Source organism: Bradyrhizobium sp. CCBAU 11357 (assembly GCF_028128865.1).
In the GTDB taxonomy this organism is placed as follows: domain Bacteria; phylum Pseudomonadota; class Alphaproteobacteria; order Rhizobiales; family Xanthobacteraceae; genus Bradyrhizobium.
This window is the reverse complement of record NZ_LBJW01000108.1, coordinates 166186-280670: the sequence shown is the minus strand read 5'-3', so window position 1 is coordinate 280670 and position 114485 is coordinate 166186. Positions and strand designations below refer to the sequence as shown.

Sequence of the window (114485 nt, the reverse complement as noted above, 5' to 3'; positions counted from 1 at the left end):
CCGAAATAGGGCGTGGCAAGGTCGAACAGGCCATGCGCGACCAGCACGTTCAGCTTGGCATCGGTGGCCAGGATCTGGCGCAGCTCGGAGACCGATTGCGGCGGGTTGATGCCGCGGCCGAAATCCCAGTGACCTTCGACGGCGCCGTTCAGGACTTCATAGGAGCCGTCGGGCCGCCAGTTGAGCTTGCGCGAGAGCACGTCGACCGCGGCGCTCGTCAGCGGCGCCTGGAGCGCATCGCCGGAGGGATCGCCGAAGCGCGAGCTGCTGGAATCCGGATAGGGATCGAAGCCGCGCACCGAGGCGTCGTAGCGTCCGGTCACCTTGCCGTTCTTGCGGTCGAATTCGCGGCGGAATTCGCCGACGTCGAAGCGGCCGGCGAGGCGGCGGCTCACCGCCTGGTCGATGCCGGTGAGCTCGGCAACCTTGTCGGCCAGACGATTGGTGGCCTCCTTGTCCGCCTCGCCCTTGACGAGGTCGGCAAGAAACTCACCGCGCGCGTAAGCCTCGACGTCGGCGAGGTCGGCGCGCTTGACCGGGCCTTTGGCTTCGCGCGCCACCGCCACATAGCTCGGCAGTGTCGCGACATATTGCAGGAGGCTCGTTCCGGTGAACTCGCGGAAGTCCAAGAGCGGCGAGACCAGGATCAAGCCCCTGACGCCGACGCCGTGCTGGAGCTGCAACTGGCGCACGACCTTCGGCCCGCGAATGCCGCCATAGCTTTCGCCGGCGACGTATTTCGGCGAGGTCAGCCGCTCGTGCCGTTCGAGCCAGCGGCGGATCACGAGCGCGATCGAATTGACGTCGCCATCGACCGAGTAGAACGACTTCCGCGCGTCCTCGCCGCTCGCCACGAAGCGGCTGTAGCCGGTACTGACCGGGTCGACGAAGACGAGATCGGTGAAGTCGAGCCAGGTCTCCGCGTTCGGCTTCACCTCGGGCGACGCCGACGGCGACAGCGCCTCGCCGTCGAGCGGCAGGCGCCACGGCCCGGCCGCGCCGAACTGAAGCCAGGCCGAGGAGGCTCCAGGCCCGCCGTTGAACAGGAACGTCACCGGGCGCGTGGCGCGATCGGCACCGTCGAGCTCGTAGGAGGTGACTGCGATGTCGGCCAGCGGCTCGCCCTTGCCGTCGAATACGCGGATCGAGCCGGCGGTGGCCGTGAAGCTCAGCGTCCGGCCGGGCAGATCGAGCGTCTGCTTCGTGGTCGAATCCGGCGGGAGACGGTGCGCCTCGGCCGTGGACGACGGCGTCTGCGCCGCGTTTTGCGCGCCGCCGCCGCGCCCACCCTTCTGTCCGGCCGGCGCGGCCGCTTCGGAGCGCGGTTGCGGTTCATCCGCATGCGCAAAGCCTGCGAGCACGAACAAAGCGAGTGCCAGACCTACGCGACGCAGCGCCGATCGACGCATCACCATGACAGCTCTCTCTGTTCGGCGGCGCTCGACCGCAGCCTCGATCCCACGCGAGACCCTAGCCGGCAATTGCGACGCTTTGGGGGATCGGAGCCCTAAAAGCCGATGCCGAGTATCAACACGAAATCGCGACATCCGCGGCAGGAGGAATCGATGGGTATCGAAGCAACACGGGTCGGTGGGCGGACGCGCACGATCGCCGGCCGAGCGGCATGCAAGGCCCGATGCCCCGACGTGATGGGCCTGGCGATGCGTCCCTCGCCTTGATCAGCAGCAGCAGGCGCTGCCGCCGACATCGTGACCGCCGCCGAGGCGGCCGCAGCAAGCGTCAGCGAATGAAACCGATTCATGTCCCGCTCCGTCCCTCACCCCAACACCAGCCAGCTAACGCCGCCGGCCGCCGATCGTTTCAGAACCCGACGCCGATCATGGTGCTATGACCGCCGCCGCCACTCACGATGCTCGGACGTGCGACGGCCTGCTGCCGGGCGCGCGGCGCATCATTCTCGGGCCTCGCACGCCTGACCGGCTCGCGGTCGGCTTCGCGGCTCGACTGCTTGCGGCGCGGCTTGTCCTCGTCCTCGGTCTTGCGCGAGGCGGTCGCCGCCGGCGCCGGTTTCTCATTGGCAACGCAGAGGTCGCCCTTCAGCGTTTCGTCGCCCTTGCATTGGATCGGGCAGACGCGCGTGGCGCGCTTGGCGAGCTCCCCGACGAGATCCTGAGTCACACTGACCTTGTCGGCCTCGGTCGGCTGCCCACCGATGCTGAAATAGCGGACGAGCGCGGCCTTGGTCGGCTCGCTCAGCTTGCCGTCGGGCTTGCCGGTCAGACATCCCAGCCGGACCAGCTCGGTCTGCGCCGAAGTCACGAGCTGCGGCGAGTTCGGCTGGGTCGCCGCCCGCTTGGCGGCCTCCGCATTGAAACGGTCGATCGCCGCGACGACGACCGGCCCGAGCCGGTCGCAGGTAACCGTCCTGGAGAATGCCTTGAGGTCGTCGATGCCCGTGCCCTCGCTGCCCTTGGCGATGATCGCGTCGAGCTTGCCCTGCTGTTCTTTACAAGCGGCTTCCCTGGACGCGGCGAGCTCGGCCGCCTTGCGCGCCTCCTCGGCCTCCCTAGCCTGCTTCTCGGCGGCCGCCTTCGCGGCAGCAGCCGCGGCTGCCGCACGATCGCGCTCGGCCTGCTCCGCCTTCTGCCTGGCCTCCTGCGCCTTGCGCTCGGCCTCGGCCGCCTTGGCGAGGCGCTCGGCTTCGGCGGCTGCGGCGCGGCGTTCGTCCTCGAGACGCTTCTTCTCGGCTGCGCTGGCCTCCTTGGCGGCGGCGATCTCGGCCTTCTTGCGCGCATCCTCCGCATCGCGTGCCTGCTTCTCCGCGGCGGCCTTTGCTGCAGCAGCCTCCGCCGCAAGCCGGTCGCGCTCGGCCTGCTCGGCTTTCTGCCTGGCTTCCTGCGCCTTGCGCTCGGCCTCGGCCGCTTTGGCAAGGCGCTCGGCTTCGGCCGCAGCGGCGCGGCGTTCATCGTCCTGGCGCTTCTTCTCTGCGGCAGCAGCGGCCGCGGCCGCCCTCGCCTTCTCGGCCGCCTCGGCCTCGCGGCCGCGGCGCTCGTCGTCCTCGCGCTTCTTCTGTGCGGCGAGCTCGGCCTTCTCCGCGTCCGCCTTGCGCTTGGCCTCCTCGGCAGCCTGGCGCGCCGCCTCGCGTTCGGCGCGCGCCTTGTCCTCGCGCTCCTGGATCGCCTGTTTCAACAGATCGACGCGCTGCTGCGCGGTGATCGCGAGCGGCGCGTCGGGAAAACGCCTGATGAAACGCTGCAGCACGGGGATGTCGACGCTGTCCTTGATCTTGTCCCACTCGATCTGTTCGCGGGTGGGCGGCGCATCGCGGCTAGGCGGCGCCGACTGTGGATAGGCGGCAACCTGGATATTGGACGGCGGCGCTTGCGGCTGGCTCGCCAATGCCTCGATCTGCGCCCGTGCCAGCTCGGCATAGAAGCCGGTCGGATGGGTCGCGAGGAAGACCTCCCATGCCCGCCGCGTGCCGATCTTCTGCACCAGGTCGTAATCCGCCTTGACGTCACTGACCGGCGCCTCGCGCGGCACGGCCGGCGCCGGTACCAGCGAGATCGTGCCGCCGCCGAGCGCGCCGTAAACATACGGCTCCTGGCGATTGGCCGTCGCCTTCAAGACTTCATCCCTGACGCGGCCGAAGGCAAGGCGAATGTCGAGACCAGGGACGGGAAGATTCTTGAGGATCGACGTGGTGAACGGACTGTGATCGCCATCGCCATCATCCGCCGTCGAGCCGGCCTTCGCCGCGTAGGCGATCAACGTGTCGGTCATGGTCGGCTCGACCTTGCCGAGGCCGCCGCTGACCGCGCGGGTTGCAGTGTTGCGCCGCTCGCGCTTCATCGTGCCGACGAACGGATTGTCGCGGCAAGCGTCGAGAATGATCAGCCGAAGCCGCTTTGCACCATCCGCCGAGGAGACAAGCCGCTCCAGCGGAATGGCCTCGTCGTCGGCGTCGCGGTCGGAAGCCAGCCTCGCATCAACCGGGATGAGATAATTGGTGCCGCCGATCTCGAGCCCATGTCCGGCATAATAGACGACCGCGATGTCGGCTTGGTCCGCCGTCGTCTCGAACTTGCGGATCGCGCGCTTGAACTCGAGGTTGCCGACATTGTTCAGCGTCTCGACGGTGTCGAAGCCGGCATCGCGAAACATCTTCGCGACCGAGGTGGCATCGCGGGACGGATTGGGCAGCTGCGGCACGGATTGATAGAGCGAGTTGCCGACCACCAGCGCCACGCGCCGCTCGGCGAACGCGCAATCGCTCGACAGGACCACGGCCAGGAGGGTCCCGCCGATCATCGCCACCGCTGCGATCAGACGCCGGAGCATCATAAAATCCATGCCGAACGTACGCTAATGCGCCGATCTTGATCCCTTGCGAGGGACTCGGCATTCACGCGCTGGCCCGAAAATCGCTAAATCTATTCATGTTTTATCGCCGCACGTCGCTCCGATCAATGCGCCGGAACGGCAGTTCAGAGAGGTATTCCGAACATCTCGAAGGGCTGCGTGATGCCCATCACAGCCCGCGTGGTCATGCCTGCGACATCCCGCCACATGTGGCGGCTCCGGTACAGCCGATTGGAAATCGGCCGCCGATCAAATGGAAGTCGCGTCGCGCCGCTTCCAGTGCAAGCGCCGCTCCTTTAGCTTCGTTTCGGAGTGTTGCTGCGTCTGTTGATTCCATAATTTCCGATTTTTGGGGGCTGGGAATGAGGCAGTTTGTGCTCAAGCTGACCGGGCGGATCAGCAGCACGAAGCTCTTGTCCGGTGCCGTGGTCGCGCTTTCGCTGAGCTCGTCGGCAGCCTTCGCGCAATGTACTGGTGGCGTCACAGGCCCCGGTGCGGGATTCTTCGGCGCACAACTTGCGGCGATCTCGGCCTCGACCGGCGCCGCTTCCGGGTCTGTCGCCGGTGCTCTCGGCACCACCAACACCGCATTCCTCACGCAGCAAGGCAGCGCATTCGTCTCGGCGCCCGCCGATCCGAAGCCCGAGCAGCCCGGTGGCGGGGTCTGGATCCGCGGCGTCGGCGGCGAGGTCACCAACAAGTTCACCTCGACCTCGACCGGCACGGTCAACGCCGGCATCTTCAATCCGGTGCTCGGTGCTGCATCGAACTTCAACTGCGCCGGCTCGGTTCATCAGAGCTTCGGGGGTGTTCAGGTCGGCCAGGACATCTCACGACTGAACTGGCGCGGCTGGAACGTTCACGTCGGCACCACCGCCGGCTATCTGTCGTCCAAGGCCACCGACAACGCGGGTGGCAGCACGAATTTCGAGGTTCCATTCCTCGGCGCCTATGTCGTCGCAACTTACGGCCGCTTCTTCGCGGACATCATGGTGCGGGAAGAGTTTTACCGCGCCGACCTGACCAATGTCGGCGTCGGGCTGTTCAACCAGCAGATCGGCGCGCGCGGCACCTCCGTGTCAGCCTCGGTCGGCTACAACTTCGCCTTGGCCAACAATTGGTTCATCGAGCCGTCCGCGGGCTTCACCTGGTCGCGGACCAATGTCGACGACTACACCTTGAGCGGCGGCGCCGTCTCGCAAGGCATCGTCTCGACCGTGACCACTTCGCCAATCGAGAGCAAGATCGGGCGCCTCACCCTGCGTGGCGGCACGACGATCACCTCAGGCAACCTGATCCTGCAGCCCTTCGCCTCGGTCAGCGTCTTCCACGAGTTCGCCGGCGACGTGACCTCGTCGGTCAACAGCCTGAACGCCAGCGTGTTCGGCGTCATCCCGATCGCGATTTCGCAGAACACCAGCACGAGCCGGGTCGGCACCTACGGTCAGTACTCGCTCGGTGTTGCCGGCCAGCTCGCCAACACCGGCTGGCTCGGCTTCGTCCGCGGTGACTATCGCAACGGCGAAAACATCGACGGCTGGACCGCCAATGCCGGCCTTCGCTACCAGTTCACGCCGGAACAGATCGCCTCGATCATGCCGCTGAAGGCCCCGGCCAAGGCGGCAGGCACCGTCATTGCGCCGACCAACTGGACCGGCGTCTATGTCGGCGGCTCGCTCGGTGTCGAATACGGCAAGACGGACATCCGCTTTGCCGGCGATCCGATCGACGGCAACAATCCGCGCGTGTTCGGCGGCCTCGGCGGCCTCCAGGTCGGCTATAATTACCAGATGCCCAGCAACTGGGTGCTCGGCATCGAGGGCGACATCGCGGCGACGAATTTGCGCGGATCGCGCACCTGCACCACGGTCCAGAACCTCGCGTTGCTGCTCAATTGCCAGAACTCGTCGGACTGGATCGCGACCCTGTCCGGCCGCGTCGGCTATTCCTGGAACCGCACCCTGATCTACGCAAAGGCCGGCGGCGCCTGGGCTCAGGACCGCACCAACGTCAATTGCGTGTTCGGCCCGCTCAATGGCGCCGTCGTCGGCGTCTTCCAGCTCGGTCCCTGCGTCAACCAGTTCGGCGGGGCCACCGACGGCTTCAGCAGCAGCGGCTATCGCAGCGGCTGGCTGATCGGCTACGGGACCGAGTTCGACCTTGGCAAGAACTGGTCGGCAAAGGCCGAGTACGACTACATCGATCTCGGCAGCCGGACGTCGCTGATGAGCGACGGCGTCACCACGATGCGCGACAGTGGCAGCCTGTCCCAGGTCAAGATCGGCGTGAACTATCGCTTCACCCCGGGCGCCGTCATCGCAAAATATTGATCCGCGGCAATCGACCCTGTCTTTACCCTGAATTGAACCGGGCGGCCGCTCAACGGGCCGCCCGGTTGCTTTGCAACGGGTCATCCTCGACAATGCAGGCCCACCTCGTATAGAGGAGCCCGGCGGAACCTTCCTCGAGCCAGCGGCCCTGCCGAGACGCCATGACCAAGCCTGCGCGATACGACCGGATCGCCTTCGTCGCCAGCCCGAGCAACGAGGCGCAGGCCGCCTTTGGCCAGCTGACCCGGGACTATGGCAATTGCGATCCCGACGAGGCCGACGTGGTCGTCGCGCTCGGCGGCGACGGCCTGATGCTGCAGACGCTGCACCACCACATGCGGACGGGAAAGCCGATCTACGGCATGCACCGCGGCACGGTCGGCTTCCTGATGAACGAGTACTCGACGCATGATCTGCGCCAACGGCTCGAGACGGCGCATGAGTCCGAGATCAATCCGCTCTTGATGCGCGCGACCGACGTGAACGACCGCGTCCACCTGCACCACGCCATCAACGAGGTCTACCTGTTTCGCCAGACCTCCCAGGCGGCGCGCTTGCGGATCCTGATCGACGAGCGCGAGCGCATGCCGGAGCTGATCGCCGATGGCATCATCGTGGCGACGCCGGCAGGCTCGACTGCCTACAACCTCTCCGCCCAAGGCCCGATCCTACCGATCAACGCCGCCCTGCTGGCACTGACGCCAATCAGCGCCTTCCGGCCGCGGCGCTGGCGCGGCGCCCTGCTGCCCAATACCGCCTATGTCGTGATCGAGGTGCTGGAAGACGACAAGCGCCCCGTTGCCGCGGTCGCCGACCACGAGGAGGTGCGCAGGGTCCGGCGCGTCGAGGTGCTCTCGGACAAGAGCATCTCGATGCGGATGCTGTTCGACCCTGGACACAGCCTGGAAGAGCGTATCTTGCGGGAGCAGTTCGGCTACTGAGCCTCCGGCGGCCGGCAACCCTTCGTTAACCCACGCCACGATATGGTTAACGAAGGTTGACCCGCTTTTGGCCCGGGCGTCATGTTCCGTATCGACTTCAACAAGCTGCGCTTCCTCGTCTGCGACGACAATCCGCACATGCGCCGCATCCTGCGGACGCTGCTGCACTCGTTCGGCGCACGCGAGGTCTATGAGGCCGAGGACGGCGCCACGGCGCTCGAAATGTACAGCCACTACGTGCCCGACATCGTCATCACGGACTGGGCTATGCCGATCTTCGACGGGCTCGAGCTCGCGCAGATGATCCGCCAGCCGGAATCCAAGGGCAATCCTTACGCACCGATCATCATGCTGACCGGCCATTCGGAGAAGCGCCGCGTTACGGTCGCGCGCGATGCCGGCGTCACGGAATTTCTGGCCAAGCCGATCTCGGCCAAGGGGCTCTATCAGCGCATCCTCAACGTCGTCGCCAATCCCCGCCCCTTCATCAAGACCAAGACCTATTTCGGCCCCGACCGGCGTCGTAACACCAACTCCGCCTATATGGGCCCGGAGCGCCGCGTCGGCGAAAAGCACGAGGTGCTGCAGCAGCCCTCGCTGCTCGACAAGGCCCGCTCCTCCATCTAGCGCAACCTCTTCAGACGAGGCAGGCATCATGGCGAAGAACAGCGCAAAGGACATCGAGGTCAAGGCCTTCGCCACGCACCAGGTCATCACGCAGCCCAATCCGCTGCGCAAGGTCCTGCGCCGTGTCGAAGACAAGGACATGGACGACCCGATCGCCCGCGCCGAGCAGGCGCTCGCGAGCCTCTCCGGTGAGTTCAAGGACTGGATGGCGATCGAGGTCCAGAGACTGTCCGCCGCCTGGACGGCCGTGCAGAAGGACGGCTTCACGAAGAAACTGCGCGACGAGCTCTTTCACGCCGCGCACGACATCAAGGGCGATGCGGCGACGTTCGGCTTTCCTTCGGCAGCGGGCATCGCCGAAAGCCTGTGCCGCGTCATCGAGCACGCGCCTGATCTGGACAAGGTGCCGGCCGAGCTGTTCACGCACCACATCAACGCCATTCTCGCCATCGTGAACGAGAACACCAGGCTCGACAGAATCAGCGTCTCGGCCGAGCTCAGCCGCCGCCTGCGCAAGGTCGCGGATGATTATCTTGCCCACGTCAACCGCGACCGCCCCGAGCATCTCGAAGTGATCCTGGCACCGAGCATCGCGCCCGTGGAGTAAGGCTTCACTCTCTCCTCGTCATTGCGAGCGCAGCGAAGCAATCCAGAATCCCTCCGCGGAAACAGTCTGGATTGCTTCGCTGCGCTCGCAATGACGGAATTTGCGGATCCATCTACGCCGCGATCAGATCGTCGTAGACCGGATCGAACGCATCATCCGCGACAATCTCGTCGCAGAACAGCCGCGCCTCTTCGCGCGCGGACTCGGTGGCGAAGCGGCGCAGCAGGACCATCAGGGGCTCGGTGGCGCCGCGATCGGACTCGCAATGGGTCAGCACGCGTTCGACCATGCGCCGGCGCAGCCGCGCCGCGCCGTCGTCGCTGTCGACGAAGCCCTGCTCGTGGCAGGCATCGAGCGCGACCTGGAACGCCGCAAACGTCGCCTCCGGAAGCCCGGCGCGACGGAGCAGCGCGTGCACGCTGTTGCCGCCGCGGTCGTGCAGCAGCGCCGAGACGCGCGCCAGCGGCAGATCGGCGAGCTCGGCGAGTGCCGCGTCGAACAAGCCCAGATTGCCCGACAGCAGTGCGCGCAGGATCAGGCCCGCTGTCAGCTGGCCGGTGATGCGCAAATGCCGGACCAGGCCCTGCATGTCATCGCCGCGCGAGCGCGCCGCAATGTTCATGGTGGAGCGGTCGCGCGCTTCGACGGTGATGCGATCGGCGCGGTCGGCGCTAAGCCAGTTCCGCGCCACGACGAATTGGGCCAGCGTCTCGGAGAGCTTTGCCACCAGCGCCGCACGCGTTGCGGCCGGTAGATCCTCCAGCACCAGCATCGCCTCGCGGATCGCGGCGAGATGGCCGTGACGCTCGACGATCCGGTCCCAGGAGAACGGGGCGAGCTCGGCGTGGGGATTTTCGATCAGCTCCAGCGCGGCAGCCGCGCAGCCGACTTCGGCGATGGCGGCGCACACCGAGACCGGCAATGCGATGCGCCGGGCGACCGCGCATTGCACCTCCTCGCTGCCGGTCGCGACGATGTCGACGAGATCGGCGTCGATCAAGAGCGGGGAATGTTCGAGCACCGGCAGCGCGACCGTCGGCTGATCGGCCGACAGCGCCCGCACGATTGCGGCCGGCGCGTCGAGGCTGCGGGCAAAGGCTTCGGCCATCGCCTGCCGTACCAGCGGCGAGGGATCGTCCAGCAGCATCAGAAGCGCGCCTTCGGCGGCGGTGCGGTCGTCTGCAGAAAGGTCCGAGATCAGCCAGGCCCGGGCCAGCGCCCGTGTTGCCTCGGCCCGCTCGCCTGCGGGCGCCGTCCTGATCCAATTGATGAACTGCCGAACAATCATGCTGCTTCCGGCTTACACAACAAACGAAAAACGGTGACGGCTCGTCACCTGCAACACAAAATAAACCACGACGCTTAACAAAGCGTTCACCATAACTGGCTGGTTTTATTGATGATTTGTTAAGGGAGCAAAGCCGCCTGAGATGTGTGCCCCGACGCAGTGCAGCGCCTCCTCGGGCGATGCGCTGCAGAGCCGGGGCCCAGGCTTCGAAGTATCGTTGCTGCAGCATGGGCCCCGGCTCTGCGCAGCAGCGTTTCACGCTGCAGCGCGTCCGGGACACGCGATCTCGGCTAGCTCGAGAACGTCCCGCTGCGATCGCTGAAGAGATCGAGCGGCTGCGGCGGCCGCACGTCCGGCGTCACTGAGGCGACCGAGGTGAGCGAGGCATTGTTGCCCCATAATTTCTGCACCGTGGTCGAGACCGGCTGCGTGGCATCGCCGGGCTGATAGATCGAACGAAACACCGGCGTACTCGGCGCGTTGTCCGCGACCTGCGTCGACGACGTCGCGCTGACGGGCGTCACTGTGCGGGTATTCGGGAAAGTCTGGAGATAGGCGGCGTTGTCCACGACAGGTGCAGTGGGCACGACTGCATTGGCACTCGCGACCTGCGAGGTCGACGGCGTGCCGCCATACATCGCCATCGCACTGCGCGTGACTTTCGAATTCGCGGCGCTGGCATAGCGGGCGTCCAGGACCGAATAGACCTCGGAGACGCTGCGGGCGCGGCCGTCCTTGGCGTAGAAGATCGGGCGGTTGGCGGCCGCCGCGTTGGGAAACAGCCTCGCGCCGACCGCTTGCGGATTGTCCTCGGCGTTGGCGATGAGCTTTGCGGCGCCGCTGACGCCCATGAAGTGCGCCATGTAGAGCTCGCTGTCGCTCGGCCTGCGCCCGAGCAGACCGGTGAGCTTGAAACTGTTCGACTGCGTCAACGCCGCCGCCATGGCGGAAGCGGCTTCGGGGTCGTCGCGCAGCTTCATGATCGACCGCTTCTTGACGGGATCATCGACGGTGTAAGTGCCCGACGACGTCCTGGTGATGGCGTCGGCATAGCTGCCGTAGCCGAGCTGGGTGCCCGCCTCCTTCACCGTGCCGAGCCAGGTCTGGTCGATGAACTGATAGAGCCCGTGCGCGGACGAGGTGGTGGCCCCCGCCGTCGGATCGAAATCCGATTCCATCTTGGCGGTGGTCAGCATGTACTGGAAGCTGACGCCCGTGATGTTCGAGGCCTGCTTGATCGCACCGGCAACACGCGCCCGCGACGGATCGAGGCCGGCCGTCTGCGTGGCACTGAAATTGTCGATCGACATGATGAAGTGCCCGCCCCGCGCGGCGTTGAGCAACGCCGGCAATTCGGCGCCCGTCGTCTCACCGTGGGACAGGGATGGTTAATGCGGGGTTAAGGCGCCTCTCGTCGGCTGAATGGATTCCGGGCTCGCACCTTCGGTGCGTCCCGGAATGACAGCGAGCTATTTCTTATAGACCGCGTCTGGGTCGAACAGCCGCTCGGCGTCGGTGAAGACCAGCTTCGCTCCTCCGCCCTCGGTCTCGACCTTGCGGTAGAAGCACGACCGCCGGCCGGTGTGGCAGGCCGCACCGATCTGCTCGACACGGATCCAGACCGCGTCCTGATCGCAATCGGTGCGCATCTCGACCACGCGCTGGGTCTGACCCGACGTCTCACCTTTTCGCCACAAGGCATTGCGCGAGCGGCTGAAGTACCAGGCTTCGCCGGTCGCAATCGTCTTGCGCAGCGCCTCCTCGTTCATGTGCGCGACCATGAGCACGTCGCCGGTGGCGACGTCGGTGGCGACGACCGTCACGAGGCCAGCGGCATCGAACCTGGGGAGGAAGGCGAGGCCTTCCTCGATCTCATGGGCGTGAGCGGACACAGTAACTCTCGCCGGTTTTCGCGAGGTCAGCGCGTCGTGCCTCGCACCAGGGACAGGAAACGGGCCTGCTCCGCCGGATTGTCGCGGAACATGCCGGTGAAGCGGCTGGTGAAGGTGGAGGCGCCGTGCTTGGCGACGCCGCGCACCGACATGCAGGTATGCTCGGCCTCGATCAGCACCGCAACACCGCGCGGCTTGAGCACCTCGTCGATCGCGGCGGCGATCTGCGCGGTGAGGTGCTCCTGGGTCTGGAGCCGGCGGGCGAAGATGTCGGTCAGGCGGGCAAGCTTGGACAGGCCGACGACGCGCTCCACCGGCGTATAGGCGATGTGCGCCTTGCCGTAGAACGGCATCATGTGATGCTCGCATTGCGAGGTGAACTCGATGTCGCGCACCAGGACGAAATCGTCATAGCCTGCGGTCTCGCCGAAGGTGCGGTCGAGCACCTCGGCCGGGCACTGGTGGTAGCCCTGATAGAGCTCGTCGAAAGCCTCGACGACGCGACGCGGCGTGTCGAGCAGGCCCTCGCGCTCGGTGTTCTCGCCGATATAGGCGAGCAGCGTCTTCACCGCCGCTTCCGCCTCGGCGCGCGCAGGGCGCGGCTGGTCGGCGCGGACGGCGGCCGTGAGGAATTCGGCAGGATCAAGCTCGGCCGGGCGGCTCTCGGGCTGCCGGTCGGAGGGCTTGCCCGGGCGGATGGATTTGATTGCAGCGTCCATATCGACTCCGTTCGACGGCCTCACGGCCGGAGTGTCACCGGCAGACGGGGCGGCCAAGCCGCCGGACGCCTGAACAGAACAGTTTCGGTGAAAAAGTCCCGAGGTCATAGCGCCGGCAGCGCAGATCTGGATCTCCGCCGCCGCACCGCTGGACTGTTTTTCCACCAGTTCCGCCCCTATATAGGACCGTGGGCGGCGCCCGCCAAGGCCGATCCGGCCCGGACGCGGGTGTGGACGTGTTGGACTCCATCACATGCTGAACGACATTTATAACAAGCGGATCATCGAGTTGGCCGGGAATATTCCGCGCCTCGGACGATTGTCGGACCCCGATGCCTCCGCCACTGCTCATTCCAAGCTGTGCGGCTCGACCGTGAAGGTCGATCTCAAGATGAACGGGGACACCGTCACCGACTTCGCCCATGACGTGAAGGCCTGCGCCTTGGGCCAGGCCTCTTCATCCATCATGGCAAGTCACGTGGTCGGCTCGACTGCGAGCGAACTCCGTGAGTTACGCGAAACCGTTCGCAAGATGCTGAAGGAGAACGGCGCGCCTCCTCAAGGCAAATGGGAGGAGATCAAGTTCCTCGAGCCGGTCCGCGACTACAAGGCGCGCCATGCCTCGACGCTTCTCACCTTCGATGCCGTGGTTGATGCCATCGGCCAGATCGAGGCCAGAACCAAGCAGCCGGCCGCAGCGCAGGGCTGAAGCCCCTCTCCGTCATTCCGGGGCGATGCGCAGCATCGAACCCGGAATCGCGAGATTGCAGCGCGAGATTCTCAGGTGCGCAATTGCGCACCCCAGGTGCGCGATTGCGCACCAAGGTTCGCGCTGAGGCGCGCCCCGGAACGACTGCCAGGATTTAAGAGCTTACTTCTGCGTCGCCGCAGCCGGCGTGGCAACGCTACCGGTCGGCACCACGGCCTCCGCCGTCTTGGTCGACTTGGAAGCCTGCTCCGGTTCCGCGCCGAACCTAGCCTGCGTCTTCGCTGCAAGCTCCGCCATTGCCGGCGCCGAGATGTCCACGTGCGGGAGCACATCAGCCACGAGATCGGTCGTGACCAGATTGGTGAGCTTGAGCTCGCCGGCGTCAAGCTCGTGCAGGTCCTCCCAGGGCGGGACGCTGAGCGCAAGCGACAGCAGGTCGCCGGCGCCGCCCATGTCGAAGGTGTACTTGGCGAGGCGGCCGATGTCGCGCTCCACGATCATCAGGTCCTGCGCGCTGTAGCTCGCCGCCTTGGCATCGTCGGCGCGGTCGCCCATCCAGATCTGGTGAACCCGGACATGGGCGGCCTCCGGCACGTAGCGCTTCTTGCCGGCCAGCAGCAGGAACACGCACATGGATTCGCAATAGGCTTCCGGCGCGACCGCCGGGCGCGTCGTTGGGCCGCCACGGAGGCTGACGCCGACCGTGGTCAAAAGCCCGAGGTTACGGAAGCGCCGGCCGAGCGTGATCGCGTCATTGACGGAACCGCCGCTGGAATCGAGCACCACAGTGGCGCCGCCGAGCTGCCGGCCGCGCGAAAACTCTTCGAATTCTTTGGGCGTATCGGCCGTGATGATGCCGACTGCGCTGACCCAGCCGCGGCAGTTCGGCTCACAGGCGACCCAGCTGAACTTCATCGGCAGCTTGCGCTCTTCGAGGGCAACGCCGGCGCGGGCCGACGATCCGAATGTTGCGACGGCGCCAGCCAGCGCGACTCCACATACGGCTGTTCCCACCAGCAACCAGCCGCGAAGATTAAGGGAGTTCAGAAGTCTCAATCTGGTTCCTTCCCCAAGCCCCAATGCCACAAGGTCCCCAAACAATCCCCGGTAGCGCAATCTGAGTCCATCATACAGGCGTATGTTTCTACACACGACCGTCATAAAAATGGTATCCGGGCGAATACAGATCGTCCACAGATACTTGCTGCACTGCTCCCAAAAAGCATGCAAATATGGCGTGGAAACAACAGCTTACAGTTCCCTGCGCCGGAACCGGGCAACACCTCGCTCAACATCGCAGCACAACGCACATGAAGCATTCAGCCTGCGAGCATTGTTCCAGTTCCGGCGATGGTGCGCTCCGGCTGCCGCGCAGATTCGGCCGCGCGCTGATCTGGCTGTATCGCCATACGCTGTCGCCCCTGGTCGGGTACAATTGCCGGCACCTGCCGACCTGCTCCGTCTATGGCGATGAGGCGATCGACCGATTCGGGCTCTGGGCCGGCGGCTGGATGACGCTCGCGCGCCTGCTCCGCTGCAATCCCTTCGGCACATCCGGCATCGACAACGTGCCTCTCACCGCGCCGCGAGGGGCACGCTGGTATCTGCCCTGGCGCTACGGCCGCTGGCGCGGGGTCAATGCATCCTGACGTTGCCGCGCACTTGTGCGGCGCTGCCCCGACCGGAACCTTGAAGTTTCCACTTGCGTTGTTTTGGTGCTCCCACGGGAGGAAACAACAATGCGCTGGAAAATCAGCCCGCATTTTCATGTCAAGCCTGGTCCGAATCTCGATCACAGGGGCCACGATCCGAGAACCATCGACCTGCTCGCCATCATCGCATTGCTTGCGCTCGTCCTCGGCTCCGGCTGGTATCTGACGAGGAGCCTTGCGACACAGCCGAGCACGACGACCTTCATCGTGCCGAGCCAGAGCGTCCATTGGTGATCACTGGAACCAGAAAAAACGTCCCTGTGACGGCGGGACCGACTCCGGCGGCCGTAGCCGCTTCGGGCGCGGTGGCTTCGGCGCCGGCTCGGCCGCCGAAGTGGTCTCCATAGCCGGTGCGGCGTCGCTGCCCGGCACCTTCACCGACAGCAGCAAATTCGATTCATGCATGCGCCAGCGATAGCCGACGCCGAAATCGATCGGCTGGGCCCGCGTGAACAGCTCGGCGTAGCGCTGCTGGTGGCGGCCGGGGAATTCGTCAATCGGACCGAGATAGCGGCCGAACGGAAAGAACCGCCATTGCCGCGCATTGTAGTTCGCGAGCGGGATGCCGGAATCGTCCTGGATGATGGTGGCGCTGTTGGCGAGCAACCAGTCCCGAACGACGGTGAAATTGCCGGAATGCAACAGGTAGGACGCACTCTTGAGCAGGCTGTTACCGGGTCCGAGCGTCTCGCAGAACTTCAGGAAGCCTGCGGCACGTGCGCCGGAATTGGAGAGGTCGGTCGAGAAATAATACAGCGTGCGCGTTTCCCCGTCGCTGCCGGCGAAGGCGATGCGGACGCCGCGCGTGGCGTTTCGTCCGGGATTGTCGTCGCCGACATGTACTCCGCCCTTGTCGTCGAGCGCGACCATCTCGACATTGCGGATGGTCTTGCCGGAGCGGGCGAGGAAGACGTAGAGGATCGGCAAGGTGCCGTTGACCTGGTTGGCGTGCAGGTCGACCTTCATCTGCTTGGTGATGAAGAAGGAGAAGCTCAGGATCGAGCCGAGCGAGCGTTCGACGTTGTAGAGCGCAGCGCCGACCGAGCCGCGCGGCAGCCGCGTCAAATCGGGCACCGCGCCGACCGGCTCCAGCGCGCCGAGCACGTAGGTGCTGGCCTTGGAATAGAAGGCATTGGCGTAGAGGAAATCGGGGCCGCTGAACATGTAGAACATGGTCGGCCGCGGCGCGGCGAGATTGAGGTCGGCCCAGCTGCGGATCTTGGAGAGCTGTCGCTGCTCGAGCTGAGCGAAGGCGCCGTCGAAGAATTTCGCGTGACGCTGCCAGGCCGGGTCCCTGGTGAGCGGCACCAGCGGCGAGTCCGCCGAAGGCTGCATGCCCGCAAGGAAGCGCGCCGTGTCGTCGAAGGTGACGTCAGCGGCACGCGCGAACGAGACGGCCACAGCCAGGAGGGCGAAGGCAACGGCCGCAATTCTCAGGGGGCGGAGCATGTCTATTTGCGATGCGGTGAGGCGGCAGCGGCAGCGGGCCGCCTGCGGAAAACAGCGTAAATCAAAAGGCCGGAGAGCATGACCAGCATTCCCGACAGCGACTGAACCGGCCGCTCCGTCAAAAGGTAGTACATCATGAACGCGGTCACGAGCAGGAAAACGAGCGGCGTGAACGGGTATCCCCAGGCGCGATAAGGCCGCGGCAGATCGGGATCAGTGATACGCAGCTTGATCACGCCGGCGACCGTGAAGAACGAGCAGAACAACAGCGCGAACTGGATGAAGTCGAGCACCGCCTCGAAGCTGCGCGTGAACAGCAGGAGATTGGCGACGGCCAGTTGGAACAGGATGGCATAGGCCGGCGCGCCGCTCACCGACCGCTTCGAGAAGACGCGCAAGGCGGGAATGTCCTCTCCCATCGTCATCATCACGCGCGGGCCGATCCACATCATCGCGCTGATCGACGAGATCAGACCGAAGCAAATCATGGCGCCGACGATCCGACCGCCGAGACTGCCGAAGATGGCGGTGCCGGCGACACTGGCGACGTCGAGCTGGCCGGCGAGCGCGCTGACCGGCGTGGAATGCAGAAAGACCGCGTTCAGCGCGACGTACAGCACGAGCACGATCAGCGTGCCCGCGAGCAGCGCGCGCGGCAGGCTCCGCTGCGGCGTCTTCATCTCGCCGATGATGTAGGTCGCGGCATTCCAGCCCGAGAACGAATACATCACGAAGACGAGTCCGATCGCGAACGGCGCGCTGACGATGTGGGCGATATCGCCGGGTTGCGGCGTGAAGGTGATCGGCTGCGGCACGGCGATGACGAAGCCGGCGACCAGGAAGGCGACGATCAGCACGACCTTGAGGACCGTCGAGATCAGCTGGAATGTGGAGGAGTGCCTGACGCCGGTCAGTTGCACGAGGGAAACCAGCCACACGACGCCGATGGCGAGCGGAATCGCCGGCAGATCGGGTACGACCGACTTGGCATATTCGCCGAACGCCATCGCGGCGAGCGCAACCGGCGCCGCGAAGCCGACCGTGGCCGACACCCAGCCGGCGAGGAAGCCGAAGGCCGGATGAAAGGCGCGGCCGAGGAAATTGTACTCGCCGCTCGAGCGCGGAAACATCGCACCCAGCTCGCTGTACGCGAACACCCCGCACAGCGCGACGATGCCGCCGACCGTCCAGAGCAGGAGGATGGAGAAGCCGGACGGGATGTCCTTGACCTGAAAGCCCAGGCTGGTGAAGACGCCGACCCCGATCATGTCGGCCACGACGATGGCGGTTGCGACCGGAACGGAGACCCCGGCCCGGCTCCCGGTCAGCCGGTCCGTCCAGGGCGGGGTACCCGCATCTGATGCCGTCATCGGGGTCCTTAACCTCAGGCGCGTCGCCGCGTGGGGCCCATCGTGCACTTTGGCCCAGTCAATTCAAGCAGGGTTAACAAGGGTTAAATGAGGCAAGGGAAGCAGGTACCGAAACACCGTAAACGCGCTTTTTGGTCTACGGCACTGCATTTACCGGGATTTGCCCGTTCCCCTTCCCCACAATCAGGACACGATTGCATGGTCCTTTTGAGCGTTCCGGATGTGGGGAGTTTCTCCGGACGCTTAACGTCGCCTAAACGCCAGTCGGCTCAATTATTTCAAGATTGCCGATGGACGTGTGACTTGGGTCGTGACTTTGGGGTCATGGGTGGATGGTCGGGGCCGCTCCGAAACTGAGAGCTGATGATCGTGCCGATCGGACACCGTCCGGTCGGCATGGTCGTGCGCTCCGGGCCGGTCTGATCTCAGCACTCGTGCCGTTGTCGCTGACGCTGGTTCAATGCGGCAAGGCGCCAGATCCGGCGGCGCTGGCGGCGGACTCCCAGGCGAATGTCCAGGTGGTCGCCAAGACCAATTCGCAGACGTCGAACGCGCGCGTGGCAAGCGGCGACACGTTCGAGGATCGCTTCCCTGCCCCGCAGTTCAAGGAGCGCTTTCCCTCGGCGAGTGAAGGCTTCCTGCAACGTCAGATGTCGGACTTCTCGCCCAAGCGCGCGGTCCAGCGACAAGGGCCGGAGCAGGCGCCCTACAAGGTCGCGTCCCTCGAGCCGCAAGTCCCTTACCAGCGCCCCGCCCGCGAGGACCTGACGACACTCGTCAGCATGAAGTCGTCGGCCTTTCCCTATTTCGGCAACAACCCTGCCTCCGACGCGCCCTTCCTCAACATTTCCAAAGGCGACCGCCGCGGCCACCGCAGCTATTCCGGCCGCGTCTACTGGCAGGACGAGACCTACAGCGACAGCCGCGTGCTGGTGCACGTGCCCGAGCATTTCGACCTGCGCAAGCCGGGCGTGATCGTGGTGTTCTTCCACGGCAATGGCGCAACGCTCGAGCGCGACGTCCGCGACCGGCAGATGGTGCCGAAACAGATCACCGATTCCGGCGCCAATGCCATATTGCTTGCGCCGCAGATGGCGGTCGACGCCGCCGATTCCAGCGCCGGCAAGTTCTGGCAGCCGGGCGGCTTCAAGCGCTTCATGGCGGAATCGGCCGACCACCTCGCCCGCCTCACCGGCGATCCCAGCAGCGCGCGCGCCTTCGCCAACATGCCGATCGTGATCGTCGGCTATAGCGGCGGATTCCTGCCGACGGCCTGGAGCCTCGAGGTCGGCGGCATCAGCGACCGCGTGCGCGGCGTGGTGCTGCTCGATGCCGTCTATGGCGAGATGGACAAGTTTGCGTCCTGGATCGAGAGCCACCGCTCCGGCTTCTTCGTCAGCGCCTACACCCGCTACACCGCGCGGCGCGACCGCGAGCTGATGAGCATGCTGAGGCAGAAGGGCATCAGCGTCGCCGAGGACATGGAAGGGCCGCTACGGCCCGGCAGCGTGGTGTTCGTGGAGACCGGCGAGGGCATCACCCATCGCGACTATGTCACCCGCGCCTGGACGCGCGACCCGCTCAAGGACGTGCTGGTGAAGATGGCGGCGACGCCGTCGCTCGCGCTCACGCGCGTCGCCTCCACAAATCCCTAGCCGGGCAGATATCAGTTCCAAATATTAGTTCTTGGGCAGCTTCGGAATGCTCTCGGCAAAGCCATTGAAACAGGACAGCCGCTCGTCCTCTTCCTTGAAGAAGCGGCAATCGGCGTAGCCCTTGGCCTTGGCCGGCTTCGGCTTCGGCGCCGGCGGGATGACGGCGTCGTAGCAGTTGAGCCGATCCTTGGTGCCGTCGTCGATCTCGAGGCAGGCCTGGAGACGGACGGCGACCGATTGCGGCTTGCCCTTCGCCGCCGCCGCGGGCTTGGCCGCTGCCTCCTTGGTCCCCGCTTTGGTCCCCTTCGGCTGGACCTGCACCAGCGGCTTGTCCCCCACCATTGGTGGCTTCTCGGTCTGCGCAAACGCGGAGGCTGAATAGAGCACCGCGGCAACCGCCAGAATCATCCTCATCTCAGTCAACTCTCTTTGATCCCCACGCCGGCCTTCTACCGCTCCGGCGCGAGGTTTGCCAAGCGCCTTGCGCATACGACCTGCAGCGTTCAGGCGGTGGCGGCAGCCGCCCGCCGGGGCCGGGTCACGACCACCAGGATCAGCGCCAGCACGACGAAACCGACCGCGACGAAGCCGAGCGTGTGCAGGAGCTCGCGGGCGAACAGCAGCCCGCCGACGGCGGAGCCGACCGCCTGGCCTATATAGAGAACGGACGTGTTGAGCGCGACGGTGGCCGAGGCCAGCGGCGGCGCAGCCGCGACCAGCCGGACCTGCTGCATCGAGTTGGTGGAAGCGAAGCCAAGGCCCCAGACCGCGACCGCGCCCGCCATCATGACGAGCGAGCCGGCACCGAGCGCCCAGCCGCTCATCCCGGCAAGCAGCAGGCACGTGAACAGCAACGAGGTGCGGTAGGGCCCCGAAGTGTCGACGATGCGGGTCGCGACGACGACGCCGAGGAAGCCGCAGATCCCGTACAGCGCGAACACGGAGCCGATCGCATCGGGGCCGGCGCCGGTGAGCTTGTTGAGCAGCGGCCCCATATAGGTGAACACGACGAACTGCCCCGACATTTGCAGCATCGTGATCGCAAGCAGCAGCAGGATCGTCCTGCTGCGGCCGACGGCGACCCATGTCTTCAGATCGACCGGTGCGCCCTTCAGGCCCGCCGGCAGACGCAGCAGCAACAGCAGCAAGCTGGTGCAGCCGAGCGCGCCAATCCCGCCATAGGCCGCGCGCCAGCCATAACGGCTGGCGATGAAGGTGATCAGCGGCAGGCCGATGGCGGCTGCGAGCGACCAGCCGAGGAAGACGTACGCAATGGTGCTGCCGCGCCGTTCCGCCGGCACGATCAGTGCAGCCGTGCCGGCGGCCTGGGGCGTATAGAGCGCGCCGATTGCGAGCATCACGAGGCGAATGATGAGCAGGCTGGTGTAATCAGGCGCAAACGCGGAGCCGAGATTGCCGAGTGCAAGCACCGCCAGCGTCGTGGCGAGCAGGGTCCGCCTTTCGATGCGGCTGGTCAGCCACGCCGTCAGCGGCGAACCCACGCACAGCGTCACCGCGCCGAAGGTGATCAGGAGCCCGGCCGCGTGGATGCTGATCCCGAGCCCCGCCGACAATTCCGGCAGCATGCCCGCCGGCGCCAAGACCGAGCAGCCGGTCACGAGATTGCCGAGCATCAGGGCGGTCGGCGCGAAACGGCCGGCGGCAGGGGCATTTTCCATGCAAACGCATGTAGCGGCGACCTGCGGCGGGTTAAAGGGCATAACGTCAAATAGTTGCGGGCTCCGCCCCGGGTTTTGCGCGCCACTTTCTTGGAAATGCCGGATTGCACAGGCCGAATCGCCTGATATATCGCTCGTTCCCGCTTACCTGCGCTCGTTCGCAGGAGTGAGCCTCAGGAGAAAAGCAATGTCCGACCAGCCCAAATCCGAGTCCGGGTTCCAGTACAGCCTCTCCAATTTGAAACCCGTGACCCCCGCTCCCAAAGTCACCCTCACCTTCCCCGACGGCGCCCAGCGTCAGTTCGACAAGGGCGTCACCGGCCTCGATATCGCCAAGGGCATCTCGCCCTCGCTCGCCAAGCGCACCGTTGCGATGGCGCTCGACGGCGCGCTCGCCGATCTCAACGATCCGATCGAGGCAGACGCCAGGATCGAGCTGGTCAATCGCGACGATCCACGCGCGCTCGAATTGATCCGCCACGACTGCGCGCACGTGCTGGCCGAAGCGGTGCAGACGCTGTGGCAGGGCACCCAGGTCACGATCGGCCCGGTGATCGAGAACGGCTTCTATTACGACTTCTTCCGCAACGAGCCGTTCACGCCGGAAGACTTTGCCGCGATCGAGAAAAAGATGCGCGAGATCATCGGGCGCGACAAACCCTTCACCAAGGAAGTCTGGGACCGCGAGAAGACCAAGCAGGTGTTCCGCGACAAGGGCGAGGCCTTCAAGGTCGAGCTGGTCGACGCCATTCCCGGCAACGAGCCGATCAAGATCTACTACCAGGGCGACTGGTTCGACCTGTGCCGCGGCCCGCACATGACCTCGACCGGCAAGATCGGCAACGCCTTCAAGCTGATGAAGGTGGCCGGCGCCTATTGGCGCGGCGATTCCAACAACCCGATGCTGACCCGCATCTACGGCACGGCCTTCGCCAAGCAGGAGGACCTCGACGCTTACCTCAAGCAGATCGAGGAAGCGGAGAAGCGCGACCATCGCAAGCTCGGGCGCGAGCTCGACCTCTTCCACTTCCAGGAGGAAGGTCCGGGCGTCGTGTTCTGGCACCCGAAGGGCTGGACCATCTTCCAGCAGCTGATCGCCTATATGCGCCGGCGCCTCTCCGGCGATTACGATGAGGTCAACGCGCCGCAGATCCTCGACAAGGTGCTGTGGGAGACCTCGGGCCATTGGGGCTGGTATCGCGAGAACATGTTCGCGGCGCAATCGGCCGGTGACGAGGCCGAGGACAAGCGCTGGTTTGCGCTCAAGCCGATGAACTGCCCCGGCCACGTCCAGATCTTCAAGCACGGCCTGAAGAGCTATCGCGACCTGCCCTTGCGCCTCGCCGAATTCGGCGTGGTGCATCGCTACGAGCCGTCCGGCGCCATGCACGGCCTGATGCGCGTGCGCGGCTTCACCCAGGACGACGCGCACATCTTCTGCACCGAGGACCAGCTCGCCGAGGAGTGCCTGAAGATCAACGATCTCATTCTGTCGACCTACGCCGATTTCGGCTTCACCGGCGACCTCACGGTGAAGCTCTCGACCCGGCCGGAGAAACGCGTCGGCACCGATGCGATGTGGGATCACGCCGAGCGCGTGATGGCGACGGTGCTGCGCGAGATCCAGTCGCAGAACAATCACATCAAGACCGAGATCAACCCGGGCGAAGGCGCGTTCTACGGGCCGAAGTTCGAATACGTTCTGCGCGATGCCATCGGCCGCGACTGGCAGTGCGGCACCACGCAGGTCGACTTCAACCTGCCGGAGCGGTTCGGCGCGTTCTACATCGATCATGACGGCGGCAAGAAGCCGCCGGTCATGGTGCATCGCGCGATCTGCGGCTCGATGGAGCGCTACATCGGCATCCTGATCGAGCACTATGCCGGCAACTTCCCGCTCTGGCTCTCGCCGGTGCAGGCGGTGGTCACCACCATCACCTCGGAAGGCGACGAATACGCCAAGGTGGTGCTGGAGCAGGCGCGGCGCGCAGGGCTTCGGGTCGAGATCGACCTGCGCAACGAAAAGATCAACTACAAGGTCCGCGAGCACTCGCTGGCCAAGATCCCGGCCCTGCTCGTGGTCGGCAAGAAAGAGGCCGAGACGCACTCGGTCTCGGTCCGCCGGCTCGGCAGCGACGGCCAGAAGGTGATGACCACCGCCGAGGCGATCGCCGCCCTGGTCGATGAGGCGACGCCGCCGGATGTGAAGCGGGCGCGCGGCGCCGTCTGAGCCCTGAAATCGATCTAAATTCGCTTCCGGTTGCGGGCGTGCATGCTTATCTCGGCATGGCACGCCCGCCGACCATTCGAAGAGGATATCGCAGTGCCCGATGCCATCGAACTCCTGAAGACCCGCCGCTCGGTCAAGCCGCGCGAGATGACGGGACCCGGCCCCTCGCCGGCCGAGCTCGAGACGATCCTCACCATCGGGGCGCGCGTGCCCGATCACGGCAAGCTCGCGCCGTGGCGCTTCATCATCTTCGAGGGCGACGCCCGTGCACGTGCCGGCGAGGTGATCGCGAGGGTCTTTGCGCGGAAGAATCCCGGCGCGCCTGCGGCCGACGTCGAGACCGAGCGCAAGCGCCTGATGGACGCGCCTCTGGTGATCGGCATCGTCAGCTTCACCAAGCCGCATCCGAAGGTGCCGGCGTTCGAGCAGGAATTGTCGGCGGGCGCCAGCGCCATGAACATCGTCACGGCCGCCACCGCGCTCGGCTACGGCGCCTGCTGGCTGACCGGCTGGTTCTCGATCGACCGCGACGTGCTCGAAGGCCTCGGCCTCAAGCCGGATGAGAAGCTCGCCGGCTTCATTCATGTCGGCACCCCGACCAAGCCGAGCGAGGACCGTCCGCGCCCGTCGCTTTCGGACATCGTGACGCGATTTTAATCGATGTTGTGTTGACGCACCGAGCGTCTTGCGGCTTGATCCCGCCGAGGGAGGAAGGTGCGGATGCGACGCCGTGAATTTCTGGTCGGGGCCGCGATGCTCGCCGGTACGATGGCGCGAAGCCGGGCCGCGGACGTCCCCGCCCCGTCGCCCGACGGGCTCGACCGCATCACCGCGTTCTTCGACAACGAGGTGACAAGCGGCCGCCTGCCGGGCGCGGTGATCATGGTGCAGCAGCACGGCAAGCCGGTCTACCTCAAGACCTTTGGCGTGCGCGACACCAGGACCGGCCTCGCGATGACGCCGGATACGATCTTCGCCATCCACTCCATGACCAAGCCGATCACGTGCCTCGGCGCGATGATGCTGATCGACGAGGGCAAGCTTGCGCTGACCGACCCCGTGTCGAAATACGTTCCGCTGTTTGCCGAGACCAAGGTCGGCCTCGAGGTGACCCGGCCCGGCGGCAAGCTGGAGCTCGACTTCGTCCCACCTGACCGCCCCGTCAACATCGAGGATCTGCTGCGGCATACTTCGGGCATCAGCTACGATTATATCGGCAGCGAATGGGTCGAGCACGCCTACAAGGCCGCCAACATTTTCGACGGTCACTTCAACAACAGGGAATTCGCCGATCGCATCGCCAAACTGCCGCTGGCGCGGCAGCCCGGAACGCTGTGGCGCTACGGCCATTCCACCGACGTGCTCGGCAGCGTCATCGAGATCATCTCGGGACAGACGCTGTACGCCTTCCTGAAGGCCCGCATCTTCGATCCGCTCGGCATGAACAGCACCAAATTCGCGCTCGCGACCGAGGACGAGCTGGCGCGGATGGCGCGGCCGCTGCCGAACGACTTCATCCTGCTCGCCGGCGAGCGCGACCGCCTGGACCATCCAGAATGGCAGTCGGGCGGCGGCGGCCTGCTCTCGACCATCACCGACTATCAGCGCTTCGCGCAGATGCTGCTCAACGGCGGCGAGCTCGAAGGCAGGCGCTATCTCAGCCCCGCCGCGTTCAAGGCCATGACGAGCGATCAGATCGGGCCGGGCTCCGGCGTCGGCCGCGACTATTTCTATTTCCCGGGCGACGGCTTCGGCTATGGCTACGGCCTTGCGGTACGCACCGATCCCGGCAATGCAAAGCCGCCGCCGCCGGGCTCGCTCGGCGAGCTGAAATGGGACTCAGGGAGCGGCACCTATTTCGGCGTCGATCCCAAGCTCGACATGGTCTACCTCATGATGCAGCAGACCCAGAACGAGCGCGGCCGCATCACGCCCGCGTTCAAGGCGCTGGTCTACGATTGCTATCCGCCCGCATTACGCCGCCCGTGAGGTGCGCTGGCCGAAATCGGCGAGGAGCTTTCCGATCTCGGCCGCCGGCCGCGCGGCGCTGAACAGAAATCCCTGCACCTCGTTGCAGCCTTCGGCACGCAGCCAGTCGAGCTGATCCTCGGTCTCCACGCCCTCGGCCGTCGTGGTGATGTTGAGGCTGCGGCCGAGCCCGGAGATCGCGCGCACGATCGCACCGCAATCGGGCCGCTGCGCCAGATGCTTGACGAAGGAGCGGTCGATCTTGATCTTGTCGAACGGAAAGCTGCGGAGATAGCTCAGGCTGGAATAGCCGGTGCCGAAATCGTCCATGGAAATGCCGACGCCGAGCTCGCGCAATTGGTGCAAGGTGGCGACATTGGCATCGGTCTCGGCCAGGAAGATCGACTCGGTGATCTCGAGCTCGAGCCGCTTCGGCGACAGGCCGGACTGCGCCAGGGCCGAGATCACGATCTGGACCAAGTTGCGGCTGCGGAATTGCGCCGGCGACAGGTTGACGGCGACCTTGACGTCGACGGGCCATTTCACCGCCTCGGTGCAGGCTTCGCGCAGCACCCATTCGCCGAGCTGGGTGATCAGGCCGATGTCCTCGGCGACCGGGATGAACTCGGCGGGCGAGATCATGCCCTTGTCGGGATGACGCCAGCGCAGCAGCGACTCGAAGCCCGAGATGCGGTCGGCGGCGATCGACACCAGCGGCTGGTAGTGCAGCTCGAATTCGCCATTGGCGAACGCCCGGCGCAGATCCAGCTCCATGTCGCGGCGCCTCTGCGCCTGGAGGTCCATCTCACGCTCGAAGAAGTGGTGCACGCCGCCGCCGTCGGCCTTGGCCCGGTACAGCGCCATGTCGGCATTGCGCATCAACTCTTCCGGCGTCGTGCCGTCGCCCGGCGACAGCGCGATGCCGATGCTGGCGCCGATCACCATCTCCTGTCCATCGACGTCGTAAGGCGCCTTCAGCATGTCGATCAGCAGGGACGCGCAGGCGCTTGCCTCGTTCGGCGAGACGTCGGCTGCCAAGATGACGGCGAATTCGTCACCACCGAGCCGCGCGGCGAGATTGGAGCCGCGGACCGCAATGGTCAGGCGCTCGGCGACCTGCTTCAACAGGCGATCGCCCACCGGATGACCGAAGGAATCGTTGATGTTCTTGAACAGGTCGAGATCGATGTAGAGCACGCCGACCCGTTTTCCCGCGGCCTGGTCCAGCGCCTGCTTCAACCGCTCCTGGAAGTGTTCGCGGTTCGGCAAATCGGTGAGCCCGTCGTGGTGCGCCATATAGGCGATGCGCGCTTCGGCCTTGCGCCGTTCGGTGATGTCGACCACCGCCACCAGATAGCCATCGCACTCGTCGAAGGCGACGCGACGGCCGAAGGTGAGCACCTCGATCTCGCTGCCGTCGGCGCGCAAGTGTCGCCAGTTGCGCGACGAGTGGTAGGCGTCGCCGAGGCGCTCCAGCGCCGCGGCGTGGCTGTCCCATTCGTCCTCCGGCCATATCTCGTGCAGCTTCATGCGCAGGAAGGTCGCGCGGCTGTAACCGTAATGCTGGACCGCGGCGTCGTTGACGCTGAGGAACGCCTTGGTCTCTGCGTCGAACACCCACATCGGCATCGGGTTGTTGTCGAACAGCAGCCGGAACGAAGCATCGCGCCGCTTCAAGACGGTGACATCGGAGATGGTCAGCGAGACCACGTCGGCGAAGGCGGTGGCGCTGAGCCTGAGGTAGCGCCCCCCACTCTCGATCTCGAGCTGCTCGCCGCGGCCGCCCGACACGGCCTTGAGCAGGAATTCCATCACCTCGGACAAGGCCAGCAGCGTGCTGCCCTCGCCGATCCGCCGCCACAGCAGGCTTCCACCCACAACCTTCAGCAGCTCGCCCGCGCTCCTGTTGTGGTGCACGACCTGAAGGTCGAACGCCTTGCCAGCGGCATCGCGCAGCGTCGCCAGCGAGACCACCGCGTCGTCGGTCGCGGAGAAGATGGCGTCGAGGAGATTGTATTGCGCGCCGCGCTCGTTGACATAGGCGCCGATCAGCGTCGCGCCCCAGCGCGAGGACGTCGGCAGCGCCAGGACGTCGTAGGTCCTGACCATGCCGTCGCGCACGCAATGCGCGCTGGCGCGGTGCGGCCGTCCGGCCGCCAGCGCGCTCGCCGCCGCTTCCGACAGCGCCGTGGCGCAATCGGGCGACAGCTCGGCAAGGGGAATGTCCCAGCGCTCCTCGCCGAGCCATTTCTGGACGTAACGTCCGCTGCGCGACAGCTCGAGCACACCATCGTTCTTGAGCAGCGCGATGTGGTCGGCGAGCCTTCCGAGGCTGCCGAGCATGACGTCCTCGTAGCGGGGCAGCCGCTCGCCCGGCTTCAACGCCGCACGCCATTTGCGCTGAAGTACCGGGATGTCGTCGAACATTTCGGCGGCCGGTTTTCCCGGCATCTTCTTCGCGGCAGTCATTGCAGTCCCCAACGCACTTTCCCGCCGCATCCAATGCAGGCGCGCTTAACGACGTGTAAAAAGCGCAAAGGCGCGGGTTCCATTCGGCGATTATGACAGTTTTAAGTCAGGTGTTGGTTAGTGGGCGTTAGAGACTGTGACGGTTGCGCGAAGGTGCTCTCGTGTCCCGGAGGCGACGCGGAGCGCAAGCGATGCGGCGCCGAGCCGGGACCCAGCAGGCGACGTCGTTCGCTGCCGCATGGGCCCCGGCTCTGCAGCGCACCGCCGTACCGGACGATGCTTCGCATCGCCGGGGAGGCGGTGCGCTGCGTCCGGGGCACGAGACGTGAGATTCCGGCACATAGCTGCCCCAACACCGTCATTGCGAGCGCAGCGAAGCAATCCAGAGTCTTTCCGCAGATGCATTGCTGGATTGCTTCGCTGCGCTCGCAATGACGGAGTGTGCGGTGGGCAGCGCCGTTCTTCAATTCGCATTTCACTCGCAGGCACGCCTTCGCATCCTCGCGGCGCATCTCGCCCGAGCTTTGCCTGGGAAGACCGGGTGCCGGCCGGGCACCCACGGTCCACTGTGCGAAAGGTGGCAACAAGAATTTGCACAGCGGCATACAGGTGAAGCCAAACATCCGGCCTTCCCTGCGCAGTGGCTTTACGGCTTATGTCGCGCTCTCCCCGGGGAGCGATGCACTATTGCCCCCGTCGCCTTGCGGCTCAGCGATGCACGTGCCCGGTCGGGCAACCACATCACCGCAAGACTTGACGCACAGACCCCGGGCGTCAGGACCACACGATTTTGCCGTACGCCGATGGCACCGGTCGTATGCGCGAGGTCCTTGCTCACGGTTGCCCGCCCTGCAAAGCCGTTCGCGCCGACGCCATCCGCGTCCACCGCCGCCCGGCCCGCGTTCGTGACGATCGCGATACGCCCCTCTTCCTTGGGCCGGAGTATGCGACACAAACGAGATTTCCGAATTTCGGTAAAGCGGAATATTTTCGACCGAGTCCATTGACCCATAAATCGGGTGTTTTGCCCGTCGGGCAACGCAAGGGATCGTAGCCGCCCGACTAATCCTCGCTGGAGGCCGCCGAGCGGTTGCGCAAATGGGCCTGGGACAGCAGGAAGAACAACGCGCGCTCGCCTTGATATTTGGCGGACGGACGCGTGCGCTCGAAGCCGTCGGCAAATATCTTGCCGGACTGGTCGCACACCTGCCACCGCCAGCCGAACCGCTTGCGCCTGGTGAGGATCACTTCGAACATGCCGACGAGCCTGGTCCCCTGCTCCGAGCCGGTCCTGCAAGGCAAGCGCCTGCTCCGGCTTTCCCCGTTGGACGGACGCCAGACATATAGCGCAGCAGGATGGAAAGAGAATAAAATTGATGATCGGAAATACGTATCGTCCACGGTCGTGAGCGAGACGCGCTGCTGCTGGAATAAGCCGATGCCGCCGGTGTTTGTTGGCCGCTGCAGGGGACTGGTGGCGCTACCAGTGTTCAAGACAGAACACAGAAGTGTGGGGGACGGTTACTTGGCAGAAACCCGCTGGAGCCGACGGTAATGGAGGATGCACATCCGTGCGCGCGATGAGAATTGTCGTGCCGGAGCTTCTCGCCGCGGGCCGCGCCGGCCTTAGCGCGCGATGACTTCGACTTCGCCGTCGACGCCGTTGACGACGTTGAATCCGCGCTCGTAGACCTTGCCCTCGTTCTTGGCGATGGCGCGGTACTCGCCTTCGGACAGCACGACGCGCGGGAACGCGCCGATCGATTCCTTGATGACGTCGCCGCCCGGCGTCAGCACCGACCAGGCGGTGTTGGCGAGCGCCTCGCCGCCCCTGTCGCTGACCAGCTTGAGCGTGATGACGGCGGCGCGGTGGGTGATGGTGACGTCGGTGAGCTTGCCGGCCTGGACGCGGATGTCCGAGCGCACCACCGAATTGGCATCGCCGTAGTTGGAGACGATGTAGTAGGTGCCCTCCGGGATCAGCACGACGTCGCCGGCGGCGACGTTCGGCACCAGGGAGGCGCGCTCGCCGGATTCGAATTGGCTGCCCTTGTAGATCGCGAACGAGATCTGGTTCTGCGGAATGCGGCTGGTGCCCACGCGGCCCTCGATGCGCAGGCCGCCGGCCGGCAGCACGAAGGATTCGCGGTTTGTCTCGGATTTCAGGCTGACGGTGCGCACCGCGCTGACGAGGCCGAAGGCAACGTGGACGACATAATTGCCGGGCGGCAGCACGATGTTCGGCGTCCCACTGCGGTCCTCGCGGATCAGCTTGAAGGTGCCGTTCTCGTCGGGCCGGTCGGCAAACACGCGCCAGACCAGGCCGCTGGTGATCGGAGCCGAGTCCTTGCCGTATTTTGCGGTCAGCGACAGCACGCCCTGTCCGGGCACGGCCGCATTCAGCGGGGCGGCCGGCGGCACGGTCGAGACCGCGGGCGGCGGCATGCTCGGGGTCGCCGGCTGCATCAGGGTCGGCGGCAGGCTTGGGGGTCCCGCGCCCGGCCCGGAGGGCGGCGCCAGGCTGACGGCGTTGCCGGGATCCGGCACCGAGGCCGGCGGCACCGGCGGCGGACGATCGGAGAAGAGCTGCGCTTGGGCAGCATTTCGGCCGGAGATAATGACGCACGCGGCAAGGATCAGCGCCGGCAGCAGCCTGCCGCTGCGCCGCCATCCGATGATGCCGTCACCCCCGCGTGTCATGCTCCTTGCTTTTCACCGAAAACGCGGCAAATTCAAGCCTCTGAAACCCCAGGAAATACGGCCCCGGAGGGTTCTGTGGAACCGAGTTGACGGCTGCGTGATTAGTTCGGAAGCAACCGCGCCTCGCCATACTCCTGCCCCGTGCCCTTTCCAAAGCGGCATAAACCATGCCTCGCGCCTGATATGGCGGAGGCCACGTGCGATGCCTAGTCTGACGATGCGGGCTGGCCCGGCGTAGGAGAGTTGCGGTGCTGGACAGATTGAAAGGCCGGGGCGCGAACGGCTCGAACGGCGAGAAGGTGGGCGAAAAAGTCGGCTTGGGCAGCATCCGCCGGCCGGTCATCGGCCTTGCCCTTGGCGGCGGCGCGGCGCGCGGCTTTGCCCATATCGGAATCCTGAGGACCCTGATTGCCAATGGGATCGTGCCCGATGTCGTCGTCGGCACGTCCATCGGCGCCGTGGTCGGCGGCCTCCACGCGGCCGGCCGGCTCGATACGTTCGAAGACTGGGGACGCAGCCTGCAAGGGATGCGCAACATCCTCGGCTATCTCGATATCCGTCTCAACGGCTCGGGCCTGCTTGGCGGCGAGAAGCTCGCGACCCGGCTCGAGAAGGCGATCGGGCAGGTGCTGATCGAGGACCTGCCCATCAAGTTCGCGAGCGTCGCGACCGAGGTTCGCACCGGCCACGAGATTTGGCTGACGCGCGGCCGCGTCGTCGACGCCATGCGCGCGTCCTATGCCCTGCCCGGCATCTTCGCGCCCGTGCTGATCGGCGACCGCTGGCTGGTCGACGGCGCGCTGGTGAACCCGGTGCCGGTCTCGGCCGCCCGCGCGCTCGGCGCCGAAATCGTCATCGCCGCAAATCTTTCCAGCGACATCTTCACCCATTCCACCACGATCTATTCACACGGCGCAGCGCCCGCCCCGGTCGTGCCGGTGGCCGAGGAGCCGGCGGCCAAGCGGCGCTTCCCGCGCCTGTTCTCGCCCGAGAAGACGATGAAGCGCGAGTTCTTCGGCGGCAACGGCCGGCCCGGCATCTCCTCGGTGATGGTGGACGCCTTCAACATCATGCAGGACCGCATCACCCGCGCCCGTCTGGCCGGCGATCCACCCGACATGCTGATCACGCCGCGGGTCGGCCAGTTCGGCTGGTTCGACTTCCACCGCTCCGAAGACCTGATCGCACATGGCACGCGCGCCGCCGAGCGCGCATTGGAGTCCATCCAGGAGGCGATCCACGTGCTGGCGCCGGCGCCCGCGGGCACCGCGCCGAAAGCCGACGACCAGGCCTGATCAGGCGGTCTTGATGTAGTCGCGCAGGGCTTCCTGCTCGGTCTCGTATTCGCGGACACGCCATTTGACGATGTCGCCGATCGAGATCAGGCCGACCACCTTGCCGTTGTCGATCACGGGCAGATGACGGAACTTGCCCGTCGTCATCGTCTCCATGAGCTCGGCGACGGTGTCGGTCTCCTTGCAGGTCACGACCTTGCGGGTCATCACCTCCGAGACCGGCGCCTCCAGCACGCCGGCGCCGCGGTCGCCGAGCACGCGCACAATGTCGCGCTCGGACAGGATGCCCTCGAGCCGGCTCTGGTTCATCACCAGCACCGCGCCGATCTTCTTCTCGCCGAGCAGCTTGATCGCGTCCGCCAGCTTGGCGTCGGGCTCGACGCTCATGATCTGGTGGCCCTTGGTGTTCAGAATGGAACGTACCGTCATTGCCGCCTCCCTGAATCCGAGCCCGTCCGCCTTTGGCGGTCCGGACTTGTTCGCGAGTCTTCAACTAACAGTTTCAGCGCCGGTTTCACGCTCGTGCGCTTTGCGAAGCATCGTCGCTAAAGACGTGTCGCTTCGGAACATTCTCGCCCGGAATGATGGATGAATTCGGGCTGCGTCGCAAGCGCCGCTTCAGATACGGTCTGAAACGTCTCGTGATGACGCATCCGCAGCATCGCTTCGCACGCGCGGCACGGGATCGAACAGCGCGAACAACAGCAGGCCGGCGAAGAAGCCGCCGATATGCGCCTGCCAGGCCACGCTCGTGGTTTCGGCATCCACCCCGATCGCGCCCACGCCGAAGATGATGTTGACGCCGAACCAGACGGCGAGGAAGCCGACGACCCGCCCGTCGCGCAGCGCACGCGACAGCGGCAGCGCCGGAACCTTCGCGGCGGTATCGGCATCCGATCGGCTGAACGACAGGAAGCTACCGCGCACGAAGGCGAAGCGGATTGCGGCGGCCATCGCGCCCGACACCGAGGCCGAGGCGCCGATCATCGGCGCCACCGCATGCTCATGGGTGACGAGATGGGCGACCGCGCCGGCCGCCGCCGTCACTGCCAGGAAGACGAAGAACCTGACCGTGCCGAAGCGCCGCGCCAGCGCGCTGCCGAACGGCAGCAGCCACAGCACGTTGAAACCGAGATGGGTGAGATTGGCGTGCAGCAGCGAATAGGTGACGAAAGTCCAGACCTTCGCCCCCGCCCCGCCCGGGATCTGCAGATTGAGCAGCGAGGAATCGTAGCGCTTCGGGATGAAGCCGAAGACGTCGATGGTCCAGTTCTCGAGCTCCGGCGGCAGCAGCACCCGCAGATGGATCGCCGCCAAGAGCAGGACATAGGCGGTCAGCGCCGGAGGCAGCGTCAGGATCGGCTCGCGCGGAGCCTCCTCGTTGACGGCCGGCACATCCGGCGACGAATCTTGCGGGGAATCCAAGGCAGCTTCGCTTTCAGGCGACATCGGAGCGACAGGCTTGGAGATAGTCGCCTTTGCCGTCCCTGCGCAAGTGCACAAAAGGAAAAGGCAGGGCCCTGGGAAAGCCCTGCCTGTCCGTGTCGGTCTTCCGGTGGCCGGAGAGATAAGGCGTATCCCCACCCCTCCCCGCGGCCCGTGACCAAACTGTTTGACGCTCCTGTACAGGCCCCGCCGAGAACCTGGAGAAAACCGGCGAGGCTTGCGACCGCGATCACCATAGCAGGCGCGCGGCCGACACGAAGCGCATAGTTAATTTAACGTTAACGACGCAAAGACCGCCTCAACGGGCGCGAAAACGCGCCCGCGGCATGGACGCTGCAAATCCCCTCCTGCACAACAACACAAGGGATCGCGGGTGCACTGAAGCGGGACAGGTCTGTCCCTTCGAGGTCGCACCCCGGGCGAGCGTTCAGTCATGAAACATCCGTCGAGCCGCGCGTTCTTCGCGTATTGGGACAAGAAGCGCGGCACTGCACGGGCCCCTGACCGGGCCGACATCGATCCGGCCGCGGTCCGCGGCCTGCTCGGTGACATCTTCGTGCTGTCCTGCGAGCCAAACCTCGGCTTCCCGTTCCGCGTCGCCGGCACGCGCGTCTGCGCGCTGGCCGGAACAGACCTCAAGGACCAGAGCTTTGCGGCGCTGTTCACGCCAGCCAGCCGCAGCGAGATCGAGGAGATCACCACGATCGTCGCCGACGAGACGCTGGGCGCGATCGCCGGCGTCACCGCTGCGCGCGAGGACGGCAGCAAGGCGCATCTCGAGCTCCTGCTGCTGCCCTTCAACGCCCGCCCACATACGCCGGTGAGCGTCACCGGCGTGCTCGCGCCGTTCGACGACGAATGCGGCACGCTTTCCGCCTTCGCCCTCACCTCCTGGCGCTACCTGCACCAGCCGGAGAAACTGCTGCCGCGCGCCATCCGGAAGTTGCAGATCGCACGCGGGCTGATGGTGTATGAGGGGCTGCGATAGAAGTCGCGCGTCCCTGCACGGCCGCGCAAGGATACGCACCGACATGAGCAAGCCGCATTGGCGTCCCGCGCGCGCCTCGGACCTCGCTGCGATCTGCGCGATTGCAGCACACATCCATCCTGCGTTGCCCGAACGCGCCGAGGTGCTGGCGGAGAAGATGTGGCTATGTCCGGACGGCTGCGGCGTGCTCGACACGGACGATGACATCGTCGGCTACGGACTGGCGCATCCCTGGATGCGGTACCGGATTCCGCCGCTCGACGGCTTTCTGCAGGAATTGCCTGACGGCGCGGACTGTCTCTACATCCACGACGTCGCCGTATTGTCCGAGTTCCGCGGCGGTGTTGTGCGCGCCTATGTTGCCGATATCGAGAAGCTGGCGCGTGCGTCGGGCATCGCAACACTCGCGCTGGTCTCGGTCTACGGCACGCGGCCGCTATGGGAACGCATGGGCTTTCGGGCCGTGACGGCGGATGCTGAGTTGCGCGCCAAGCTCGCATCCTATGGCGATGGCGCGACTTATATGCTGCGCGACCTCGCCGCGACGTGAGCCAGCCCCCAGGGGCGCGGCTCACGCCAGCAGAAGCTCAACCGCTACAAGGTGATGAACCCGAGGATCGATCGGATTGTTTCGCAGGACGCCGTCAGGCCGCTTCACGCCGCCCCCGCGTCGAACGACTGCCTGCCCCCGGACTTGCCGTTTCGTAGACCCAGGCCTCCTTGGCAAACCACTCGTGCGTTGCTGCACACATCCCGCAATAAGTGCGAGAAAAGAATACTGCACTGCATCGAAATCTTTCGCGGTCCATCTCGATGCCGGTCGAAATGGCCCGGCCCGTTTCCGGGCACTTGATCATCACCATACCCATCTGATTTCCTCCAGCTCGGCATCCCTTCACGAAAAGGCGTCGCCGCCATCGGCCGGACGGCGTCTCTTCTGGCGAAGACGCTCGTCCAGCCGATTCACGCGGCCGATAGCCTCGATTCAGGCAGCCCTATGCAGAACCCGGTTGAAGCTCTTCTTGATCGGCTCGGCCGTCTCGGTCGCAACCTTCTGGGCAAGGTCCCAAAGCTCCCGGTTTTGGCCCGACGCCATTTCAAAGGTCCTGCGGCTGTGGGCGGTGGAAAGGTTCACGACATCCGCAAACGACCTCGCTTCCGCGAGCTGGGACAGGAATTCCAAGGTGGAGCTGGTATTGATTTTCGATATTTCGATGACCTTGGTGCCGTAGTGGGCGGCATGCGTGGCATTGGTCGCACAGGCTTCGCGGAGAGCGTCGGTGATCTCCTCGGAAGCCGCCTTCATCTGCTCGAGATTTGCCTTGGCCCGCGCGGCGCCCTGCTCGGCAAGATCGCCGAAGATCCCCTGGATATTGAAAAACGGCACGTCGAACTTGAGCCTTGCGTCACCATTCCCACCCGCGGGAGTGGCATTCGTTTCGGCTTTCACATTGGCATCATTCATCGTCATTCCATCCTTTCACGCGAAACCAGATTGTTGGATTGAAGACTTTCAGAAGCTCCCGGGTGCGGGCCGCACCGGGAAACCAGTGCCCCTACTCTCAAAATGGAGGGATGCTGCTGATGAGCTGCTCTCGCCCCCTGCCGCCGACTATGACCAACCAGGATCGGACCTTCAGTTCGCTTTCAGACTCTCGACTTGATTAAATTCGATGCAAGCGACGACTCGCCGCAGGCGCTGCTATTGCCTCATTGAAGTTGCCGAAAGGCTTCTGCCAAACTTGAGAAGGCGCGGGCTCGCAACGCGTCCGGATGGCGCCATGTTACTGATTGATTGCGAGTGGGTGCAGCACTCCGTAGCGCACCGCGCGAGCCTTCGGCGGCACCAGTCAAGCCGGGGACGGAAAGCGGCAGATCAGCCCCGACGCTTCTTTTTCGCATTCTTTCCGGGCGCGCCCTTCACAGGCCATGGCGTAACCGACGGCTCTGCGTGGCCCGGCTTGTTCTTGTGCTTCTTTTTCTTTGCGAAAGAACGCGCATCGTCGAATTTCGGCGCGCGCTCGGCGTGAGGCTTGCTGCGTGGCTTGAATCCACTTGCCTCGCGCGGGCGATCCTCGCGCCGTTCATGATGCGCGCCGGCCTCGCGCTGCGGCGCGCGAGAGCGCTCCCGGGGAGCTTCTTGCCGCTGCGGCGAATCCGCCATCGGCTCGATCCGGATGCTGTCTTCCTTGTCCGGACGCTTGATCTTCGCCGCAAAGGAATCGGCGACCCGCTCGGAGATCTCGAACTCGGTGGTGGTGTCCATGATCTTGATGGCGCCGATGTCGCGCTTGTCGATGCCGCCGCGGCGGCAGATCATCGGCAGCAGCCAGCGTGCCTCCGCGTTCTTGCGGCGCCCGATGGCGGCGCGAAACCAGACGCTGCCCTCAGCCATGCCGTGCTTCGACGCCTTCCCGGCCTTCGATCGCGGCTTGCCGCGGTCGTCGCCCTCTTCGGATCTATGACGCTCGCGTTCCGGCTTGCCGCTTCGCTCGCCGGGATCGATGATGTCCTCGGGCGACGGCAGCCGCGCGCGATAAAGCCGCGCAAGCGCGGCGGCGATATCCTCGGGCGAGCGCTCGGCCAAGAGCGCCTGCGCCAGGGCCAGATCGTCGGGCGTCGTCTCCTCCGTGAACAGCACGTCCTTCATGCGGGCGTGATCGAGCTTGCGGATGTCATCCGCCTGCGGCGCCGTGCCCCAGGCCGCGTCGATCCCGGAGAGATTGAGCAACAGCTCGGCCCGACGCCGCCGCGCCGGCGGCACCAGGAGAACGCTCGTCCCCTTCCGGCCCGCGCGCCCGGTGCGGCCCGAGCGATGCTGCATGACTTCGGCGTCGTTGGGCAAATCGGCATGAATGACGAGGTCGAGGCTCGGCAGATCGATGCCGCGGGCGGCAACGTCGGTCGCAACGCAGACGCGCGCGCGGCCGTCGCGCAGCGACTGCAGCGCCAGGGTGCGTTCGTTCTGCGTCAATTCACCCGACAGCGCGACCACCGAAAAGCCGCGCTCCAGGAGCGCTGCCTGCAAATGCCTGACGGCATCGCGCGTGCTGCAAAACACCAGCGCGCTCGGCGCCTCGTAGAAGCGCAGCACGTTGACGACGGCATGCTCGACGTCGGCGGGCGCGATGCGGATCGCGCGGTATTCGATGTCGGCGTGGCCGCCTTCGTCGCCGGCGACCTCGATCCGGAAGGCGTCGCGCTGATATTGCCGCGCCAGCGCGACGATGCCGCGCGGAAACGTCGCCGAGAACAGCAGCGTTCGGCGCGCCTGCGGCGTGGTCTCGAGGATGAATTCCATGTCCTCGCGAAAGCCGAGATTGAGCATCTCGTCGGCTTCGTCGAGCACGACCGCGCCGAGCTCGGAGATATCGAGGCGGCCGCGCCGCAGATGATCGCACAGACGCCCGGGCGTGCCGACGACGATGTGCGCGCCGGCGGCGAGCTCCCGCTGCTCGCGCCGCGGATCCATGCCGCCGACACAGGAGACGACACGCCCGCCGGCGTGCCCATACAGCCAGGCCAGCTCGCGCTGAACCTGGAGCGCGAGCTCGCGGGTCGGCGCCACGATCAAGGCGAGCGGCGCGGCCGCTGGTGCGAACTGCTCGGCGTCATCGAGGATGTTCTTCGCGATGGCCAGACCGTAAGCGACGGTCTTGCCGGAACCGGTCTGGGCCGAGACCAAGAGGTCGCGGCTGGTGGCTTCATGGGCGAGCACCGCGAGCTGGACGGGCGTCAGTGAATCATAGTTCCGCTCGGCCAAAGCGCGGGCGAGCGGCGGGGTCAGGGCCGGAATAGACACGAGATGGAGAACCTTGGTTGAATTCAGGCGCGCAAACGGTGAACCGGGGCACCTAAAGCTGCGTGCGCGGCAAACGGCCCGGCCGCACGCTGGATTTGATCTGGGCGCTCTTTACGCCATGCGCCCGGAAATCACCATGGCTTTGATGCATGGCTTGACGGGGAGCCGCGCCTGAAGGTGACAGGCGATTTCTGACGGCCTCCTGGATATCGATCCGGAGCCTCCTCAGATCTCCGCGTACACCTCCAGCAAATTCCCGTCGGGATCGCGGAAGAATAACGTGCGATGGCCGAACGCCTGGTTCGTCGGTGGCGACAGCAGCGCCACGCCCTGGCGCACGAGCTCGTCGGCGCATTGATCGACGTCGGCGGCCGAGACCTTGAACGCGAGGTGCATCACCTGAGGTGCGGCTCGGCCGTGCCAGCGCCAGCGTGTTGCTGCCGATGCCATACTCGATCCAGTTCGGCGACAGTTCGCGCGAGAGCGGAAAGGCGAGGACGTCCTCGTAGAAGCGGCGCATCGCCACCATGTCGCGCACGAAGATGACGGTGTAGTCGATCGCGCGGATGGCGTTGAAGGGGGAGCGGGGTCTGCTTGGTTTCTCGTCGATCACGGCTACTCCACCAGCTCCGGCCACGGCACGATGGTCGACTTCACCGTCTTCATCGCCATCGCGTCCTTCACCGCCTGCGCGACGCCCGCTTCCGTGAACGGGTAGATCGTCTGCATCTTCAGCCACGGATATTTGTCTCGCGTGCGGTAGAGCATGTCGACGCCGAGCGGGAGATCATTGCCGGTGAAGCCCCAGGATCCCAGCACGTTGAGGTCCTTGGTGCAGATGCGGTGCCAGGAGGTGTCGATCGAGCCGGCATCGGTGAACTGGCCCATCTCGACATAGGTGCCGCCATCGCGCAGCATCTCGATGCCTTCGGGGCCGGCGGTCGGATGTCCCGAGCAGTCCATCACGAGATCGGCGCCGAAGCCGCCGACGATTTTCCGCACGCGATCGACGCGCTCCTGCGGCAACTTGAGCTCCTCAATGTTCACGGTCGCCTCCGCGCCGAACTCGCGCGCCAGCTTGAGCCGCGGCTCCTCCGGCGCGCCGACGCAGATGACGCGCCCTGCCCCCATCTCTCTGGCGGCCGCGACCGCCAAAATGCCGATCGGGCCGGAGCCCTGGATCACGACGGTGTCGCCCCAGCTGAATCCGCCGGCGCGCGTGGCGCGATTGAAGGCGCGGATGCAGGATGTCAACGGCTCCGACAGCGCACCCAGGCGCAACGACATGTCGTCCGGCAGCTTGTAGATCTTGGTGCCCGGCAGCATCTCGAGATCGACATAGACATATTCGGCCCAGCCGCCCCACAAATGCGGCGGCTTGTCGAAGCCGAGATAGCGGCCGTAATAGACCGGCGTCAGGCACTTGTTCGCGGTTTGCGGATAATGGATGCAGTAATAGCAGCGGCCGCACGGCATCAAGGGCGGGATCATCACCTTGGAGCCGACTTGAAGCCGCTTGCTCATAAAATCCTCGGAAAATTCATCGCCGCATTCGACGATGATTCCGCCGAGCTCGTGTCCCAGCGTGAACGGCCAGGGCAGCGGCTTCGGCCAGTGTCCTTTCAGGATGTGCAGGTCGGTGCCGCAGACGCCGCAGGCGCCGACCTTGATCAGCGCGGCCTTGCGGCCGACCTTCGGCCACGGCACGGTGCGGATGACGGGCTCCGAGCCGGGACCAGCGTGGGTGCAGACGCGGATTTGCTGCATGGCTGTTTCCTCGCTGCCCGCTTGTTGTGTTTTGATGATGCGGGCCGCGATCAGCCTATGACAGGTACGCGACATTGGAAATACCAACGCCGGCGTTGACACGCCGCGGTTGTGTCCGCAGGTTGTGGATGCCGGAGCACGGCCTGCTTCGGACTTTCGCGGCGTCCGCGCCGCTGTCAGCCGGGATCATCAGATGGAGACGCGACCGGGCTCGGAACGAATCATTGTCGCACCTGACACGGATCCGCTGGACGGACACGTGCGATGGGCCGCTGGGAAATCGCTGTGGCTGGCAGGCATGACGACGGCCGCCATCGCGCTTGCGCCGCTCTGCTTCTCCTGGGCGGCCTTGGCGCTGTTCCTCGCGACCAGCGCCGTCACGCTCTGTGCGGGACATTCGGTCGGCATGCACCGCAAGCTGATCCATGCGAGCTACGACTGCCCACTCTGGCTCGAACATCTGCTCGTCTATCTCGGCACGCTCGTCGGCATGGCCGGGCCGTTCGGCATGATCCGCCTGCACGATTTCCGCGACTGGGCGCAGCGCCAGCGCGCGTGCCATGAGTATTCCCGCCACGGCGCCGGCTTCTGGTGCGATGCGTGGTGGCAATTGCATTGCCGGCTGGTATTGCGCCATCCGCCGGATTTTCGGCTCGAACCGCGGCTTGCCGGTGACCGGTTCTATGCCTTCATCGAACGCACATGGATGTTGCAGCAATTGCCGTGGGCCCTCCTCTTCTTTGCAATCGGCGAACTGGATTGGCTGGTCTGGGGCATTTGCGTGCGCGTCAGCGTCTGCGTCACCGGCCACTGGCTGATCGGCCACTTCTCCCACACCCGCGGCGATCAGACCTGGGTCGTCGATGGCGTCGCGGGCCAAGGCTACAATGTCCGCCTCGCCGCGCTGATCAGCATGGGCGAGAACTGGCACAACAACCATCACGCCTATCCGGGCTCGGCAAAGCTCGGACTGTTGCCGGGACAGGTCGATCCCGGCTGGTGGCTGATCCGATCACTTGAAGCGATTGGGCTGGTCTGGAATGTCAGGACACCGCACAATCTGCCGGCGCGGCCTGGCCTGCGGCGGCTGCCACAAGCTCAACCGTCATCCTGAGGTGCGCGCTCTTGCGCGCCTCGAAGGATGGGCTACAGGCGCGCGTGGCCCATCCTTCGAGGCTCGCTTCGCTCGCACCTCAGGATGAAGGTGGAGTGTGTGGCTGCAGTGCATGGCTGCTGTTCAAGCACGTCCAATTGTCTTGAGCGCCGTCCGGTGAACGTGTAAGGCGCCAAAAGTCTCACCTCAGGTCATCCCGTGAACCCCCTTCCCCAAAATCCCATGGCCGCGTCCGGCTCGTTCGCGGCGATGAGGTCCGTGCCCTACCGTCTGCAATTCGCCTCTTACGTGCTGGCGATGATGGCGGACAATATCGAGCATGTGATCAGCTATTGGGTGGTGTTCCAGAAATTCCATTCGCCGACGCTCGGCGGCTTTGCCGTGCTGTCGCACTGGCTGCCGTTCCTGCTGTTCTCCGTCGCGGTCGGTGGCCTCGCCGACCGGTTCGATCCGCGCCGCATCATCCAGTGCGGCATGCTGCTGTTCATCGCCGCCTCCGCCGGTTGGGGCTTCTTCTTCCTGACCGATACGATCCAGATGTGGCACGCGATGCTGCTCCTGGTGATCCATGGCTGCGCCGGCGTGCTCTGGCAGACGCCGAACCAGCTGTTGCTCTACGACCTGGTCGGCCCGGCCGATCTGCCGAGCGCTGTGCGGCTGAACGCGATGGCGCGCTATCTCGGCATCCTCGTCGGGCCTGCAGTCGGCGGGATCATCATGCTGACGCTCGGTCCCTCGCACGGCATCATCTTCAACACGCTGTTCTATCTGCCGATGCTGATCTGGCTGTTCTGGGCTCCGGTGCGGGACAAGAGCGTGGCGGCGCGCCGCTTCGCGGTGCGCGGCCTTGCCGACATCGTGCTGACCATCCGCGCGATCGGCACCCAACCGGTGCTGTCGGCGATGACGTGGCTCGCCGGCCTCACTTCCTTCATGATCGGCAACGCCTATCACGCCCAGATGCCGGGCTATGCCGGCGATCTCGGCCATGGCGATCCCGGCGTCTCCTACAGCGTGCTGCTCGCAGCAGACGCGGCCGGCGCACTGCTGGCCGGCATTGCGCTGGAATCCTGGGGACGGCTGAAGGGCACCCCGCGCACCGCGATCACGCTGGCGATGCTGTGGAGCGTGGCGCTGCTCGGCTTCGCACTGGTGCCGGTCTATCCGGTCGCGATCGCGCTATTGTTCTTCGCAGGCTTCTTCGAGCTGTCGTTCAACACCATGGCGCAGGCGCTGGTGCAGCTGAACGCGCCGCACGACATCCGCGGCCGCGTCGTCGGCCTCTACAACATGGCCGGGCTCGGCATGCGGGCCTTCAGCGGCATCACGGTCGGGGTAGCAGGCGCGGCGATCGGCATTCACTGGTCGCTCGGCCTGTCTGCCGCCGTGCTGCTGGCGCTGCTGTGCCTGCTTTATGGGCACAGGGCACGGACGGCGTGACGATCACTTCCTTCGGGATGTGGCTTTTCGAGCGCATCGTGTCTGTCCGCAACCGGCGCGCCCGATCCTAACGCGGCATTAACCCTATGCACCTTAGGGTCGTCCCGGACTCCGCCCGGGCGGGGGGTCGGGTGTTGGAAATGGCGTTAGCGAACAAAAAATTTCTTCCGGCCGCCGAGGAGCGCAGGCGCTTCCAGCGGGTGAAGGTGCACCTGCTCGGCCGCTACATGCTGCCGGACCGCCGGGAATTCCCCTGCCAGGTGATCAACATGTCGCCGGGCGGCCTCGCCTTGCTCGCCCCCGGCATCGGCAATGTCGGCGACCGCGTGGTCGCCTATCTCGACCATATCGGCCGCGTCGAGGGCAAGATCACCCGGATCATCGACAACGGCTTCGCCATGACGATCGGTGCGACGCCGCGCAAGCGCGACAAGCTCGCGGCACAGCTGACCTGGCTCGCCAATCGCGACATCCTCAATCTGCCGGAGGACCGCCGCCACGACCGTATCGTGCCGCGCAACCCGATCGCGGTGCTGACACTCGAGGACGGCACCAAGATGACCTGCCGCATCATCGACCTCTCGCTGTCGGGCGCGGCGATCGCTGCCGAGAACCGCCCGCCGCTGAAGTCGACCGTTCTGCTCGGTCGGGTCCAGGGCCGCGTGGTCCGAAACCTCGAAGACGGCTTCGCGCTCGAGTTCATGCACGAGCAGCCGGTGGAGACACTCGAAGAGAGCGTTACCGCGCGGTAAAGCGCGAGGACGCGAAAACCCTGATATTTCCCGGCTCGAAGGCGGCTTCCGCGATGCGGACGCCGCCTTTTTCACGTCTCGCGGCGAGCGGCCAGCGGTTAACGGAGAGGCTGCAGATGAGCGCAAACAACGCTTCGCCCAGCGCTTCCGTGTTAACAGATATAATTTGAATCAATTTCGGTCATATCGAATTTTACGCAAATTCTATTCAAGTATAGATCGAATTCGCCGCTCGTTTTACTTGTATTCGTCTCGACTTGACTTGGTCGACTTAGCGGCAACTCAAAAGCTCCGTGCGAAATGTGGTCCCAACAAGAAACGGGGGCCGCAATGTTTGATTTCAGGGGACAGGGGAAGGGACTGGCGCTGGTCGCCATGCTCTTCGGGATCAGCGCGGTAGCGCAGGCCGGCGAAGGCCGTCTGCTCTACGCGAGCCTCGGCGACACCACGCGTGCGCCGATCGGCTGGGTCGAGTTCTGCGCGGACAATGCTGCTCAGTGCCAGGGCGCGCCGCTGCAGCCGCGCGACATCGTGATGTCGCAGGCGGCATGGCGCGACCTCATCAAGGTCAATCGCTGGGTCAACGAGACCGTCAAGCCTCTGACCGACCAGGAGCACTGGGGCGTGATCGAGAAGTGGTCGCTGCCATCAGACGGCTACGGCGACTGTGAAGACTACGTGCTGTTGAAGCGCAAGATGCTGATGGATGCCGGCTGGCCGCGCCAGGCCCTGCTCATCACCGTGGTGCGCGACAAGAAGGGCGAAGGCCACGCGGTGCTGACGGTGAAGACCGACAAGGGCGAGTTCATTCTCGACAATCAGAACGAGAATGTCCTCGCCTGGACGGAGACCGGCTACCGCTTCGTCAAGCGCCAGTCGCAGGGCGATCCCAACGTCTGGGTCTCGCTGGGCGATACCAAGCCGGCGGTCTCCACCGCCAGCGCCAAAGATCAGTAGGAACGAGACAACAGGTTACGCGACCCGGTCACATCCCCACCCCTCCCCGTCCCAGACCGGTTCGCGCGCGGCCAGCCATCCCCCAATGGCTGGCCGCAACTTTTTTGGGGCGTCGCGATCAGCTCTGCTGGCCCTGGCGCGACCAGGGCACGCGCGCGGCGGTGAAATCCCGCCAGCTATCCTGCAAGCCCTGCTGCACGCCAATCGATGCCCGCGCCTGCCAGCCGGCGATCGCGGCCGCCGCAATGGCGCTGTCGCGATCTTCGGAACCGAGCCCGTCGAGCAACGAGGCCGTCACCGCCATGTCGTTGAAGACGCCGAGCTCCTCCTGCAAGCCGGCGAGCCGGCGCGCGAATTTTCGCGCGGACTTGCGATCCTCGTATAGCGGCAGCAGGAACTCGCTGAGATAGCGCAGCCGCTTGGTGGCGAGCCGCAAGCGGTGCAGCTCGTCGACCGTCAGCGACTTGAAGCGGCGGCCGCGCTTGAGCACCTTGGCATACTGCTCGGACAGGACGCGCTGCGCGAAATTGACGGCGGGCTCGGCGAGCTGGCCGAGATCTTCCGGCGCGACGCCGTTGCGCCAGCCGCGCGTCTCGATCCAGCCGCCGAGGCCGATCAGGAAGACGGCACAGCGGCGTTCATCGAGCGCACTGCGAGCCCTGCGATAGGCTTCCGCCTGACGCTGAGCCGCGACCTGCCCAAGCGCATCGAAGCCCGCGACCGAAGGACAGGCTCTTGCGATCGCCGGCAAGGTGGCGAGCTGGAACACGTCCCAGTCGCGCGCCGCGGACAGGCCTTGCGCCAGCCATTTGGCTTCCGAGCGCAGCGCATCGACGTGGCTGAGCGCGCCGACCGATCGCATCAGGTCGAGCGCAGACCGCAGCCGGCGCAGCGAGACACGCAGCTGATGCACGCCTTCCGGATTGCGGCCGTCCTCGGCCGCCGGCAGCGATTGCAGCAGGTGAAGGAAGCAGGCGCGCAGGATGGTCGCGAAGGCCTCGTCGAGCGTCACGGAAGGATCGAGGCGAAGCTTGCGCGGCCGGCGCGCCGACGGCGGCAGGTCCCCGGCAAGGTCGAAGCCGCGTGCGGACTTGCTGCGGATGGACGGCTTCACCGTTCCGTGCTCCGCAAGGCGCAGCGCGATCTCGTAGATCGCGCTCGCCCTGCCGCTCTTCAGCTCCAGCTCGATCTCGCTCACCGGCATTGACCTGCCGCCTGCGCTCAGCCCGCCCTGGTCGAAGGCGACCTCGACCGTGCCGGACGGCAGGTCGACGATGCGCGTGTGCCGATGCACATCGGCCGAGAACACCGCTTCGAGCGGCTGCGCGTCGAGATGGCCGCGAAGCTTCTCCGGAATGAACGGCATCGCCAAAGCGAAATCAGGCGCAAGCGACGGCACACTTGCTTCCCATTCGCCGCGACGCAACGGATCGTCCGCAACCTCGGTCTTCACGGTCTGCACGAAACGCGATCCGCTCTGGCGGACGCGCAAGCTGAGGCCGGCGCGTCGTAGCGCCCGCTCGGGCGTGTCGTAGTAGACGGATTTGAGACGTTTGTGCGCGCCCTTGTTGCGCGCGTTCGCCACGATGACGGGCGCTGCGCCGAAATCCGCCATGCGATCGGCATCGACGAGAAGCTTGAGCTCGATTTCGCCGGCCAGATGAGCGGGCTGAGGGTTCGGCGCGGGCGTCACATCCTGCGATGGCATCTGCTCAATGGGAGTGCGCTCCTCGGCCGTCTCGGGTTCCACGCTGACTTCCTCTCGTTGCCCCAGGAAGCCGGTGCGGAGCTGCGTTCTCTTGGTGTTCCCAAGAGCAGGATTGGTTTCCGGCGCGCTCGGAATCTTGCGAGCCGGCGCAGCGTCTGACTTTAGCATTTGCGGTAACATGACAGTTCAATGACAGGCGACAGGATATAGCCTGTACAGCCTGCGAGGACTAGTCACATCAGATCAGCGCGCATCATGATTCACATGCAGCTCGCCAGGTAAAAGCTGCAACCGTCGCGGCAAGCTCCTTTTATAGCCTGACCACAACACGCCGACCGATGCCGATCATTCTGCCGCTTCAAGATTGGCCGGCTTTTCAGCCTCGCCGAGCGGGGAAACCGCCGGGCCGTTGAGCGCGGTGCCATCGGGTGCAAACTGCGATCCGTGACATGGGCAATCCCAGCACTGTTCGAGTGAGTTCCAGTGCACGACGCAGCCCAAATGGGTGCAGCTCGCCGAATGCAAATGCAAATGTCCGCTTCGGTCCCGCCACGCCGCGATCTTCTTCAGGCCACTTCGGAAGAGACGCCCCTCGCCGGGCCGCAGATGTTCAGCGCTCGCGATTTCACTTGCGGTGAGATACTCCGCGAAGTTCTTGATAGGGGTGATGTTCTCGCTGATGAACTCGCCGATATTCCTCTGAATCTTCCGTGACGGAGCGTAGACGTCCTCCCAGGGACTGGCGCCGCTGGTGATGAGATCCGCGATCAGCATGCCCGCCACGAGTCCGTTCGTGATCCCCTGCCCGGAATCGCCGCTGACAATGAATACATGCTCCTCGTCGGGGCTGCGGCCGATGAAGCCGGCGAAATCGACCGGCTCCAGCACCTGACCCGACCACCGATGAGTGACCTCGCGCAAATCCGGCAATCGCTCGCGCGCCCAGCGCTCAAGCGCGTCAAGGCGCTGTGCGCCATCATTTGCCTCACCCGACTTGTGATCTTCGCCGCCGATGATCACGATGTCCTCGTCGGCAGACAATGGTTGGAGCCGGACATAATGATAAGGATCGAGCGTATCCCAATAGAGCGCATCCTCCACGGCGCCGGCCGCAATCTTCGCAGCGAGCGCATAAGTGCGGTAAGGCGCCTGCTTGGTGTGGATCGCCACCTGCACGTTGACGGGCGAGTTGGTCGCCACCACCACGTCGGCGGCGTGAACCTCGTAGCCTGAGGCGGTGGTCACGACCATGCTGCCCTGGCGTTGCTGGATGCTCTCGACGCAGGTGTCGGCGTAGAGCTGGGCGCCCCGGCGCTGCAGTGCGCTCGCCAGACCGGCGAGATATTTAGTCGGATGCAGGCGCGCCTGGCGCGGAAAGCGCAGCGAACGTGTCTGACCCCTGTCATGAAATGGTGTCGGCTCAATGCGATTTTCGAGCGGAATCTGCAGCTTGCGACAGCGGTCCAATTCACTATCCAGCTCGGATGCGGACGTTTCGGGTGCCTGTACCCAATAGCCATCGACGCGTTTGAAACCGCAATCGATGTGCTCGGCGCCCTGGATGGCCTCGACGCGATCGATCGCGGCAGCAACGCTCTGATAGTAACGCCGCGCACAGTCAGGGCCGCGGACTCGCACGAACGCATCGTAACCGTCATCGAGCGCGGTCGCCAGATGCGCCGTGGTGCGCGCCGTCATCCCGCTGCCGATGCGGCCGCGATCGATGACTGCGACCGAACGTCCATGGCGGGCAAGTTCATATGCGACCGAAAGCCCGGCTATTCCGGAGCCGACCACGGCAACGTCCACGCCGACCGTACGCGACAGCACCGGAGCCTCGGCGACAGATACGTCCATCCAGAGGGACTGCGTGTGCTCATCCCGTACGTTCATGGCGCTGCTCCTCGAAAGAACAAACAATGCAGCAGAATGACGGTTCCTATGCGCGCTGCCGGATGAAACGCCGTTGGGGTCACCGCATTCATTAGGAACCTTCACCGTGCTCAGGCTTGAACCGGCATGAAAGATCCGTCACCCGGAATGCGAAGGGCATTGCGTCAGGCCCAATTGTACGGCCACTTGCTCGTCCGAAACGACAGGCTGTATTACCCAGGAGGCAATCATCCGATCTGCTCAGTGCAGCTTGCACGAGAGATGGTCAGGTCAGGGTGGATGACAAAGCAGGACGGCGAATACGAGATCACGCCAGAGGGGCAGCTTGCCGCCGAGAGCGAACTCGGCCGCTGAGGAGCCAATGCGGTGCCCGCGCGCGGCTTGTCGCGCTTGGGGGTCGGAGCGCGAATCTCTCGGCGGGCAGCCGGGACCTGTTTGACTGATCCGGCGATTGCTTCATGGACGAGAAGCACGGTCCCCACAAAGAGCTGCCATGCCATTATTCCGTCCCGAGGAAGGTCCCCGACGCCGCCTCGCACTGGCCGAGGCGCTCGCCGCCAACCTTGCTGCGGCAGGCCCGTCTTCGTCATCAGGAGACCGCCACTTCACACAGTAAAATGTTGTTTCTATTTGCCTCCGCTCGTGTGACATCTCTGCCCGGCGACCGCAGGGCGCCCAAGATGCAGAGCGAAACGGGAGGCGCAAGTGAGGACATTCGTCGGAATATTGGGGGCTGCAATTGCATGCCTTGTGATAGCGACCGCTGAAGGGTCCGCAGCCGAAGCCTGGCCCACCAGAGCCATCAAGATCGTCGTTTCGACGCCCGCCGGCGGCATCACCGATGCGTTCGCCCGCGCCTATGGCGATTACATCTCCCAGAAGCTTGGGCAGCCGGTCGTTGTCGAAAACAAAACGGGAGCGAGTGGCGCGCTGGCAGCGCAATCGGTCAAGGATTCGCCGGCGGACGGCCACACGCTGATGTACACGATCTCATCCACGTTGCTCGGAAACCGGCTGCTGCTGAAATCGCTGGCCTATGATCCGGACAAGGATTTCACGATCGTCTCGGTGACGCCATCGGGTCATCTGCCGCTGGTCGTCCATTCCGCCATCGGTGCAAAGTCCATCGAAGATTTCGTCGCCTATGCCCGCCGCAACAAGGTCACGGCAGGATCGTATGGGATCGGCTCGTTCGCACACATCGCGATCGCCGAGCTCAACCGCCAATATGGCCTCGACATCTCCATCGTGCACTACCGCGGCGAAGCGCCCATGTGGCAGGACCTGGCGGCCGGCGTCATTCAGGCCGCGACCGGCAGCTATCAGGCTGCGCTTCCTGTCCTCGATACCGGCGTCGGCCGCGCGATCGCCGTTCCGTCACTGGTTCGCATGAAGAAACTGCCGGACACCAAGACGTTCACCGAGCAGGGGGTCACCGGCAAGGTGTTCCAGCTCACGAGCTTCACGACCCTGGTGGCGCCCGCTGCAACACCGCCCGACCGGATCGAACTGCTCGCCAAGCTCATGGTCGAAGGCGGCAAGACGGAGCGCGTCCAGAAGCTGCTCGACGCCTTCGGCGTCGACTCGCCGGCAATGGATCGCGCCTCCTCGGTCGCCCTCTACGAAAAGGAAGGGCCGGTCTGGCTGGAGTCGATCAAGAACCTCGGCTTGGAGCCACAATAGCTCCCGGCTCGCCGGTCCCATACCGACGCAAGAAGCCCTCAGGCCCCCAGCACGTCCGCCAGCCGCAGCTCGTCGGCGGCGGGATCCTTCAGGAACAGCTCCGCCTCGATCTCGTTCAGGTGCGACAGCATCAAGGCGGCGGCGCGCGCCTTGTCGCGCTTGCGGATCGCGGCGACGATCTCGGCGTGATGATCGGTGCCGCACGCCGGCGTGTCGTGGCGGCGGTAGAGCAGGATGATGAGCGAGGAGCGCGCGATCAGCTCCTTCAGGAAGCCGAGATAGATGCTGTGGCCGCTCATCTCGGCGACGAGACGATGAAACTCGCCGGAGAGCCGCACCGAGGCGCGCGCATCGCCGCGCAATTCCGCTTCGCGCTCCTCGTCGAGATGCTGGCCGAGGCGATCGAGCCAGGCCGGCGAGACCGCCTCGATGGCGTGATCGACGATGCTGGGCTCGATCAGCCGGCGGGCCTCGAACACCTCGCGGGCGTCGGCCGGCGTCGGGCGCGCGACGAAGGCGCCGCGATTCTTCTCGATGCTGACGATGCCCTCATGCGCGAGCTGCTGCAGCGCGGTGCGCACCAGCGTCCGGCTCGCGCCGTAGATGTCGCCGATCTCGTCCTCGCCGAGCTTCGTGCCGGGCAGCAGGCGATGCTCGAGGATCGCGGCGGTCACACCCTCCCGGATGCGGCTGACGCGATCGCTCGCATCGGGCGCATCGGGTTTCTGGCGGGTCTTGGCGGCCATGATTGTGAGGGCTCGATCGACGAACGTTCGGCCTGCAATGTTAGTCGACGAGCTGTATCCAATCACAGGCGAAACTTTATACAATCTTCGCCCGTTTTGTGTGCAGGTGACTGCACAGCCGGCGGGCGGACAAATTGGCCCGGAATCGATCTAACGATCTGACTCCGCTGCACAGTTTTGGAAATTCGCACCGTCGTTGGCTGTTGGCACGGACCTTGCGGAGAGAGGCGGGACGCATCGCCCCTTCCTCGGATCTGCCATGGCCATTCCCGCCGCTCTCGAACTGGTCGCCGTCACCAAGCGCTACGACGCCACGCTGGCGGTCGATAACGTCAACCTGAAGATCCCGGCCGGCACCTATTGCTGCCTGCTCGGCCCCTCCGGCTGCGGCAAGACCTCGACGCTGCGCATGATCGCAGGCCACGAGGCGGTCAGCGAAGGCGACATCCTCCTCGGCCCGCAGAACGTCACCGACCTCGAGCCGGCCAAGCGCGGCACCGCGATGATGTTCCAGTCCTACGCGCTGTTTCCGCACCTCTCCGTGATCGACAACGTCGCCTTCGCCCTGAAGATGCGCGGCATCGACAAGCCGACGCGGCACAAGCGCGCCGGCGAATTGCTCGAGCTGGTGGCGATGAGCCAATATGCAGGCCGCCTTCCCGCGCAGCTCTCCGGCGGCCAGCAGCAGCGCGTCGCGCTCGCCCGCGCGCTGATCACCGAGCCGCAGATCCTCTTGCTCGACGAGCCGCTCTCGGCGCTCGATCCGTTCCTGCGCGTCAAGATGCGCGGCGAATTGAAGCGGCTGCAGCGCGAGCTCGGCATCAGCTTCATCCAGGTGACCCACGGCCAGGAAGAGGCGATGGCGCTCGCCGACCACATCGTGGTGATGAACCACGGCAAGATCGAGCAGCAGGGCACGGCGCGCGACATCTTCCATCATCCCCGCACCGAATTCGTGGCCCGCTTCATCGGCGGCCACAACGTGCTCAGCGACGCCGGCAATCTGATCGCCGTCCGCGCCGATCAGCTCGGCATCGCGCCGTTCGCCGACGGCGCCTTCGGCGCGCCGGCGCTGCTGACCCAGACCGAGTACCAGGGCTCCTACATCGCCGTCTCGCTCACGCTCGACGACGGCACCGCCCTGTTTTCCCACCTTCCCGAGGCCGCCTTCGACGTGCACCCGTTCCGTCCGGGCGATCGCGTGCTGGCGACCTGGGATCCCGCCAAGGCGCAACGCCTGCAATAACACCCTTCACCACGGAAATGCGCAACACAGAGGAGTGAGCGAAATGACCGAGACGACCAGGAAGACCGGCGTCAGCCGCCGCACGCTATTGAAGGGCACCGCTGGTCTCGCCGGCCTCGCCGCCGGCTCCGGCGCGATCACCGGCTTTCCCTACGTGAAGTCGGCCGATGCGAAGGTGCTACGCTATCTCGGCACGGCCGTGAACGAAGGCGACGACATCTCCAAGCAGTGCCTGAAGGACACCGGCATCAAGATCGAATACATCACCGCGACCACCGACGACGTCACCAAGCGCGTGATGACCCAGCCGAACTCCTTCGACGTGCTCGACACCGAATATTTCTCGCTGAAGAAGCTGGTGCCGTCGGGCAACATCCTCGCGCTCGACGCCAAGAAGATCAAAGAGTTCGACAACATCACGCCCGTCTTCACCAAGGGCGAGACACCCGGCGGCAAGAAGATCGGCGGCCAGGGCACCGCGCCCTGGAAGGTGCTCTATCTCGAAGGCAAGGATTCCAAGAAGTTCGCGACTTCGGCCACCGAATTCGTCACGCTGATCCCGACCGTCTACAACGCCGACACGCTCGGCATCCGCCCCGACCTGATCAAGCGTCCGATCAGCACCTGGGCCGAGCTGCTCAACCCCGAGTTCAAGGGCAAGGCCTCGATCCTCAACATCCCCTCGATCGGCATCATGGACGCGGCGATGGTCGTGGAAGCCTCCGGCAAGTACAAATATGCCGACAAGGGCAACATGACCAAGGAAGAGATCGATCTCACCATGAAGGTGATGACCGAGGCGAAGAAGGCCGGCCAGTTCCGCGCCTTCTGGAAGGACTTCAACGAGAGCGTCAACCTGATGGCCTCGGGCGAGACCGTGATTCAGTCGATGTGGTCGCCGGCGGTCACCAAGGTGCGCTCGATGGGCATCCCCTGCACCTTCCAGCCGCTCAAGGAAGGTTACCGTTCCTGGGCGTCCGGCTTCTGCGTGTCCAAGGGCGTCTCGGGTGCCAAGCTCGAATGGGCCTATGAGTTCGTGAACTGGTTCCTGTCCGGCTATGCCGGCGCCTATCTTAACCGCCAGGGCTATTACTCCGCCGTGCTCTCCACCGCGAAGGCGCACATGGAGCCCTACGAATGGGCCTACTGGATGGAGGGCAAGCCGGCCGAGAAGGACATCAAGGCGCCTGACGGCTCGCTGCTGGAAAAGGCCGGCGCGTTGCGTGACGGCGGCTCCTACGAGGACCGCATGGGCGGCGTCGCGTGCTGGAACGCCGTGATGGACGAGAACGACTACATGGTCCGTAAGTGGAACGAGTTCATCGCGGCGTAACGGACATGTCGGAAGAAGTCCTGCAACAGGCTACCCCGGGCTTGATCCCGGGGTCGGGAACAGCGCGCGCCGCAAAGCCGACGCGCCTGTCGCCGTCCTTCGTCTCCTGGCTCCAGGCCGGGCCGATGATGCTGGTGTTTCTCGCCTTCTTCCTCATTCCGCTCGTCTTCGTCGTCATCGTCTCGTTCTGGGACTACAACGAATACCAGTTGCTGCCGGCTTTCTCCGGCCGCGGCTACACCGATACGTTCGAGGGCTGCATCGCGCAGCTTCCCGACCTCTGCACCATCGCCAAGACCTATCTGATGACGCTGAAGCTTTGCTTCATGGTCTGGGCCATCACCCTCTTCGTCGGCTTCTGGGTCGCCTACTTCCTCGCCTTCCACGTCAAGTCCAAGACCTGGCAGATGGGCTTGTCGCTGCTCTGCACGATCCCGTTCTGGACCTCCAACGTGATCCGCATGATCGCCTGGATCCCCTTGCTCGGCCGCAACGGTCTCGTCAATTCCGGTCTGGTCAAGACCGGCCTGATCAACCATCCGCTGGAATGGCTGTTGTTCTCCGAATTCTCGGTGGTGCTGGCGCTGGTGCACCTCTTCACCTTCTTCATGGTGGTGCCGATCTTCAACTCGATGGTGCGCATCGACAAGTCGCTGATCGAGGCCGCCTATGACGCCGGCGCGACCGGCTTCCAGACCCTCGTCAACGTCGTCGTTCCGCTGACCAAGCCCGGCATCGTGATCGGCTCGATCTTCGTCATCACCATCGTGATGGGCGACTTCATCACCATCGGCGTGATGGGCGGCCAGCAGATCGCCGCCGCCGGCAAGATCATCGAGACCCGGGTCAACGCGCTGCAATTCCCCGCCGCCGCGGCCAACGCCGTGATCCTGCTCGCGATCACATTCCTGATCATCACCATGATGTCGCGCATCGTCGACATCAAGAAGGAGCTCTAGAGCATGAAGGAGGGACGCCCGCGCTCGTTCTACGTGCTCGCGATCTTCTTCGCGGCCTACACGCTGTTTCTCTACGGGCCGATGATCGCGATCTACGTGCTGTCGTTCCAGGGGCCGCAGGGCGGCCTCACCTTCCCGATGAACGGCGTCTCGACGTTCTGGATCGCAAAGCTGTTCCAGGGCACCGGCATCGTCGATCTCGGCGCGGCCTTCCGCCGCTCGCTGCTGCTCGGCATCATCGTGATGATCGTCACCGTCGTGCTGTCGGTCGCCGCCGGCATGGCCTTCCGCCGCAAGTTCAAGGCACAGAGCATCCTGTTCTACTCGGCGATTGCCAGCCTCATCGTGCCCTCGATCATCACCTCGCTCGGCATCTCGCTCGAGTTCCGCATCATCGACGACCTGATCAAGACGCATTGGAACGAGAATTTCGAGACCTCGATGGGCCTGCTCACGTCCGGGCTCGGCGCGCACCTGACCTGGACGCTGCCGTTCGGGTTGCTCATCATGTTCGCGATCTTCAACCGCTTCGATCCGCGGCTGGAAGAAGCCGCGCGCGATCTCGGGGCGACCCCGTGGCAGACGTTCCGGCATGTCGTGCTCCCGATCATCCTGCCCTCGGTGATCGGCATCGGCCTGTTCGGCTTCACGCTGTCCTGGGACGAACTCGCGCGCTCCAGCCAGGCGATCGGCGCGGTGAACACGTTGCCGCTGGATCTTCAAGGCCTCACCACCACCGTGACCAATCCCGACATCTACGCGCTCGGCACCGTGATCTCGGCGGTCTCGTTCACGGTCATCACCCTTGCGCTCGGCACCATCCACATGCTCAACAAGCGGCAGGCGGCCAAGGGCTCGGACGCCGGCAAGGGACTTGTCTGAGAAGGGACTCGTCTGTTCCGATGCGGCTTCACGTCGTGAATCCCAACACAACGGCGTCGATGACGGCGAAGATCGCCGCTGCCGCGCGCAGCGTTGCCCTCGCCGACACCGTGGTCGATGCGCGTCAGCCGGCGATGGGCCCGGTCTCGATCGAGGGGTTTTACGACGAAGCTTTTGCGGTACCGGGCATGCTCGGCTGCATCCGCGAGGCCGATCGCGACGGCGCGGACGCGCACATCATCGCCTGCTTCGACGACACCGGCTTGGATGCCGCGCGTGCCGCCGCCCAGGCACCGGTGATCGGTATCGGCGAGGCCGGCTTCCACCTCGCGAGCCTGATCGCCGCGCGCTTTGCCGTGGTGACCACGCTCGGCGTCTCCATCGTGCCGATCGAGCACAATCTGCGGAAGTACGGCCTGGCCGAACGCTGCGCCCGCGTCCGTGCCGCCGAGGTCCCGGTGCTGGCGCTCGAGGCGCGCAACGCTGAGGCGCTCGGCAAGATCTCCGCGGAGATCACCGCCGCGATCCGTGACGACCGGGCAGAGGCCATCGTGCTCGGCTGCGCCGGCATGGCCGATCTCGCGGGCGAGCTCGCCGCCGCGCACGGCCTGCCCGTGGTCGATGGCGTCGCCGCCGCGGTGACGCTGGCGGAATCACTGGTGCGGCTGGGACTGACGACGTCCCGCCTCGGCCCCTATGCGGCCCCGCGCACGAAGAGCTATTCCGGGCCGTTTTCTCAATTTCAGCCTTGATCCGCACCGTTCGGGGCCGGCAAGGCTCGCTGAACACTGGTTTTTTTGCGCTCAGCCTCTTTTTGGTCCCATTCCTTGCCGAAACGTAAGGCTTTCGGGACGCCCCGGTGACCCCTCTGGGTTGCCGGTCTTCGCCACTCACCAAGTTTCACTTTGGGTTTTGTCAGCGAATGATCGATCTCGCCCAGGACACGCCGTCCAACCCCCTCCTTCGCCTCGGCGCCCAGCCGATCGCGCTGACCGCCGCCGCCCTTCTCCTGCTGATCGCCGGCGTGACCTCGATCGCGATCTGGCGAGCCTATTCCGGCGCCGCCCCTGAGTCCGACCGGGTGGTGGCCTCGCGGCAGCTTCAGGCCCGCACCGCCCAGGCCTCCGAGCAGCTGGTCGAGAAGACCAAGGGGCTGGAAGCGACCCAGCAGGAATCGATCGACCAGCTTCAGGTGGTGCAGGACCAGCTCCAGACGATGAAGCGGCTGATGGCGGCGCAACAGGCCGACACCAAGCGTCTGTCCGAGCAGGTCACAGCCTTGAACGAGTCCATCGACGGCCTGCGGCAGTCCTTTGCCAGTGCACGGGCGACCGAGGTCGAGACGCCATCGGTCACCCGCAGGAAACCGGCACGGCACCGCGTCCAGGCCAGCGCGCGCAAGCGCTCGCGCGGCTGAGCCGATCACAAGGCGGGAACTTTATTTTAGCCAGTTGTGAACTGGATCACATTCGCCGGTGTGATTCCGCGCGATGCTCGCAATCACCGGATGGCGTGAGCCGATTTCAATATCCGGGGCTGGCAAGGTCGTTGACGGTATACTGCGTCAACGGCCTTGTTTTTTAACAGCTATTCCGCCTCACTCGCAGACGTCGACCCGGCGGTAGCGCCATCCCGATGGCGTCATGACACGCTTCCGCGCGACATAGCAGCCGCCGTAACCGTCGTTGTAGGCGGGGCCATAGTCGTCGGGGACGGCGTAATAGGGATAGCCGTAGCCATATCCGTAATAGCCGCTGTACAGGCCGGCACCGGCGACGCCTGCTCCGATCGCCACGCCAGGCCAGAAGCCGCCGCCATGCCAGTGGCCGCGGTGGCCCCAACCGCCACCATGACCCCAGCCACCGTGTCCGAATCCTCGCGCCTCGGCCGCCTGCGGCGCTGACAAGCCGATCAATGCAACGGCCAGCGCCGCTTTCATCATCCTGCGTAACATCACTCGATTCCTGGGCGTGGATGCTCCACGCTTCAAAGCAGGACCAAGCTAACGTCAGCCGGTCATTCGCGACAGCCACACTGTCTCACTTCCGCGCGAGCGTCAGCAACCGCGGCAGATGCTCTTCAATTTCCTGTCGAGCTGGCGGTTCTCGGCGTTGACGGCGGCATCAACCCCGCCACCACCTCCGCCGCTGCCGGTCGTGACTCCAGAGCCCGGCCCTGAAGATTGCGCCGTCCCCAGGCTGTTGGTGCCAGGCGGCGGTGCTGGCGAATTGGCGATACCTCCGGTCGATCCCGCGGAGCCTCCCGGCGAGCCCATCGAGGCTCCGCTCGATCCGGCAGACCCGCCCGCCGTTTGCGCGAACGACGCGGCCGGCATCGCCGCGAGTGCGAGGATCACGATCGCGATCTTGATCGAAGCGCACGACCTGGCCATCGGAAATTCTCCTTTGCCAGTCAACGGTCGCCACGAAGACCTGTTCCGGAACAAATGCCGTCACATCAGCTTGACGACGCAGGAGCAGTCACGATGACCGATCGCGATCCATTTGCAGAGGGCGAACGCGCCGCGCGCGAAGACATTCCGGCTGAGGCCAATCCCTATCGCGACGGCAGCGACGAGCACGCGCTCTGGGCCGCCGGCCACGAAAAGGTGGCAGGCGCGATCGAAGCGCGCCAATCCGAAGGCAGCTGATCAGCCGATCCGCTTCAGGCCCTGCTTGAAGCGCGGACCGTTGGCCACGTAGAACCGGGCCGCACTCCCCATCTTCTGCACCTGCGCGTCGTCGAGGGTGCGGACCACGCGCGCGGGCGAGCCGATGATCAGCGAGCGCTCGGGGAACTCCTTGCCCTCGGTGATGACGGAGCCGGCACCGACGATGCTGTTGCGGCCGATCTTCGCGCCGTTCATCACGATCGAGCCCATGCCGATCAGCGCGCCCTCCTCGATGGTGCAGCCGTGCAGGATGACGTTGTGGCCGACGGTGCAGTTCCTGCCGATGACAAGCGGAAAGCCGAGATCGGTGTGGCAGGTCGAGCCGTCCTGCACGTTGGCACCCTCGCCGATTTCGATCCACTCATTGTCACCGCGCAACACCGCGCCGAACCAGACGCTCGCGCCCGGCTTCAGGCGCACCCGGCCGATCACGGTCGCGGTCTCGGCGATGAAATAATTGCCGTCGGCGGGAAGGTCGGGCGCCTGCCCGTCGAGCTCGTAGATGGCCATGGGGGTCTCCTGTCGCGTTGACGACTGGCATAGCCAAACGGCCGCCGCGACGCAAAGGGCCGGCCGCGCTCGAGCGCGCGGGCATCAGGCCAGAAGGCCGGCGGCGCGCAGCGTCATCAGGAAGAAGGTGCCGCTCATCATGCTCCAGAACCCGGCGATGAGGGTTGCCATCATCACGAATTCCACGCGGCGGCTTTCCACCCGCATGCCACGCAGCGTATTGCGCATGATGATGAAGGGCGCGGCGAACACCAGGAACGGAACCGCCGCGAAGGTTTTCGGCGCCACGCCGTCCTGCAGCAGGCCGAAGCCGGCGGGCCGCTGCGCGAGCGCCTGATATCCGTTCACGAGCGCGCCCGCGAGCGCGAAACCGATGCAGATCGAGAAGAAGGTGTTGAGAGCTTCAGGTGTCATCGGAACTGCTCCGCCCTTACGCAACGCGCGTGCCTTCCTGTGACAAAGAGTGCGCCTTAACGCTACATTATCCTTAAGGAAAGGTTAACGCGGCGGCCGGCCCGCGCAGGGGCCGTCCCCGCTTCCCGCAGCCGGGAACGCTCCGCGAAACCGCCGTCGCATGGCATATTCGCCGCTGATTCGTCGGCCATCGGCCGACCTCCGGTCGACCTCGCAATTCATGACTTTGTTCTCGGCAGCTTCCCTCAGGTCCCCCCGCACGCGCACCCGGGCGCACGTCGTCCCGATCGTGCTCGGCGGCGCTGCCGCGGCGTGTGCGGTCGCGCTCGTCGCCTATCTGTTGTGGCCGACCTGGGGCAGCGGCGGCGCGAACGCCCCAGACAAGCTGCCGGTGAGTGTCGGCGGCACGTTGTTCAACCTGCCGGTCACCGCGATCCGGATGAAGATCCAGCGGCACTCGGGGCCGCAGGAACGCATCGATCTCGACTTCCTCTATCCCTCGCTGGAGCCGCCCGGCGCGCCCAAGCACGTCACCTCCGACACGGCGGAAGCGGCGCTGCAAGCGATCGACCGCATCTTCCTGTCGATCGCGGCCCATCACGATGCGCTCTCGCCCGAGCAGCGGACGACGACGATCTATCCGCGCTATCTCGACCGGGCCGCGGCGATGCCTGCGGACGGCCTGACGATGCGGATGTTCCGCACCGACACGCCCTACGGCAGCGAGGACCTCTATTCCGCAACAAGCCCCGCGCTGACCGCGCGCTGCACGCGCGATGCGGCCACCCCGGGCATGTGCCTCGCCGAGCGCCGCGTCGGCGGCGCCGACCTCACCTTCCGCTTTCCACGAAGCTGGCTGTCGCAATGGCGCGACGTGGCGGAGGCGATGGACAGGCTGACGGCGCAGCTGCGCGGGCCGCGGGGCTGAGCGGGGCCGGCTGGAGCCTCCAAAACAAAAAATCGAAAACAACCCCATGCACAGTAGCCAAGCGTGGGCAGCATCGAGCATTTTCGTATTTTTCGAATAATGATTGACCTGTCGGGGCAAAACAGGGCATGATGCCACGACGCGTTGGCCCACTAGAGGGGTCCGGCGTCTTTCACCGGCACCGGGGTTTGCCCGGATGGCCGCATGGATATGTGACTGATATCACTGAGCACAGATTGCGTTTGACTATCCTGCGAATAATCTGACGCTATTGCATTCGGGGGCTGGAATGCGGCTTCGGCTGTTTGTTTTGTTGATTGTTGCGATCTGGGTCGGAGCCGGACCGGCGCTGGCCGAGAAGCGCGTCGCGCTCGTCATGGGCAACTCGGCCTACACGAACGTGGCAAGGCTGGCGAACCCCGCGAACGATGCCGCCCTGGTCGGTGGCATGTTCAGGAAGGCCGGGTTCGATATTGTCGACATCAAGCTCGACCTCTCCGTCGTCGACATGCGCAAGGCATTGCGCGAGTTCGGCAGCAAGGTCCGAGATGCGGACGTTGCAGTCGTCTACTACGCCGGCCATGGCATCGAGCTTGACGGCACCAATTATCTGATCCCGACCGATGCCGCGCTCGAGACCGACACCGACGTTCTCGACGAGGCGTTCCCGCTCGACCGGGTGCTGTTTGCGGTCGAGCCGGCCAAGCAGCTGCGCCTCGTCATCCTGGATGCCTGTCGCGACAATCCGTTTGCCAAGACGATGAAGCGTACCATCGCCTCCCGCGCCATCGGCCGCGGCCTTGCCAAGGTCGAGCCGACCAGCCCGAATACGATGGTTGCCTTCGCGGCCAAGGCGGGCTCGACTGCCTCGGACGGTGATGCGAAGAACAGCCCGTTTGCCACGGCTCTGGTCGACCGCCTGCCGACGCCGGGGCTCGACCTCGGCAAGGCCTTTCGATTCGTTCGCGATGATGTGCTCAAGACCACCGGCAACAAGCAGGAGCCTTTCGTGTACGGCTCGCTCGGCGGCGACGATGTGCCGCTGGTTGCGGCCAAGCCAGTCGTCACCGGCCCTCAAGCCAACCCACAGGACACCGTACGTCGTGACTATGAACTGGCGCTTCAGCTTGGTACGCGTGACGGCTGGACCGCCTTCCTCGCTAGCTTTCCCAGCGGTTTCTATGCCGATCTGGCCAAAGGTCAGTTGAACAAGATTGCCGCCGAAGAAACCCGCGCCGCCGCTGCGGAGAAGGCCAGACAGGCCGAGGACGAGAAGGCCCGGCTGGTGTCCGACCGCGCCAGGAAGGCCGAGCAGGAGAAAGCAGCAGCCGCCGCGAAGGCCGCTGAGGACGCCAAGGCCGCGGCAGAGAAAGCCAAGCAGGTCGAGGAAGCCAAGGCAGCTGCTGCCGAGCAGCGCAGGAAGGACGCAGAAGCGGCTGTCGCCAAAGCCTTGGCCGACAAGCAGGCTGCCGAAAAGGCGCTCACCGACAAGATTGCGAACGACAGGGTCGTCGCCGAGAGGCAGGTGACCGAGAAGCCGCAAATTGCCGATGGCCAACAGAAAGTTGCAGCCGTTGCCCCAACCTCATCGCAGCCGAGCCTGTCCCCCGCGGAAACGGCGAAGCTGGTTCAGTCCGAGCTGCGCCGTGTCGGCTGTCTGGCCGCAGCTGCCGACGGCGACTGGAATGCGTCGTCGCAACGCTCGCTGACGCTGTTCAACAAATATGCGGGTACGAAATTCGACGCCAAGCTCGCGAGCTTCGACGCGCTCGATGCCATCAAAGCCAAGCCGGGCCGGGTCTGCCCGCTGGTGTGCGACCACGGCTTCAAGGCCGATGGCGATGCTTGCGTGAAGATCGCCTGCCGTGCCGGCTATCGCGTCAATGACGACAATGAATGCGAGAAGGTGCAGGACAAGAAGCCGGTTGCAACCCGCGACGATGCCAAGAAGCGGGACACGGAGCGGAAACAAACTGAAGCGGCTCCTTCGAAGCCCTCCGCATCCGGGCAAATGTACTGCAACAACGCGGGCTGTCGACCCGTCGCCAAAGGGTGTCGCCTGGATACCCTGGCTCGCAATGGCAATATCGTTACTTCGCCTCGCGAAATCTGCGATTGAGCGGCCTCGGAGGCTGCTTGGTGACTTGGGGCTGTTATGAGCGCGCTTCGGTTTCTCTTGTTGATTCTTGCCGTATGGCTCGGATGCGGTCCGGCAATGGCCGAGAAGCGCGTCGCGCTCGTCATGGGCAACTCGGCCTATAAGAGCGTGGCGCGGCTGGCGAACCCCGCGAACGATGCCGCGCTGGTCGGCGGCATGTTCAGGAAGGCCGGGTTCGATATCGTCGACATCAAGCTCGATCTGTCCGTCGTCGACATGCGCAAGGCGTTGCGCGAGTTCGGCAGCAAGGTCCGCGACGCGGACGTTGCGGTCGTCTACTACGCCGGCCATGGCATCGAGCTCGACGGCACCAATTATCTGATCCCGACCGACGCCGCCCTCGAGACCGACACCGACGTTCTCGACGAAGCCTTCGCGCTCGACCGGGTGCTGTTTGCGGTCGAGCCGGCCAAGCAGCTGCGCCTCGTCATCCTGGACGCCTGCCGCGACAATCCGTTCGCCAAGACGATGAAGCGCACCGTCGCGTCCCGCGCCATCGGCCGCGGCCTGGCCAAGGTCGAGCCGACCAGCCCGAACACCATGATTGCCTTCGCGGCGAAAGCAGGCTCGACCGCCTCGGATGGCGATGCCAAGAACAGCCCGTTTGCCACCGCGCTGGTCGAACGCCTGCCGACGCCGGGGCTCGACCTCGGCAAGGCGTTTCGGTTCGTCCGCGATGATGTGCTCAAGACCACCGGCAACAAGCAGGAGCCTTTCGTGTACGGCTCGCTCGGCGGCGACGATTTGGCCCTGGTTCCGGCCAAGCCGGTCGCGACCGGGCCGCAGGCCAATCCCCAGGACACCGTACGTCGCGACTATGAGCTGGCGCTTCAGCTGGGGACGCGCGACGGCTGGACCGCCTTCCTCAATAGCTTTCCCAGCGGTTTCTATGCCGATCTCGCCAAGGGCCAGCTGAACAAGATCGCCGCCGAAGAGACCCGTGCCGCGGCTGCGGAGAAGGCCAGACAGGCCGAGGACGAGAAGGCCCGGCTGGCATCCGACCGCGCCAAGAAAGCCGAGCAGGAGAAAGCAGCAGCGGCCGCGAAGGCCGCTGAGGACGCCAAGGCAGCGGCGGAGAAAGCCAAGCAGATCGAGGAAGCCAAGGCCGCAGCTGCCGAGCAGCGCAGGAAGGACGCAGAAGCGGCTGTCGCCAAAGCCTTGGCCGACAAGCAGGCTGCCGAAAAGGCGCTCGCCGACAAGGTTGCGAACGACAAGGCGGCTGCTGAGCTCGCTGTAAGGCAGGCAACTGACAAGGCGCAGGCCGAGCAGAAGGTCGCGGCGGTCACCCCAACTCAATCGTCGCCCAGTCTCTCGCCGCAGGAGACCGCAAAGCTGGTGCAGTCCGAGCTGCGCCGTGTCGGATGTCTGGCCACGGCTGCCGACGGCGACTGGAATGCGTCGTCGCAGCGCTCGCTGACGCTGTTCAACAAATATGCGGGAACGAAGTTCGACGCCAAGCTCGCGAGCTTCGAGGCGCTCGATGCGATCAAGGCCAAGCCGGGACGGGTCTGCCCGCTGGTGTGCGATCACGGCTTCAAGGCCGACGGCGACACTTGCGTGAAGATCGCCTGCCGTGCCGGCTATCGCGTCAATGACGACAATGAATGCGAGAAGGCGCAGGACAAGAAGCCGGTTGCGACCCGCGAGGATGCCAAGAAGCGAGACGCGGAGCGGAAGCAAACCGAAGCTGCTCCTTCGAAGCCCTCCGCATCTGGGCAAATGGTTTGCAACAGCGCGGGCTGCCGTCCCGTTCGGTCGGGCTGTCGCCTTGAATCAAAAGGCACAGGCCACGCCCTTGGTAACGTCGAAGTCTGCAACTGACGACGGCTCCAGGCGAGGTGCATGAATTCTGTTGCTGGCAGAACACTCCGAATACTCTCGTCGTATTCTGATTTGAGGTTGAAATGGGTGCGCTCCGGGCAATTGCCCTGTTGATATTTGCGATCTGGTTGGGCACCAGCTCCGCGCACGCCGAGAAGCGCGTTGCGCTGGTCGTGGGCAACTCGGCCTACAAGACCGTGCCAAGGCTCGCCAACCCGGCGAACGATGCCGCGTTGGTCGGTGGCATGTTCAGGAAGGCCGGGTTCGATATTGTGGACATCAAGCTCGACCTCAGCGGTTCGGAGATGCGCAAGGCGCTGCGTGACTTCGGCGGCAAGGCGCGGGATGCCGAGGTCGCGGTGGTCTATTACGCCGGGCATGGCATCGAGCTGGACGGCGTCAACTATCTGATCCCGACGGACGCGACGCTGGAGACCGACAGCGACGTGCTGGACGAAACGATTGCGCTGGACCGCGCGCTGTTCGCCGTCGAACCGGCAAAGCAGTTGCGCCTGATCATCCTCGATGCCTGTCGCGACAATCCGTTTGCGAAGACGATGAAGCGCACGATCGCCTCGCGCGCGATCGGACGCGGCCTCGCCAAGGTCGAGCCGACCAGCCCGAATACGATGATCGCCTTTGCGGCGAAGGCGGGCTCGACCGCCTCGGACGGCGATAGCAAGAACAGCCCGTTTGCCACCGCGCTGGTCGACCGCCTGCCGACGCCGGGGCTCGACCTGGGCAAGGCCTTTCGCTTCGTTCGCGATGATGTGCTCAAGAGCACCGGCAACAAGCAGGAGCCGTTTGTCTACGGCTCGCTCGGCGGCGACGACGTGGCTCTGGTTCCGGCGAAGCCGGCAGCAGCGCCGGGCCCGCAAGCCAATCCCCAGGACAGCATCCGCCGGGACTATGAGCTGGCGCTCCAGGCCGGAAACCGAGACGCATGGGAAGCCTTCCTTCAGGCTTATCCCGACGGCTTCTATGCAGGCCTCGCCCGCGCGCAACTGAAGAACGTCGCAGCCGAGGAGGCGCGCGCAGCTGCGGCTGCGAAGGCACGCCAAGCCGAAGACGAAAAGGCAAAGCTCGCCGCCGAGCGTGCGAACAAGGCCGAGCAGGAGAAGGCCGCCGCCGCCGCCAAGGCCGCCGAGAATGCCCGCCTTGCCGCGGAGAAGGCCAAGCAGATCGAGGAAGCCAAGGCGGCGGCCGCCGAGCAGCGCAGGAAGGACGCAGAAACAGCCGTCGCGAAGGCACTGGCTGACAAGCAGGCTGCCGAGAAGGCGCTCGCCGAGAAAATCGCAAACGACAAGACAGCTGCCGTGCTCGCCGCCAAACAGGCCACAGAGAAGTCTCAGCGTGAGGGTGAGCAGAAGGTCGCGGCCGTGACTCCGACTCAGTCGATGCCCGGCCTTTCGTCGCAGGAGACTGCGAAGCTCGTGCAGTCCGAGCTGCGCAGGGTCGGTTGTCATCCGGCTCCCGCGGACGGCATTTGGACCGACTCGTCGCAACGCTCGCTAACGCTGTTCAATAAATATGCCGGAACGAAGTTCGATTCCAAGCAGGCGAGCCTCGAGGCGCTCGACGCCATCAAGGCCAAGGCGAGCCGAGTCTGCCCGCTGGTGTGCGATCACGGCTTCAAGGCAGATGGCGATGCTTGCGTGAAGATCGCCTGCCGCGCCGGCTATCGCGTTAACGACGATAACGAGTGCGAGAAGGTGCAGGACAACAAGCCGGTCGCGACTCGCGAGGATGCCAAGCCGAGGGACGATGCCAGGAAGAAAGCCGAAACTGCCCCTGCGAAGCCGCAAGCCGCTGGGCAGTTGATATGCAATAGCGCGGGCTGCCGTCCGGTAAAGCCTGGATGCCGGGTGGTGCCTTATCAGCAATTCAAGCATGGGGCGGTCAGTCATGGCCAGCCTCAAGAAGAGTGCAACTAACGCGTTAGTGGCGGCTCATTTCGGGTGCTGGTATCTTGTCGTTAAAGCCTAGTGGCGCATCGCGTTCGGCGGCGCTTCCCGTGCAAAGCGGTCGCAGCACCGCTCAGTCAAGCGACTTCGTCGTGCGGACGGCACCATTGTTGCCGACACTACGGCTCGGCTGCACGTTCTCGGAAGAGATGAAGTTGCGGGCCAGCGAAGCTGACCTTCGTTATCGCGTGCGAGGCGAAATCAATCCGGGAGTCCTTTCCATCGAGGGATTCTGGATTGCTTCGCTTCGCTCGCAATGACTGAGGAGAAAACTACTCCTGGTCCACCAGGTCGTCCTCGAGGATCGCCATCTGGAACTGGAACGAGCGATCGTCGTCCTCGTCGTCGACGAAGAGCACGCCGATGAATTCCTCGCCGATATAGACTTCGGCGGAATCGTCCTTCTTCGGCCGCGGCACGACGCGGATCTTGGGATTGCCGAATACGCGCTTCAGATACGCATCCAACTTTCTGACTTCTTTGACGTCCACGGCAAGTCTCCGATCGAAAATGGTCGGCGGGTTTTAGGACGAGACGCGGCGAACCGCCAGCACGAATTGTCAAAGATTTTGGGACGAAAAGGGCCGGAAAATTCCGGCCCTTCGCAGCATCAAATCCTTCTCAGAGCCCCATCGCGTTGATCATCTGGTCCATGGTGCGCGACGGCTCGGCGCAGCCGGCCTCGCCGACGATCTTGGCCGGAACACCCGCGACGGTGACGTTGTGCGGCACCGGCTTGACCACGACCGAACCGGCGGCGATGCGCGCGCAATGGCCGATCTCGATATTGCCCAGAATCTTTGCACCGGCCCCGATCAGGACGCCGTGGCGAATCTTGGGGTGACGGTCCTCGTTCTCCTTGCCGGTGCCCCCTAACGTGACGCCGTGCAGGATCGAGACGTCGTCTTCGATCACAGCCGTCTCGCCGCAGACGAAACCGGTGGCGTGGTCGAGGAAGATGCCGCGGCCGATGCGCGCGGCGGGATTGATGTCGGTCTGGAACACCGCCGAGGACCGGCTCTGAAGGTAATAGGCGAAATCCTTGCGGCCCTTCAGATAGAGCCAGTGCGCGAGGCGATGGGTCTGGATGGCGTGAAAGCCCTTGAAGTAGAGCAAGGGATCGATGAAGCGCGAGGTCGCGGGATCGCGGTCGTAGACGGCAACGAGATCGGCGCGGAAGGCGTTGCCGAGATCAGGATCGTCGCGCAGCGCCTCGGAATAGGCCTGGCGCACGAGATCGCCCGACAGCGCGGAATGATCGAGCCGGTCGGCGACGCGGTGGACCACCGAATCTTCGAGGCGGCCGTGATGCAGCACCGCCGAATAGATGAAGGTCGCAAGCTCCGGCTCGCGTCGGACGATGTCCTCCGCTTCGCCGCGGATCCGGTCCCAGATCGGATCGAGCGATGCGAGCTTTCCTCCCGGATTGACCTGATGCACTGCCATGGATTTTCTCTTTGGAATTTTGCTCTTCGAATGGGCGTCTTTTGCTCTCTGTATAGCACAGTCTAGGCGACAAAGTCCTGACGGGCTTGCCTGAGAGTGAACAGCATCTTGCCCCACAGAGCATGCCAAGGCCTTGAAACACAACAGTTTCTTTTGACGCCCCAAGCGGCAAGGTCGGCTCAAAGTGGTCAGAGTTTCGCCAAATTCAAGCCGGGCGGCCTCAAACTATTGGTGAATTCTCTTTGAGCCGTTATTGGGGTCATTGATCCGAAGCGAGGCTGGGAGCGGATTTGAGCATCACCACCGATCAATTGCGCGCGCGCGCAGCTGATACGTTTTGGCTGCGGCTGGCGGCGGTGGCCTTGTCACTTCTCTTGCCCCTCCTGATGATCGCGCCGGCGGTCTGGAACGGCTATCCGCTGTTGCAATGGGACACCGGGGGCTATCTGGCGCGCTGGTACGAGGGCTATCTCGTCCCCAGCCGCTCCACGGTGTTCGGCCTCTACCTGCACTATGGCGAGGGTTTTGGCTTCTGGATCAACCTCGCGGTCCAGTCGCTGGCGACGCTGTGGCTGCTGCAGCTCACGCTTCGCGTGCTGGGTTTGATGCAGACCTTCCGCTTCGTCGCGATCTTCTTCTGCCTGATGCTGTCGACCGCGCTGCCCTGGCTTGCGAGCATGCTGCTCACCGACATCTTTGCCGGGCTTTCGGTACTGTCGCTGTTCCTGCTGGTGGTCGGCGCAAGCCGCACCTCGGCGCGCGAGAAGATTTCGCTGTTCGTCTTCACCGCCTTTGCCGTGGCGACCCACAGCGCCACACTCGGCGTGTTGCTGGGGCTGTGCGCCGCCGGCTGGATGGTGCGGCCGTTCGCGGGCGGGCGGCTGCCGCTCGCCGGATTGACGCAGGCGAGCCTCGCCATCATCGCGGGCGGCCTGATGCTGGTGTCGGCAAATTACGCGCTGTCCGGCAAGCTGGCCTGGACGCCCGGCGGCTACGGCGTCGCCTTCGGCCGCATGATGCAGGACGGCATCGTCGCACAATATCTCAACGACCGTTGCCCGCGTGAACGTTACAAGCTCTGCCCCTACCGCAACGAGCTGCCCGCGAGCGCCGACGAGTTCCTGTGGGGCCAGAGCATGTTCAACACGCTCGGCCGCTTCAACGGGCTCAACGATGAGATGGGCACCATCGTCGTGCAGTCGCTGAAGGATTATCCGGCCTGGCAGGCCGGCGCGGCGCTGCGCGCGATGGGGCAGCAATTGCTGCATGTGGCGACCGGCGAAGGCACCAACGGCTGGATCCCGCACACCCGCGGCATCATCGAGCGCTACATCCCCGCACAGGCCGCGCCGATGCGCGCGGCGCGGCAGCAGAACTGGGGTATCAATTTCGATTACGTGAACTGGCTGCATGTCCCGGTCGCGCTGGCCTCGATGCTGGCGCTGGTCGCGCTGCTTGCGCAAGCGCTGGCGAACCGCCGGCTGGACGATCTGACGCTGCTGGCTGGAACAGTGACGCTGGCGCTGCTCGGCAACGCCTTCATCTGCGGCGTGATCTCAGGGCCCCACGATCGCTACGGCGCGCGGATGGTGTGGGTCGCGACCTTCGTGGCGCTGATGGCCGCGGCGCGGCGTTGGGGACCTGGCGATGCGGGCCAGGACGTTCGCCAACCAGGCGGCCGCCATCGGCATTAGCAGCTTCCGCTTCGTCGAGGTCGTATTTCCATGGAGAAACGCCGCGCGGGTACGTCGCTCGGATCGACTGGACTGCCGCCTGCCCTGTACGGCGGTAACAACCGCGCTGTTTGGATTCAAAAGGGGGAAAATCTATGCATCGTGTCGCCTGCACCATTGCGGCCGCGTTGACGGTCCTATTGTCGACCCGGCTCGAGGCTGAAACGCTCTCGTTCGAGAGCGTTGTCTCTCCTTCCGAGCGGACCGCAATTCTGACTGGCACCTTGTCGCTTCCTCCAGGACCCGGGCCCTTTCCCGTGGTCGTCTTGATGCATCCCTGTGGCGGGCTCGACCGGTTTGGCGTGGCGACCCTTCAGGCGCACGCGAAGAACCTGCAAGCGGCCGGCTTTGGCGCATTCATTCTTGATAGTTTCGGGCCGCGGAATCTCGGCGGAGGAAAGGGTTGTGGACTGGAGGCCTCCCGCTTTCGAAAGGACGATGCCTTTAACGCGAAGGCTTTTCTGGAGAGGAACCCGAAAGTCAGCAAGGATAATCTATTTGCGCTCGGCTTGAGCAGCGGAGGTAGCGCAGCGATCGAGATCGCCAGGGGGAAAGCCGAAGCCCGATTTAGAGCCGTGGCGGCCTATTATCCGGAGTGCCACGCATTCAGCCCGAACTTCGCGATACAATCGCCGCTGTTGATCTTCGTTGCCGGGAATGACGACTGGACGTTGCCAGACGGCTGCCTGCGAGCCAAGAACATCAAGTGGGTGGCCGGCGCCGAATTTGACGTGGTCGAGTATCCGAACGCACATCATGGCTTCGATCAACAGCGCGACCGTCCCTTCAAATACAGAGGACACACGCTCGCCTACAGCCCCGACGCCACGGCCGACAGCCGAAAACGAGTGATTGATTTTTTCGTTCGCCACCTGACGGATGATCTCAAGACAAAAATGCGGAAGGATCGCAACTGATCCTTTGGGCCCAGGTCGGCACGTTCGAGCAGCTAGCGTCTACAACGTAAAAGATACTGGGCGAGGACGTCGAAGCGCGTGGGCACCTCAGGCAACATGGCCTCATCCGCGCCGTGACAAGAACTCCAGCACGCCGGTCTTGTAGATCTTGTCGCCGACCGCACGCATGTGATCGCTGCACCGTCACCGTAATTCATCCGCAATTTTTCACATCTCCTTGGCGAGCGCGAACAGCCGGAAATCCTCGAGCGCCGCGTGTCGATGCGGGGCGGCTTCGCGCCGGTAAGCCTCGGTATCGACGATCGAGCGGAAGGTGGCGAAATCGCCGTATTCATTGATCGCCGCTTCGTCCCAGCGTTCGCCTGACGCGCCGACGAGGCTCGTGAGGACCGGCCCGGAAAACATCCGCGCGAGCGGCTTGCCGGCCGCAAGACGCCGGAATGCCGGCCTGTAGCGTTCATGAAAAGCTTCGCGGCCCGAGCAGGGCGCGGCGTCGAATCCGTCCTCGTAACGCGCCTGCGCGCGGTAGCGCAGCAGATTGAGCATATAAACCGGCTGGCCGGGTGGAATCGCGCGCTCGGCGGCGTCAAGGGCTTGCAGGGTGATTTCGATGAGGTTCATGGGACTTCCCGCGTTTTAAGCGCCGCAGAATGCGCGCTGACGCTTCCTGAATTAGCCGTTCGGGAATGTCTCTTGTAGTGATCGCCCGGCCATGGCTATGTGGACTACATGTCCACAGCGACCTTGCCTCCCGATCTCTCGCGTCTCCTCGCCTTCGTCCGCGTCGTCGAGGCGGGCTCCTTCGCCGAAGCCGCGCGGCGGGCGGGGACGACCACCTCGGCGATGTCCAAGGCGGTTGCCCGCTTCGAAAAGGCTCACGGGTTGCGGCTTTTGCATCGCTCCACCCATTCGTTGGCTCTGACCGAGGAGGGCGACCGGCTGATGGCGGCGGGACGCGCCTTGGTTGAAAGTCTCGCCCGTGTCCAATCCGCGCTCGGCGAAGTCGCGCGCGACGATGGCGGACGGGTGCGTGTGACCGCCCCCGCTTCGTTCGCGCGCGCCTGCATCCTGCCGCGGCTGGCCGCGTTCCTGCGGGAACGACCGGAAATCGAGATCGAGGTCAAATTCCGCAACGAGATTCTCGATCTCGCGGCGGAAGGCGTCGACGTCGCGATCCGCTCAGGGCCCCTCGACCGCGCGCCCGGCCATCAGGCGCGGCGGCTTTGCACGTTCTCCTGGATCGCTTGCGCTTCGCCCGCCTATCTGAACGCGCGCGGCGCGCCGGCCACTCCCTTCGAGCTTTCCGCACACGACCACGTCGGCTTCCGCAATCCCGCGAGCGGTCAGATCCTGACCTGGCGCTTCGCCGATCCGCGCGGGAAAGGACCCATTCGCGTCACGCCCAAGCCCAAGCACATTTGCGACGACGCGCATGCTTCGCTCGCTTTGATCGCGAATGGGTTCGGGATCGGCTGGGGGCCAGCGTGGCTCGTCAGCGAAGACCTTCGCACCGGCCGGCTGGTCGAAGTGCTGGCGCCCTGGCGCGCACCTAAGGAACCGCTATGGATGGTGCGCACCTCCGACCGCCGCCCGCCCCTGCGCACGCAGCGCGTCATCTCGTTCCTCAAGACGCTTCCCGCCGTGTTCAGCGACGAGGCAGCGTGAAGCAGCGGTCGACACGGAAATTGAGGCGCCAAGAAACTGGGCTAAAGGTCCTAGGGATTGGTAGGCGAAGACCCCCGCTTGGCCCTTTGCCAACTCACCCCCGCCGTGACAGAAAATCCAGCACGCCGGTCTTGTAGACCTTGTCGCCGACCGCACGCATGTGGTCGCGGTTCGGAATGTCGAGCACTTCCGAGCCGGGGATGATGGCGCCGAGCGCGCTGGCGCTTCCTGCGACGTCGTCGGTCGAGCCGACGGCGATCAGCACCGGCACGTCGATGCGCGCGGCTTCCTCGCGGGTCATGAGATCGCGCGTGCCGCGCAGGCAGGCGGCGAGCGCGCGGCGGTCGGAGCGGGTCTGGTCGGCGAACGCGCGAAACGTGCGGCCGACGGGATCGGTGACGTCGTCCAGCGCGGGCGCCTCCAGCGCCTTCGCCACGTTCTCGCCGGGGCCGCTGCCCTCGATCAGGCCGCCGATGCCGATGCCGCCGAGGATCGCCGAGCGCAGGCGCTGCGGCTCGTTGAGGGAGAGCCAGGCCGTCATCCGCCCGCCCATCGAATAGCCCATGATGTCGGCCTGCGGGATGGCGAGATGATCCATCAGCGCGAGCACGTCGCCGGCCATCACGGGAATGGAGTATTGCGCGGGCTCGTAGAGCTTTGCGCTCTCGCCGTGGCCGCGATTGTCGAGCGCAATCACGCGCCGGCCGTTCTTGCGCAGTTCCGAAACCCAGGTCGGGTAGACCCAGTTCACGTTCTTGCTGGAGGCAAAGCCGTGCACCAGGATGATCGGATCGCCCTCGCCTTCGTCGAGATAGGCAATTTCAACGGCGCCGTTGTGGAAGCTCGGCATCATCAGTTCCGTGAGGTCTGGAGGGGAATGGCTGATCTTAGAGCACGATCCGGACAGATGTGCAGCGGTTTTTCCGCGCGACAAACGCGGAGCGCGCTTGCGCGGAGATCATGCTCAAACAATGACCCGGAGCGCGCCGACGATTGACCGCAATTTCGTCTGCTTTAGGCCTTGAGAGCCGCAGCTTCCAGCGCAGCTTCGGCGGCGATCTGCGCGCGGCGAAGCCGCCGCGCTCGCCTGCGATCGCACCAGGCCTGGGTCAGGCGCTCGGTCGTCGCCTTGATGGAGGAGAGCAGGCCGAACAGGGTCACGACCGCGCCAAACAGCCAGAGCGCCAGATCGAACGCGCCGCCGACGAGCAACAGCGCGCCACGGCCGAGCAGCTTGATGATCGCACGCGTCTTGCCGCCTTGCGCTTCCGCAAGCCGCGCCGCGCGCGCCACGTCCTTCGGGCCCTCGGCGATGCGCAGTGTATCCATGGCGCCCCGCGTGCCGGTCTTTCCGGCGACGCGCGTGACGTCCTTGCCGAGCCGGACCAGCGCACCGGCCTTCTCTGCGCGGAACGCGGCCTTGATCGCGCTCACCGTCTGCCCCGGCCGCAGCACCGAGCCCGATGCCACTGCGCTCCGGAGCATCGGCGTGTCGACGACCTCGCGCGCGGACCGGCCGGCCCATGCGGCGAGCCCCTCGCCGAGCCGTCCGAGCTTGCGCGCATCCTTCACCAGCGTCAGTCCGGCGCGCACCGGCGCGGCACCGCCGACGGAGACGTAGGTTGCCGCCGTCACCGCAAGACCGGCCGCCGCAAGAGAGAGCACGAGGCGGTCGGTGTCCTCGCCCATGGCGAGGTGCTTGCCCTCGCGCACCACGTCCCTGATGTCGCCGAACACGAACAGATCGCCGGCCACGGTCCCGGAGAGGCTCGCGACATCGTCCGCGTTGCCGGTGACGAGACCGGTGGCGAAGCGCTTGGCGAAATGCGAGGTCGAATTCTCCGCTTTCACGGCGTCGCCGACGCGGCTCAGGAGATCGTCGGGAAGCGCGATGTTGCGGTCACGCGCCAGCGCAACGAAACTGTCGGCGAGATCGGCATCGCCGGCCGCGAGCGCGGCCTCGATATTGTCCTGAACCAGGCGGTCGTTGTGCCGCAGCACTGCATCGAGTTTCAGTTCGGAGAGTGCGGCCGGATCATCCTGGGCGGCCAGGATCGCGCCGGCCTCGCGGGCATGCGGCGCCACCTGCGCGAGCATGAAGCCGCACGCGGCCACTCCCGCCAATGCCGTACTGATTCGAAGCCACTTCATGTGGAAAAGCCCGGATGCCCTTGGATGCCCGCGCGGAACGATACGCCTTTCGTCCCGATTTCACGCAACCACAGAGATAGTATGCCAAAATTGCGACACAACGTCCCCGACGAAAGAAGGGCTTCTCTCAGGCCGCAAGATTGTGTCGAATTTGCATGAGCAAATGAGCATGGGGCGCTTGCGGAGCTTTTCGGTTCCATCGACTAGCAATCATCTGCACCCGCCAGTATGGTCCGCGGCGCCTCAAAGATGCCGCGTCAGTCGTTGATTGTGTCTGCCGCCTCTGCCACTCCAGGATGAACTACGATGTCCGACCATGTCGTCCCGCACTTCCATAACGATGCCGGTGTCCCCGTCATCGAGATCGGCTCGCAAGAGTTCATGTGCGTGGGCGCCAACCCTCCGTTCGACCATCCGCACGTCTTTCTCGACCTTGGCAACGACAACGAGATCATCTGCCCCTATTGCTCGACGCTGTACCGCTTCGCGGCCGACCTGAAGGCGGGCGAAGCCCGCCCGCCGGAATGCGTGCTGAAGGACAAGGTGGCCTGACCGCGTCCACCGGTTAAGGGGTGGCGCTCTCCCGAACGATTGTCATCGCCGGTGCCGGCATCGGTGGCCTGACGGCCGCACTCGCGCTCGCCACGCGCGGCTTCCGCATCGTCGTGCTGGAAAAGGCCGAACGCCTCGAGGAAGTCGGCGCCGGCCTGCAGCTCTCCCCCAATGCCAGCCGCGTGCTGGTCGAGCTCGGCCTGACCGAACGCCTCAAGCTGCGCGCCGTCACCCCGGAGGCGGTTTCGATCATGAGCGCGCGGGCCGGCGGCGAGCTGCTGCGCATGCCGCTCGGCGAAGCCGCATCCGCGCGCGCCGGCGCGCCCTATTGGGTGGTGCACCGTGCCGACCTGCAATCGGCCCTCGCCGGCGCCGTTGCCGACCATCCCGACATCGATCTGAAGCTGGGCGCGACCTTCGAGGACGTGGCGCCTCATGCCAAGGGCCTGACGGTGGTCCATCGCAGCGGCACGATCCGCCGCAGCGATCTCGCCAGCGCGCTGATCGGCGCCGATGGCATCTGGTCGACGGTGCGCCAGCATCTGTTTCCCGAGGTGCAGCCGCGCTTCTCCGGCCTGATCGCCTGGCGCGGCACGCTCGATGCCACGCAGCTGCCGAAGGACTATACCGCGCGCCGGGTGCAGCTCTGGATGGGACCGAACGCCCATCTGGTCGCCTATCCGATCGCGGGCGGACGCCAGATCAACGTGGTCGCGGTGCTGCCGGGCACCTGGAACCGGCCGGGCTGGAGCACGCAAGGCGATCCCCGCGAGGTGATGGACGCCTTTGCCGGCCCACGCTGGCCGCCGGCGGCGCGGATGATGCTCGCCGCAGTCGACAGCTGGCGCAAATGGGCGCTGTTCGGCGTGCCCGACGGCTGCCCCTGGAGCACGGGTTCGGTGGCGCTGCTCGGCGATGCCGTGCACGCGATGCTGCCGTTCGCAGCGCAAGGCGCCGGCATGGCGATCGAGGATGCCGCCGTGCTCGCCCGGCATTTGATCCTTGCGGCCGCCGAGAGCAGCAAAGAGGTTGCCGCCGCGCTGACGCAATACGGCCGTGCCCGCCAGGCGCGGGTGCGGCGGGTGCAGCGGACCGCGCGGCAGCAGGGCCGCATCTATCATCTAAGTGGACCGCTGGCGCTCGCACGCGATCTCGCGATCCGCGCGCTCGGCCCGGAGCGCATGCTGGCGCGGCAGGACTGGATCTACGGCTGGCGGCCTTGATGCGAAGCGCGCGCGGCAGGACGCCTCAGCGGGCGGCTTTGCCGGATTTCGCTGCGGGCTTGGCGGCGGCCGCCGGCGATGCCGGAGGCGGCGGCTCCTCAGGCGGCGACTCCCGGCATCTGTTGCGGCGCCAGGCGTCCTCGGCCATTTGGGCCTGCCCGCGCACGGCGACATAATCGTTGCGATAAGCGAGCTCGGACACGACCGCCCCGCCGGTCCCTGTCTCCGCCTTCTCCATCAGCGCCCGCAGATCGTCAGTGCGCTTGGCGAGCCCCTTGCGCTCAGTCTCCAGCTGCTTGCAATCGTACAATTCGTACTTGGCGGGATCGGCGAAGGCCGGCGCGATCGTCTCGCTCACGCTGGCGCAGCCGGACAGCGCGAGGCCAGCGGCAAGCAGCGCGAAGAGCGCGCCAACGCCGCGCAGCGAAGAGAAAAACGAAGCAGCCATGCCGGATGAATAGCCCCCGTGGATTGAGAATGCCTAAAGCAGCAACAGATGTCCGGATTGAGGCTTTGCCTTGTGCGCCCGGCTCGCTTAAGGAAGAACCGTCCTTCCGGCGACGAACGCGCCAATTCCAGACCGCCGGAACGGACTTAAGTGTTTGATCTCGTTGGATCAAGCGGGCATGGCGGAATTGGTAGACGCAAGGGACTTAAAATCCCTCGGTGCGCAAGCGCTGTGCCGGTTCGACCCCGGCTGCCCGCACCAATCGATTGAATCATCCCTGCTCTAGGCGCTTCGGCTCCGCGCGGAAATCGAGCAGCACGATCCAGAAGCAGATCAGCGCGGTGACGAGGAGGATGAAGGTGCCCTCGATCGGCGCTCCCAGAAGCGAGATCAGTGCCGGAAGGGCGAGGCCGACGCCGAGAACGGCCGCTAGCGCCAGGGGCGGAAGATCGACGATGAGGATCGCGGCATAGAGCGCGAACTCGAAGAAGGCATATTCCTTCAGACGCGGCGAGCAGAGATAGAGCGCGAACATGGCGAGCACCGTGATGCGCATGGCCGTGCGGGGGTGATCCATCAGCCAGCGATCGATCCCCATCAGAAGCGATGCCCCTCTCCGCGCCGATCCGCTCGCGGCCAGCCGCACGACGGACAGCGCGAACGGCACGAGCACGAGCGCGAGTGCCGCGAGCGCATAGGCCGCCAACATCGCCGGCTTGCTGTCACCGACGCCGGCCTGGACCAGGAGGTCGCGCGCCAGCAGCAAGAGCGACGGATTGGTCTCCACGAGACCGACGGCATGCTGGCCGGGAATCTGTCCTGCGATCGCGAGCAGCCAACTCGCGAACAGATCGGGATACAGCAGCCGCGACACTGTGACCGGCAACGCGAAGGCGAACGCGCCCACCGCGATCAGGGCTAGCTTGCGGCCGCGCGGCAGCGGCAGAAAATAGAGCGCCGCCAGCACCGGGAAGAACACCAGCTTGAACGAGGTCACGAGGCCGAGCAGCGCAGCGCCGCCGAGGCGCAAGGAAAAGCTCGGATCTCGTCCGGACGCGAGCGGACGTAGCAGGAGCTTCAGCGCGATCGCGGTCAGCACACCGCTCAGCAGCGCAAAATTCCCCGACGCCACCACAAATTCGAAACCGACGAACGCGCCGAGCGCGCAGAGCACTTTCAAGCCAGCATCGCGCGCGCCGGGACGCGTTCGGCCGAGGCCGGGCAGAAGCAGCCCGCAGAGCACCGCGAGAACGAGATAGATGCTTCTGTAATGATCGACCAGAACGCCGCCCGCGCAGAGGGGACGGAAAACGTCCAGCGTCACCGGCAGATAGGGATAAGAATAATTGGTGCCCTTCAGGTTCTTGACGAAGTAGGGATCGAGCCCTTCGGCATGCGCATCGACCGCCGCGCAATTGACCCGGACGTCCCAGCCATAGGGCAGGTCGAGCGAGGCATCGTTGGCGAGATTGCCGAGCACCAGCAGCGCCGTCAGCGCGATCAGGCCGGCGAGCCAGACGTTGCGCCTGCCGGCACTCGCCGCAGGCGCCAACCATCGTGCTGCACCGGACATGTCGGACACGGGCGATACCCTGCTTGGCCTGGCTTCTCCCGGCGCCGCCTGCGGCAGCCGGTTCGGCCACAATGGACAGGACGGGTTGCCGATTCACCTCCCGGCGCGTGGTACGCGATCTTTGCGCGATCTTATGGTGAATCCCTGGTTGCCGGCCGCACGCGCGTTGACGCGGTTTCGGAAAGCGCTTCCATGCGCGCCGCGATCGGTCGAGCACGACCATCAGGCCGGCAGCGGGGGCCTCACCAGGTCTTGACCGCCCCTGCCCCGCCTGCCAGCCATCCCGAAACATGGGTTGTGCAACGCAGCATCAGGGCTAGATAAGTCCTTCGATTGCAGGGGTAAGCTTCTTGTCCGACGTCAATGCCGACGATTGGGTGTCCGCGGGACACCGCCCGATGGGTTTTCCGGAATTCGTCATCGTGATCGCGTCCATCATGGCGCTGAATCCGCTCGCCATGGACATGATGCTGCCGGCACTGCCCAATATCGGCGCCGCCTTCAAGATTCCCGTCGAGAACCATCTTCAACTCGTGCTGTCGACCTTCCTGATCGGCTTCGGCGCCGGCCAGTTCGTCATGGGTCCCCTGTCGGACCGTTTCGGTCGCCGGCCGGTGCTGCTCGGCGGCATGGCCGTCTATGCGGTGGCGAGCGTGCTGGCGGTCGCCGCGCCCTCGTTCGAGACGCTGTTGCTGGCACGTGCGCTCCAGGGGCTGGGCACCTCGGCGACGCGCGTGATCGCGACCTCGATCGTGCGCGACTGCTATGTCGGCCGCCGCATGGCGAGCGTGATGTCGCTCGCCATGATGGTATTCATCGCGGTGCCCGTGGTCGCCCCCTCGTTCGGACAGGCGGTGCTGCTGGTGACGGCGTGGCGCGGCATCTTCGTGGTGCTGATGCTCTATGGCTTGCTCGCACTCGCATGGTGCGTGTTGCGGTTGCCTGAAACGCTCCCCCAGTCCGAGCGCCGATCGCTGGCGCCCGCGGACGTGCTCTCGGCGTTCCGGCAGACCGTGACCCATCGCCAGACCATGGGCTATGCCACCGCGGCCGGCAGCGTCATCGGCGCGCTGTTCGCCTATGTCTTCTGCGCCCAGCAGGTCTTCACCGGCATCTATCATCTCGGCCGATACTTCCCGCTCGCTTTCGCCGCGATCGCCGCCGGCACCGCCATCGCCGGCTTCCTCAATGCGAGGCTGGTCGGCCGGCTCGGCATGCGCGTGATCTCGCACGGCGCGTTGATGCTCTACACATTCGTGGCCGGCGTGATGCTGCTGACGGAATGCCTCGGCGTGCTGCCACTTGCCTTGTTCATGGTGCTCTCCGCCCTGATGATGTTCTCGTTCGGCATGATGGTCGCCAACTTCACCGCGCTCGCGATGGAGCCGCAGGGCCACATCGCCGGCACCGCCTCCTCGCTTTACGGCTCGATCACCACGCTGATCGGAATCGTGGTCGGCATGGCGATCGGGCAGAGCTTCGACGGCACGCTGCTGCCCTTCTCGATCGGCTTCTTCCTGTCCACCCTCGCCGCGGTCGCGATCGTGCTGGTGGTCGAGAAGGGACGGCTGTTCAGGCCGCATCATCGTCCCGACCGAGGAACCAGGAGGCGGCCTCGATGTTGTACTGCAGCAATTCTAGAGGATACTGCAATGGAACTGGAACATCGCGAAGACCACGCCGAGGCAAAGCTTCAAAATGTGGAGCCGTCTGAACCGCGGGCCGAGCAGGTCACGTTCACCGCGCCTCTTGCGAGCGAGGGGCTCGAGCAGGTGCGCGACAGCCATTGCTAGGCGGGAATGGGTTTTGGTCAAATCGATTGCGGCAGGCTCGGTGCAACCTCTCTCACTTGCGGGGGAGGTCGCGCCGAGCCGTAGGCGCGGGTGAGGGCTTTCTCCTCTAGGAGACTATCCCATTGCGGAAGCACCCTCTCCCCAATCCTCTCCCGCAAGCGGGAGAGGGAGCGCACCTCAGTCGTTGCAGCGAATTGGTTTCATTTCATCGCGTTTCAGAACGACCCTCTAGTGGGTTCCTCGCCGGCTGGCGCTGAAATCATCCGCAGCGCTCGAAGCCGGGCTTGCTTGCGGCAGCGCCATCAGCACGATCACCTCGCGAGACACGCCAAGCCGGCCCCATAGCGAGGCCTGCACGGTGAACTCGCGCCTGACGAAACGGCCGCCACGCGCGGACACCCATTCCAGCCAGCGATTGCAGTGCTCCTGCCCCTGGAAACAGAGTGCGGCCCAGCCGCGGTCCAGCGTCGTCCTGCGCGGCAGGCCCCAGGTGTATTGATGCGCGAACGGCCGCGCGTAATAAGGATGGTCGGGGCTGTAGAACGCCGTCGCGAAGGCGAGTGCATCGTCGCCGCTGATGGCGCTCAGCGGCTCGCCGGTCACCTCGCGCCACTGGCGCGTCAATTCGTTGGCGGCCTGCACGTAAAAATTCCGGCCCTCTTCATAGCCGTGATTGTTGCGATGGACGGCATGGATCGGCGCCGCGACCAGGACGGCGGCGAGCGCAGCGCCGGCAACGATCATCGTGACGTTGACCGTGTGGAAGCGCTCGATCGGATAGCTCGTGCCGCAGACCACGAGAATGGCGAACAGGAACAGGCCCTGCAACGCCCACAGCGACGGCAGATCGGTGCCCATCACAAGCGACGTCAGCACCGGAAGTACGATCGTTCCGATCGCGACGTAGAACAGAAGCCGCAGGCCCGGGCTCATGGCCGCGAAGTCGGCCGGAAACTGCCTCAGGCGCGGTCCTGCGATGAGCAGCCAGACCACGGCGGATATGCTCATCGCCGCGGCCAGCCCGAGCAGAAAGTTTTTCACCTCGTCGAGTGAGGTTGCGAGGTTGCCATTGGCATGCGCCAGCGCGTAGGTGAAGGTCGAGGCGCCCGTGGTCGCGAGCCAATGGATGTGGGGCGACAGCGCCGCGAGCCCCACGACCACCGATATCCATGGCGAAAGCGAGCTGAAATAAGCGCGCCGCGCCGGGTGCGCCAGCGCGGCGAAGGCCAAGCTCGCGACGAGGAAGATCGAGTAATATTTGCCGACCATCGCCAGCGCGGTCGTGCATCCCGCCGCGATTGCCCAGGGCCAGGCGCGCGTCTCGAATGCGCGCAGGAAGCACCAGGTCGCCAGCGGCCAGGTCGCCAGCAGCACCGAATTGGCATTGAAGCGCTGGGCGTGAAATTGATAGACCGGCGTCAGCATCAAGAGCAGCAGCACCAGGACGCGCTTGTGCCCGGTCACGAATTGCCGCGCGATGCGGTCGACGAAGACCAATGCAAGCCCGGCATTGGCCATCGCCATCAATTGCAGCGACCAGTCGCTGAGCGGGAAGACGGAGGTCCAGCCAGCGGCAATCCAGCCGCTCAAGGGCGGGTGCTTGTGATAACCCCAGGCGAAATGCCGGCCCAACGTCCAGGCCTCGAGCGTATCGGGGTGCAGACCGCCGCCGGCATAGGCGATCGCCAGATAGAGCGTCCAGATCACAACGACGCAGGCGACGAGAAGCGGCACGGCCCAGCCCGCCTCGACGCCGTCGAGCCAGCGCAGGAAGGGCCGCCGCCAACGCGCCGGTGCGCGATCGGACCGTTCGGCCATCGCCTGAAGTGCAGAATCGATCGGCACGGGAATCAGATTTGAGGACGGAAAAAAGGATGCGCGCGGACGACGCATCTATTTCAGGATTGAAGCAAATAGCAAGAATTGCAGATTGGAAGCGTTAAAAGCACGCACCTGCGTAGCCGAAAAGACAACGGCGCCGCTGATCAGCGGCGCCGCCTTATTGTCCGAGGTCGCGAAGGCGGTCCCCGCCTTACTCCGACTTGTCGACGTTCCAGAACACCGGCGTCGCGGGACCGTCGAGCACACCGTTCAGCGACTTGCGCCAGCCGCTCGCGATGAGATACTGCCCCAGCGGAATGTAGATCACCTGCTCATAGGCTTGCTTCTGGATGTCGGCCGCGATCTTCTTCTGCTCGTCGAGCGAGGACGCGCGGACGAAAGCGTCCTTGAGCTGCTCGATCTTGGCGTCCTCCGCCCAGCCGAACCAGCCTTTCTTACCCAGGCCGCTAATCGAGAGATTGGCGATCGGGTTGGACACGTCGGCCGCGACCCAGTTGGTGAAGAACATGTTCCAGCCGCCTTCCTTCGGCGGCTTCTGGCTGGCACGGCGGCTCACCACCGTCTGCCAGTCGGTCGCCTGGAGGTCGACCTTGAAGCCGGCCTCGCGCAGCAGCTGGGCCGCGACAATCGGCTGCGCCTTCAGCGTCGTGACATCGCCGGGCGCCATGATCACGATCGGCGTGCCGTCATAGCCGGACTCGGCCAGAGCCTTCTTGGCTTCCGCCATGCCGTTCCCCTTCACCAGGGTCTCGGAGCCCACATCGGTCGCGAGCGGCGTGTCGCACACGAAGAAAGCGCCGCAGATCTTTTGGTACTTCGCATTGCCGACCAGCGCGTCGAGCACGTCCTTCTGGTTGATCGCCAGCAAGGCAGCCCGCCGCACCTTCACGTTGTCGAACGGCGGATGAAGGAAGTTCATCCGGCCGAGCGTCTGAAAGCCGAACTTGTTCAGGACCTCGATCTTGAGCTCCTTGTTCGCTTCCAGCACCGGCAGCATGTCGAAGGGCAGGTTCTCCATGAAGTCGATGTCACCCGACTGCAGCGCATTCACCGCAGTCTGCGAGTCCGGCATGGTGAGCCACTCGACGCGGTCGACCTTCACCACCTTGCCGCCGGAGGTCCAGCTCGCCGGCTCCTTGCGCGGAACGTAATCGGTGTTCTTGACGTAGACCGCCTTCACGCCGGGCTGGAATTCACCCTGCACGAACTTGAAGGGGCCCGAGCCGATCTGCTCGGGAATCTGCTTGTCCGCCGGCGTCTCCGCAAGGCGCTTCGGCATCATGAAGGCGACGCGCGAGGACGGCTTGCCGATGGAATCGAGGACGAGGCCGTAGGGCTCCTTCAGCTTCAGCGTGATGGTCTTGGCGTCGGTCGCCTCGATGCTCGCGGTGAAGTCCATGAGCTTCTGGCCCATGCCGTCGACCGCGGCCCAGCGCTTCAGCGAAGCGACGCAATCTTCCGCCGTCACGGGCGCGCCGTCATGCCACTTCAGGCCGTCGCGCAGCGTGAAGGTGTAGGTGAGCTTGTCGTCGGAGATCTTCCAGTCCGCCATCTGCGGCTGGACCTTGAAATTCGAATCGGTGGCCACCAGCGTGTCGTAAACCATGTAGCCATGGTCGCGCGTGATGTAGGCGGTGGTGAAGATCGGGTCGATGATGCGCAAATCCGAGTGCATCACCGCGGTGAGTGTCTTGCCGGCCGCAAGCACTGGCGAGGCCAGCGCGGTCGAAAGCGCGACGACCGACAGCGCAAGTGTGGAGGCGAACGCGCGAGGCCCCCGGCGCATGAAGTGGAACATAGAAAGTTCTCCTGACGTGAAACTGTTCAAAGGCAGGTTATCGATTGAGCATGAAGTCCGTTCGTTGGGCGAACTAACCTCATGCAATGCCTTTATCTTTTCGAGACTTGCAGACAGTGCCGAGCGCGTCAATCCGGTTTCGCTGCAAGCCCTTACGGCGCATGCACAGGCTCCACAGGGATCGGTTTGGCTCTACAACACCTTCCGCTTGTCCTGCCCACACCGATGCAATGCGCGTTCCATCTTTCCAAGCTCGAGAGACATTGAGATGAATCCTGCCAATCTCCCCTTTGATTCCGAGGTAATGCTCGACGGCCTGCGCGGCTGGGTCGAATGCGAAAGCCCGACCTGGGACGCAGGCGCCGTGGACCGCATGCTCGATATCGCGGCGCGGGATATGGCGATCATGGGTGCGACGATCGAGCGCATCGCCGGCCGCCAGGGTTTTGGCGGCGTCATCCGCGCGCGCTTTCCCCACCCGAAGCAGGGCGAGCCGGGCATCCTGATCGCCGGCCACATGGATACCGTCCACCCGGTCGGCACCATCGGGAAGCTGAAATGGCGGCGCGAGGGCAACAAATGCTACGGCCCCGGCATCTACGACATGAAGGGCGGCAATTATCTCTCGCTGGAAGCAATCCGGCAGCTGGCGCGCGCGTCCTTTACCACGCCGCTGCCGATCACGGTGCTGTTCACGCCGGACGAGGAAGTCGGCACGCCCTCGACGCGCGACATCATCGAGGCTGAGGCCGCGCGCAACAAATACGTGCTGGTGCCGGAGCCCGGTCGCGCCGACAACGGCGTCACCACCGGACGTTATGCCATCGCACGCTTCAACCTCGAGGCGACGGGCCGGCCGAGCCACGCCGGCGCCACGCTGTCGGCGGGACGCTCGGCGATCCGCGAGATGGCGCGGCAGATCCTCAGCATCGACGCGATGACGACGGAGGATTGCACCTTCTCGGTCGGCGTCGTGCACGGCGGCCAGTGGGTCAATTGCGTTGCCACCACCGCGACAGGCGAAGCGCTGTCGATGGCCAAGCGCCAGGCCGATCTCGATCGCGGTGTCGAGCGGATGCTGGCGCTGTCGGGCACCAGCAACGATGTCACCTTCAAGGTCTCGCGCGGCGTGACGCGGCCGGTCTGGGAGCCGGATGCCGGCTCCATGGCGCTGTATGAGAAGGCGCGCGGCATCGCCAAATCTCTTGGCATGGAACTGCCGCATGCAAGCTCCGGCGGCGGCTCCGACGGCAACTTCACCGGCGCGATGGGAATCCCGACGCTCGACGGCCTCGGCGTGCGCGGCGGCAATGGCCACACGCTGGAGGAGTATATCGAAGTCGAAAGTCTCGTTGAGCGTGGTCGGCTGATGGCGGGGCTGCTGGCGACGCTGGAGTGATCGCGAAGCTATTCCGTAGGGTGGGCAAAGGCGCAAAGCGCCGTGCCCACCGTTTTTCCTGAGTGAAAGGAGGTGGGCACGCTCCGCTTTGCCCACCCTACGAGGACTGGCTGCACCGCAAAAACTGTGGCCCTCATGGCACGGGAATTGCTGAAATGTTAGGCTGGTGGCAGAACTGACCTCTCGCCGCTGCCGCCGATTTGACTCTAAACTGACGGATCCACCTTGCTCGGATATCTCCTTCGCCGAATTCTCGCCGCCGTGCCCGTGATGGGCGTGGTCGCGCTGTTCGTGTTCCTCCTGCTCCGCCTCACCCCCGGCGATCCCGCCGCGATCCTCGCCGGCGACAACGCGACGCCGGAACGGCTCGAGCGCATCCGCGAATCGCTCGGTCTCAATGAGCCGCTGATCGTGCAGTTCATCACCTGGGTGAACAAGCTGCTGCATGGCGACCTCGGAACCTCGCTGATCTCCAACCTGCCTGTCATGAAGATGATCGGCCAGCGCGTCGAGCCGTCGATCTCGATCGCGCTGTGCACCATCATCCTCGCCGTCATCGTCGCAGTTCCCTTGGGGGTGATCGCGGCGTGGAAGCACGGCACCTGGATCGACCGTTTCGTGATGGGTCTGTCCGTGCTCGGCTTCTCGGTGCCGGTGTTCGTGGTCGGCTATGTCCTCATCCAGGTCTTCGCGATCGAGCTGCGCTTGGTGCCGGTGCAGGGCTTCCGTAGCATCTTCAACGGCTTCGGTCCGTTCTTCGAGCGCATGATCCTGCCGACCTGCGCGCTGTCCTTCATCTACATCGCACTGATCGCGCGCATGACGCGTGCGGCGATGCTCGACGTGCTCGGCGAGGACTACGTGCGAACGGCGCGCGCGAAGGGCATCAACGAGGTTGCGGTGATGATGCGCCATGCGCTGCGCAACGCCGCCGTGCCCGTGATCACCGTGATCGGCACCGGCTTTGCGCTCTTGATCTCCGGCGTCGTCGTCACCGAGAGCGTGTTCAACATCCCCGGCATCGGCCGCCTCACCGTCGATGCGGTGCTGGCGCGCGATTATCCGGTGATCCAGGCGATGATCCTGCTGACCTCGCTGATCTACGTCGTCGTCAATCTTCTCATCGACGTCGCCTACACCCTGCTCGATCCCCGGATCCGGTACTGAGGCAAGGACAAGAACAGAATGTCGGTCGATACCCTTCCCCAGTCGTCCATTCCGATCACGTCGCCGCTGCGGCCGCGCTTCGGATTCCTCACCTCGACGCCGATCATCGCCGCCGCGACGGTCCTGCTTGCCCTGATCGTGCTGATCTCGATCCTCGCGCCGCTGATCGCGCCGCACGATCCGATCCAGCTCGCCCCGTCGCAGCGGCTCAAGCCGTCCTCCGCGCAATTCCTGCTCGGCACCGACGCTTACGGACGCGACCTGTTGTCGCGCGTGATCTATGGCGGCCGCATCTCGCTCTTGATCGGCATCGGCGCGGCGATCCTGTCGATCGCCATCGGCCTTGCGATCGGCCTCGTCTCCGGCTTCTTCAAGCTGGTCGATTCCGTGATGATGCGCGTCATGGACGGCCTGATGGCGATGCCGAGCATCCTGCTCGCGATCGCCGTCGTGTCGCTCTCCGGCGCCAGCCTCTGGACCGTGCTGATCGCGATCACGATCCCCGAGATTCCGCGCGTGGCCCGCTTGGTCCGCTCGGTCGTGCTGTCGGCGCGCGAGGAGCCTTACGTCGAGGCCGCGATCTCGGTCGGCTCGAGCCTGCCCAAGATCATGTGGCGCCATTTGATGCCGAACACGATCGCGCCGTTGATCGTCCAGGGCACTTATATCTGCGCCAGCGCCATCCTGACCGAGGCCATCCTCTCCTTCCTCGGCGCCGGCATCTCGCCGGAGACGCCGACCTGGGGCAACATCATGGCCGAGGGCCGCCAGTACTTCCAGATCAAGCCGTCGCTGATCTTCTGGCCGGGCCTGTTGCTCTCCATCGCCATCCTCAGCATCAACCTGATCGGCGACGCCGCCCGCGACGCCCTCGATCCGCGCATGAAGCAGCGGGAGGGGAAGTGATGCGAGTAGCACCGTCATTCCGGGGCGCGCCCCTTGGCGCGAACCCGGAATCCATTTCACCACTTGGATTGCGGCTCAATGGATTCCGGGTTCGCGCTAACGCGCGCCCCGGAATGACGAGCGAGAGTTCTTCGGCATGACCAACACCATCCTCGACATCAACAACCTCGTCGTGTCCATCGGCAAGAAGCCGAACGGATCAAAGATCATCGACGGCATCTCGATCCAGGTGCGCGAGCGCGAGACGCTGTGCCTCGTCGGCGAAAGCGGCTCGGGCAAGTCGGTGACCTCGCTCACCACGATGGGCCTGTTGCCGAAGGGCACGCTGGTGCCGACCGCCGGCAGCGTGAAGCTGGTCGGCGAGGAGCTGCTCACCGCCACCGACCGCCGCCTGCGCCAGCTGCGCGCGACCAAGATGGCGATGATCTTCCAGGAGCCGATGACCGCGCTCAATCCGGTGGTGCCGGTCGGCCGCCAGATCGACGAGGTATTGCGCGCCCACACCAGTCTGGACGCAAAGGCGCGCAAGAGGCGCATCCTCGACATGATGGAGCAGGTCCGCCTGCCCCAGGTCGAGCGCATCTTCGCCTCCTACCCTCACCGCCTCTCCGGCGGCCAGCGCCAGCGCATCATGATCGCGATGGCGCTGGTGCTGGAGCCGAAGCTCCTCATTGCCGACGAGCCGACCACCGCGCTCGACGTCACCACGCAGAAGCAGATCCTGACCCTGATCCGCGACCTCCAGCGCGATCACGGCACCGCCGTGCTGTTCATCACCCACGACATGGGCGTGGTCGCGGAGATTGCCGACCGTGTCGCGGTGATGCGGCAGGGCCGCCTGGTCGAGACCGGCCCGCTCGAGACCGTGCTGCGCAATCCGACCATGGAATACACCCGCAACCTGCTCGCCTCGGTGCCGAGCCTGGTGCCGCGGGCGCCGCGCGAGGAAACCCGCGAGCCCGTGGTGCTGGAGGCCAACGAGCTCAGCAAGGTTTACAAGGAGCGCGCCTTCTTTGGCAAAGGCCGCGAGGTCGTCGCTGCCGACAAGGTCACGTTGACGCTGCGCAAGGGCCGCACGCTCGGCATCGTCGGCGAAAGCGGCTCGGGCAAGTCGACGGTGGCACGCTGCATCGTGCGCCTGATCGATCCGACCTCCGGCGGCGTGCGGCTCGCCGGACGCGAGATCGCCGACATCTCGCGCCGCCTGCTGCAGCCGCACCGGCAGAAGATCCAGATCGTGTTCCAGGATCCCTACCGCTCGCTCAACCCACGCGTCACCGTCGGCGAGAGCATTGCGGAAGGCCCGATCAACTATGGCACTTCGCATGCCGACGCGATGAAGCGCGCCCGCGAGCTGCTCGAGCTGGTCGGCCTGCCGCCCGACGCCGTATCGCGCTATCCGCACCAGTTCTCCGGCGGCCAGCGCCAGCGCATCGCGATCGCCCGGGCGCTCGCGCTCGATCCCGACGTGCTGGTTGCGGACGAAGCGGTCTCCGCGCTCGACGTCTCCGTGCAGGCGCAGGTGCTGGAACTGCTCGACGAGATCCAGAAGCGGCTCGGGATCGCCATCCTGTTCATCACCCACGACTTGCGCGTTGCAGCCCAGATCTGCGACGAGGTCGTGGTGATGCAGCACGGCCGCGTCGTCGAACAAGGACCGGCCGCCGAAGTGCTGACGCATCCGAAGGAGGCCTACACCAAGGCCCTGCTGGATGCGGCGCCCGGACGCAACTGGGACTTTGCGAACTTCCGGCCGGTGGCGGAAGGCGTGGGGGCGAGCGCATAGGTCAGCTCTCTCCGCGTCATTCCGGGGCATCGCGAAGCGATGAGCCCGGAATCCATCTGGCAACCGACTCTGTCGCACAATGGATTCCGGGTTCGCGCCCAAGCGGGCGCGCCCCGGAATGACGGCGAAGCAGCATTCCCAAAACGTCTTGACCCTATGCACGGCGCGATGGCCTCTCACCTTGCTCTCTCCGCAGAGCCAAGGCTAACGTCGCGCACTTTCAAAACGCTGGACCTGAACTGAATGACACGCATCGCCGTCGGCGGCTTCCTGCACGAGACCAACACCTTCGCTCCGACCAAGGCGACCTTCGCCGACTTCCAGCATGGCGGCGGCTGGCCGGCGATGACGCAAGGCCAGGACGTCTTGAAGGTGATGCGGCGCATCAATGTCGGCCTCGCCGGTTTCGTCGACAGCGCTGAGGCGAACGGCTGGGAACTTGTTCCGACCATCGCCTGCGGTGCGAGCCCCTCCGCTCACGTCACCAAGGACGCCTTCGAGCGCATCGTGAAGGTGATGGTCGACGGCATCGCCGCCGCCGGGCCGATCGACGCCGTCTATCTCGACCTGCACGGCGCCATGGTGACCGAGCATCTCGACGACGGCGAAGGCGAGATCCTGGCGCGCGTGCGCCGCGTCATCGGCAAGGATGTTCCGCTGGTCACCAGCCTCGACCTGCACGCCAACGTCACGCCCGAGATGATGGAGCACGCCGACGCGCTGATCGCCTACCGCACCTATCCCCATGTCGACATGGCCGAGACCGGCCGCGCCTGCGCGCGGCACCTCGCGCTGCTGCTGCAGACGAAGCAGCGCTTCGCAAAAGCGTTCCGGCAATTGCCGTTCCTGATCCCGATCAGCTGGCAATGCACCAACGACGAGCCCACCAAAGATATCTACGAAAAGCTCGGCGCCCTCGAGAGCGATGCCGTTCCCACCCTCTCCTTCGCGCCCGGCTTCCCCGCCGCCGATTTCCGCGACTGCGGCCCGAGCCTGTTCGCCTACGGCAGGACGCAGCAAGACGCGGATCGCGCGGTGGACGCGCTTCTGAAGCTGATCGAGAGCCACGAGGACGATTTCGACGGCAAGATCTGGTCGCCCGACGACGGCGTGCGCCATGCCATGGAACTTGCCAAGAGCGCCAGCAAGCCGATCATCATCGCCGACACCCAGGACAATCCCGGCGCCGGGGGCGATTCCGACACCACGGGCATGCTGCGCGCGCTGGTGCGCAACAGAGCGAGTGCGGCAACCGGCGCGATCTACGATCCGGAATCGGCCAAGGCCGCGCATGCGGCCGGCGTCGGCGCCACCGTGACGCTGTCGCTCGGCGGCAAGTCCGGCATTCCCGGCGACGCGCCCTATCGCGAGACTTTCGTGGTCGAGCAGCTTTCCGACGGCCGCTTCATCGCGCCCGGACCGTATTACGGCGGCCGCGAGATGGAGATGGGCCCGTCCGCAGCCTTGCGCATCGGCGATGTCCGCATCGTCGTCTCCTCGCACAAGGCGCAGCTCGCCGACCAGGCGATGTACCGCTATGTCGGCATCGAGCCGACCGAACAGAAGATTTTGGTCAACAAGAGCTCGGTGCATTTCCGCGCCGATTTCGAGCCGATCGCCGAGAAGCTGATGATCTGTGCCGCGCCCGGCGCGATGCCGGCCGACACTGCTTCGCTGCCCTGGACGCGCCTGCGACCCGGCATCCGCATCAAGCCGAACGGCCCCGTTTTCAATCCACCTTCACGCTAACCGGACAGGACACATGCCCACGATCGATCGCATCGACGGCTACGCCGACGAACTCACCGCCATCAGGCGCGACCTTCACGCCCATCCCGAGATCGGCTTCGAGGAAGTCCGCACCTCCGGCATCGTGGCCGACAAGTTGAAGAGCTGGGGCATCGAGGTGCATCGCGGCCTCGGCGGCACCGGCGTGATCGGCGTCATCAAGGGCAAGGGCTCCGGCAGCAAGCGCATTGGCCTCCGCGCCGACATGGACGCGCTGCCGATGGAAGAGAACACCAACCTGAAATGGAGCTCGAAAATCCCCGGGCGCTTCCACGGCTGCGGCCATGACGGCCACACCACCATGCTGCTCGGCACCGCACGCTATCTCGCCGAGACCCGGAATTTCGACGGCACCGTGCACCTGATCTTCCAGCCGGCCGAGGAAGGCCTCGGCGGCGCCCGCGCCATGATCAAGGACGGCCTGTTCGAGAAGTTTCCCTGCGACGAGCTCTACGGCCTGCACAACGCGCCGGATCTGAACCACGGCGAGATCGCGATCCTGCCCGGCCCGGCGATGGCCAGCGCCGACTTCTTCGACCTGCGCATCACCGGCTACGGCGCGCATGGCGCGATGCCCGAACGCTCCAAGGACGCGGTGGTCATCGCGACCACGCTGGCGCAGGCGATCCAGACCATCGTCAGCCGCAACGTCGACCCGCTGCAGGCTGCGGTGGTGTCGATCACCCAGATCCATGCCGGCTCCGCCTACAACGTCATTCCTGGTGATGCGCATCTGTGCGGCACCATCCGCACCTTCTCGAAGGAAGTCCGCACCCTGGTCAGCGAGCGCATCCGCACCATCTGCGCCGGCATCGCGAGCGCCTATAGTTGCGCGATCGACGTCGACATCCGCGACACCTTCAACGTGCTGGTCAACCAGGTCGAGCAGTCCAAGGTGGTCGAGGAGGTCGCGCGCACGATCGTCGACCCCGCCAACGTGATCACCCGCACCCAACCGAAGATGGGCAGCGAGGATTTCGCCGACATGCTGGAGACCATCCCCGGCGCTTACTTCTGGGTCGGCCATGACGGCTCGGTGCCCGTGCACAACCCCGGCTTCGTGCTCGACGACAAGATCCTGCCGATCGGCGCCAGCATGTTCGCCCGCATCGTCGAGACGCGCATGCCGGTGGGTGGCAATGCATAAAAAGAGCGTCGAGGAGGCGGTCACTTCGCTGCACGATCTGTCCGCGGTCGACCTGATCGCGGGCTATCGCGCCAAGCAGTTCTCGCCGAGCGAGGTGCTGGAGGACGTGCTCGCGCATGTCGCGGCGTGGGAACCGCATCTGAAGGCGCTCTATGCATTCGACCCCGACGGCGCGCGCGAGGCCGCAAAGGCCTCGACCGCGCGCTGGAGCGGCGGCGAGCCGTCTGGCGCGCTCGACGGCGTGCCTGTCACGGTGAAGGACAACATCGCGACCAAGGGGGTGCCGGTGCCGCTGGGCGCGGCCAGCGTGAAACTCGTGCCGGCGGAGAAGGACGCGCCGCCCGCCGCGCGGCTGCGTGAGGCAGGCAGCATCATCTTCGCCAAGACCACCATGCCTGATTACGGCATGCTGTCCTCCGGACTCTCCTCGTTCCACGCGCTCGCGCGCAATCCCTGGGACCTCAGCAAGAATCCCGGCGGCTCCAGCGCCGGCGCAGGCGCCGCTGCTGCGGCCGGCTATGGCCCCTTGCATCTCGGCACTGATATCGGCGGCTCGGTCCGCCTGCCCGCCGGCTGGTGCGGCCTCGTTGGCCTGAAGCCGAGTTTTGGCCGCGTGCCGATCGACCCCACCTATGTCGGCCGCGTCGCAGGCCCCATGACCCGCACGGTCGATGATTGCGCACTGATGATGAGCGCGATCGCAAAACCCGACCGGCGCGACGGCATGAGCCTGCCGGCCGAGCCGCTGAACTGGAAGGGACTGGAGAAATCTCCGCGCAAGCTGCGCATCGGGTTGATGCTCGATCCCGGCTGCGGCCTGGCGCTGGAGAAGCCGGTGCGCGAGGTCGCGGTGAAGGCCGCAAAGGCGTTCGAATCCGCGGGCGCAGTCGTGACGGAAGTCGACGGCATCCTGACGCGCGAGATGCTCGACGGCCTCGACAATTTCTGGCGCGCGCGGATGTGGGACGATCTGTCCAGGCTAACGGCGGCCGAGCAGGCCAAGGTGCTGCCCTATATCTTCAGATGGGGCGAGTCCGGCGCGAAGCTCTCGGGCGTCGATGTCATCCGCGGCTTCAACCAGACCATGGCGATCCGGGCGGCGGCCTCGAAGCTCTTTTGCGAGCTCGACTATGTGATCTCGCCGACCGCGCCGAACGTGAACTTTCCGGCGGACTGGGCTTCGCCGACCAACGATCCCATGAAGCCTTTCGAGCACATCGCCTATACCGTGCCGTGGAATATGTCGGAGAACCCGGCGATCTCCGTCAACGGCGGCTTCGATGCCAAGGGTTTTCCCATCGGCGTGCAGATCGTCGGCCGCCGCTTCGACGACATCGGCGTGCTCGGCATGGCCAAGGCGTTTGAAGGTCACCGCGGCCCGCAGCGGCCCTGGCCGAAGCCGCCGGCGAAGTAGCTGTAGTTCAGTCATTCCGGGTTGCGCCCTCTTGGCGCAAGCCCGGAATCCATTCATCCGCACAAGTGGTGTGGACAAATGGATTCCGGGCTCGCGCTTCGCGCGCCCCGGAATGACGTGCTACAGAGAGAACAACAAATAACGGAAGGAAACCACCATGGCGTATGAGACGATCAAATACGAGGTCGCCGAGCAGATCCTCACCATCACGCTGAACCGGCCCGACAAGCTCAACGCCTTCAACGCGCAGATGCAAAGGGAGCTGATCGACGCGTTCGATGCCGCCGACAAGGATGACAATGTCCGCGCCATCATCGTGACCGGCGCCGGCCGTGGCTTTTGCGCAGGCGCCGATCTGTCGTCCGGCGCCGACACGTTCGACCGCGACGCGCGGCGCGGGCCGGTCAAGCGCTTCGCGGACGGCAAGGTCGACTATAGCGACCCGCAGGTGCGCGACGGCGGCGGCCAGGTGACCTTGCGCATCTTCAAGTGCCTCAAGCCCGTGATCGCCGCGGTAAACGGCCCGGCTGTCGGCATCGGCGTCACCATGCAGCTTGCGATGGACATCCGCATCGCCTCGGAGGCGGCGCGGTTCGGCTTCGTGTTCTCTCAGCGCGGCATCGTCCCGGAGGCGGCCTCGAGCTGGTTCCTGCCGCGCATCGTCGGCATCTCGCAGGCGCTGGAATGGTGCTATTCGGGCCGCGTCTTCCCGGCCCAGGAAGCCCTCGCCGGCCGCCTCGTCAGCAAGGTGGTCCCGCCGGACGATCTGCTGCCGACCGCACGTGCGCTGGCAAAGGAGTTTTGCGCCAAGACGGCGCCGGTATCGGTGGCGCTGATCCGCCAGATGATGTGGCGCATGATGGGCGCCGACGATCCCATGGAAGCCCACAAGGTCGACAGCCGCGGCATCTACGCCCGCGGTCGCTCGGACGACGTTAAGGAAGGCGTGGTGTCGTTCCTGGAGAAGCGTCCGGCGCAGTTCAAGAACAGGGTCTCGACGGACATGCCGGATTATTTCCCGTGGTGGACGGAGCGGGAGTATAAGTGACGCTCTAGTAGGGTGGGCAAAGCGAAGCGTGCCCACGATTCAGGTTGCGACGGAGAAGATGGTGGGCACGGCGCAAGAGCGCCTTTGCCCACCCTACGGCACCGTCACTGCATCATCAGCGCCACCCGCCCGATCGCCTTGCGGTCGATCAGCAGCCGCATCGCCTTCGCGTAGTCTTCGAGCGGCAGGCGGTGCGAGACGTTGGGGCGCAGCTTGCCCTCCTCTGCCCATTGCAAGAGCGCCTTCAGACGGACCTCGCCGAGCGCAGGATTCTTGCGCACCGCTTCGCCGGCGCGCACGCCGAGCACGCTGGCGCCCTTGATCAGCAACAGATTGGTCTTGGCCGAACCGATGCCGCCGGTGAAGCCGATCACGAGGAGCCGCGCGCCCCAGGCGATGCAGCGCATCGAATCTTCGAAGACCTGGCCACCGACGGGGTCGAACACGACGTCGGCGCCGCGGCCATCGGTGATGCGCTTGACGGCATCGCGAAATGGCTCGCGGTCGTAGCGGATGAGATGATCGGCGCCGCGCGATCTCGCGATCTCGAGCTTCTCGTCGCTGGAGGCGGTCGCGATCACGGTCGCACCCAGCATCTTGCCGATCTCGACGGCGGCAAGGCCGACGCCGCCGCCGGCACCGTGGACCAGCAGCACCTCGCCCGGCGCGACCCGGCCGCGATCGATCAACGCATGATAGGCCGTGCCGTGGCCGGCGAGATAGGTCGCAGCCTCCGCATAGTCGAAGGTGGACGGCATGGGGGTGAGCTGCGACGGCGTCACCACGGCTTCATCGGCAAAGGCGCCATGGCGCATCTTGACGATGACCTTGTCGCCGACGGCAACGCCGCTCGCCTCCGCCCCCAATTCGGTGACGTCACCGGCAGCCTCCATGCCAGGCGTGAACGGCAGCTCCGGCTTGAGCTGGTATTCGCCGGCGGCCATCAACACGTCGGGAAAGTTCAGCCCGGCGGCGCGGATCGCAACGCGTACCTCGCCCGGCTTCAGCGCGCGCGACGGAAATTCTTCCAGCCGCAAAGTCTCGGGCGCGCCGAGTTCGCGGCAGATGACTGCGCGCACCATCAGGCCGCGCTCGCCTTGCTGCGCTGAAGCGCTTCGCGGATCAGCGGCAGGCGGTCATTGCCGAAATACATGTCGGTCTTGTTCACGAAGATGGTCGGCGAGCCGAAGCCGCCGCGCGCCATCACCTCCTCGGTATTGGCCTTGAGCTGGTCCTTGATGCCCTGCTCGGCAATGCCGGCGAAGAACCTCTGCTCGTCGATGCCGACTTTCCTGCAGATCTCCGCGAGCACCGCGTCCTGCGAGATGTCCTTGTCCTCGCCCCAATAGGTCTCAAACACTGATGTCGCGAACGGCACCATGTCCTGACCGAGCCAGAGGCAGCCGCGCATCGCCTTGACGCTGTTCACCGGAAACACCGTCGGCGGCATCTTGATGGCAAGCCCCGCCGAGCGCGCCCAGTCGGCGAGGTCCTTCTTCATGTAGCGCGCCTTCAGCGGCACCGGCTTCTCGCGCTGCGCATAGACGCTCGGATTGACCGTGTTGAAGATGCCGCCGACCAGGATCGGACGCCAGGTGATGGCGGCGCCGAGCTCTTTCGCCAACGGCTGGATGTTGTGGAAGGCGAGATAGGTCCAGGGGCTGGAGCAGTCGAAGAAGAATTCGATCATGGGGGTTCCTTTATGTTGTCATTCCGGGGCGCGCCCCCTTTGGGCGCGAGCCCGGAATCCATTTCGCCTCTCGTTACGCGCCTGATGGATTCCGGGCTCGCGACTTCGTCGCGCCCCGGAATGACGTAGCCTACTTTCTTCCCAACACTTCCTTCGCACGCTGGCCGAACATGATCTTGCGTGATTCCTCGTCGAACGGCTCTTTCACGAATTTTCCGATCGCGAGCCCCGCCTGCACCTGCGGTCTGGCGCGGACCTCGGCATACCAGCGTTTCACATTGGGATAGTCGTCGAGCGTAAAACCCTGCGCCTTGTGGGTCATGGTCCAGGGGAAGCAGGCGATGTCGGCGATGGAATAGTCGCCGGCGACATAGGCGCCGGTCTTGGCCAATTGCCGGTCGAGCACGCCGTAGAGCCGCGCCGCCTCGTCGCGATAGCGTTCGATCGCGTAAGGGATCTTCTCGGCCGCATAGAGCGCGAAATGGCCGTGCTGGCCGAGCATCGGCCCGAGACCCGCCATCTGCCACATCACCCACTGGATCGTGGTGGAGCGCCCGCGCAAATCAGCCGGCAGGAAACGGCCGGTCTTCTCCGCGAGATAAACCAGGATCGCGCCGGTCTCGAAGGCCGAGAACGGCGCGCCGCCATCAGCGGGATCATGATCGACGATCGCGGGAATCCGGTTGTTCGGAGAGATCGCCAGAAACTCAGGATTGAACTGCTCGCCGGCGCGGATATTCACGGGCATCACCTGATAGGGAAGCCCGAGTTCCTCCAGCATGATCGAGATTTTCCAGCCGTTAGGCGTCGGCGCGTAATAGAGGTCGATCATGACCTTTCCGTTGGCCTTTCCTCTGGCCCTTGCTTAGGCCTTCCCTGTCGCCGCTGCTGGAATGGAGAGCGACTTTCGTTGTTCTGTACCTCGACGTTAGGACATGGCAGGAAGGGGCGCAACAACCTGCCGGGAGGGCCGCCATGCTGTTTCCAACCACGATCGCCGGCTCCCTGCCGAAGCCGGAATGGCTCGCCGAGCCCAACATGCTTTGGGCGCCCTGGAAGTCCGAAGGCGACCAGTTGCTCCGCGCCAAGCGCGATGCCACGCTGATCTGGCTGAAGATCCAGGAGGACGCCGCCATCGACATCGTCACCGAAGGCGAGCAGGCGCGGCAGCACTTCGTGCACGGCTTCCTGGAGAAGATCGAGGGCATCGATTTCGCCCACAAGGTCGAGATGGGAATCCGGAAAGATCGCTACAAGGCGATGGTGCCGCAGGTGGTCGCACCGCTCCGGCTGAAGGGTCGCGTCCATGCCTTCGAGGCGCGCGTCGCGCGCACCCACACCAGGAAGCAGCTGAAATTCACCCTGCCCGGCCCGATGACTATCATCGACACCATTGCCGACCGCTATTATGGCGATCGGGTCAAGATGGCCTTTGCCTTCGCAGAGCTCTTGAACGAGGAAGCCAAGGCCTTGCAGGCCGACGGCGTCGATCTCGTGCAGTTCGACGAGCCCGCATTCAACGTCTACATGGACGAGGTCAACGATTGGGGCATCAAGGCGCTGGAGCGCGCCGCGCAGGGCCTGACCTGCGCCACCGCCGTGCACATCTGCTACGGCTACGGCATCAAGGCCAATACGGACTGGAAAGAGACGCTCGGCGCGCAATGGCGGCAATACGAGCAGATCTTTCCGGCAATCGACGCGAGCCCGATCCGGCAGGTCGCGATCGAGTGCCGCAATTCCAAGGTGCCGCTCGACCTGCTCGCGCTGCTCAAGAACAAGATCGTGCAGGCCGGCGTGATCGACGTCGCCAGCGACACGGTCGAGACGGCCGAGGACGTCGTGAAGGTGATCGAGGCGGTGTCGCAATTCGTGCCGAAGAGCAACATCATCGCCACCACCAATTGCGGAATGGCGCCGATGCGGCGCGAGATCGCCGAAGCCAAGCTGATGGCGCTCGGCGCGGGGGCGGCGCTGGCGCGCGAGCGGCTGGGCTGATCACGAGGATGTCGGCGCTTCAGCCCGACGCCGTCGGATGCAGCACGGGCCGATAGCCGGCCATGATCGCGCGCAACGTGGAAGGCGGCGTCAACAACATCGCCCGATCGACCACGCGTGCATGCGACGCGTAGCCCGCCGGTGACCACAGCAGCGTCTGTCCCTGCATCACCAGAAAGCTGTCTTCGCCCTGCTGCACCATCGCGCCGTCGGGCAGGTCCGCCAGCGGCATCGAGAGCAGGTGCAGTTGCTTGCGGCCGCGATCGAGACGCTCCCGATGCAGAACGGCATCCATCGCCTTGGCGCTGCTGTTGCTCGCACCATTGCCCTTCTCCCACGCCGCGCGAAATCGTTTGGCGTCGTCGCGCCGGCAAAAGAAGCAGGGCCGGTGCCCTGCCGCGAAGGCAGTGGCCTCGTCGAGGAAGAACAGCTCGGTCCAGCTCCGCCGCGCCATCACCGGACGACGCCAGCCGCGGAATTCGCACAGGCACGTGATCCAGGCCGGCGTCGACCAGCGCTTCTTCAGCAGCGTCTTCGTCGCGGGATCGTGGATGATGCCGCGATTGCCGGTGAACAGACCGCGGTGTGGCGTGGCGATGATGTCGCCGGTGGGTGTGACGCGGTTTTGGAGGGGCATGGCTGCCTCCGCCCGTCATTGCGAGCGAAGCGAAGCAATCCAGACTGCCTCCACGGCTGCATTTCTGAATTGCTTTGTCGCCAGTGCAAAATTGCTTCGCAATTTTGTCACGGGCTCCTCGCAATAAGGGTGTCCGTTACGCCGCGCCGTCGCGCAGCGGCGGGTGGTAGGACAGCGCGGTGTCCCAGGGGAAGAAGATCCAGGTGTCCTGCGAGACTTCCGTGATGAAGGTGTCGACCAGCGGACGCCCCTTGGGCTTGGCGTAGACGGTGGCGAAGTGCGCGTCCGGCAGCATCTCGCGCACCAGCTTGCCGGTCTTGCCGGTGTCGACGAGGTCGTCGACGATCAACAGGCCCTTGCCGGTGCCGCCGCCGAGCTTCATGGCCGCCTCGGAAATGCCCTTGAGCACCTGGAGGTCGCCCTGCTTGTCGTGGTCGTAGCTGGCGATGCAGACCGTATCGATCACGCGCACCCCCAGCTCGCGCGCCACGATCGCGGCCGGCACCAGGCCGCCGCGGGTGATCGCTATCACCGCATGGAACGGACCGACCTCGTTGAGCCGCCAGGTCAGCGCCCGACAATCCCGGTGGAACTGATCCCACGAGACGGGGAAGGCCTTGCCTGCCCGCTCCTGCGCACTCAGTTCCGGTGCTTCACCAGCCATCGCCTTTCTCCTGCAATCTCGTCCGGCAATCCCTGCTAACGGTTGACGTTCAATCCCGCCAGCATTTCCTTCACCGCGGCCATTGCCGCCCCGAGCTTCTCCGGATCGCGCGAGCGCACCACCAGGTTGGTGTTGGGCTTCTGCTCCTCGTCCATGAAGGGATAGCTGCCGATGATGGTGTCGGGATGGGCGGCGGCGATCGCCCGCAGCGGGCCGCCGATGTCGCCCTCGCGTGCGTTGGCGCGGACCGAGTCGGACAGCATGCGCACGCCCGACTTCAGCTTGGGCGCGACGATGTCCATCATCGCCTGCATGATCGACGGCACGCCGGCCATGACGATGACATTGCCGATCTTGAAGCCGGGCGCGAGGATGGTCGCGCTCTGGATCAGCTCGGCACCGTCGGGAATGCGCGCCATGCGCAGGCGGGCCTCGTTGAGATCCTGCTCGCTCCAGCGCTCGCGGAAACGGGCGACCACCTCCGGGTGATGGTCGATGCCGACGCCGAACGCCTTGGCGACGCTATCTGCGGTGATGTCGTCATGGGTCGGCCCGATGCCGCCGGTGGTGAAGACGTAGGTGTAGCGATGCCGCAGTGCATCCAATGCGGCGATGATGTCGGGCTCGTCGTCGGAGACGACACGGACCTCCTTGAGGTCGATGCCGATATTGGTCAGGTATTCGGCGATGAAGCCGATATTCTTGTCCTTGGTCCGGCCGGACAGGATTTCGTCTCCAATGACCAGAATGCCCGCCGTGACGATCTCGCTCATGCCTTAAGTCCCTCACCTGTGACGCCGACTTTGCCGAGGTAACGCGTTGAAGTCACGCGGTTTTGCTTCTGAAATAAGCAGTCTTCAGCCATTTTTTCAGGCACGCCATCGGCCATCGGCGGCAAATGCCCCTTCTCCATGCTTATCGCGCTGGCCCGGCCCTTGCTACCACATGAAAGTCATGCACTGTTGACGCATGGCCAGGACGTTGCGGTCTTCATCAAGGCCTGACGATCTGTCGAATGGCGCAACGCCTTGCGGAGACAAGTCGGGATCTATGGCAGTCGCGTTTGATGAAATGAACATTCCCGGCGGGGACCTTCGCCCCGCCTATCAGGAGCTGGCACGCTGGCTCGAGGAGACGCCTCCCGAGGCGCTTGAATATCGCCGCCAGGAAGCCGAGCTCCTGTTCCGCCGGATCGGCATCACCTTCGCGGTCTACGGCGATTCCGAATCCACCGAGCGCCTGATCCCCTTCGATGTGATTCCACGGATCATGTCCGCCAAGGAATGGGGCGTCCTGGAGAAGGGCCTGAAGCAGCGCGTGCGCGCGCTCAACATGTTCCTGCGCGACATCTATCACGGCCGCGACATCCTCCGCGCCGAAATCGTGCCCGACGATCTGATCTTCCAGAACCCGGTGTTCCGGCCCGAGATGAACGGCCAGCAGGTGCCGCACGACGTCTACGTGCACATCGCCGGCATCGACATCGTCCGGGTCGACGCCGAGGACTTCATCGTGCTGGAGGACAACGCCCGCACGCCGTCGGGCGTGTCCTACATGCTGGAAAACCGCGAGATCATGATGCGGCTGTTTCCGGATCTGTTCGCCCGCCACAGGGTGGCGCCGGTCGAGCGCTATCCGGACGAGCTGCTCGCCGCGCTCCGCTCGGTCGCGCCGCAAAGCGCCTCGGGCGAGCCGACGGTGGCCCTGCTCACCCCGGGCGTCTACAATTCGGCCTATTACGAGCACTCCTTCCTCGCCGACAAGCTCGGCATCGAGCTGGTCGAGGGCCGCGACCTCGTCGTCAAGAACAACGAAGTGTTCATGCGCACGACGGAAGGGCTGAAGCGGGTCGACGTGATCTACCGCCGCGTCGACGACGACTTCCTCGATCCCCTCACCTTCCGTCCCGACTCCGTGCTCGGCGTGCCCGGCCTGATGTCGGCCTATGCGGCCGGCAACATCACGCTCGCCAACGCCGTCGGCACCGGCATCGCCGATGACAAGGCGATCTACTCCTACATGCCCGACATCGTGAAATTCTATCTCGGCGAGGAGCCGATCCTGAAGAACGTGCCGACCTGGCGCTGCCGCGAGCCGAAGGACCTCGCCTATGTGCTGGACAATTTGAGCGAGCTCGTCGTCAAGGAAGTGCACGGCTCCGGCGGCTACGGCATGCTGATCGGTCCCGCCGCGACCAAGGCGACGATCGAAGCGTTCCGCGACAAGCTCAAGCGCGAGCCGGAAGGTTTCATCGCCCAGCCGACGCTGGCGCTCTCGACCTGCCCGACCTGCACCGCCTCGGGCCTCGCGCCCCGTCACGTGGACCTGCGGCCGTTCGTGCTCACGGGCAGCAAGAGCACGACGATCGTGCCGGGCGGCCTCACCCGCGTCGCGCTGAAGGAAGGCTCCCTGGTGGTGAACTCGAGCCAGGGCGGCGGCACCAAGGACACCTGGATTTTGGACGAGTAGAGAGATGCTGTCGCGTACCGCCGAAAACCTCTACTGGCTCGCCCGCTACGTCGAACGGGCCGAATATCTCGCGCGCACCATCGATGCGACGCTGCGCGTCACCGCGCTTCCCGCCGCCTATATCGGCAAGACCAATGAATGGGATTCGGCGCTGCTCACCGCCGGCGTCGCCGCGAGCTTCTATCAGGCCTATGAGGAAGCCAACGAGCACAACGTCGTCGAGTATCTCTCGTTCTCCCAGAACAACCCGTCCTCGATCCGAAACTGCATCGAAGCGGCGCGGCTGAACTCGCGCTCGGTGCGCACGGCGCTCACCAGCGAAATGTGGGACACCATCAACTCGGCGTGGATCGAGCTGCAGGCGGTCTGGAGCAAAGGCACCTCGACGCGCGAGGACCTCGCAAAATTCCTGCGCTTCGTGCAGGAGACGTCGCTGCGCTTCGACGGCTCGGCCTATCGGACCATGCTGCGCAACGACGCCTATTGGTTCTCGCGCATGGGTGTGCACCTGGAACGCGCCGACAACACCGCGCGCATTCTCGACGTGAAGTACCACGTGCTGCTGCCCGAGGAAGAGCATGTCGGCGGTCCGCTCGACTTCTACCAGTGGAGCTCGATCCTGCGCTCGGTCTCGGCGCTGACGGCCTATCACTGGGTCTATCGCGAGACGCTGAAGCCCTGGCTGATCGCGGACCTCCTGATCCTCAACGACACGCTGCCGCGTTCGCTCGCCAGCTGCTACGGCAACCTCGTGCGCAACCTCGACCAGATCGGCGTCGCCTATGGCCGCCAGGGCCCGGCCCAGCGCCACGCCCGCGGCATCCGCAACCGACTGGAACACAGCAACATGAACGACATTTTCCAGCATGGCGTGCATGAATTCATTCAGGAATTCATCGCGGACAATTCCAGGCTGGGCGAAATCATCACGAAGCAGTATTTGATTTGATCCACGCTGTCGTTCCGGGATGGTCCGAAGGACCAGACCCGGAATCTCGAGATTCCGGGTTCGATGCTGGCGCATCGCCCCGGAATGACGCCAGAACAACGGTCCACTATGCGCCTGCGAATCCAGCACACCACGACTTATCGCTACGAGCCGCCGGCCACCAGCGCGATCCAGATTCTGCGCATGACGCCGTGTAGCCATGACGGGCAGTACGTCGCGGAATGGCAGATCGACGTCTCCACCGACACCAAGCTCGAGATGCATGAGGACGCGTTCGGCAACGTCACCCACGTGCTGTCCTGCGGGCCCGTCGGCGACATCCAGATCATTGCCGAAGGGCTGATCGAGACCCACGACACCGGCGGCGTGCTGCGCGGCAGCGATGAGCGTTTTCCCGCCGGCATGTTCCTGCGCGCCACCGACCTCACCTCCGTCAATCCGGCGATGGCGGCGGTCGCGCGCCAGTTGCGCAGCGAGGCCGAGAGCGACACGCTGGGCTTCCTGCACACGCTGATGACGCAGGTTGCCGATCACATGACGTTCGACGAGGACCCCACCAACAGCGGCACGTCCGCGGCGGAGGCGTTCACGCTCAAGCGCGGGGTCTGCCAGGATTACGCGCACATCTTCATCGCCTGCGCCCGCGCCGGCGGCGTGCCGGCGCGCTTCGTCTCCGGGCATTTCCTGCGCGCGGACGACACCGTGCACCAGGACGCCGGCCATGCCTGGGCGGAGGCCTACGTAGCCGATCTCGGCTGGGTCGGCTTCGATCCCGCCAACAGCATCTGCGCCACCGACGCCCATGTCCGCGTCGCGATCGGGCTCGACTATCTCGGCGCCGCCCCGGTGCGCGGCACGCGCTATGGCGGCGGCGCGGAGACGCTGACGGTCGCGGTGAAGGTCGAGCAGGCCGGCCGCGGCGGGCAGTCGCAATCGCAGTCACAGCGGCAGGGCTAGGCGCGGCCGTCGGGCCGCGTTGGCCGTGCTACACTCGCGGATCAGATCCCGCGAGGTACCCATGGCCACCGTAAAACTGCTTTCGGACGATGAGCTCTCCAGCGAGGCGCGCGCCGTCTTCGACGATATCCGCAAGGTGCGGAAATCGGACTTCGTCAACAATTTCTGGCGCGCGCTGGCGCATGATCCGAAGACGCTGCGGCGGACCTGGGAGAGCATCAAGGAGGTGATGGCTCCCGGCGCGCTCGATCCCAAGGTCAAGGAAATGCTCTATGTCGCGGTGTCGATCGCGCATGGCTGCAGCTATTGCATCCACTCCCACACCGCCGCCGCGCGGGCCAAGGGCATGACCGAGGCCGAACATGGCGAGCTGCTCGCCATCGTCGGCATGGCCGCGGAGACCAACCGGCTGGTCACGGCGCTCGGCGTGCCCGTCGACGAGGCGTTTCTGGTCGATGCGGGGGACTGAGGCCTGAGCGGAGCGCTAAGCCGATTCCTCGTCATTCCGGGGCGCGCGTAGCGCGAGCCCGGAATCCATTCATTCACCAACTCTGCGGCCCGATGGATTCCGGGCTCGCGACTTCGTCGCGCCCCGGAATGACGGCCGGAATCGGGGGTTGGAGTGGCCCCTGAAATTGGCTAGTAATTCCGCGCAAACGCGTTCGGGGACTGGAAATGACCTATTGCTGCGGAATCCTGGTTCGGGACGGTCTGGTGATGATCGCCGACACCCGCACCAATGCCGGCCTCGACAACGTCTCGACCTTCCGCAAGCTGCACATCTTCTCCAAGCCCGGCGAGCGCATCATGGCGATCGCCAGTGCCGGCAACCTCGCCATCAGCCAGTCGGTGCTGTCGACGCTGACCGAGGGCCTCGAAGACCCCAACACGGGCGAGATCGAGACGCTGATGAACGCACCGACCATGTTCCAGGCCGCCCAGCGCATCGGCCGGGCGATCCGGGCGGTGCATGCCACCGAAGGGCCGGCGCTGAAATCCGAGGATGTGTCCTTCGACGTCTCCTTCCTGTTCGGCGGCCAGATCAAGGGCGCGCGCATGCGCCTGTTCATGGTCTACACCGCCGGCAATTTCATCGAGTGCACCACCGACACGCCCTACCTGCAGATCGGCGAGCACAAATACGGCAAGCCGGTGCTCGACCGCGCCATGCATTACGATGTCGAGCTCTACGAGGCGCTGAAGACGGGCCTGATCTCGATGGATTCGACGATGCGCTCGAACCTCGGCGTCGGCCTGCCGATCGACGTGCTGGTGGTGCGCACCGACGCCTGCGAAGCCGATCTCAACCACCGCATCGAGGCGGGCGAGCCTTATTTCCACGACCTGCGCTCACGCTGGTCGGCGGCCTTGCGCGCGGCTCACCAGAACATTCCGCGCCCGCCCTACAAGAACGACAAAGAACCCAAAACCTGACAGCAGAAGAGAAAAGGCAGGAAACGATGAGTGAAGCGAAAAAGATCGCATTGGTGACGGGCGCCGGCACCGGCGTCGGGCGCGCGGCGTCGCTGGCGCTGATGAACACCGGCTTCACCGTGGTGCTCGCAGGGCGCCGGCTCGACATGCTCGAGGAGACGGCGAAGCTCGGTCCCGCCGGGAAAAGCCTCTGCGTCACCGCCGACATGACCAAGCCGGACTCCATCGCCGCACTGTTCGACAAGGTGAAGGCGACCTATGGCCGGCTCGACGTGCTCTTCAACAATGCCGGCATGGGCGCGCCGGCCGTCAACTTCGAGGACCTCAGCCTCGAGCAGTGGCAGGCGGTGGTGAACACCAACCTCACCGGCCCGTTCCTGTGCACCCAGCACGCCTTCCGCATCATGAAGGACCAGACCCCGCGCGGCGGCCGCATCATCAACAACGGCTCGATCTCGGCCCACGCGCCGCGGCCGTTCTCGGCGGCCTATACCTCGACCAAGCACGCCATCACCGGCCTCACCAAGGCCTCTAATCTCGACGGCCGCATGTACGACATCGCCGTCGGCCAGGTCGACATCGGCAATGCCGCGACCCCGATGACCGATCGCATGGTCAACGGCCCCGGCGTGCTGCAACCCGACGGCACCACCAAGCACGAGCCGCGCATGGACGCGAAAGCGGTCGGCGATGCCGTCGCCTACATGGCCAGCCTGCCGCTCGATGCCAACGTGCTGACCATGACGGTGATGGCGACCAAGATGCCGTTCGTGGGGCGCGGCTGAACAATAAGCGCGAAAACAACCCCATGCACAGTAGGCGCCGGGAGGCGCCTATTGTTGCCGGGCTGCGGGGGTGATGTGAGCTAACATCCCGCGCTCCCTCCACAATCGTCATTGCGAGCGCAGCGAAGCAATCCAGGCTGCCTCCGCGGTGAGATTCTGGATTGCTTCGTCGCAAGGGCTCCTCGTAATGACGGCAGAGAGAGCTTCCCCTACTCCAGGCTCTCCACCTTCCGCAGGGTCGGGAACAGCTTCATCCACAAGAGCGCCACTGCAACCGTGCAGACGCCGCCGAGCACGGCGGCGGGCATGGCGCCGAGCAGCGCGGCTGCCACTCCGCTCTCGAACTGGCCGAGCTGGTTCGAGGCGTTGATGAACAGGAAATTCACCGCGCCGACGCGGCCGCGCATCTCGTCGGGCGTCGACAGCTGCACCAGCGAGAAACGGATCACGACGCTGATCGTGTCGGCCGCACCGAGAATCGCGAGCGACAGCACCGACAGCCACATCCAGGACGAGAGCGCGAACACGATGGTGGCGAGGCCGAACACGATCACGGCCTGGAACATGCGCAGGCCGACATGGCGCGAGATGGCGTGACGCGCCAGCACCATGGTCATCAGCAGCGCGCCGACCGCGGGCGCGGCGCGCAGCACGCCGAGCCCGATCGGGCCGGTCTGGAGGATGTCGCGGGCATAGATCGGCAGCAGCGCCGTGACGCCGCCGAACAGCACGGCGAACAAATCGAGGGAGATGGTCCCGAGGATTGCCGGGTTGCTGCGAATGAAGCGGACACCGGCGAAGATGTTGTCCGAATCCATCCCGTGCTTTGCGATCGCCTGCGGGCGCGGGCGGATGAAGCCGGTCAAAATCATCCCCAACACCCAGAACAGCACCATCACGGCATAGGCAAGGTGCGGGGCGACCGCATACGCGATGCCGCCGAGCGCAGGTCCCGTGATGGTCGCGACCTGCGCCGCCCCACTGGAAACGGCGGTGGCGCGCTGGAGCGAGCCCTGCGGCGCGATAAGCGGCAGCAGCGCCGCCGTGGTCGGGCTCTCGAACGCGCCGGCGATCCCGAGCAGGAAGGTCGCGATGAAGAGCTGCACCTCGCTGACCGCACCGAGATAGGTGATCGTCGCGAGATAGAGCGCGGTCGCGGCCTCCACCAGCTGGCAGAGCTGGACCACGCGCTTGCGCTCGTAGCGGTCGGCGGCGTGGCCGGCGACGAACACCAGAAGCGCCGTGGGCAGGAACTGGACGAGGCCGACCATGCCGAGGTCGAAGGCCGAGCCGGTGAGATCGTAGATCTGCCAGCCGATCGCGACCGCCGCGATCTGGCTGGAAAAGCGCGACAGGCTGCGCGAGAGCAGGAAGAACAGGAAGGCGCGGTGAGCGAGAAGCGCGCCGGCGCTGACTGGTCGATGTCCGGATATTGGCTGCTCTGGCATCGCCTGTCGGGTCACCCTCGGACCGCTCGTTCCCTCGATGTCGAAGGCCTTCCGCGTGGCCGAGGTGGCCCCGCTTGTCAACACCGGGGCGTTTCCGGCCGGTCCCGGCATTGCCTTTGCAGCGCAGGCGCGGCCATAATCATTGAGGGTTTGGGGACACCATGCTGCGCTTGCAATCGGCACTCGGCATTTTCGCATTGCTGTTGATCGCCTTCGCGCTGGCGGAGAATCGCCGCGCCGTGTCGCCGCGCCAGGCGGCGATCGGCCTCGCCGCGACCTTCGTCACCGCCCTCGTGCTGCTGAAGCTGCCGGTCGTCGCCCATGCCTTCGGTGCCATCAACGACGCGGTCGGCGCGATCTCGGCGGCTTCGCGGGCCGGCTCCGCCTTCGTGTTCGGCTATGTCGGCGGCGGAGCCCTGCCCTTCGACCTGAAGGTGCCGGGCGCGGACTTCATCCTGGCGTTCCAGGCGCTGCCGATCGTGCTGGTCATGAGCGTGTTGACGACGCTGTTGTTCTATTGGCGCGTGCTGCCACCGATCGTCCGCGGCATGGCCTGGCTGCTGGAGCGCACGCTCGGCGTCGGCGGCGCCGTCGGGCTCTCGACCGCCGCCAACATCTTCCTCGGCATGGTCGAGGCGCCGCTGTTCGTGCGGCCGTATCTGGCACAGATGACGCGCAGCGAGTTGTTCCTGGTCATGACCGGCGGCATGGCCGGCATCGCCGGCACCGTGCTGGTGCTCTATGCGACGCTGCTCGCCCCGCTCATCCCCGACGCCGCCGCGCATTTCGTCATCGCCTCGGTGCTCGGCGCGCCGGCGGCGATCCTGGTCAGCCTGATCATGGTGCCCGAAACATCCGACAAGCGCACCGGCGGCGCGCTGGAGGATCCGGAGATGGAGGTCGCCAGCACGATGGACGCGATCGTCAAAGGCACCAGCGCGGGGATCGAGCTGCTGATCAACATCGTCGCGATGCTGCTGGTGCTGGTGGCGCTGGTCTACCTCGTCAACGCAATCCTCGGCCTGCTCCCGCACATCGGCGGCGCCGCGATCTCGCTGCAGCGGCTGCTCGGCCTCGTCATGGCGCCGGTATGCTGGCTGATGGGGCTGCCGTGGGACCAGGCGATCACCGCCGGCAGCCTGATGGGCACCAAGACCGTGCTCAACGAGTTGATCGCCTATGTCGACTTCTCGAAGCTGCCGCCCGATACGCTCGATCCGCGCTCGCGTCTGATCATGCTCTATGCGATGTGCGGCTTCGCCAATTTCGCCAGCCTCGGCATCATGATCGGCGGCTTAGGGGTGATGGCACCGGAGCGGCGCGAGGAGATCAACGCGCTGGGGCTGAAGTCGATCGTATCGGGGACGCTGACGACGTGTCTGATGGGGGCGGTGGTGGGAGTGTTGACGTAGGCTCTCTCTACCGTCATTGCGAGCGAAGCGAAGCAATCCAGGCTGTTTCCGTAGATACATTTCTGGATTGCTTCGCTTCGCTCGCAATGACGGCGGAACGAACGTACGGCTCAACCGCACAATTTCGACTTCTGCAGGATGCGGCGCACCTCAGGGATCTTGGCACGGCACGGCTCGGCCGCCATGGCCTTCGCCTCGCTGGTTCGCCCCTGCGCCCACAGCAACACCGCCATCAAGCCCTGCGCCCCCGCACGCACCGGCCCACCTGCCACGTCCGAAGCTGCGAGCGACATGGCGGTTCGCGCTTCCGTCTCGGCGGCACTAAGGTTCGCTTTCTCCAGGAAGAAGACCGCACGGTACACGTGAGCCCGCGCGTCTTTCGGGTAGCGGGTGACGAGATCGAGCGACCGTGAGACCATCTCGTCAGCCTTCGCCGGCACTTCCGAGGCGCGGATATAGTGCGCGGCGTCGGCCATGTAAGCCGAATAATGCGCGGCGGCGAAGCCGGCACAGATGAGAGATCCGATGGATCCTACAAGCAAGGTCATGCTCGCACTCCGCGGCAGGCTGTCATAGGACCAGAAGGCCAGCCACGGCGTGACGGCGAGCGCGGCGCCGGCCACCGCACCGCCTGCATGGGCGTAATAATTGACGTTGCCGGACGCGCCGAAGGCAAGCGGCAGCAGTGCGGGAACCCCGAAGAACAGCGACGTCTTCAGCCTCGATATGGTTTGATCGGCGTCGGCTTCTGGATCGAAGCTCGCGACGAACAGCGCGGCGATCAGCCCGGTGATGGCGCCGGAGGCACCGACGCCGACCGTGCCGGGACCGTTGCCCAGCAGCGAGCCGGCCTCGCCGGCCAATGCACTGGCAACGAAGATCAGCGCGAACCAGCCGCGGCCGATCAGCGACTCCAGCCTGACGCCGACGATGAACAGCGCCACGCAATTGCTCACGAGGTGCCACCCGCTGCCATGCAGAAGCGGCGCAAGGCCGATCCGCCACCATTCCCCCCTTCCGACGACGAGATCGTAGCCGGAGGCGCCCTGAGCGATCAGCGAGCGGACATCGAGGTCGCCGTCCCGCGCAATGTCGACGGCCAGACTGCGCTGCAGAGCGAAGATCAGGAGCAGACCGAAGATCAGGCCAAGGGTGAGGAAGGGGATATCGGCCAGAAGCTTGTTGTCGGCAAAGAGCGTCTCCTCGCTTGACGAGGGCTTCTCACCAGCGATCGGCGCGGTGGCGGGTTGAAACGACGCTCTTGGAGCTGGCGCTACGGTGCCGCGTCGGCCAAAAGTGTTGGTCGGCATGAAAGCATTTCCCGCGTTGTCACAGCCTTGAGTTGACGCGAGAGGTATTTTCGACTGGTTAGCGCCGAGGTTGCGGGGCGGCCGAAATCATCACGATTGCTGACCGCCCGGTTTCGCGGATCGACCGCATTTTAGCAATCAAGGGTCGCGCTTACGCCTTCAACTCGACCGTCTTGAACTCCGCCGGCAGGATCACCTCCAGCAGCTCCACGTCGTCCGAATAGTCCAGGATCATGTGCCTGATCTTCGGCGGCTGGGTCCAGGCGCTGCCTTGCTCCATCAAGGTCTCGCCCTGCCCGTCCATATAGGTCTTCACCCAGCCCTTGAGCACGTAGACCATCTGGAATTCGACGTCGTGATAGTGGAGCTTGGAGACCTCGGCCGGATTGCAGGGGCCTTGCAAGCGGATCACATGCGCCTGCGCGAGGCCATGGGTCGCCTCGGCGATGCCGAGATCGCGGTACTTCGCGTAGGCGCGCAAGCCGTCGGCCTTGAAGTCTTCCTCGCGGTGATGGCTGACGGCGATGCGCTGCTTCGGCCGTGCGGCCTTCTTCGGCGCGGCGGTGCGCGCCTTCGCCTTCACGGCCTTGCGTGCAGAGGATCGCGCCGCCGCCTTGGCGCCGCTCCGCTTCTTCACTGCGGTCTTCATTGCGGGTCTTGATGCCTTTTGCTTGGCCATTGTCTGCCTCCCTGTTCTGAGCCGCGCCCGTCGCGCCGGTGTGGCCCGAACGCCAGACTACCCAGTCCCGGGCGAGGCAGCAATTGCGGGCTGATTGTGCTGAGTAGCGCCGCATCTGCGCTTACCCTCCCCTGGAGGGGTCCGGGACGAGCGTAGCTCGCCCGTGGTCGATCGCGCGAAGCGCGAGCGGGGTGGGGTGATCTCTCCACTCGGACACTGTTCGACGTCGAGAGACCGTCACCCCACCCCGTCTCACATTTCGCTCCGCTCAATGTGAGCCGACCCTCCCCCTCCAGGGAGGGTAAGAGGCTGTTGGCCAATCACGCGATCTCCGCATCGATCGTAGCTTGCCCCAGGCTGTCGTGGCGAGCGGCCGTCGTCTCGTCTTCGTTCTCGCGCTGAACTAGTCTCGCCCGGGACATCCGGGGAATGATTCATGGGCAGCAATGTCGGTCAGCGTGCATTTCAAAATGCCCGGCTTCAGAAACGGCAGAAGGCCGAATTGCTGCCCTTGCTCGGGCAAGCGCTCGAACTGCACAAGAAGGGACGCCTGCCCGAGGCCAAGGCTACCTATCGCCAGCTCCTGCAGATCGCGCCCAATCAATTCATCGCGCTGCATATGCTCGGCGCCTTGGAGTCCGATGCTGGGAATTATCAGCAGGCCGAAATCCTGCTGAGCCGGGCGGTTGCCGCGGATCCGCGATCGGCCGAAGCTCATATGACCCTCGGCGTCGCGCTGAACGGGCTGAAACGCCACGCCGAGGCCCGCGAGAATTATCGCAAGGCCCTCGCCTTGCGGCCCAACTATGCCCTGGCCCTGTCCAACCTCGGCAACGCGAGCGCAGCCCTTGATCGCTACCAGGAAGCCCTCGAAAGCTACGATCGGGCACTCGCCATCGACAGCAACCTGGCCGAAGCCCACAACGGCCGCGGCTCTGCGCTCTGCCGTCTGCGCAACTACGACGAGGCTCTCGCAAGCCTGAACCGCGCGCTCGCGATCAAGCCCGACTATACGGCGGCGCTGGCGAACCGCGCCGTTGCCCTCCGGGAACTGCAGCGGTTTGACGAGGCCATGGCGGATTGCAATCGGGCAATCGCCCTCGCCCCTGACGACGTGAACGGATGGCTCTGGCGCGCCAATGTCCTGCTCCAGACCCAGCAGATGGCCCAGGCATTGGCCGATTGCGAAAAGGCGCTCGCGATCGCGCCCGATTCCGATCAGGCTCACCTGGTGCTGGGACTCTGTCTTGCCGGGCTCGGCCGGGTCGACGAAGCGCTCGCCAGTTTCGACAGAGCCCTCGACATCCGGCCGGACCTCGAGAGCGCGATCTCCAGCAAGATCTTCACGCTCGACTTCGTGCCGGACGCCAGCGTCGCGCAGCATCAGCAGGCGCGACGCGTGTGGTGGGAGCGGATCGGCGCGAAACTCGCGTCAGAAGCGGCGGCACCGCATGACAACAGCCGCGATCCGGATCGCCGCCTGGTGCTCGGCTACGTCTCGTCGGACTTCAACGCGCATTCGGCTGCGTTCATTTTCAAGCCCGTCCTGCAACACCATGATCGGGCCCGGTTCGAGATCGTGTGCTATTCGTGCTCGTCGAAAGTGGACGCGACGACACGCGAATTTCAAGCCATCGCCGATCGCTGGCGTGATGCCTCGCAATGGAGCGACGATCGCCTTGCCGCCCAGATTCGCGACGATCGCATCGATATCCTGATCGATCTGTCCGGCCATACCAGAGGAAACCGCCTCGGCGTATTTGCGCGCAAGCCGGCACCGATCCAGGCCCACGGCTGGGGGCACGGCACCGGCACCGGGCTGCCCACGATCGACTATCTGTTCTCGGATCCGGTCGGGATTCCCTTGGCGGTTCGGCATCTGTTTGCAGAGACGGTCGTCGACCTGCCGTGCTTCGTGACCCTGGCGCCGCTGCCGGCCGGAATTGCGCAGGGCAAGACGCCGGCGCTCTCGAACGGCTTCGTCACATTCGGTGTATTCAACCGCATCAGCAAGATCTCGGACGAGGCAGCGGCAGTCTGGTCCAGGATTCTCGAGCGGGTGCCGGGCTCGCGACTGCTGATCAAGGACGTTGCGCTCGACGATCAACTGGTCCGCGACAAGCTGCTGGCGCGATTTGCGGCGTGCCGATTGCCGGCCGAACGCATCGATCTGCTCGGGGCCACGTTGCGGGACGAGCATCTGGCATTGTTCAATCGTATCGACATTGCCCTCGATCCGTTCCCACAGAACGGCGGCGTCAGCACATGGGAAGCCCTGCAGATGGGCGTGCCCGTGGTGGCGAAGCTGGGGAGCAGCCTGCCCGGCCGCGCTGCCGGCGCCATCCTCACCGCGCTTGGCCTGCCGGACTGGGTCGCCGACAGCGAGGAGGCCTATGTCGAGATCGCCGCCAGCCGTGCGGCTGAGATTGACGAGCTCGACCAATTGCGCCGCGAACTGCCCACAACGATCAACGCCGCAGCCGCGGGCAACCCCGTCTCATATGCGCAAGCGGTGGACGCGGCCTATCGCGCGATGTGGACGCGCTATTGCAGCGGCGTCTGATTGGGAGATCTCGTAGGGTGGGCAAAGCGGAGCGTGCCCACCGCTGCCAATCGCGGAGGGTTGGTGGGCACGGCGCGCGAAGTGCGCGCCTTTGCCCACCCTACGAGACTGACCTCAGCTCAATGCAGCCGGAACACGCCGTCGACGGCGCGAAGCTCGGCCGGCTTGATCAGCTTGCAATGCGCCACCGTGACCGAATGGAGGGGACCGTCGAGCTTCTCCTGCCAGAACGCCAGGAAGTCGGTCAGCGCGGGGAATTTCGGAAACATGTCGTAGTTCTGCCAGACATAGGTCTGCAGCAGCGAGGGATGATCCGGCATCCGATAGAGAATTTGTGCCGTCGTCAGCCCGTAGCCCAGCATCTGTTTCCGGAATTCCTCGGAAACGCCCCCAACGCGCAGTCCCATGCCAAACCTCCTTTGCAGGAGCGCATTTGCGGGGGTGGCCTGTCCGTGCCCCGGGAGCCACCCGGAAACGATGCGCTCACATGAGAGAAATGTGACGCAAACTGACAACTCATCTCAAGCCCAAAAGTTTAACAAGCTGTTGAAATTCAATGCTTTAGCAGCAGAGGCGACTCCGTGCTAATACGGCGTTCCAAGCGCCTCCAAGAGGCCTGCGCGGCTGGTTAACGATGGCAATGGGTTTCTGGCAGTCCGCACTATCGGCTGCCAATTTTTCTGCTACAAACCCTTGCCTCCGCAAAATTCCTGTCCTATTTCAGCGTCGCCCGTGCTAGCACTCACGGGCAACGATTGCTAACAATCTCAAAACCTCAACCCGAGCAATTGCTTAGGAGGACTGCATGAAATTCCGTCCGCTTCACGACCGCGTCGTGGTCAAGCGCATCGACGCCGAAGAGAAGACCGCTGGCGGCATCATCATTCCCGACACTGCCAAGGAAAAGCCCTCCCAGGGCGAAGTCGTCGCCGTTGGCCCCGGTGGCCGCGACGAAGCTGGCAAGCTGATCCCGATCGACCTGAAGGTCGGCGACCGCGTGCTGTTCGGCAAGTGGTCCGGCACCGAGGTCAAGATCGACGGCCAGGACCTGCTGATCATGAAGGAGAGCGACGTGATGGGCGTTCTCGAAGTCAGCGAGTCCAAGAAGAAGGCGGCTTAAGAGCCCCTCTCCCCCTCCAGTCAAACCTATCCAAGGAAAAATCCAGATGGCAGCCAAAGAAGTCAAATTCTCGGTTGAAGCGCGCGACAAGATGCTGCGCGGCGTCGACATCCTCGCCAATGCGGTGAAGGTCACGCTCGGTCCGAAGGGCCGCAACGTCGTGCTCGACAAGTCGTTCGGCGCTCCCCGCATCACCAAGGACGGCGTCACCGTCGCCAAGGAGATCGAGCTCGACGACAAGTTCGAGAACATGGGCGCGCAGATGGTGCGCGAAGTCGCCTCCAAGTCCGCTGACGCGGCCGGCGACGGCACCACCACCGCGACCGTGCTCGCGGCCGCGATCGTGAAGGAAGGCGCCAAGTCGGTCGCCGCCGGCATGAACCCGATGGACCTCAAGCGCGGTATCGACCTCGCGGTCGAAGCCGTCGTGGCGGACCTCGAGAAGAACTCGAAGAAGGTCACCTCGAACGACGAGATCGCCCAGGTCGGCACCATCTCCGCCAACGGCGATGCCGAGATCGGCAAGTTCCTCTCCGACGCCATGAAGAAGGTCGGCAACGAGGGTGTCATCACCGTCGAGGAAGCCAAGTCGCTCGAGACCGAGCTCGACGTCGTCGAGGGCATGCAGTTCGACCGCGGCTACATCTCGCCCTACTTCGTCACCAACGCCGACAAGATGCGCGTTGAGATGGACGACGCCTACATCCTCATCAACGAGAAGAAGCTCTCCTCGCTGAACGAGCTGCTGCCGCTGCTCGAGGCCGTGGTGCAGACCGGCAAGCCGCTGGTCATCGTCGCCGAGGACGTCGAAGGCGAAGCGCTCGCGACCCTCGTCGTGAACCGCCTGCGCGGCGGCCTGAAGGTCGCGGCCGTCAAGGCTCCGGGCTTCGGCGACCGCCGCAAGGCCATGCTGCAGGACATCGCGATCCTGACCGGCGGCCAGGCGATCTCGGAAGACCTCGGCATCAAGCTCGAGAACGTCACGCTGAACATGCTCCGTCGCGCCAAGACGGTGATGATCGACAAGGAGCACACCACGATCGTCAACGGCGCCGGCAAGAAGGCCGACATCGAGGCGCGCGTGGCCCAGATCAAGGCGCAGATCGAGGAGACCACCTCGGACTACGACCGTGAGAAGCTCCAGGAGCGTCTCGCCAAGCTCGCGGGCGGTGTCGCGGTGATCCGCGTCGGCGGCGCGACCGAGGTCGAGGTGAAGGAGCGCAAGGATCGCGTTGATGACGCGATGCATGCGACCCGCGCGGCCGTGGAAGAAGGCATCGTCCCGGGCGGCGGCGTCGCCCTGCTCCGTGCCTCCGAGCAGCTCAAGGGTCTGCGCACCAAGAACGACGACCAGAAGACCGGCGTCGAGATCGTGCGCAAGGCGCTGTCGGCTCCCGCTCGCCAGATCGCCATCAACGCCGGTGAAGAC

Annotated in this window: 101 protein-coding genes, 1 tRNA gene and 2 pseudogenes (2 of these 104 only partly in view); 57 read left to right on the top strand and 47 right to left on the bottom strand. The window is 65.1% G+C overall.

Translation table 11 applies throughout. From position 1 onward, the window contains the following. Both XI05_RS28090 and XI05_RS28085 read right to left on the bottom strand, forming a co-directional pair. Positions 1-1415, bottom strand: partial view of a S10 family peptidase gene (locus tag XI05_RS28090; protein ID WP_271507854.1) — the 5' portion only. The gene continues 145 nt to the left of window position 1, outside the view; the window shows 1415 of its 1560 coding nt (coding positions 1-1415); its start codon is at positions 1413-1415; its stop codon lies off the left edge, out of view. A gap of 406 nt (positions 1416-1821) precedes the next feature. Further along, entirely contained in the window at positions 1822-4302 is a 2481-nt protein-coding gene (locus XI05_RS28085) for a caspase family protein (RefSeq protein WP_271507852.1), read from the bottom strand. 383 nt (positions 4303-4685) lie between these two features. Here XI05_RS28085 and XI05_RS28080 point away from each other — a divergent pair, with 383 nt between their 5' ends. The 4 genes from XI05_RS28080 to XI05_RS28065 all read left to right on the top strand — a co-directional run bounded on the left by XI05_RS28080 (position 4686) and on the right by XI05_RS28065 (position 8828). Continuing rightward, positions 4686-6653, top strand: a complete 1968-nt coding sequence (locus tag XI05_RS28080; protein ID WP_271507849.1) for an autotransporter domain-containing protein — start codon at positions 4686-4688, stop codon at positions 6651-6653. Between the two features lie 161 nt (positions 6654-6814). Beyond that, positions 6815-7594 (top strand): NAD kinase, encoded by a 780-nt coding sequence (locus tag XI05_RS28075; RefSeq protein WP_036010536.1) that lies wholly within the window; start codon positions 6815-6817, stop codon positions 7592-7594. A gap of 81 nt (positions 7595-7675) precedes the next feature. Next, entirely contained in the window at positions 7676-8221 is a 546-nt protein-coding gene (locus tag XI05_RS28070) for a response regulator (RefSeq protein ID WP_008549760.1), read from the top strand. Positions 8222-8249: 28 nt separating this feature from the next. Continuing rightward, positions 8250-8828, top strand: a complete 579-nt coding sequence (locus XI05_RS28065) for an Hpt domain-containing protein (protein WP_271507845.1) — start codon at positions 8250-8252, stop codon at positions 8826-8828. Between the two features lie 112 nt (positions 8829-8940). Here the strand turns inward: XI05_RS28065 and XI05_RS28060 are convergent, their stop codons facing one another. The 4 genes from XI05_RS28060 to folE all read right to left on the bottom strand — a co-directional run bounded on the left by XI05_RS28060 (position 8941) and on the right by folE (position 12727). Then, positions 8941-10116, bottom strand: coding sequence for a DUF2336 domain-containing protein (locus XI05_RS28060; protein ID WP_271507843.1), 1176 nt, complete (start codon positions 10114-10116; stop codon positions 8941-8943). Between the two features lie 290 nt (positions 10117-10406). Then, the gene (locus XI05_RS28055; RefSeq protein WP_271507840.1) at positions 10407-11426 is read right to left on the bottom strand and encodes a lytic transglycosylase domain-containing protein; all 1020 of its coding nucleotides are present in this window, start codon (positions 11424-11426) and stop codon (positions 10407-10409) included. A gap of 159 nt (positions 11427-11585) precedes the next feature. Further along, complete coding sequence (gene hisI / locus XI05_RS28050; protein WP_271507837.1) at positions 11586-12008, bottom strand: phosphoribosyl-AMP cyclohydrolase; 423 nt, start codon at positions 12006-12008, stop codon at positions 11586-11588. A gap of 26 nt (positions 12009-12034) precedes the next feature. Next, positions 12035-12727, bottom strand: coding sequence for a GTP cyclohydrolase I FolE (gene folE, locus XI05_RS28045; RefSeq protein ID WP_271507834.1), 693 nt, complete (start codon positions 12725-12727; stop codon positions 12035-12037). 253 nt (positions 12728-12980) lie between these two features. Here folE and XI05_RS28040 point away from each other — a divergent pair, with 253 nt between their 5' ends. Beyond that, positions 12981-13436: an iron-sulfur cluster assembly scaffold protein gene (locus tag XI05_RS28040; RefSeq protein ID WP_271507831.1), complete on the top strand. Its 456-nt coding sequence runs from the start codon at positions 12981-12983 to the stop codon at positions 13434-13436. A gap of 162 nt (positions 13437-13598) precedes the next feature. On the opposite strand, the gene XI05_RS28035 is transcribed toward XI05_RS28040, so the two are convergent. Beyond that, positions 13599-14492, bottom strand: coding sequence for a hypothetical protein (locus XI05_RS28035; RefSeq protein WP_271507828.1), 894 nt, complete (start codon positions 14490-14492; stop codon positions 13599-13601). Between the two features lie 254 nt (positions 14493-14746). Here XI05_RS28035 and yidD point away from each other — a divergent pair, with 254 nt between their 5' ends. Both yidD and XI05_RS28025 read left to right on the top strand, forming a co-directional pair. Then, positions 14747-15085, top strand: a complete 339-nt coding sequence (gene yidD, locus XI05_RS28030; protein ID WP_212260308.1) for a membrane protein insertion efficiency factor YidD — start codon at positions 14747-14749, stop codon at positions 15083-15085. A gap of 90 nt (positions 15086-15175) precedes the next feature. Beyond that, a complete protein-coding gene (locus XI05_RS28025) occupies positions 15176-15382 on the top strand; it encodes a hypothetical protein (RefSeq protein WP_172783110.1) in 207 nt (68 codons plus the stop codon). Here the strand turns inward: XI05_RS28025 and XI05_RS28020 are convergent, their stop codons facing one another. Further along, the gene (locus tag XI05_RS28020; protein ID WP_271507825.1) at positions 15383-16597 is read right to left on the bottom strand and encodes a hypothetical protein; all 1215 of its coding nucleotides are present in this window, start codon (positions 16595-16597) and stop codon (positions 15383-15385) included. A gap of 2 nt (positions 16598-16599) precedes the next feature. Then, complete coding sequence (locus XI05_RS28015) at positions 16600-17967, bottom strand: APC family permease (protein ID WP_260379778.1); 1368 nt, start codon at positions 17965-17967, stop codon at positions 16600-16602. 332 nt (positions 17968-18299) lie between these two features. Between XI05_RS28015 and XI05_RS28010 the strand changes: the two genes are divergently transcribed. After that, positions 18300-19622 (top strand): alpha/beta hydrolase, encoded by a 1323-nt coding sequence (locus tag XI05_RS28010; protein WP_271507822.1) that lies wholly within the window; start codon positions 18300-18302, stop codon positions 19620-19622. A 24-nt stretch (positions 19623-19646) separates the two neighbouring features. Here the strand turns inward: XI05_RS28010 and XI05_RS28005 are convergent, their stop codons facing one another. Both XI05_RS28005 and XI05_RS28000 read right to left on the bottom strand, forming a co-directional pair. Next, complete coding sequence (locus XI05_RS28005; protein WP_271507819.1) at positions 19647-20036, bottom strand: hypothetical protein; 390 nt, start codon at positions 20034-20036, stop codon at positions 19647-19649. A gap of 89 nt (positions 20037-20125) precedes the next feature. After that, on the bottom strand, positions 20126-21301 hold the full coding sequence (locus tag XI05_RS28000; RefSeq protein ID WP_271507817.1) for an MFS transporter: 1176 nt from the start codon (positions 21299-21301) through the stop codon (positions 20126-20128). 187 nt (positions 21302-21488) lie between these two features. Here XI05_RS28000 and thrS point away from each other — a divergent pair, with 187 nt between their 5' ends. From thrS to XI05_RS27985, 3 genes are all read left to right on the top strand, one after another. Then, positions 21489-23531 carry a threonine--tRNA ligase gene (gene thrS, locus XI05_RS27995; protein WP_271507815.1) on the top strand — a complete coding sequence of 681 codons (2043 nt, stop codon included), beginning with the start codon at positions 21489-21491 and terminating at the stop codon, positions 23529-23531. 93 nt (positions 23532-23624) lie between these two features. Next, complete coding sequence (locus tag XI05_RS27990; protein WP_271507812.1) at positions 23625-24188, top strand: nitroreductase family protein; 564 nt, start codon at positions 23625-23627, stop codon at positions 24186-24188. Between the two features lie 63 nt (positions 24189-24251). Further along, a complete protein-coding gene (locus tag XI05_RS27985; protein ID WP_271507809.1) occupies positions 24252-25520 on the top strand; it encodes a serine hydrolase domain-containing protein in 1269 nt (422 codons plus the stop codon). Here the strand turns inward: XI05_RS27985 and XI05_RS27980 are convergent. The 3 genes from XI05_RS27980 to XI05_RS27970 all read right to left on the bottom strand — a co-directional run bounded on the left by XI05_RS27980 (position 25506) and on the right by XI05_RS27970 (position 30668). After that, the gene (locus XI05_RS27980) at positions 25506-27968 is read right to left on the bottom strand and encodes a putative bifunctional diguanylate cyclase/phosphodiesterase (RefSeq protein WP_271507805.1); all 2463 of its coding nucleotides are present in this window, start codon (positions 27966-27968) and stop codon (positions 25506-25508) included. The genes XI05_RS27985 and XI05_RS27980 overlap by 15 nt on opposite strands. Positions 27969-29030: 1062 nt before the next feature. Continuing rightward, positions 29031-29270, bottom strand: a complete 240-nt coding sequence (locus XI05_RS27975; RefSeq protein WP_246571525.1) for a hypothetical protein — start codon at positions 29268-29270, stop codon at positions 29031-29033. A 324-nt stretch (positions 29271-29594) separates the two neighbouring features. After that, positions 29595-30668, bottom strand: coding sequence for a hypothetical protein (locus XI05_RS27970; RefSeq protein ID WP_172783100.1), 1074 nt, complete (start codon positions 30666-30668; stop codon positions 29595-29597). Positions 30669-30916: 248 nt separating this feature from the next. Between XI05_RS27970 and XI05_RS27965 the strand changes: the two genes are divergently transcribed. Next, a complete protein-coding gene (locus XI05_RS27965) occupies positions 30917-31963 on the top strand; it encodes a patatin-like phospholipase family protein (RefSeq protein WP_271507803.1) in 1047 nt (348 codons plus the stop codon). On the opposite strand, the gene XI05_RS27960 is transcribed toward XI05_RS27965, so the two are convergent. Together XI05_RS27960 and XI05_RS27955 are read right to left on the bottom strand one after the other, a co-directional pair. Then, positions 31964-32392 carry a CBS domain-containing protein gene (locus XI05_RS27960; RefSeq protein ID WP_172783098.1) on the bottom strand — a complete coding sequence of 143 codons (429 nt, stop codon included), beginning with the start codon at positions 32390-32392 and terminating at the stop codon, positions 31964-31966. It lies immediately after the preceding gene. Between the two features lie 189 nt (positions 32393-32581). Further along, positions 32582-33412: a rhomboid family intramembrane serine protease gene (locus XI05_RS27955; RefSeq protein ID WP_271507800.1), complete on the bottom strand. Its 831-nt coding sequence runs from the start codon at positions 33410-33412 to the stop codon at positions 32582-32584. Positions 33413-33842: 430 nt separating this feature from the next. Here XI05_RS27955 and XI05_RS27950 point away from each other — a divergent pair, with 430 nt between their 5' ends. Together XI05_RS27950 and XI05_RS27945 are read left to right on the top strand one after the other, a co-directional pair. After that, a complete protein-coding gene (locus tag XI05_RS27950; RefSeq protein WP_271507797.1) occupies positions 33843-34397 on the top strand; it encodes a PAS domain-containing protein in 555 nt (184 codons plus the stop codon). A gap of 43 nt (positions 34398-34440) precedes the next feature. Then, positions 34441-34947, top strand: coding sequence for a GNAT family N-acetyltransferase (locus tag XI05_RS27945; RefSeq protein WP_271507795.1), 507 nt, complete (start codon positions 34441-34443; stop codon positions 34945-34947). Positions 34948-35382: 435 nt separating this feature from the next. Here XI05_RS27945 and XI05_RS27935 read toward each other — a convergent pair whose 3' ends face one another. The 4 genes and pseudogenes from XI05_RS27935 to XI05_RS27920 form a co-directional block, all read right to left on the bottom strand. Further along, positions 35383-35868 (bottom strand): phasin, encoded by a 486-nt coding sequence (locus XI05_RS27935; protein WP_271507793.1) that lies wholly within the window; start codon positions 35866-35868, stop codon positions 35383-35385. 405 nt (positions 35869-36273) lie between these two features. Next, entirely contained in the window at positions 36274-38199 is a 1926-nt protein-coding gene (locus XI05_RS27930; RefSeq protein WP_271507790.1) for a DEAD/DEAH box helicase, read from the bottom strand. A 225-nt stretch (positions 38200-38424) separates the two neighbouring features. Further along, a pseudogene (locus XI05_RS27925) lies at positions 38425-38809 on the bottom strand (VOC family protein). Between the two features lie 5 nt (positions 38810-38814). Beyond that, positions 38815-39966, bottom strand: a complete 1152-nt coding sequence (locus tag XI05_RS27920) for a zinc-binding dehydrogenase (RefSeq protein WP_271507787.1) — start codon at positions 39964-39966, stop codon at positions 38815-38817. Positions 39967-40264: 298 nt separating this feature from the next. Here XI05_RS27920 and XI05_RS27915 point away from each other — a divergent pair, with 298 nt between their 5' ends. The 4 genes from XI05_RS27915 to XI05_RS27900 all read left to right on the top strand — a co-directional run bounded on the left by XI05_RS27915 (position 40265) and on the right by XI05_RS27900 (position 44229). After that, the gene (locus XI05_RS27915) at positions 40265-41080 is read left to right on the top strand and encodes an acyl-CoA desaturase (RefSeq protein WP_271507785.1); all 816 of its coding nucleotides are present in this window, start codon (positions 40265-40267) and stop codon (positions 41078-41080) included. A 222-nt stretch (positions 41081-41302) separates the two neighbouring features. Beyond that, on the top strand, positions 41303-42520 hold the full coding sequence (locus XI05_RS27910; RefSeq protein ID WP_271507991.1) for an MFS transporter: 1218 nt from the start codon (positions 41303-41305) through the stop codon (positions 42518-42520). 140 nt (positions 42521-42660) lie between these two features. Continuing rightward, entirely contained in the window at positions 42661-43272 is a 612-nt protein-coding gene (locus XI05_RS27905; protein ID WP_025037137.1) for a PilZ domain-containing protein, read from the top strand. Positions 43273-43602: 330 nt separating this feature from the next. Continuing rightward, positions 43603-44229 carry a transglutaminase-like cysteine peptidase gene (locus tag XI05_RS27900; protein WP_271507782.1) on the top strand — a complete coding sequence of 209 codons (627 nt, stop codon included), beginning with the start codon at positions 43603-43605 and terminating at the stop codon, positions 44227-44229. 118 nt (positions 44230-44347) lie between these two features. Here XI05_RS27900 and XI05_RS27895 read toward each other — a convergent pair whose 3' ends face one another. Both XI05_RS27895 and XI05_RS27890 read right to left on the bottom strand, forming a co-directional pair. Beyond that, positions 44348-46105, bottom strand: coding sequence for a CYTH and CHAD domain-containing protein (locus tag XI05_RS27895; protein WP_271507780.1), 1758 nt, complete (start codon positions 46103-46105; stop codon positions 44348-44350). Between the two features lie 177 nt (positions 46106-46282). Beyond that, positions 46283-47830: an FAD-dependent oxidoreductase gene (locus tag XI05_RS27890; protein ID WP_271507777.1), complete on the bottom strand. Its 1548-nt coding sequence runs from the start codon at positions 47828-47830 to the stop codon at positions 46283-46285. A 705-nt stretch (positions 47831-48535) separates the two neighbouring features. Here XI05_RS27890 and XI05_RS27885 point away from each other — a divergent pair. Then, a complete protein-coding gene (locus XI05_RS27885) occupies positions 48536-49513 on the top strand; it encodes a Bug family tripartite tricarboxylate transporter substrate binding protein (protein ID WP_271507775.1) in 978 nt (325 codons plus the stop codon). Positions 49514-49551: 38 nt separating this feature from the next. Here the strand turns inward: XI05_RS27885 and XI05_RS27880 are convergent, their stop codons facing one another. Next, on the bottom strand, positions 49552-50259 hold the full coding sequence (locus XI05_RS27880; RefSeq protein ID WP_271507772.1) for a GntR family transcriptional regulator: 708 nt from the start codon (positions 50257-50259) through the stop codon (positions 49552-49554). A 259-nt stretch (positions 50260-50518) separates the two neighbouring features. Between XI05_RS27880 and XI05_RS27875 the strand changes: the two genes are divergently transcribed. From XI05_RS27875 to XI05_RS27850, 6 genes are all read left to right on the top strand, one after another. Beyond that, positions 50519-51505 carry an ABC transporter ATP-binding protein gene (locus XI05_RS27875; protein WP_271507769.1) on the top strand — a complete coding sequence of 329 codons (987 nt, stop codon included), beginning with the start codon at positions 50519-50521 and terminating at the stop codon, positions 51503-51505. Between the two features lie 43 nt (positions 51506-51548). Next, positions 51549-52838, top strand: coding sequence for an ABC transporter substrate-binding protein (locus XI05_RS27870; protein WP_271507767.1), 1290 nt, complete (start codon positions 51549-51551; stop codon positions 52836-52838). Positions 52839-52843: 5 nt separating this feature from the next. Continuing rightward, positions 52844-53797 carry an ABC transporter permease gene (locus XI05_RS27865; protein ID WP_271507765.1) on the top strand — a complete coding sequence of 318 codons (954 nt, stop codon included), beginning with the start codon at positions 52844-52846 and terminating at the stop codon, positions 53795-53797. A gap of 3 nt (positions 53798-53800) precedes the next feature. Further along, positions 53801-54679, top strand: coding sequence for an ABC transporter permease (locus tag XI05_RS27860; RefSeq protein WP_271507763.1), 879 nt, complete (start codon positions 53801-53803; stop codon positions 54677-54679). A 20-nt stretch (positions 54680-54699) separates the two neighbouring features. Further along, on the top strand, positions 54700-55431 hold the full coding sequence (locus XI05_RS27855; protein ID WP_271507760.1) for an aspartate/glutamate racemase family protein: 732 nt from the start codon (positions 54700-54702) through the stop codon (positions 55429-55431). A gap of 170 nt (positions 55432-55601) precedes the next feature. Then, on the top strand, positions 55602-56096 hold the full coding sequence (locus XI05_RS27850) for a hypothetical protein (RefSeq protein ID WP_172783083.1): 495 nt from the start codon (positions 55602-55604) through the stop codon (positions 56094-56096). 180 nt (positions 56097-56276) lie between these two features. On the opposite strand, the gene XI05_RS27845 is transcribed toward XI05_RS27850, so the two are convergent. Both XI05_RS27845 and XI05_RS27840 read right to left on the bottom strand, forming a co-directional pair. Next, a complete protein-coding gene (locus XI05_RS27845; RefSeq protein ID WP_271507757.1) occupies positions 56277-56633 on the bottom strand; it encodes a hypothetical protein in 357 nt (118 codons plus the stop codon). 102 nt (positions 56634-56735) lie between these two features. Next, positions 56736-57071 (bottom strand): hypothetical protein, encoded by a 336-nt coding sequence (locus XI05_RS27840; protein WP_271507754.1) that lies wholly within the window; start codon positions 57069-57071, stop codon positions 56736-56738. Positions 57072-57164: 93 nt separating this feature from the next. Here XI05_RS27840 and XI05_RS27835 point away from each other — a divergent pair, with 93 nt between their 5' ends. Beyond that, positions 57165-57329 (top strand): hypothetical protein, encoded by a 165-nt coding sequence (locus XI05_RS27835; RefSeq protein WP_212258121.1) that lies wholly within the window; start codon positions 57165-57167, stop codon positions 57327-57329. Here the strand turns inward: XI05_RS27835 and XI05_RS27830 are convergent, their stop codons facing one another. After that, on the bottom strand, positions 57330-57860 hold the full coding sequence (locus tag XI05_RS27830) for a gamma carbonic anhydrase family protein (RefSeq protein WP_271507751.1): 531 nt from the start codon (positions 57858-57860) through the stop codon (positions 57330-57332). A gap of 84 nt (positions 57861-57944) precedes the next feature. Then, complete coding sequence (locus XI05_RS27825) at positions 57945-58274, bottom strand: DUF6949 family protein (RefSeq protein ID WP_212258119.1); 330 nt, start codon at positions 58272-58274, stop codon at positions 57945-57947. Between the two features lie 220 nt (positions 58275-58494). Between XI05_RS27825 and XI05_RS27820 the strand changes: the two genes are divergently transcribed. From XI05_RS27820 to XI05_RS27805, 4 genes are all read left to right on the top strand, one after another. After that, entirely contained in the window at positions 58495-59202 is a 708-nt protein-coding gene (locus XI05_RS27820) for a hypothetical protein (RefSeq protein WP_271507748.1), read from the top strand. Positions 59203-59491: 289 nt separating this feature from the next. Next, entirely contained in the window at positions 59492-61321 is a 1830-nt protein-coding gene (locus tag XI05_RS27815) for a caspase family protein (protein ID WP_271507745.1), read from the top strand. A gap of 36 nt (positions 61322-61357) precedes the next feature. Continuing rightward, positions 61358-63181, top strand: coding sequence for a caspase family protein (locus XI05_RS27810; protein ID WP_271507742.1), 1824 nt, complete (start codon positions 61358-61360; stop codon positions 63179-63181). 83 nt (positions 63182-63264) lie between these two features. Next, positions 63265-65115 (top strand): caspase family protein, encoded by a 1851-nt coding sequence (locus XI05_RS27805; RefSeq protein WP_271507737.1) that lies wholly within the window; start codon positions 63265-63267, stop codon positions 65113-65115. A gap of 302 nt (positions 65116-65417) precedes the next feature. On the opposite strand, the gene XI05_RS27800 is transcribed toward XI05_RS27805, so the two are convergent. Together XI05_RS27800 and cysE are read right to left on the bottom strand one after the other, a co-directional pair. Beyond that, positions 65418-65636 (bottom strand): DUF3126 family protein, encoded by a 219-nt coding sequence (locus XI05_RS27800; protein ID WP_007602550.1) that lies wholly within the window; start codon positions 65634-65636, stop codon positions 65418-65420. Positions 65637-65766: 130 nt separating this feature from the next. Then, the gene (gene cysE, locus XI05_RS27795) at positions 65767-66591 is read right to left on the bottom strand and encodes a serine O-acetyltransferase (RefSeq protein ID WP_172783075.1); all 825 of its coding nucleotides are present in this window, start codon (positions 66589-66591) and stop codon (positions 65767-65769) included. A gap of 290 nt (positions 66592-66881) precedes the next feature. On the opposite strand from cysE, the gene XI05_RS27790 reads away from it, so the two are divergent. Then, positions 66882-68285 carry a hypothetical protein gene (locus XI05_RS27790; RefSeq protein ID WP_271507734.1) on the top strand — a complete coding sequence of 468 codons (1404 nt, stop codon included), beginning with the start codon at positions 66882-66884 and terminating at the stop codon, positions 68283-68285. 134 nt (positions 68286-68419) lie between these two features. Beyond that, on the top strand, positions 68420-69241 hold the full coding sequence (locus XI05_RS27785; RefSeq protein WP_271507732.1) for a dienelactone hydrolase family protein: 822 nt from the start codon (positions 68420-68422) through the stop codon (positions 69239-69241). 207 nt (positions 69242-69448) lie between these two features. On the opposite strand, the gene XI05_RS27780 is transcribed toward XI05_RS27785, so the two are convergent. Then, positions 69449-69862, bottom strand: coding sequence for a hypothetical protein (locus tag XI05_RS27780; RefSeq protein ID WP_271507729.1), 414 nt, complete (start codon positions 69860-69862; stop codon positions 69449-69451). 108 nt (positions 69863-69970) lie between these two features. On the opposite strand from XI05_RS27780, the gene XI05_RS27775 reads away from it, so the two are divergent. Further along, positions 69971-70906 (top strand): LysR family transcriptional regulator, encoded by a 936-nt coding sequence (locus tag XI05_RS27775; protein WP_271507726.1) that lies wholly within the window; start codon positions 69971-69973, stop codon positions 70904-70906. A gap of 94 nt (positions 70907-71000) precedes the next feature. Here XI05_RS27775 and XI05_RS27770 read toward each other — a convergent pair whose 3' ends face one another. Beyond that, on the bottom strand, positions 71001-71756 hold the full coding sequence (locus XI05_RS27770) for an alpha/beta fold hydrolase (protein WP_271507724.1): 756 nt from the start codon (positions 71754-71756) through the stop codon (positions 71001-71003). Positions 71757-71920: 164 nt separating this feature from the next. After that, complete coding sequence (locus XI05_RS27765; RefSeq protein ID WP_271507723.1) at positions 71921-73057, bottom strand: hypothetical protein; 1137 nt, start codon at positions 73055-73057, stop codon at positions 71921-71923. 306 nt (positions 73058-73363) lie between these two features. Between XI05_RS27765 and XI05_RS27760 the strand changes: the two genes are divergently transcribed. After that, positions 73364-73609, top strand: a complete 246-nt coding sequence (locus tag XI05_RS27760) for a zinc-finger domain-containing protein (RefSeq protein ID WP_007602543.1) — start codon at positions 73364-73366, stop codon at positions 73607-73609. 20 nt (positions 73610-73629) lie between these two features. Next, complete coding sequence (locus XI05_RS27755) at positions 73630-74832, top strand: FAD-dependent monooxygenase (protein WP_271507720.1); 1203 nt, start codon at positions 73630-73632, stop codon at positions 74830-74832. A gap of 25 nt (positions 74833-74857) precedes the next feature. On the opposite strand, the gene XI05_RS27750 is transcribed toward XI05_RS27755, so the two are convergent. Next, positions 74858-75280: a twin-arginine translocation pathway signal gene (locus XI05_RS27750; protein ID WP_271507718.1), complete on the bottom strand. Its 423-nt coding sequence runs from the start codon at positions 75278-75280 to the stop codon at positions 74858-74860. Positions 75281-75452: 172 nt separating this feature from the next. Between XI05_RS27750 and XI05_RS27745 the strand changes: the two genes are divergently transcribed. Beyond that, a tRNA-Leu gene (locus XI05_RS27745) sits at positions 75453-75541 on the top strand. Between the two features lie 10 nt (positions 75542-75551). On the opposite strand, the gene XI05_RS27740 is transcribed toward XI05_RS27745, so the two are convergent. Next, positions 75552-76853: a hypothetical protein gene (locus XI05_RS27740; protein WP_271507989.1), complete on the bottom strand. Its 1302-nt coding sequence runs from the start codon at positions 76851-76853 to the stop codon at positions 75552-75554. Between the two features lie 350 nt (positions 76854-77203). Here XI05_RS27740 and XI05_RS27735 point away from each other — a divergent pair. Continuing rightward, a pseudogene (locus XI05_RS27735) lies at positions 77204-78445 on the top strand (multidrug effflux MFS transporter); the annotation flags it as partial. Between the two features lie 429 nt (positions 78446-78874). Here the strand turns inward: XI05_RS27735 and XI05_RS27730 are convergent. Beyond that, positions 78875-80464: a glycosyltransferase family 39 protein gene (locus tag XI05_RS27730; RefSeq protein ID WP_271507715.1), complete on the bottom strand. Its 1590-nt coding sequence runs from the start codon at positions 80462-80464 to the stop codon at positions 78875-78877. Between the two features lie 214 nt (positions 80465-80678). Then, positions 80679-82286, bottom strand: a complete 1608-nt coding sequence (locus XI05_RS27725) for an ABC transporter substrate-binding protein (RefSeq protein ID WP_271507712.1) — start codon at positions 82284-82286, stop codon at positions 80679-80681. Between the two features lie 268 nt (positions 82287-82554). Between XI05_RS27725 and XI05_RS27720 the strand changes: the two genes are divergently transcribed. The 8 genes from XI05_RS27720 (at position 82555) to XI05_RS27685 (ending at position 92941) form a co-directional block, all read left to right on the top strand. Further along, positions 82555-83685 (top strand): M20/M25/M40 family metallo-hydrolase, encoded by a 1131-nt coding sequence (locus XI05_RS27720; RefSeq protein WP_271507709.1) that lies wholly within the window; start codon positions 82555-82557, stop codon positions 83683-83685. Positions 83686-83910: 225 nt separating this feature from the next. Beyond that, positions 83911-84852 carry an ABC transporter permease gene (locus XI05_RS27715; RefSeq protein WP_172783060.1) on the top strand — a complete coding sequence of 314 codons (942 nt, stop codon included), beginning with the start codon at positions 83911-83913 and terminating at the stop codon, positions 84850-84852. An 18-nt stretch (positions 84853-84870) separates the two neighbouring features. Next, positions 84871-85758 (top strand): ABC transporter permease, encoded by an 888-nt coding sequence (locus XI05_RS27710; RefSeq protein WP_260379804.1) that lies wholly within the window; start codon positions 84871-84873, stop codon positions 85756-85758. A 136-nt stretch (positions 85759-85894) separates the two neighbouring features. Next, positions 85895-87544 carry an ABC transporter ATP-binding protein gene (locus tag XI05_RS27705; RefSeq protein ID WP_271507706.1) on the top strand — a complete coding sequence of 550 codons (1650 nt, stop codon included), beginning with the start codon at positions 85895-85897 and terminating at the stop codon, positions 87542-87544. 243 nt (positions 87545-87787) lie between these two features. Beyond that, complete coding sequence (locus tag XI05_RS27700; RefSeq protein ID WP_271507704.1) at positions 87788-89293, top strand: M81 family metallopeptidase; 1506 nt, start codon at positions 87788-87790, stop codon at positions 89291-89293. Between the two features lie 13 nt (positions 89294-89306). After that, positions 89307-90479, top strand: a complete 1173-nt coding sequence (locus XI05_RS27695; RefSeq protein ID WP_271507702.1) for a M20 aminoacylase family protein — start codon at positions 89307-89309, stop codon at positions 90477-90479. Beyond that, positions 90472-91893, top strand: a complete 1422-nt coding sequence (locus XI05_RS27690; protein WP_271507698.1) for an amidase — start codon at positions 90472-90474, stop codon at positions 91891-91893. The genes XI05_RS27695 and XI05_RS27690 overlap by 8 nt, the downstream gene beginning before the upstream one ends. Positions 91894-92050: 157 nt before the next feature. Next, positions 92051-92941 carry a crotonase/enoyl-CoA hydratase family protein gene (locus XI05_RS27685; protein WP_271507695.1) on the top strand — a complete coding sequence of 297 codons (891 nt, stop codon included), beginning with the start codon at positions 92051-92053 and terminating at the stop codon, positions 92939-92941. Between the two features lie 104 nt (positions 92942-93045). Here XI05_RS27685 and XI05_RS27680 read toward each other — a convergent pair whose 3' ends face one another. From XI05_RS27680 to XI05_RS27670, 3 genes are all read right to left on the bottom strand, one after another. Beyond that, on the bottom strand, positions 93046-94023 hold the full coding sequence (locus XI05_RS27680) for an NADPH:quinone oxidoreductase family protein (RefSeq protein ID WP_271507692.1): 978 nt from the start codon (positions 94021-94023) through the stop codon (positions 93046-93048). Further along, positions 94023-94631 (bottom strand): 2-hydroxychromene-2-carboxylate isomerase, encoded by a 609-nt coding sequence (locus XI05_RS27675; RefSeq protein WP_271507688.1) that lies wholly within the window; start codon positions 94629-94631, stop codon positions 94023-94025. Before XI05_RS27675 ends, XI05_RS27680 begins: the two co-directional genes overlap by 1 nt. A 130-nt stretch (positions 94632-94761) precedes the next feature. Then, entirely contained in the window at positions 94762-95463 is a 702-nt protein-coding gene (locus tag XI05_RS27670) for a glutathione S-transferase N-terminal domain-containing protein (protein WP_271507686.1), read from the bottom strand. Between the two features lie 143 nt (positions 95464-95606). Here XI05_RS27670 and XI05_RS27665 point away from each other — a divergent pair, with 143 nt between their 5' ends. After that, positions 95607-96629: a methionine synthase gene (locus XI05_RS27665; RefSeq protein WP_271507683.1), complete on the top strand. Its 1023-nt coding sequence runs from the start codon at positions 95607-95609 to the stop codon at positions 96627-96629. Between the two features lie 19 nt (positions 96630-96648). Here XI05_RS27665 and XI05_RS27660 read toward each other — a convergent pair whose 3' ends face one another. The 4 genes from XI05_RS27660 to XI05_RS27645 form a co-directional block, all read right to left on the bottom strand. Then, positions 96649-97266, bottom strand: a complete 618-nt coding sequence (locus XI05_RS27660; protein ID WP_271507680.1) for a hypothetical protein — start codon at positions 97264-97266, stop codon at positions 96649-96651. A gap of 136 nt (positions 97267-97402) precedes the next feature. Next, positions 97403-97930, bottom strand: coding sequence for a xanthine phosphoribosyltransferase (gpt, locus tag XI05_RS27655; RefSeq protein ID WP_271507677.1), 528 nt, complete (start codon positions 97928-97930; stop codon positions 97403-97405). A gap of 35 nt (positions 97931-97965) precedes the next feature. Further along, entirely contained in the window at positions 97966-98703 is a 738-nt protein-coding gene (locus XI05_RS27650; RefSeq protein WP_271507674.1) for a competence/damage-inducible protein A, read from the bottom strand. Then, a complete protein-coding gene (locus tag XI05_RS27645) occupies positions 98700-98843 on the bottom strand; it encodes a hypothetical protein (protein ID WP_271507671.1) in 144 nt (47 codons plus the stop codon). Before XI05_RS27645 ends, XI05_RS27650 begins: the two co-directional genes overlap by 4 nt. Positions 98844-98980: 137 nt before the next feature. On the opposite strand from XI05_RS27645, the gene XI05_RS27640 reads away from it, so the two are divergent. The 6 genes from XI05_RS27640 to XI05_RS27615 all read left to right on the top strand — a co-directional run bounded on the left by XI05_RS27640 (position 98981) and on the right by XI05_RS27615 (position 104524). Beyond that, complete coding sequence (locus XI05_RS27640; RefSeq protein ID WP_271507668.1) at positions 98981-100399, top strand: circularly permuted type 2 ATP-grasp protein; 1419 nt, start codon at positions 98981-98983, stop codon at positions 100397-100399. 4 nt (positions 100400-100403) lie between these two features. Next, positions 100404-101348: an alpha-E domain-containing protein gene (locus XI05_RS27635; protein ID WP_036015356.1), complete on the top strand. Its 945-nt coding sequence runs from the start codon at positions 100404-100406 to the stop codon at positions 101346-101348. A gap of 108 nt (positions 101349-101456) precedes the next feature. Continuing rightward, positions 101457-102305: a transglutaminase family protein gene (locus XI05_RS27630; protein ID WP_271507664.1), complete on the top strand. Its 849-nt coding sequence runs from the start codon at positions 101457-101459 to the stop codon at positions 102303-102305. A gap of 61 nt (positions 102306-102366) precedes the next feature. After that, on the top strand, positions 102367-102774 hold the full coding sequence (locus tag XI05_RS27625; RefSeq protein WP_271507661.1) for a carboxymuconolactone decarboxylase family protein: 408 nt from the start codon (positions 102367-102369) through the stop codon (positions 102772-102774). A gap of 206 nt (positions 102775-102980) precedes the next feature. Then, positions 102981-103739: a proteasome-type protease gene (locus XI05_RS27620; protein WP_025037198.1), complete on the top strand. Its 759-nt coding sequence runs from the start codon at positions 102981-102983 to the stop codon at positions 103737-103739. A gap of 26 nt (positions 103740-103765) precedes the next feature. Further along, positions 103766-104524: an SDR family oxidoreductase gene (locus XI05_RS27615; protein ID WP_157280677.1), complete on the top strand. Its 759-nt coding sequence runs from the start codon at positions 103766-103768 to the stop codon at positions 104522-104524. A gap of 209 nt (positions 104525-104733) precedes the next feature. Here the strand turns inward: XI05_RS27615 and XI05_RS27610 are convergent, their stop codons facing one another. Beyond that, entirely contained in the window at positions 104734-105972 is a 1239-nt protein-coding gene (locus XI05_RS27610) for an MFS transporter (RefSeq protein WP_271507982.1), read from the bottom strand. A 161-nt stretch (positions 105973-106133) separates the two neighbouring features. Between XI05_RS27610 and XI05_RS27605 the strand changes: the two genes are divergently transcribed. Then, positions 106134-107384 carry a NupC/NupG family nucleoside CNT transporter gene (locus XI05_RS27605; RefSeq protein ID WP_271507659.1) on the top strand — a complete coding sequence of 417 codons (1251 nt, stop codon included), beginning with the start codon at positions 106134-106136 and terminating at the stop codon, positions 107382-107384. A 110-nt stretch (positions 107385-107494) separates the two neighbouring features. Here XI05_RS27605 and XI05_RS27600 read toward each other — a convergent pair whose 3' ends face one another. Further along, the gene (locus XI05_RS27600; protein ID WP_271507979.1) at positions 107495-108340 is read right to left on the bottom strand and encodes a rhomboid family intramembrane serine protease; all 846 of its coding nucleotides are present in this window, start codon (positions 108338-108340) and stop codon (positions 107495-107497) included. Positions 108341-108358: 18 nt separating this feature from the next. Here XI05_RS27600 and XI05_RS27595 point away from each other — a divergent pair, with 18 nt between their 5' ends. Then, on the top strand, positions 108359-108595 hold the full coding sequence (locus XI05_RS27595) for a hypothetical protein (RefSeq protein ID WP_271508004.1): 237 nt from the start codon (positions 108359-108361) through the stop codon (positions 108593-108595). A 250-nt stretch (positions 108596-108845) separates the two neighbouring features. Here the strand turns inward: XI05_RS27595 and XI05_RS27590 are convergent, their stop codons facing one another. Beyond that, on the bottom strand, positions 108846-109373 hold the full coding sequence (locus tag XI05_RS27590) for a cupin domain-containing protein (protein ID WP_271507656.1): 528 nt from the start codon (positions 109371-109373) through the stop codon (positions 108846-108848). A 436-nt stretch (positions 109374-109809) separates the two neighbouring features. Between XI05_RS27590 and XI05_RS27585 the strand changes: the two genes are divergently transcribed. Beyond that, positions 109810-111936: a tetratricopeptide repeat protein gene (locus XI05_RS27585; RefSeq protein ID WP_271507653.1), complete on the top strand. Its 2127-nt coding sequence runs from the start codon at positions 109810-109812 to the stop codon at positions 111934-111936. Positions 111937-112055: 119 nt separating this feature from the next. Here XI05_RS27585 and XI05_RS27580 read toward each other — a convergent pair whose 3' ends face one another. Next, positions 112056-112343, bottom strand: a complete 288-nt coding sequence (locus XI05_RS27580; RefSeq protein ID WP_036029809.1) for an usg protein — start codon at positions 112341-112343, stop codon at positions 112056-112058. Between the two features lie 398 nt (positions 112344-112741). Here XI05_RS27580 and XI05_RS27575 point away from each other — a divergent pair, with 398 nt between their 5' ends. Together XI05_RS27575 and groL are read left to right on the top strand one after the other, a co-directional pair. After that, on the top strand, positions 112742-113056 hold the full coding sequence (locus tag XI05_RS27575; RefSeq protein WP_025037205.1) for a co-chaperone GroES: 315 nt from the start codon (positions 112742-112744) through the stop codon (positions 113054-113056). A gap of 46 nt (positions 113057-113102) precedes the next feature. After that, a protein-coding gene (groL, locus tag XI05_RS27570; protein ID WP_271507651.1) for a chaperonin GroEL crosses the window boundary here: on the top strand, positions 113103-114485 show its 5' portion. The gene runs 258 nt beyond the window's last position; the window shows 1383 of its 1641 coding nt (coding positions 1-1383); it begins with the start codon at positions 113103-113105; its stop codon lies off the right edge, out of view.

Bases quoted from the DNA above. Each gene is read 5' to 3' on its own strand.
- XI05_RS28085 (WP_271507852.1), bottom strand. From the start codon at position 4,302: ATGCTCCGGCGTCTGATCGCAGCGGTGGCGATGATCGGCGGGACCCTC.
- XI05_RS28080 (WP_271507849.1), top strand. From the start codon at position 4,686: ATGAGGCAGTTTGTGCTCAAGCTGACCGGGCGGATCAGCAGCACGAAG.
- XI05_RS28075 (WP_036010536.1), top strand. From the start codon at position 6,815: ATGACCAAGCCTGCGCGATACGACCGGATCGCCTTCGTCGCCAGCCCG.
- XI05_RS28070 (WP_008549760.1), top strand. From the start codon at position 7,676: ATGTTCCGTATCGACTTCAACAAGCTGCGCTTCCTCGTCTGCGACGAC.
- XI05_RS28065 (WP_271507845.1), top strand. From the start codon at position 8,250: ATGGCGAAGAACAGCGCAAAGGACATCGAGGTCAAGGCCTTCGCCACG.
- XI05_RS28060 (WP_271507843.1), bottom strand. From the start codon at position 10,116: ATGATTGTTCGGCAGTTCATCAATTGGATCAGGACGGCGCCCGCAGGC.
- XI05_RS28055 (WP_271507840.1), bottom strand. From the start codon at position 11,426: ATGTCGATCGACAATTTCAGTGCCACGCAGACGGCCGGCCTCGATCCG.
- folE (WP_271507834.1), bottom strand. From the start codon at position 12,727: ATGGACGCTGCAATCAAATCCATCCGCCCGGGCAAGCCCTCCGACCGG.
- XI05_RS28040 (WP_271507831.1), top strand. From the start codon at position 12,981: ATGCTGAACGACATTTATAACAAGCGGATCATCGAGTTGGCCGGGAAT.
- yidD (WP_212260308.1), top strand. From the start codon at position 14,747: ATGAAGCATTCAGCCTGCGAGCATTGTTCCAGTTCCGGCGATGGTGCG.
- XI05_RS28025 (WP_172783110.1), top strand. From the start codon at position 15,176: ATGCGCTGGAAAATCAGCCCGCATTTTCATGTCAAGCCTGGTCCGAAT.
- XI05_RS28020 (WP_271507825.1), bottom strand. From the start codon at position 16,597: ATGCTCCGCCCCCTGAGAATTGCGGCCGTTGCCTTCGCCCTCCTGGCT.
- XI05_RS28015 (WP_260379778.1), bottom strand. From the start codon at position 17,967: ATGACGGCATCAGATGCGGGTACCCCGCCCTGGACGGACCGGCTGACC.
- XI05_RS28010 (WP_271507822.1), top strand. From the start codon at position 18,300: ATGGTCGGGGCCGCTCCGAAACTGAGAGCTGATGATCGTGCCGATCGG.
- XI05_RS28005 (WP_271507819.1), bottom strand. From the start codon at position 20,036: ATGAGGATGATTCTGGCGGTTGCCGCGGTGCTCTATTCAGCCTCCGCG.
- XI05_RS28000 (WP_271507817.1), bottom strand. From the start codon at position 21,301: ATGGAAAATGCCCCTGCCGCCGGCCGTTTCGCGCCGACCGCCCTGATG.
- thrS (WP_271507815.1), top strand. From the start codon at position 21,489: ATGTCCGACCAGCCCAAATCCGAGTCCGGGTTCCAGTACAGCCTCTCC.
- XI05_RS27985 (WP_271507809.1), top strand. From the start codon at position 24,252: ATGCGACGCCGTGAATTTCTGGTCGGGGCCGCGATGCTCGCCGGTACG.
- XI05_RS27980 (WP_271507805.1), bottom strand. From the start codon at position 27,968: ATGACTGCCGCGAAGAAGATGCCGGGAAAACCGGCCGCCGAAATGTTC.
- XI05_RS27970 (WP_172783100.1), bottom strand. From the start codon at position 30,668: ATGACACGCGGGGGTGACGGCATCATCGGATGGCGGCGCAGCGGCAGG.
- XI05_RS27960 (WP_172783098.1), bottom strand. From the start codon at position 32,392: ATGACGGTACGTTCCATTCTGAACACCAAGGGCCACCAGATCATGAGC.
- XI05_RS27955 (WP_271507800.1), bottom strand. From the start codon at position 33,412: ATGTCGCCTGAAAGCGAAGCTGCCTTGGATTCCCCGCAAGATTCGTCG.
- XI05_RS27950 (WP_271507797.1), top strand. From the start codon at position 33,843: ATGAAACATCCGTCGAGCCGCGCGTTCTTCGCGTATTGGGACAAGAAG.
- XI05_RS27945 (WP_271507795.1), top strand. From the start codon at position 34,441: ATGAGCAAGCCGCATTGGCGTCCCGCGCGCGCCTCGGACCTCGCTGCG.
- XI05_RS27935 (WP_271507793.1), bottom strand. From the start codon at position 35,868: ATGACGATGAATGATGCCAATGTGAAAGCCGAAACGAATGCCACTCCC.
- XI05_RS27920 (WP_271507787.1), bottom strand. From the start codon at position 39,966: ATGCAGCAAATCCGCGTCTGCACCCACGCTGGTCCCGGCTCGGAGCCC.
- XI05_RS27915 (WP_271507785.1), top strand. From the start codon at position 40,265: ATGACGACGGCCGCCATCGCGCTTGCGCCGCTCTGCTTCTCCTGGGCG.
- XI05_RS27910 (WP_271507991.1), top strand. From the start codon at position 41,303: ATGGCCGCGTCCGGCTCGTTCGCGGCGATGAGGTCCGTGCCCTACCGT.
- XI05_RS27905 (WP_025037137.1), top strand. From the start codon at position 42,661: ATGGCGTTAGCGAACAAAAAATTTCTTCCGGCCGCCGAGGAGCGCAGG.
- XI05_RS27900 (WP_271507782.1), top strand. From the start codon at position 43,603: ATGTTTGATTTCAGGGGACAGGGGAAGGGACTGGCGCTGGTCGCCATG.
- XI05_RS27895 (WP_271507780.1), bottom strand. From the start codon at position 46,105: ATGCTAAAGTCAGACGCTGCGCCGGCTCGCAAGATTCCGAGCGCGCCG.
- XI05_RS27890 (WP_271507777.1), bottom strand. From the start codon at position 47,830: ATGAACGTACGGGATGAGCACACGCAGTCCCTCTGGATGGACGTATCT.
- XI05_RS27880 (WP_271507772.1), bottom strand. From the start codon at position 50,259: ATGGCCGCCAAGACCCGCCAGAAACCCGATGCGCCCGATGCGAGCGAT.
- XI05_RS27875 (WP_271507769.1), top strand. From the start codon at position 50,519: ATGGCCATTCCCGCCGCTCTCGAACTGGTCGCCGTCACCAAGCGCTAC.
- XI05_RS27870 (WP_271507767.1), top strand. From the start codon at position 51,549: ATGACCGAGACGACCAGGAAGACCGGCGTCAGCCGCCGCACGCTATTG.
- XI05_RS27865 (WP_271507765.1), top strand. From the start codon at position 52,844: ATGTCGGAAGAAGTCCTGCAACAGGCTACCCCGGGCTTGATCCCGGGG.
- XI05_RS27860 (WP_271507763.1), top strand. From the start codon at position 53,801: ATGAAGGAGGGACGCCCGCGCTCGTTCTACGTGCTCGCGATCTTCTTC.
- XI05_RS27855 (WP_271507760.1), top strand. From the start codon at position 54,700: ATGCGGCTTCACGTCGTGAATCCCAACACAACGGCGTCGATGACGGCG.
- XI05_RS27850 (WP_172783083.1), top strand. From the start codon at position 55,602: ATGATCGATCTCGCCCAGGACACGCCGTCCAACCCCCTCCTTCGCCTC.
- XI05_RS27845 (WP_271507757.1), bottom strand. From the start codon at position 56,633: ATGTTACGCAGGATGATGAAAGCGGCGCTGGCCGTTGCATTGATCGGC.
- XI05_RS27840 (WP_271507754.1), bottom strand. From the start codon at position 57,071: ATGGCCAGGTCGTGCGCTTCGATCAAGATCGCGATCGTGATCCTCGCA.
- XI05_RS27835 (WP_212258121.1), top strand. From the start codon at position 57,165: ATGACCGATCGCGATCCATTTGCAGAGGGCGAACGCGCCGCGCGCGAA.
- XI05_RS27830 (WP_271507751.1), bottom strand. From the start codon at position 57,860: ATGGCCATCTACGAGCTCGACGGGCAGGCGCCCGACCTTCCCGCCGAC.
- XI05_RS27825 (WP_212258119.1), bottom strand. From the start codon at position 58,274: ATGACACCTGAAGCTCTCAACACCTTCTTCTCGATCTGCATCGGTTTC.
- XI05_RS27820 (WP_271507748.1), top strand. From the start codon at position 58,495: ATGACTTTGTTCTCGGCAGCTTCCCTCAGGTCCCCCCGCACGCGCACC.
- XI05_RS27815 (WP_271507745.1), top strand. From the start codon at position 59,492: ATGCGGCTTCGGCTGTTTGTTTTGTTGATTGTTGCGATCTGGGTCGGA.
- XI05_RS27810 (WP_271507742.1), top strand. From the start codon at position 61,358: ATGAGCGCGCTTCGGTTTCTCTTGTTGATTCTTGCCGTATGGCTCGGA.
- XI05_RS27805 (WP_271507737.1), top strand. From the start codon at position 63,265: ATGGGTGCGCTCCGGGCAATTGCCCTGTTGATATTTGCGATCTGGTTG.
- cysE (WP_172783075.1), bottom strand. From the start codon at position 66,591: ATGGCAGTGCATCAGGTCAATCCGGGAGGAAAGCTCGCATCGCTCGAT.
- XI05_RS27785 (WP_271507732.1), top strand. From the start codon at position 68,420: ATGCATCGTGTCGCCTGCACCATTGCGGCCGCGTTGACGGTCCTATTG.
- XI05_RS27780 (WP_271507729.1), bottom strand. From the start codon at position 69,862: ATGAACCTCATCGAAATCACCCTGCAAGCCCTTGACGCCGCCGAGCGC.
- XI05_RS27775 (WP_271507726.1), top strand. From the start codon at position 69,971: ATGTCCACAGCGACCTTGCCTCCCGATCTCTCGCGTCTCCTCGCCTTC.
- XI05_RS27770 (WP_271507724.1), bottom strand. From the start codon at position 71,756: ATGCCGAGCTTCCACAACGGCGCCGTTGAAATTGCCTATCTCGACGAA.
- XI05_RS27765 (WP_271507723.1), bottom strand. From the start codon at position 73,057: ATGAAGTGGCTTCGAATCAGTACGGCATTGGCGGGAGTGGCCGCGTGC.
- XI05_RS27760 (WP_007602543.1), top strand. From the start codon at position 73,364: ATGTCCGACCATGTCGTCCCGCACTTCCATAACGATGCCGGTGTCCCC.
- XI05_RS27750 (WP_271507718.1), bottom strand. From the start codon at position 75,280: ATGGCTGCTTCGTTTTTCTCTTCGCTGCGCGGCGTTGGCGCGCTCTTC.
- XI05_RS27740 (WP_271507989.1), bottom strand. From the start codon at position 76,853: ATGTCCGGTGCAGCACGATGGTTGGCGCCTGCGGCGAGTGCCGGCAGG.
- XI05_RS27730 (WP_271507715.1), bottom strand. From the start codon at position 80,464: ATGGCCGAACGGTCCGATCGCGCACCGGCGCGTTGGCGGCGGCCCTTC.
- XI05_RS27725 (WP_271507712.1), bottom strand. From the start codon at position 82,286: ATGTTCCACTTCATGCGCCGGGGGCCTCGCGCGTTCGCCTCCACACTT.
- XI05_RS27720 (WP_271507709.1), top strand. From the start codon at position 82,555: ATGAATCCTGCCAATCTCCCCTTTGATTCCGAGGTAATGCTCGACGGC.
- XI05_RS27710 (WP_260379804.1), top strand. From the start codon at position 84,871: ATGTCGGTCGATACCCTTCCCCAGTCGTCCATTCCGATCACGTCGCCG.
- XI05_RS27705 (WP_271507706.1), top strand. From the start codon at position 85,895: ATGACCAACACCATCCTCGACATCAACAACCTCGTCGTGTCCATCGGC.
- XI05_RS27700 (WP_271507704.1), top strand. From the start codon at position 87,788: ATGACACGCATCGCCGTCGGCGGCTTCCTGCACGAGACCAACACCTTC.
- XI05_RS27695 (WP_271507702.1), top strand. From the start codon at position 89,307: ATGCCCACGATCGATCGCATCGACGGCTACGCCGACGAACTCACCGCC.
- XI05_RS27690 (WP_271507698.1), top strand. From the start codon at position 90,472: ATGCATAAAAAGAGCGTCGAGGAGGCGGTCACTTCGCTGCACGATCTG.
- XI05_RS27685 (WP_271507695.1), top strand. From the start codon at position 92,051: ATGGCGTATGAGACGATCAAATACGAGGTCGCCGAGCAGATCCTCACC.
- XI05_RS27680 (WP_271507692.1), bottom strand. From the start codon at position 94,023: ATGGTGCGCGCAGTCATCTGCCGCGAACTCGGCGCGCCCGAGACTTTG.
- XI05_RS27675 (WP_271507688.1), bottom strand. From the start codon at position 94,631: ATGATCGAATTCTTCTTCGACTGCTCCAGCCCCTGGACCTATCTCGCC.
- XI05_RS27670 (WP_271507686.1), bottom strand. From the start codon at position 95,463: ATGATCGACCTCTATTACGCGCCGACGCCTAACGGCTGGAAAATCTCG.
- XI05_RS27665 (WP_271507683.1), top strand. From the start codon at position 95,607: ATGCTGTTTCCAACCACGATCGCCGGCTCCCTGCCGAAGCCGGAATGG.
- XI05_RS27660 (WP_271507680.1), bottom strand. From the start codon at position 97,266: ATGCCCCTCCAAAACCGCGTCACACCCACCGGCGACATCATCGCCACG.
- gpt (WP_271507677.1), bottom strand. From the start codon at position 97,930: ATGGCTGGTGAAGCACCGGAACTGAGTGCGCAGGAGCGGGCAGGCAAG.
- XI05_RS27650 (WP_271507674.1), bottom strand. From the start codon at position 98,703: ATGAGCGAGATCGTCACGGCGGGCATTCTGGTCATTGGAGACGAAATC.
- XI05_RS27645 (WP_271507671.1), bottom strand. From the start codon at position 98,843: ATGGAGAAGGGGCATTTGCCGCCGATGGCCGATGGCGTGCCTGAAAAA.
- XI05_RS27640 (WP_271507668.1), top strand. From the start codon at position 98,981: ATGGCAGTCGCGTTTGATGAAATGAACATTCCCGGCGGGGACCTTCGC.
- XI05_RS27635 (WP_036015356.1), top strand. From the start codon at position 100,404: ATGCTGTCGCGTACCGCCGAAAACCTCTACTGGCTCGCCCGCTACGTC.
- XI05_RS27630 (WP_271507664.1), top strand. From the start codon at position 101,457: ATGCGCCTGCGAATCCAGCACACCACGACTTATCGCTACGAGCCGCCG.
- XI05_RS27625 (WP_271507661.1), top strand. From the start codon at position 102,367: ATGGCCACCGTAAAACTGCTTTCGGACGATGAGCTCTCCAGCGAGGCG.
- XI05_RS27620 (WP_025037198.1), top strand. From the start codon at position 102,981: ATGACCTATTGCTGCGGAATCCTGGTTCGGGACGGTCTGGTGATGATC.
- XI05_RS27615 (WP_157280677.1), top strand. From the start codon at position 103,766: ATGAGTGAAGCGAAAAAGATCGCATTGGTGACGGGCGCCGGCACCGGC.
- XI05_RS27610 (WP_271507982.1), bottom strand. From the start codon at position 105,972: ATGCCAGAGCAGCCAATATCCGGACATCGACCAGTCAGCGCCGGCGCG.
- XI05_RS27605 (WP_271507659.1), top strand. From the start codon at position 106,134: ATGCTGCGCTTGCAATCGGCACTCGGCATTTTCGCATTGCTGTTGATC.
- XI05_RS27595 (WP_271508004.1), top strand. From the start codon at position 108,359: ATGCAGAAGCGGCGCAAGGCCGATCCGCCACCATTCCCCCCTTCCGAC.
- XI05_RS27590 (WP_271507656.1), bottom strand. From the start codon at position 109,373: ATGGCCAAGCAAAAGGCATCAAGACCCGCAATGAAGACCGCAGTGAAG.
- XI05_RS27585 (WP_271507653.1), top strand. From the start codon at position 109,810: ATGGGCAGCAATGTCGGTCAGCGTGCATTTCAAAATGCCCGGCTTCAG.
- XI05_RS27580 (WP_036029809.1), bottom strand. From the start codon at position 112,343: ATGGGACTGCGCGTTGGGGGCGTTTCCGAGGAATTCCGGAAACAGATG.
- XI05_RS27575 (WP_025037205.1), top strand. From the start codon at position 112,742: ATGAAATTCCGTCCGCTTCACGACCGCGTCGTGGTCAAGCGCATCGAC.